99 protein-coding genes, 1 tRNA gene and 2 pseudogenes (2 of these 102 running past the window's edge) are annotated in these 114,025 nt (G+C 64.7%); 52 read left to right on the forward strand and 50 right to left on the reverse strand.

Annotated elements, in window-relative coordinates; all coding sequences use genetic code 11:
* On the reverse strand, positions 1–682 hold the 5' portion of the coding sequence (locus IVB19_RS01095; RefSeq protein WP_247820883.1) for a hypothetical protein. The gene continues 482 nt to the left of window position 1, outside the view; the window shows 682 of its 1,164 coding nt (coding positions 1–682); it begins with the start codon at positions 680–682; its stop codon lies beyond the left edge, outside the window.
* 340 nt (positions 683–1,022) lie between these two features.
* Between IVB19_RS01095 and IVB19_RS01100 the strand changes: the two genes are divergently transcribed.
* A complete protein-coding gene (locus IVB19_RS01100; protein WP_018459874.1) occupies positions 1,023–1,646 on the forward strand; it encodes a helix-turn-helix domain-containing protein in 624 nt (207 codons plus the stop codon).
* 84 nt (positions 1,647–1,730) lie between these two features.
* Here IVB19_RS01100 and IVB19_RS01105 read toward each other — a convergent pair whose 3' ends face one another.
* The 3 genes from IVB19_RS01105 to IVB19_RS01115 all read right to left on the reverse strand — a co-directional run bounded on the left by IVB19_RS01105 (position 1,731) and on the right by IVB19_RS01115 (position 3,331).
* Complete coding sequence (locus tag IVB19_RS01105) at positions 1,731–1,979, reverse strand: hypothetical protein (RefSeq protein ID WP_018459875.1); 249 nt, start codon at positions 1,977–1,979, stop codon at positions 1,731–1,733.
* A gap of 122 nt (positions 1,980–2,101) precedes the next feature.
* The gene (locus IVB19_RS01110; protein ID WP_018459876.1) at positions 2,102–2,479 is read right to left on the reverse strand and encodes an Hpt domain-containing protein; all 378 of its coding nucleotides are present in this window, start codon (positions 2,477–2,479) and stop codon (positions 2,102–2,104) included.
* A 153-nt stretch (positions 2,480–2,632) separates the two neighbouring features.
* Positions 2,633–3,331: a Crp/Fnr family transcriptional regulator gene (locus IVB19_RS01115; protein ID WP_018459877.1), complete on the reverse strand. Its 699-nt coding sequence runs from the start codon at positions 3,329–3,331 to the stop codon at positions 2,633–2,635.
* Between the two features lie 453 nt (positions 3,332–3,784).
* On the opposite strand from IVB19_RS01115, the pseudogene IVB19_RS01120 reads away from it, so the two are divergent.
* The 7 genes and pseudogenes from IVB19_RS01120 (at position 3,785) to IVB19_RS01150 (ending at position 10,248) form a co-directional block, all read left to right on the forward strand.
* Positions 3,785–4,206: pseudogene (locus tag IVB19_RS01120) on the forward strand (response regulator).
* A gap of 423 nt (positions 4,207–4,629) precedes the next feature.
* Positions 4,630–7,422 (forward strand): hybrid sensor histidine kinase/response regulator, encoded by a 2,793-nt coding sequence (locus IVB19_RS01125; RefSeq protein WP_247294112.1) that lies wholly within the window; start codon positions 4,630–4,632, stop codon positions 7,420–7,422.
* Between the two features lie 31 nt (positions 7,423–7,453).
* Positions 7,454–7,927 carry a chemotaxis protein CheW gene (locus IVB19_RS01130; RefSeq protein WP_007598954.1) on the forward strand — a complete coding sequence of 158 codons (474 nt, stop codon included), beginning with the start codon at positions 7,454–7,456 and terminating at the stop codon, positions 7,925–7,927.
* Positions 7,928–7,958: 31 nt separating this feature from the next.
* A complete protein-coding gene (locus IVB19_RS01135) occupies positions 7,959–8,345 on the forward strand; it encodes a response regulator (RefSeq protein ID WP_018456638.1) in 387 nt (128 codons plus the stop codon).
* 59 nt (positions 8,346–8,404) lie between these two features.
* The gene (locus IVB19_RS01140; protein ID WP_018456637.1) at positions 8,405–9,286 is read left to right on the forward strand and encodes a CheR family methyltransferase; all 882 of its coding nucleotides are present in this window, start codon (positions 8,405–8,407) and stop codon (positions 9,284–9,286) included.
* A 2-nt stretch (positions 9,287–9,288) separates the two neighbouring features.
* Positions 9,289–9,603, forward strand: a complete 315-nt coding sequence (locus IVB19_RS01145) for a hypothetical protein (protein WP_018456636.1) — start codon at positions 9,289–9,291, stop codon at positions 9,601–9,603.
* A gap of 141 nt (positions 9,604–9,744) precedes the next feature.
* A complete protein-coding gene (locus IVB19_RS01150) occupies positions 9,745–10,248 on the forward strand; it encodes a response regulator (RefSeq protein WP_018456635.1) in 504 nt (167 codons plus the stop codon).
* Positions 10,249–10,304: 56 nt separating this feature from the next.
* Here the strand turns inward: IVB19_RS01150 and IVB19_RS01155 are convergent, their stop codons facing one another.
* Positions 10,305–10,559 (reverse strand): hypothetical protein, encoded by a 255-nt coding sequence (locus tag IVB19_RS01155; RefSeq protein WP_018456634.1) that lies wholly within the window; start codon positions 10,557–10,559, stop codon positions 10,305–10,307.
* A 184-nt stretch (positions 10,560–10,743) separates the two neighbouring features.
* Between IVB19_RS01155 and IVB19_RS01160 the strand changes: the two genes are divergently transcribed.
* A complete protein-coding gene (locus IVB19_RS01160) occupies positions 10,744–11,379 on the forward strand; it encodes a response regulator transcription factor (RefSeq protein ID WP_018456633.1) in 636 nt (211 codons plus the stop codon).
* A gap of 117 nt (positions 11,380–11,496) precedes the next feature.
* Here IVB19_RS01160 and IVB19_RS01165 read toward each other — a convergent pair whose 3' ends face one another.
* The 3 genes from IVB19_RS01165 to IVB19_RS01175 all read right to left on the reverse strand — a co-directional run bounded on the left by IVB19_RS01165 (position 11,497) and on the right by IVB19_RS01175 (position 16,417).
* Complete coding sequence (locus tag IVB19_RS01165; protein ID WP_026233214.1) at positions 11,497–15,093, reverse strand: PAS domain S-box protein; 3,597 nt, start codon at positions 15,091–15,093, stop codon at positions 11,497–11,499.
* Positions 15,071–15,499, reverse strand: a complete 429-nt coding sequence (locus IVB19_RS01170) for a response regulator (RefSeq protein ID WP_018456631.1) — start codon at positions 15,497–15,499, stop codon at positions 15,071–15,073. Before IVB19_RS01170 ends, IVB19_RS01165 begins: the two co-directional genes overlap by 23 nt.
* A 201-nt stretch (positions 15,500–15,700) precedes the next feature.
* Positions 15,701–16,417 (reverse strand): GntR family transcriptional regulator, encoded by a 717-nt coding sequence (locus tag IVB19_RS01175; protein ID WP_018456630.1) that lies wholly within the window; start codon positions 16,415–16,417, stop codon positions 15,701–15,703.
* A gap of 94 nt (positions 16,418–16,511) precedes the next feature.
* On the opposite strand from IVB19_RS01175, the gene IVB19_RS01180 reads away from it, so the two are divergent.
* The 6 genes from IVB19_RS01180 (at position 16,512) to IVB19_RS01205 (ending at position 22,801) form a co-directional block, all read left to right on the forward strand.
* Complete coding sequence (locus tag IVB19_RS01180; RefSeq protein ID WP_018456629.1) at positions 16,512–17,531, forward strand: ABC transporter substrate-binding protein; 1,020 nt, start codon at positions 16,512–16,514, stop codon at positions 17,529–17,531.
* Positions 17,531–18,292, forward strand: coding sequence for an ABC transporter ATP-binding protein (locus IVB19_RS01185; protein WP_018456628.1), 762 nt, complete (start codon positions 17,531–17,533; stop codon positions 18,290–18,292). Before IVB19_RS01180 ends, IVB19_RS01185 begins: the two co-directional genes overlap by 1 nt.
* An 11-nt stretch (positions 18,293–18,303) precedes the next feature.
* A complete protein-coding gene (locus IVB19_RS01190; RefSeq protein WP_085348860.1) occupies positions 18,304–19,161 on the forward strand; it encodes an ABC transporter permease in 858 nt (285 codons plus the stop codon).
* Positions 19,158–20,897 (forward strand): L-arabinonate dehydratase, encoded by a 1,740-nt coding sequence (gene araD / locus IVB19_RS01195; RefSeq protein WP_018456626.1) that lies wholly within the window; start codon positions 19,158–19,160, stop codon positions 20,895–20,897. Before IVB19_RS01190 ends, araD begins: the two co-directional genes overlap by 4 nt.
* 10 nt (positions 20,898–20,907) lie before the next feature.
* Positions 20,908–21,627, forward strand: a complete 720-nt coding sequence (locus IVB19_RS01200) for a ribonuclease activity regulator RraA (RefSeq protein ID WP_018456625.1) — start codon at positions 20,908–20,910, stop codon at positions 21,625–21,627.
* Between the two features lie 82 nt (positions 21,628–21,709).
* Positions 21,710–22,801, forward strand: a complete 1,092-nt coding sequence (locus IVB19_RS01205) for an SMP-30/gluconolactonase/LRE family protein (protein ID WP_018456624.1) — start codon at positions 21,710–21,712, stop codon at positions 22,799–22,801.
* A gap of 110 nt (positions 22,802–22,911) precedes the next feature.
* Here the strand turns inward: IVB19_RS01205 and IVB19_RS01210 are convergent, their stop codons facing one another.
* A complete protein-coding gene (locus tag IVB19_RS01210) occupies positions 22,912–25,011 on the reverse strand; it encodes a S9 family peptidase (RefSeq protein ID WP_026233212.1) in 2,100 nt (699 codons plus the stop codon).
* A 148-nt stretch (positions 25,012–25,159) separates the two neighbouring features.
* Between IVB19_RS01210 and IVB19_RS01215 the strand changes: the two genes are divergently transcribed.
* Positions 25,160–26,596: an MBOAT family O-acyltransferase gene (locus IVB19_RS01215; RefSeq protein ID WP_018456622.1), complete on the forward strand. Its 1,437-nt coding sequence runs from the start codon at positions 25,160–25,162 to the stop codon at positions 26,594–26,596.
* Positions 26,596–27,702, forward strand: a complete 1,107-nt coding sequence (locus IVB19_RS01220; protein ID WP_018456621.1) for a hypothetical protein — start codon at positions 26,596–26,598, stop codon at positions 27,700–27,702. Before IVB19_RS01215 ends, IVB19_RS01220 begins: the two co-directional genes overlap by 1 nt.
* A gap of 160 nt (positions 27,703–27,862) precedes the next feature.
* Here IVB19_RS01220 and IVB19_RS01225 read toward each other — a convergent pair whose 3' ends face one another.
* The 3 genes from IVB19_RS01225 to IVB19_RS01235 all read right to left on the reverse strand — a co-directional run bounded on the left by IVB19_RS01225 (position 27,863) and on the right by IVB19_RS01235 (position 31,840).
* The gene (locus IVB19_RS01225; RefSeq protein WP_018456620.1) at positions 27,863–29,050 is read right to left on the reverse strand and encodes a pyridoxal-phosphate-dependent aminotransferase family protein; all 1,188 of its coding nucleotides are present in this window, start codon (positions 29,048–29,050) and stop codon (positions 27,863–27,865) included.
* Positions 29,051–29,157: 107 nt separating this feature from the next.
* Positions 29,158–29,898, reverse strand: coding sequence for a thermonuclease family protein (locus tag IVB19_RS01230; RefSeq protein ID WP_026233211.1), 741 nt, complete (start codon positions 29,896–29,898; stop codon positions 29,158–29,160).
* 214 nt (positions 29,899–30,112) lie between these two features.
* Entirely contained in the window at positions 30,113–31,840 is a 1,728-nt protein-coding gene (locus IVB19_RS01235; protein WP_247298153.1) for a hypothetical protein, read from the reverse strand.
* 424 nt (positions 31,841–32,264) lie between these two features.
* On the opposite strand from IVB19_RS01235, the gene IVB19_RS01240 reads away from it, so the two are divergent.
* Positions 32,265–33,113: a caspase family protein gene (locus IVB19_RS01240; protein ID WP_018456617.1), complete on the forward strand. Its 849-nt coding sequence runs from the start codon at positions 32,265–32,267 to the stop codon at positions 33,111–33,113.
* A gap of 165 nt (positions 33,114–33,278) precedes the next feature.
* Here the strand turns inward: IVB19_RS01240 and IVB19_RS01245 are convergent, their stop codons facing one another.
* The 3 genes from IVB19_RS01245 to IVB19_RS01255 form a co-directional block, all read right to left on the reverse strand.
* Positions 33,279–34,166, reverse strand: coding sequence for an efflux RND transporter periplasmic adaptor subunit (locus tag IVB19_RS01245; RefSeq protein ID WP_026233210.1), 888 nt, complete (start codon positions 34,164–34,166; stop codon positions 33,279–33,281).
* Between the two features lie 282 nt (positions 34,167–34,448).
* Positions 34,449–35,573, reverse strand: a complete 1,125-nt coding sequence (locus IVB19_RS01250) for a lactonase family protein (protein ID WP_247820885.1) — start codon at positions 35,571–35,573, stop codon at positions 34,449–34,451.
* 120 nt (positions 35,574–35,693) lie between these two features.
* Positions 35,694–35,846, reverse strand: a complete 153-nt coding sequence (locus IVB19_RS01255) for a hypothetical protein (protein WP_247820886.1) — start codon at positions 35,844–35,846, stop codon at positions 35,694–35,696.
* Positions 35,847–35,982: 136 nt separating this feature from the next.
* On the opposite strand from IVB19_RS01255, the gene IVB19_RS01260 reads away from it, so the two are divergent.
* Together IVB19_RS01260 and IVB19_RS40175 are read left to right on the forward strand one after the other, a co-directional pair.
* Entirely contained in the window at positions 35,983–36,159 is a 177-nt protein-coding gene (locus tag IVB19_RS01260; RefSeq protein ID WP_157642977.1) for a hypothetical protein, read from the forward strand.
* 95 nt (positions 36,160–36,254) lie between these two features.
* Positions 36,255–36,377: a hypothetical protein gene (locus IVB19_RS40175; protein WP_018456612.1), complete on the forward strand. Its 123-nt coding sequence runs from the start codon at positions 36,255–36,257 to the stop codon at positions 36,375–36,377.
* A 67-nt stretch (positions 36,378–36,444) separates the two neighbouring features.
* On the opposite strand, the gene IVB19_RS01265 is transcribed toward IVB19_RS40175, so the two are convergent.
* The 10 genes and pseudogenes from IVB19_RS01265 to IVB19_RS01310 form a co-directional block, all read right to left on the reverse strand.
* Positions 36,445–36,804, reverse strand: coding sequence for a hypothetical protein (locus IVB19_RS01265; protein WP_018456611.1), 360 nt, complete (start codon positions 36,802–36,804; stop codon positions 36,445–36,447).
* A 201-nt stretch (positions 36,805–37,005) separates the two neighbouring features.
* Positions 37,006–37,923 (reverse strand): MBL fold metallo-hydrolase, encoded by a 918-nt coding sequence (locus IVB19_RS01270; RefSeq protein WP_247820887.1) that lies wholly within the window; start codon positions 37,921–37,923, stop codon positions 37,006–37,008.
* Positions 37,924–38,051: 128 nt separating this feature from the next.
* Positions 38,052–38,834: a 3-hydroxybutyrate dehydrogenase gene (locus tag IVB19_RS01275; RefSeq protein WP_085348870.1), complete on the reverse strand. Its 783-nt coding sequence runs from the start codon at positions 38,832–38,834 to the stop codon at positions 38,052–38,054.
* Between the two features lie 34 nt (positions 38,835–38,868).
* Positions 38,869–40,041, reverse strand: a complete 1,173-nt coding sequence (locus IVB19_RS01280) for a patatin-like phospholipase family protein (protein ID WP_085348871.1) — start codon at positions 40,039–40,041, stop codon at positions 38,869–38,871.
* Between the two features lie 32 nt (positions 40,042–40,073).
* Positions 40,074–40,872 (reverse strand): annotated as a pseudogene (locus IVB19_RS01285) (acetoacetate decarboxylase family protein).
* A 77-nt stretch (positions 40,873–40,949) separates the two neighbouring features.
* Complete coding sequence (locus tag IVB19_RS01290) at positions 40,950–42,155, reverse strand: NAD(P)/FAD-dependent oxidoreductase (protein WP_018456606.1); 1,206 nt, start codon at positions 42,153–42,155, stop codon at positions 40,950–40,952.
* Between the two features lie 103 nt (positions 42,156–42,258).
* Complete coding sequence (locus tag IVB19_RS01295; protein WP_018456605.1) at positions 42,259–42,546, reverse strand: hypothetical protein; 288 nt, start codon at positions 42,544–42,546, stop codon at positions 42,259–42,261.
* A 98-nt stretch (positions 42,547–42,644) separates the two neighbouring features.
* Positions 42,645–43,604 (reverse strand): helix-turn-helix domain-containing protein, encoded by a 960-nt coding sequence (locus tag IVB19_RS01300; protein ID WP_162496292.1) that lies wholly within the window; start codon positions 43,602–43,604, stop codon positions 42,645–42,647.
* A 212-nt stretch (positions 43,605–43,816) separates the two neighbouring features.
* Positions 43,817–46,480: a bifunctional diguanylate cyclase/phosphodiesterase gene (locus IVB19_RS01305; protein ID WP_085384019.1), complete on the reverse strand. Its 2,664-nt coding sequence runs from the start codon at positions 46,478–46,480 to the stop codon at positions 43,817–43,819.
* Between the two features lie 137 nt (positions 46,481–46,617).
* Entirely contained in the window at positions 46,618–47,304 is a 687-nt protein-coding gene (locus IVB19_RS01310; RefSeq protein ID WP_026233205.1) for a TolB-like translocation protein, read from the reverse strand.
* 186 nt (positions 47,305–47,490) lie between these two features.
* Between IVB19_RS01310 and IVB19_RS01315 the strand changes: the two genes are divergently transcribed.
* Both IVB19_RS01315 and IVB19_RS01320 read left to right on the forward strand, forming a co-directional pair.
* Entirely contained in the window at positions 47,491–48,519 is a 1,029-nt protein-coding gene (locus IVB19_RS01315) for a LysM peptidoglycan-binding domain-containing protein (protein WP_018456601.1), read from the forward strand.
* 142 nt (positions 48,520–48,661) lie between these two features.
* Positions 48,662–49,951 (forward strand): Spy/CpxP family protein refolding chaperone, encoded by a 1,290-nt coding sequence (locus IVB19_RS01320; RefSeq protein WP_051113002.1) that lies wholly within the window; start codon positions 48,662–48,664, stop codon positions 49,949–49,951.
* Between the two features lie 102 nt (positions 49,952–50,053).
* Here the strand turns inward: IVB19_RS01320 and IVB19_RS01325 are convergent, their stop codons facing one another.
* Positions 50,054–52,501, reverse strand: a complete 2,448-nt coding sequence (locus IVB19_RS01325; RefSeq protein WP_247820889.1) for an adenylate/guanylate cyclase domain-containing protein — start codon at positions 52,499–52,501, stop codon at positions 50,054–50,056.
* 284 nt (positions 52,502–52,785) lie between these two features.
* A complete protein-coding gene (locus tag IVB19_RS01330; protein WP_026233203.1) occupies positions 52,786–54,855 on the reverse strand; it encodes an AsmA family protein in 2,070 nt (689 codons plus the stop codon).
* A 235-nt stretch (positions 54,856–55,090) separates the two neighbouring features.
* Between IVB19_RS01330 and IVB19_RS01335 the strand changes: the two genes are divergently transcribed.
* Positions 55,091–55,765 (forward strand): Crp/Fnr family transcriptional regulator, encoded by a 675-nt coding sequence (locus IVB19_RS01335; protein ID WP_018456597.1) that lies wholly within the window; start codon positions 55,091–55,093, stop codon positions 55,763–55,765.
* 201 nt (positions 55,766–55,966) lie between these two features.
* Here IVB19_RS01335 and IVB19_RS01340 read toward each other — a convergent pair whose 3' ends face one another.
* The 4 genes from IVB19_RS01340 to IVB19_RS01355 form a co-directional block, all read right to left on the reverse strand.
* Positions 55,967–59,116, reverse strand: coding sequence for an efflux RND transporter permease subunit (locus IVB19_RS01340; RefSeq protein WP_018456596.1), 3,150 nt, complete (start codon positions 59,114–59,116; stop codon positions 55,967–55,969).
* Complete coding sequence (locus IVB19_RS01345; protein ID WP_018456595.1) at positions 59,116–60,045, reverse strand: RND family efflux transporter; 930 nt, start codon at positions 60,043–60,045, stop codon at positions 59,116–59,118. Before IVB19_RS01345 ends, IVB19_RS01340 begins: the two co-directional genes overlap by 1 nt.
* Positions 60,046–60,203: 158 nt before the next feature.
* Entirely contained in the window at positions 60,204–60,875 is a 672-nt protein-coding gene (locus tag IVB19_RS01350) for an OmpA family protein (RefSeq protein WP_026233202.1), read from the reverse strand.
* Between the two features lie 145 nt (positions 60,876–61,020).
* Complete coding sequence (locus IVB19_RS01355) at positions 61,021–62,532, reverse strand: caspase family protein (protein ID WP_018456593.1); 1,512 nt, start codon at positions 62,530–62,532, stop codon at positions 61,021–61,023.
* A gap of 382 nt (positions 62,533–62,914) precedes the next feature.
* Here IVB19_RS01355 and IVB19_RS01360 point away from each other — a divergent pair, with 382 nt between their 5' ends.
* On the forward strand, positions 62,915–63,721 hold the full coding sequence (locus IVB19_RS01360; RefSeq protein ID WP_018456592.1) for an N-acyl homoserine lactonase family protein: 807 nt from the start codon (positions 62,915–62,917) through the stop codon (positions 63,719–63,721).
* Here IVB19_RS01360 and IVB19_RS01365 read toward each other — a convergent pair whose 3' ends face one another.
* Positions 63,722–64,264 carry a MarR family winged helix-turn-helix transcriptional regulator gene (locus IVB19_RS01365; RefSeq protein ID WP_018456591.1) on the reverse strand — a complete coding sequence of 181 codons (543 nt, stop codon included), beginning with the start codon at positions 64,262–64,264 and terminating at the stop codon, positions 63,722–63,724.
* A 109-nt stretch (positions 64,265–64,373) separates the two neighbouring features.
* On the opposite strand from IVB19_RS01365, the gene IVB19_RS01370 reads away from it, so the two are divergent.
* The 5 genes from IVB19_RS01370 (at position 64,374) to fahA (ending at position 70,029) form a co-directional block, all read left to right on the forward strand.
* Positions 64,374–66,014, forward strand: a complete 1,641-nt coding sequence (locus tag IVB19_RS01370; protein WP_247298120.1) for an FAD-dependent oxidoreductase — start codon at positions 64,374–64,376, stop codon at positions 66,012–66,014.
* A 13-nt stretch (positions 66,015–66,027) separates the two neighbouring features.
* Positions 66,028–66,252 carry a DUF2783 domain-containing protein gene (locus IVB19_RS01375; protein ID WP_018456589.1) on the forward strand — a complete coding sequence of 75 codons (225 nt, stop codon included), beginning with the start codon at positions 66,028–66,030 and terminating at the stop codon, positions 66,250–66,252.
* A 25-nt stretch (positions 66,253–66,277) separates the two neighbouring features.
* Positions 66,278–67,240 (forward strand): MBL fold metallo-hydrolase, encoded by a 963-nt coding sequence (locus tag IVB19_RS01380; protein ID WP_018456588.1) that lies wholly within the window; start codon positions 66,278–66,280, stop codon positions 67,238–67,240.
* Positions 67,237–68,583: a homogentisate 1,2-dioxygenase gene (gene hmgA / locus IVB19_RS01385; RefSeq protein WP_018456587.1), complete on the forward strand. Its 1,347-nt coding sequence runs from the start codon at positions 67,237–67,239 to the stop codon at positions 68,581–68,583. The genes IVB19_RS01380 and hmgA overlap by 4 nt, the downstream gene beginning before the upstream one ends.
* Positions 68,584–68,757: 174 nt before the next feature.
* On the forward strand, positions 68,758–70,029 hold the full coding sequence (fahA, locus tag IVB19_RS01390) for a fumarylacetoacetase (RefSeq protein WP_026233201.1): 1,272 nt from the start codon (positions 68,758–68,760) through the stop codon (positions 70,027–70,029).
* Between the two features lie 131 nt (positions 70,030–70,160).
* Here fahA and IVB19_RS01395 read toward each other — a convergent pair whose 3' ends face one another.
* Together IVB19_RS01395 and IVB19_RS01400 are read right to left on the reverse strand one after the other, a co-directional pair.
* Positions 70,161–70,472 (reverse strand): DUF1272 domain-containing protein, encoded by a 312-nt coding sequence (locus IVB19_RS01395; protein WP_018456585.1) that lies wholly within the window; start codon positions 70,470–70,472, stop codon positions 70,161–70,163.
* 74 nt (positions 70,473–70,546) lie between these two features.
* Entirely contained in the window at positions 70,547–71,026 is a 480-nt protein-coding gene (locus IVB19_RS01400) for an Lrp/AsnC family transcriptional regulator (protein WP_018456584.1), read from the reverse strand.
* Positions 71,027–71,147: 121 nt separating this feature from the next.
* Between IVB19_RS01400 and hppD the strand changes: the two genes are divergently transcribed.
* Positions 71,148–72,263 (forward strand): 4-hydroxyphenylpyruvate dioxygenase, encoded by a 1,116-nt coding sequence (gene hppD, locus IVB19_RS01405; protein WP_247298118.1) that lies wholly within the window; start codon positions 71,148–71,150, stop codon positions 72,261–72,263.
* A gap of 205 nt (positions 72,264–72,468) precedes the next feature.
* On the opposite strand, the gene IVB19_RS01410 is transcribed toward hppD, so the two are convergent.
* The 4 genes from IVB19_RS01410 to IVB19_RS01425 form a co-directional block, all read right to left on the reverse strand.
* On the reverse strand, positions 72,469–73,581 hold the full coding sequence (locus IVB19_RS01410; protein ID WP_026233200.1) for a CaiB/BaiF CoA transferase family protein: 1,113 nt from the start codon (positions 73,579–73,581) through the stop codon (positions 72,469–72,471).
* 209 nt (positions 73,582–73,790) lie between these two features.
* On the reverse strand, positions 73,791–74,591 hold the full coding sequence (locus IVB19_RS01415; RefSeq protein ID WP_018456581.1) for an FAD binding domain-containing protein: 801 nt from the start codon (positions 74,589–74,591) through the stop codon (positions 73,791–73,793).
* Between the two features lie 13 nt (positions 74,592–74,604).
* Positions 74,605–76,947: a xanthine dehydrogenase family protein molybdopterin-binding subunit gene (locus IVB19_RS01420; protein WP_018456580.1), complete on the reverse strand. Its 2,343-nt coding sequence runs from the start codon at positions 76,945–76,947 to the stop codon at positions 74,605–74,607.
* 84 nt (positions 76,948–77,031) lie between these two features.
* Positions 77,032–77,517 carry a (2Fe-2S)-binding protein gene (locus IVB19_RS01425; RefSeq protein WP_026233199.1) on the reverse strand — a complete coding sequence of 162 codons (486 nt, stop codon included), beginning with the start codon at positions 77,515–77,517 and terminating at the stop codon, positions 77,032–77,034.
* A 356-nt stretch (positions 77,518–77,873) separates the two neighbouring features.
* On the opposite strand from IVB19_RS01425, the gene IVB19_RS01430 reads away from it, so the two are divergent.
* Complete coding sequence (locus tag IVB19_RS01430; RefSeq protein WP_247820894.1) at positions 77,874–79,913, forward strand: methyl-accepting chemotaxis protein; 2,040 nt, start codon at positions 77,874–77,876, stop codon at positions 79,911–79,913.
* Between the two features lie 195 nt (positions 79,914–80,108).
* Positions 80,109–82,142, forward strand: a complete 2,034-nt coding sequence (locus IVB19_RS01435) for a methyl-accepting chemotaxis protein (RefSeq protein ID WP_247298112.1) — start codon at positions 80,109–80,111, stop codon at positions 82,140–82,142.
* A gap of 177 nt (positions 82,143–82,319) precedes the next feature.
* On the opposite strand, the gene IVB19_RS01440 is transcribed toward IVB19_RS01435, so the two are convergent.
* The gene (locus IVB19_RS01440; protein WP_018452857.1) at positions 82,320–82,658 is read right to left on the reverse strand and encodes a DUF3175 domain-containing protein; all 339 of its coding nucleotides are present in this window, start codon (positions 82,656–82,658) and stop codon (positions 82,320–82,322) included.
* A gap of 182 nt (positions 82,659–82,840) precedes the next feature.
* On the opposite strand from IVB19_RS01440, the gene IVB19_RS01445 reads away from it, so the two are divergent.
* From IVB19_RS01445 to IVB19_RS01455, 3 genes are all read left to right on the forward strand, one after another.
* Positions 82,841–84,328 carry an MFS transporter gene (locus IVB19_RS01445; protein ID WP_026232409.1) on the forward strand — a complete coding sequence of 496 codons (1,488 nt, stop codon included), beginning with the start codon at positions 82,841–82,843 and terminating at the stop codon, positions 84,326–84,328.
* Between the two features lie 3 nt (positions 84,329–84,331).
* Positions 84,332–85,153 (forward strand): trehalose-phosphatase, encoded by an 822-nt coding sequence (gene otsB, locus IVB19_RS01450; protein ID WP_018452859.1) that lies wholly within the window; start codon positions 84,332–84,334, stop codon positions 85,151–85,153.
* A 238-nt stretch (positions 85,154–85,391) separates the two neighbouring features.
* Positions 85,392–86,855 (forward strand): trehalose-6-phosphate synthase, encoded by a 1,464-nt coding sequence (locus IVB19_RS01455; protein WP_018452860.1) that lies wholly within the window; start codon positions 85,392–85,394, stop codon positions 86,853–86,855.
* A gap of 51 nt (positions 86,856–86,906) precedes the next feature.
* Here IVB19_RS01455 and IVB19_RS01460 read toward each other — a convergent pair whose 3' ends face one another.
* The gene (locus IVB19_RS01460; protein WP_018452861.1) at positions 86,907–87,248 is read right to left on the reverse strand and encodes a hypothetical protein; all 342 of its coding nucleotides are present in this window, start codon (positions 87,246–87,248) and stop codon (positions 86,907–86,909) included.
* Positions 87,249–87,444: 196 nt separating this feature from the next.
* Between IVB19_RS01460 and IVB19_RS01465 the strand changes: the two genes are divergently transcribed.
* The 6 genes from IVB19_RS01465 (at position 87,445) to recQ (ending at position 94,895) form a co-directional block, all read left to right on the forward strand.
* Positions 87,445–87,534 (forward strand) — tRNA-Ser (locus IVB19_RS01465).
* Positions 87,535–87,791: 257 nt separating this feature from the next.
* A complete protein-coding gene (locus IVB19_RS01470; protein ID WP_247820896.1) occupies positions 87,792–89,366 on the forward strand; it encodes an amidase family protein in 1,575 nt (524 codons plus the stop codon).
* A gap of 379 nt (positions 89,367–89,745) precedes the next feature.
* Positions 89,746–91,047 carry an O-acetylhomoserine aminocarboxypropyltransferase/cysteine synthase family protein gene (locus IVB19_RS01475; RefSeq protein WP_085348411.1) on the forward strand — a complete coding sequence of 434 codons (1,302 nt, stop codon included), beginning with the start codon at positions 89,746–89,748 and terminating at the stop codon, positions 91,045–91,047.
* 12 nt (positions 91,048–91,059) lie between these two features.
* The gene (gene metA, locus IVB19_RS01480) at positions 91,060–92,061 is read left to right on the forward strand and encodes a homoserine O-succinyltransferase MetA (RefSeq protein ID WP_247820897.1); all 1,002 of its coding nucleotides are present in this window, start codon (positions 91,060–91,062) and stop codon (positions 92,059–92,061) included.
* 103 nt (positions 92,062–92,164) lie between these two features.
* A complete protein-coding gene (locus tag IVB19_RS01485) occupies positions 92,165–92,908 on the forward strand; it encodes a polysaccharide deacetylase family protein (protein WP_026232410.1) in 744 nt (247 codons plus the stop codon).
* Between the two features lie 121 nt (positions 92,909–93,029).
* Complete coding sequence (gene recQ, locus IVB19_RS01490) at positions 93,030–94,895, forward strand: DNA helicase RecQ (protein WP_018452866.1); 1,866 nt, start codon at positions 93,030–93,032, stop codon at positions 94,893–94,895.
* 202 nt (positions 94,896–95,097) lie between these two features.
* Here recQ and IVB19_RS01495 read toward each other — a convergent pair whose 3' ends face one another.
* Complete coding sequence (locus IVB19_RS01495; RefSeq protein ID WP_085348408.1) at positions 95,098–96,111, reverse strand: 1-aminocyclopropane-1-carboxylate deaminase; 1,014 nt, start codon at positions 96,109–96,111, stop codon at positions 95,098–95,100.
* Positions 96,112–96,274: 163 nt separating this feature from the next.
* On the opposite strand from IVB19_RS01495, the gene IVB19_RS01500 reads away from it, so the two are divergent.
* Positions 96,275–96,739 (forward strand): Lrp/AsnC family transcriptional regulator, encoded by a 465-nt coding sequence (locus tag IVB19_RS01500; protein WP_026232411.1) that lies wholly within the window; start codon positions 96,275–96,277, stop codon positions 96,737–96,739.
* Between the two features lie 6 nt (positions 96,740–96,745).
* On the opposite strand, the gene IVB19_RS01505 is transcribed toward IVB19_RS01500, so the two are convergent.
* Genes IVB19_RS01505 through IVB19_RS01515 form a run of 3 tightly spaced genes read right to left on the reverse strand, consistent with a single transcriptional unit; the run spans position 96,746 to position 100,510 of the window.
* Positions 96,746–98,050: a citrate-proton symporter gene (locus tag IVB19_RS01505; protein WP_247820898.1), complete on the reverse strand. Its 1,305-nt coding sequence runs from the start codon at positions 98,048–98,050 to the stop codon at positions 96,746–96,748.
* Positions 98,051–98,075: 25 nt separating this feature from the next.
* Positions 98,076–99,533 carry an NAD(P)-binding domain-containing protein gene (locus IVB19_RS01510; protein ID WP_018452870.1) on the reverse strand — a complete coding sequence of 486 codons (1,458 nt, stop codon included), beginning with the start codon at positions 99,531–99,533 and terminating at the stop codon, positions 98,076–98,078.
* The gene (locus tag IVB19_RS01515; RefSeq protein WP_018452871.1) at positions 99,530–100,510 is read right to left on the reverse strand and encodes a LysR family transcriptional regulator; all 981 of its coding nucleotides are present in this window, start codon (positions 100,508–100,510) and stop codon (positions 99,530–99,532) included. Before IVB19_RS01515 ends, IVB19_RS01510 begins: the two co-directional genes overlap by 4 nt.
* Before the next feature lie 86 nt (positions 100,511–100,596).
* Between IVB19_RS01515 and IVB19_RS01520 the strand changes: the two genes are divergently transcribed.
* The 5 genes from IVB19_RS01520 (at position 100,597) to IVB19_RS01540 (ending at position 103,846) form a co-directional block, all read left to right on the forward strand.
* Positions 100,597–101,754: a PLP-dependent cysteine synthase family protein gene (locus IVB19_RS01520; RefSeq protein WP_039798756.1), complete on the forward strand. Its 1,158-nt coding sequence runs from the start codon at positions 100,597–100,599 to the stop codon at positions 101,752–101,754.
* Positions 101,751–102,239, forward strand: a complete 489-nt coding sequence (locus IVB19_RS01525; RefSeq protein ID WP_018452873.1) for a CMD domain-containing protein — start codon at positions 101,751–101,753, stop codon at positions 102,237–102,239. The genes IVB19_RS01520 and IVB19_RS01525 overlap by 4 nt, the downstream gene beginning before the upstream one ends.
* Positions 102,239–102,826, forward strand: a complete 588-nt coding sequence (locus IVB19_RS01530) for a peroxidase-related enzyme (protein WP_018452874.1) — start codon at positions 102,239–102,241, stop codon at positions 102,824–102,826. Before IVB19_RS01525 ends, IVB19_RS01530 begins: the two co-directional genes overlap by 1 nt.
* A gap of 102 nt (positions 102,827–102,928) precedes the next feature.
* Positions 102,929–103,489: a carboxymuconolactone decarboxylase family protein gene (locus IVB19_RS01535; RefSeq protein ID WP_018452875.1), complete on the forward strand. Its 561-nt coding sequence runs from the start codon at positions 102,929–102,931 to the stop codon at positions 103,487–103,489.
* A gap of 111 nt (positions 103,490–103,600) precedes the next feature.
* Positions 103,601–103,846: a hypothetical protein gene (locus IVB19_RS01540; RefSeq protein ID WP_018452876.1), complete on the forward strand. Its 246-nt coding sequence runs from the start codon at positions 103,601–103,603 to the stop codon at positions 103,844–103,846.
* 48 nt (positions 103,847–103,894) lie between these two features.
* Here the strand turns inward: IVB19_RS01540 and IVB19_RS01545 are convergent, their stop codons facing one another.
* Entirely contained in the window at positions 103,895–104,830 is a 936-nt protein-coding gene (locus tag IVB19_RS01545) for an alpha/beta hydrolase (RefSeq protein ID WP_247820899.1), read from the reverse strand.
* Positions 104,831–104,947: 117 nt separating this feature from the next.
* Here IVB19_RS01545 and IVB19_RS01550 point away from each other — a divergent pair, with 117 nt between their 5' ends.
* Positions 104,948–105,835, forward strand: a complete 888-nt coding sequence (locus IVB19_RS01550) for a branched-chain amino acid aminotransferase (RefSeq protein ID WP_018452878.1) — start codon at positions 104,948–104,950, stop codon at positions 105,833–105,835.
* 69 nt (positions 105,836–105,904) lie between these two features.
* On the opposite strand, the gene phaR is transcribed toward IVB19_RS01550, so the two are convergent.
* Positions 105,905–106,501, reverse strand: coding sequence for a polyhydroxyalkanoate synthesis repressor PhaR (gene phaR, locus IVB19_RS01555; RefSeq protein ID WP_018452879.1), 597 nt, complete (start codon positions 106,499–106,501; stop codon positions 105,905–105,907).
* Positions 106,502–106,804: 303 nt separating this feature from the next.
* On the opposite strand from phaR, the gene IVB19_RS01560 reads away from it, so the two are divergent.
* The 3 genes from IVB19_RS01560 (at position 106,805) to yddG (ending at position 109,946) form a co-directional block, all read left to right on the forward strand.
* The gene (locus tag IVB19_RS01560) at positions 106,805–107,983 is read left to right on the forward strand and encodes an acetyl-CoA C-acetyltransferase (protein WP_018452880.1); all 1,179 of its coding nucleotides are present in this window, start codon (positions 106,805–106,807) and stop codon (positions 107,981–107,983) included.
* A gap of 240 nt (positions 107,984–108,223) precedes the next feature.
* Complete coding sequence (gene phbB, locus IVB19_RS01565; protein ID WP_018452881.1) at positions 108,224–108,949, forward strand: acetoacetyl-CoA reductase; 726 nt, start codon at positions 108,224–108,226, stop codon at positions 108,947–108,949.
* A 127-nt stretch (positions 108,950–109,076) separates the two neighbouring features.
* Positions 109,077–109,946, forward strand: coding sequence for an aromatic amino acid exporter YddG (gene yddG / locus IVB19_RS01570; protein WP_247820900.1), 870 nt, complete (start codon positions 109,077–109,079; stop codon positions 109,944–109,946).
* A gap of 34 nt (positions 109,947–109,980) precedes the next feature.
* On the opposite strand, the gene IVB19_RS01575 is transcribed toward yddG, so the two are convergent.
* Both IVB19_RS01575 and gloB read right to left on the reverse strand, forming a co-directional pair.
* On the reverse strand, positions 109,981–110,403 hold the full coding sequence (locus IVB19_RS01575) for a cupin domain-containing protein (RefSeq protein ID WP_018452883.1): 423 nt from the start codon (positions 110,401–110,403) through the stop codon (positions 109,981–109,983).
* Positions 110,404–110,426: 23 nt separating this feature from the next.
* Complete coding sequence (gloB, locus tag IVB19_RS01580; RefSeq protein WP_247820901.1) at positions 110,427–111,194, reverse strand: hydroxyacylglutathione hydrolase; 768 nt, start codon at positions 111,192–111,194, stop codon at positions 110,427–110,429.
* 109 nt (positions 111,195–111,303) lie between these two features.
* Between gloB and IVB19_RS01585 the strand changes: the two genes are divergently transcribed.
* Positions 111,304–112,050 carry a class I SAM-dependent methyltransferase gene (locus tag IVB19_RS01585; RefSeq protein ID WP_007599158.1) on the forward strand — a complete coding sequence of 249 codons (747 nt, stop codon included), beginning with the start codon at positions 111,304–111,306 and terminating at the stop codon, positions 112,048–112,050.
* Positions 112,051–112,121: 71 nt separating this feature from the next.
* Here IVB19_RS01585 and IVB19_RS01590 read toward each other — a convergent pair whose 3' ends face one another.
* Complete coding sequence (locus IVB19_RS01590; RefSeq protein WP_018452885.1) at positions 112,122–112,916, reverse strand: DUF4167 domain-containing protein; 795 nt, start codon at positions 112,914–112,916, stop codon at positions 112,122–112,124.
* A gap of 462 nt (positions 112,917–113,378) precedes the next feature.
* On the reverse strand, positions 113,379–114,025 hold the 3' portion of the coding sequence (prmC, locus tag IVB19_RS01595) for a peptide chain release factor N(5)-glutamine methyltransferase (RefSeq protein ID WP_247820902.1). It continues 250 nt past the right edge of the window; 647 of the gene's 897 nt are visible here — the last part of the coding sequence; its start codon lies beyond the right edge, outside the window; it ends in the stop codon at positions 113,379–113,381.

The raw sequence follows: 114,025 nt of genomic DNA on the forward strand, positions 1-114,025 counted from the left end.
TCAGCGCGAACGGCAGCGCCTCGGGATGGGCCTTCTTGAAGGCGTCCAATCGGGCGGTGATCTGATCAACCGTGCCGTCGTCGAACTTCGCGATCTTCTCGGGCAGCCTGTCGTTGAACTTCGGCAGCGCGGCGCCGGCGCGCAGCACATGTTGGATCTTCTTCACGTCCTCGAAGGCGGTGTGCGATGCCGTGTATTGCGCGAGCTTGCCGCGCGCGAACTCGGTGCTCTCCGCTGATGCGAGGGTGCTTTCGAGAACCTTGACGACCTTGGTCTGGAAGGTCGATGCGATCTTCAGCACTTCCTTCTGGTTGTTGGCGGCGACCTGGTCGTTGATCGCCTTGATGTAGTCGCGTGCCATGGTCGGCAGCAGGTCGCGGCAGATCCACTCCCAGATCGGGGTGAGGGTGTTGCGCGAGATCCGCCCCATGTTGGCATGCTCGGGCGCGCCGTCGATCAGAAGCAGCTCGAGCGGCGCAAAGAAATGGCGCGAGGGACTGGTGGCGCGCGCCTGGTTCGATCCGTCCTTGCGAAATTCGGCGCGCAACCGGGACTGCAGGTCGGACGAGCCCGGCATGTCGATGCCGCACAGCTCAAGCCGTTCGAGCTCGCTGAGCAGGCAGCTGCGCGACAGCGGCGTCAGCTTCTGCAGGAAGTTCGATAGCTTGTCGATCTCGTTCATGGCACGCAATCTTCCGCAACGTTTCCAGCAGGCCTACCGACCCCATGCATGGAGGCATTTGCGCGCTCTCAATTGCGACATAGAGAAGCAAGCCGCCGTTAATATATCCGTAAAATCCAAGGCCGCAGGTAATCGGCGCGGATCTGATCGTTAAGAAGGCGTCGAGCGACCCGTCTATCAATTGGGCAGGTTCAGCAACCTAAGAATGTTGAGGGACGTTGCCACTCAAGCATAAAGTGTGCCTGTGCCGGGGTTTCAGCACAAAACTGCCAAATTCACCGTAGTCTTACGGAGCAAAAAGTTAACTACAGACCGCGTTGGGTTCCGCTAAACGAGTGACATGGGGTCACAGAATGATACGGCCACTGATTCGCGGCCGTCGGAATGGTACGAAAGCAACGCCGCTCCAACTGAAGAGCTCGATGCCGTCCGTCTGAACGCCGCCCGTGCCAAGGCGGCCGACGAAATGGCAGCCGCCATCGCCCGCGAGCTCAACGGTCCCCTCACGGCGCTCCTGCTCTACATGGGCGAGATCAAGCATCACAGCGATCAGCTCGCGCCGGTGACGGGCGACCGTGCCTATTTGCAGCGGGTCGTGGAGAATGCGCTAGTGCAGACCGAGCGGGTTTGTGGCCTCGTCAAACAGCTTGCCGGTTCTCACACGGGTGGCCTGCCGATCGCGTCCAGGGCCGAGGGCGCCGAATCGAAGTTCGCGCGCGCGCCACAGCTGCAGCGCGTGCCGAGCGCCGAAATCCTCGGCCTGTCAGGCCAGAAGCGGCTGACCAAGCGCGAGCGCGAGGTGCTGAGGCTGATCAGCGAGGGTTATTCGAACAAGCAGGGTGCGCTTCGGATGCAGATCAGCCCGCGCACCTTCGAGAGCCATCGCGCCGAGGCGATGCGGAAGCTCGGTGCGCGCAACACGGCGGACCTCGTCCGTGCGGCGCTGCTGCATTCGATCGACTGAAGGGCCTTGCGTCGGGCCGCCCGGCAGCGGGCGAGGGCCAAGCGTGAGGCATTTCTCGAAAAAGACCCGCGGCTCCGACCGTGCTCAGAAATAATCTTCGGCGAAGGGACGCGCGCGCGACGAGGGCCGCAGCGGCTTGAGCTCGTCCTTCGGCACGTTGGGAATGATCGTGATGGTCCAGCGGGGCGGCATGCTCGATTCCTGCTCCAGCACCGAACGTACGAAGCCGGTCACCGTCGCCTCGCCAGCGGCCACCGTCGCCATCCGGCCGTTGAACTGTGCGATGCGGAAGCGGCGAACTTCTTTCTGGTCCGCGGTCTCGTAGGTGAACATGGAAACCCTCCTGGTTTCCGGCGACTATCGCTGCCTATGATTAGCCATCTGTGAAAATCCCAAGCCGTAGAAGTACGGCGGGCATGCACGCGTGAGTGGTTGGAGCGTTTCGAGCGAGCGCGTCAGCCCTCCGGCTCCTGCGCGCGCGCGGCAGCGTAGGCGGCGTCCATCAGGTCCAGGAGGTCGCAAAATCCGGCGTCGCCGAGCCTCTCCGCGGTCTTCTCCAGCCGCAGCGCCAGCACCGCGAGCCTGACATAGCCGAACGTTCCGGCCGCGCCCTTCAGCGAATGCGCTTCGCGGGCGATCCTGCCGTGGTGCTGCGCGAGCGAGAGCGTGCGGAACGATTGCAGACGCGCGCAGGTTTCGCTCCAGAACACGTCGCGCACTTCGCAAGCACCATCCTCGCCGATCTCGCGCACCAGCGCCTGGTACGCGCCCGGCTCGCGCGCGGGTTCGGCATCAAGCACTGTTTGCGCAGGCGCGACGGTGACTTCGAACATGGTTTGGCCTGCCTTGATCACGGTTTGCCGCCGGCCCGTACAGGCGCGCGCGGCACATCCGTGTCTACGGCATCTGGATTTCAGTTCCGGTAGCAGGACATTCCGTGTTTGCGGGCCGGAATTAGCGGCCGGTTTACCACGCCGCAGCGCCAGTCAGCGCGGGCCGAGCAGCCGGTCATACTGCGCCTTCACGGTGGCGTAGCATTCGCACGCCGTCTGGCGCAGGCCGTCCAGGTTGAGGATCTGGATGTGTCCGCGGCTGTAGTTAATGAAATTCGCCTGCTGCAAGGTGTTGGCGACCAGCGACACGCTGTTGCGCCGAGCGCCGATCATCTGCGCCATCGCCTCCTGGGTCAGCAGCAGCCGGTAGTCGCCGGAGAGGTCATGGGTGTGGAGCAGGCAGCGCGACAGCCGTGACTCCACCGGATGAGCGGCGTTGCAGCCCGCGGTCTGCTGCACCTGCGCGTAGACCGCCAGTCCGTGACGCGTGAGCAGCGTCCGCAGGGTGCAGCTCTGGTCGGCCGCGACGCGCAGCCGGTCGAGGTCCATCATCGAGGCGGAGCCTGGAACCAGCACGATGGCCGTGTTCAGCGCGCAGGCATCGCCCATGATCGAGAGCGTTCCGAGCAGGCTGTCGCGGCCGATCATGGCGACTTGCACGTGCTCGCCCCTGGCGAGCTCCACCACCAGCGAGATGACGCCGCGATGGGGAAAGTAGGCGCGCTTGAGCGTTTCGCCGGTCGCGACCAGCACCGCGTCGTGCGGCAGATCGCCCGTCCGCAGGTGGGGGCGGATCAATTCATAATCGTCCGCCGACAGCGCGGACAGGAAACCGTTGGAGGAACGTACCATTGTTTCCAAAGTAGCCTCCCGTCTCCCGGACCAGCACGGGAAACTGCTTGTCGTTCGGCCACGTTCCATCATGTTCCCGTCGGGATATATTGGCAATTGGGACAAGACGTCCGATCGCAGTCAGTGCCGCTGCACGTCGGCCTCGCCAAGACAGATTCCCTGACCCAATTCCTACCGAGCTGGGAACCAGCAGATCCAGATGGTGCGGCTGGAGAATCGGTTTGGAGCTTGTTCGCGGTCATGGTTGATCCGGCGCGTTTCAAGGTCATCCGCGCCGCGTCGTCGTCATGGAGTTGCCTTGGCGCCGCGTGGCCGCAGATTCCGCGTCAATCGTCTTTCCGGCTCCGCCAAGGACGCTCTCAACAGTCCATTTCTCGAGCAAAGGAGCATGGCGTGCGCCACGGTTCAATTATTGAATCGCCAAATCGGGAAGCTCAAACGGGGACAGAAGATCTGCGCGATATTCTCGTCGTCGATGACGACCCGATGGTCTGCATGGCCATCGAGGTCTATCTCCAGCGCAACAATTTTCGGGTGACGATCGCCGAAGGAGGGGAAGCCGGACTTCGTGCGCTCGAACACGAACAGTTCGATCTGATGATCATCGATATCTTCATGCCGCACATGCGCGGGTTCGAATCGGTCAGAATCTTTCACGAGCGCGCGCCGGCCGTTCCGCTGATAGCGATGTCCGGCTACGCGTTCGCAATCTGAATTCGCCGGCCCCGGATTTCCTCCGGATGGCGCTGGAGCTCGGTGCGGCGCGCTGTCTGCGCAAGCCGTTCACGCCGCACGCGCTGCTCGCCGCCATCAACGATTGCCTGGCGGAGCACCGTCCCCAGGGCGAGCTTGCCCCGGCCGCGCGCCTGGGTTAGCGCGGCACCGGCCGCAGCGGACGCGGGTAACGGTTCGTTTACCGCAAATGCGGGTGATGCATATCCCGGCAAAGAACCAGGCGACGTGGCGAGACCGGCCCGGGCTGCAGGCAGCTCGATACAATTTGCGCGAAGACCGCGCATATCTCCTTCACAAGCAGGGCTTTCCCGCGCGCCGGGTCTCGCTGTTATCGGCACGTTCACCTAACGCGTCTCGCCGCTGCGGCGTGGGGCCGGTCTTGCCGAAAAACGCTGTCCCATGCAGTCGAACGGCAAACTTGTCTTCAATATCCGTATTAGCACGGAGGATGAAATTAACGGGACCGTGAAAGGGGATGTCTAACGATCCAAGGTGGGGGCTTCCGTTCATGCCAGCGCGGCTCGGGCGTCGAGGTCCAGATCCAGGTGTGTAAGGCGTAGCTCATGGATGATCTGTTGCGGGAGTTTTTGACGGAAACCAGCGAGAGCCTGGACACCGTGGACAATCAGCTGGTGAAGTTCGAGCAGGAGCCGAACAACGCCAAGATCCTGGATAACATTTTCCGGCTGGTCCACACCATCAAGGGCACGTGCGGCTTCCTCGGATTGCCGCGACTGGAAGCGCTGGCGCATGCCGGCGAGACGCTGATGGGCAAATTCCGTGACGGCATGCCGGTGACGGGGCAGGCGGTGACGGTGATCCTGTCCTCGATCGACCGCATCAAGGAAATTCTGGCCGGGCTGGAGGCGACCGAAGCCGAGCCCGAGGGCACCGACCGCGATCTCATCGACAAGCTGGAAGCGATGGTCGAGCAGGGCATGGCCGCCATGGCGGCCGGCGCTGCTGCTGCTGCCGTTGCCGAAGCGCCGCCGCTGGTGCCGGACGCGCCTGTCGCCGTCGAAGCCGCGCCGACCTCCGGCGTGCTGGCCGACCAGAGCCTGGAGCGTCCGCTGCGTCCGGGCGAAGTCTCGCTCGACGAGCTCGAGCGTGCCTTCCGCGAGACCGCGATCGAAGTGCCGGTCCCGGTTGCCAGGGCCGAAGTCAAGGCGGAGCCTCCGCCTGCCGCTGAAGCCCCGGTGCCTGTTGCCAAGGAAGCCGCGAAGGAGACCAAGGCGAAGGACAAGGCCGCGCCGAAGAAGTCGATCGCCGACGAGGGCGCCGCCGAGGGAGCCAGCATCGCCAACCAGTCGATCCGCGTCAACGTGGATACGCTGGAGCATCTGATGACCATGGTCTCGGAGCTGGTGCTGACCCGCAACCAGCTGTTGGAGATATCCCGCCGCAACGAGGACACCGAGTTCAAGGTGCCGTTGCAGCGGCTGTCCAACGTCACCGCCGAGCTGCAGGAAGGCGTCATGAAGACGCGCATGCAGCCGATCGGCAATGCCTGGCAGAAGCTGCCCCGCATCGTTCGCGACCTCTCGAGCGAACTCGGCAAGCAGATCGAGCTGGAGATGCACGGCGCCGACACCGAGCTCGACCGCCAGGTGCTCGACCTGATCAAGGACCCGCTCACCCACATGGTGCGCAACTCCGCCGACCATGGCCTGGAGACCCCGGCCGAGCGTCTCGCCGGCGGCAAGGGCGAGCAGGGCACCATTCGCCTGTCCGCCTATCACGAGGGCGGCCACATCATCATCTGCATCGCCGACAACGGCCGTGGCCTGAACACCGACAGGATCAAGGCCAAGGCGATCTCCTCAGGTCTGGTCACCGAGGCCGAGCTCGAGAAGATGAGCGAAGCCCAGATCCACAAGTTCATCTTCGCCCCGGGCTTCTCCACTGCTGCCGCCATCACCTCGGTGTCGGGGCGCGGCGTCGGCATGGACGTGGTGCGCACCAATATCGACCAGATCGGCGGCACCATCGACATCAAGTCGGTCGCCGGTGAAGGCTCCTCCGTCACCATCAAGATCCCGCTGACGCTCGCCATCGTCTCCGCGCTGATCGTGGAAGCCGCCGGCGACCGCTTTGCGATCCCGCAGCTCTCCGTGGTCGAGCTGGTGCGGGCCCGCGCCAACTCGGAGCACCGCATCGAGCGCATCAAGGACACCGCGGTTCTCAGGCTGCGCAACAAGCTGCTGCCGCTGATCCATCTCAAGAAGCTGCTCAAGATCGACGACGGCGCCGTCTCCGATCCCGAGAACGGCTTCATCGTGGTGACGCAGGTCGGCAGCCAGACCTTCGGCATCGTCGTCGACGGCGTGTTCCACACCGAAGAAATCGTGGTCAAGCCGATGTCGACGAAGCTGCGCCACATCGACATGTTCTCGGGCAATACCATCCTGGGCGACGGCGCGGTCATCATGATCATCGACCCCAACGGCATTGCCAAGGCGCTCGGCGCCGCCGGCTCCTCGGCCCATGACATGAACAGCGAGAACGGGACGCACAGCATCGGATCGGGCGAGCAGACCACCTCGCTGCTGGTGTTCCGCGCCGGCTCGTCCCAGCCCAAGGCGGTCCCGCTCGGGCTCGTCACGCGCCTGGAAGAGCTGCCGGCCGACAAGATCGAGTTCTCGAACGGCCGCTACATGGTGCAGTACCGCGAGCAGCTGATGCCGCTCGTTGCCATGGAGAGCGTCACCATCGCGAGCCAGGGCGCCCAGCCGATCCTGGTGTTCTCCGACGACGGCCGCTCCATGGGCCTCGTCGTCGACGAGATCATCGACATCGTCGAGGAACGGCTCAACATCGAGGTCGGCGGATCCTCCTCCGGCATTCTCGGCTCGGCCGTGATCAAGGGCCAGGCCACCGAAGTGATCGACGTCGGCCACTTCCTGCCGATGGCGTTCTCCGACTGGTTCACCCGCAAGGAGATGAAGCCGTCGCTGCACTCGCAATCGGTGCTGCTGGTCGACGATTCGGCGTTCTTCCGCAACATGCTGGCCCCGGTGCTCAAGGCCGCCGGCTACCGCGTCCGCACCGCGCCGACCGCGCAGGAGGGCCTGGCGGCGCTGCGCGCGCAGAGCTTCGACGTGGTCCTGACCGACATCGAGATGCCCGACATGAACGGGTTCGAGTTTGCCGAGACCATCCGCTCCGACAGCAATCTGGGCGCGATGCCGATCATCGGGCTCTCCGCGCTGGTGTCGCCGGCGGCGATCGAGCGCGGCCGTCAGGCCGGCTTCCACGACTATGTCGCCAAGTTCGACCGTCCCGGTCTGATCGCGGCGCTGAAGGAACAGACCGCGGGCGCCGCCGGTGCCTCCGAGCTGAGCCGCGCAGCCGCCTAAACCCCAGCGGGATGGATCAGGAGATACGCACATGACCAAGAAGACCCAGTCCGGCGAAGGCGCCATGGTCGAATACGTCACCGCGATGATCGGCGGCCAGCTGTTCGGCCTGCCGATCTCCCGCGTCCAGGACGTGTTCATGCCCGAGCGCGTCACCCGCGTGCCGCTGTCCTCGCGCGAGATTGCGGGCGTGCTGAACCTGCGCGGCCGCATCGTCACCGTGGTCGACATGCGCGCCCGGCTCGGCCTGCCCAAGCCCGAGGACGGCAAGATCCCGATGGCGGTCGGCGTCGATCTGCGCGGTGAATCCTACGGCCTCCTGATCGACCAGATCGGCGAAGTGCTGCGGCTCGCCGAGGACGGCATGGAAGAAAACCCCGTCAATCTCGACCCCCGCATGGCCAAGCTCGCCGGCGGTGTCCACCGTCTCGACGGCCAGCTCATGGTCGTCCTCGACGTCGATCGCGTCCTCGAACTCAAAACCGAAGTGCAAATGGCTGCGTGAGCCCCAAAAACATCGAAGCCGGAGAACCCAAATGAAGACGTGCTTGGTGGTCGATGATTCCAGCGTCGTGCGCAAGATCGCACGCCGGATCCTGGAAGGCCTGCAATTCGAAGTCACGGAGGCCGAGGACGGCTCCAAGGCGCTCGAGGTCTGTCAGCGCAAGCTGCCCGACGCGGTGCTGCTGGACTGGAACATGCCGGTGATGGACGGCTTCGAGTTCATGGGCCACATGCGCCGCCTGCCGGGCGGCGACCAGCCCAAGGTTGTATTCTGCACCACCGAAAATAACGTGGCTCATATCGCTCAGGCGCTCAGCGGCGGCGCCAACGAGTACATCATGAAGCCCTTCGATAAAGACATCATCGCCGACAAATTCGCAGAAGTCGGCTTGATTCCGGTCGGACAAGCCATGGTCTGAGTGTCTGGCGGAGTGTTCCAGCCAGAGTGTTCCCAGTACAGCTTCCGAGAGGCCTATCCGTGACCCCGACCGAGTATGATTATCTGCGTAAGTTCCTGAGGGATCATTCCGGGCTCGATCTGTCCGCAGACAAGCAATATCTGATTGAAAGCCGGCTGTTGCCGCTGGCGCGCAAGGCCGGGATCTCCGGCATCGGCGAGCTCGTGCAGAAGCTGCAAGGCGCTGGCTCGGGCGCGCTCGTCACCAGCGTGGTCGAGGCGATGACCACCAACGAGACCTTCTTCTTTCGCGACAAGGTCCCGTTCGATCATTTCCGCGACACCATCATGCCGGAGATCATCAAGGCCCGCGCCGGCCGCCGCAGCGTCCGCATCTGGTGCGCCGCCGGCTCCACGGGGCAGGAGCCCTATTCGCTCGCGATGAGCCTAAAGGAGATGGGTGCGGCCCTAACTGGCTGGCGCGTCGAGATCATCGCGACCGACCTGTCGCAGGAGGTGCTCGAGAAGGCCAAGGCCGGCATCTACAGCCAGTTCGAAGTGCAGCGCGGACTGCCGATCCAGATGCTGATGAAATATTTCAAGCAGATCGGCGAGACCTGGCAGATCAATCCCGAGCTGCGGGCGATGATCCAGCACCGGCAGCTCAATCTGCTGCACGATTTCGCTCAGCTCGGCACCTTCGACGTCATCTTCTGCCGCAACGTGCTGATCTATTTCGATCAGGACACCAAGATCAACATCTTCAACCGGCTGGCTCGCCAGATCGAGGGAGACGGCTTCCTGGTGCTGGGCGCGGCCGAAACGGTGGTCGGACTGACCGACACGTTCAGGCCGATTCCGGAGAAGCGCGGTCTCTACAAGCCGAACGACCCGCGCGCGGCGGCCGCCAAGCCGGTTCTTGCCGGCGCAGCGCCGCGCCTAGCGGTCATGGCGGGACGATAGGCATGGCCGAGGATGGCAAAGGCGCGGAACGCGTGACGTTCAGTCGCGGCTATGATGTCTGCATCATGGCCATCGACGGCACTTGGCGCCGCGACTGCAAGCTCAACGCGATCTCCGACACCGACGCCATCCTGACGGTGGAAGGCTCGATTCAGGGCCTGAACCTCAAAGAGTTCTTCCTGCTGCTGTCGTCCACCGGCCTTGCCTACCGCCGCTGCGAATTGGTGCGCGTCAACGGCGTCGAAATGGACATTCAATTCCTGCGGGGCAAGAACCGGAAGAAGCGGGCCGTCGGTGGCCGTGACGAGGCGGCGTGATCTTCACGTGCGTCGCGTCGCCGTTTTCCGCGACGTTGGTTCGCATTTGCTGAAACATCCGACTGAATTTGCCGTCGCGGCTTTACGTCGCCTAAGCGCGAACGGTGTATCCATTGCCGGTCTCAATCTCAGGATACGGCAATGCCCAGAAGCTCTTTCTCCTCTCTCCCGTCAAACCTGCCCGACGCCGCCGAGCGGCGCGCGCTTCAGCTTCTGGTGGTCGATGACGACGGCACACAGCGCAGCCTGATCACGATCGCGGCCAAGCAGGCCGGCCACGAGGTCACCGTGGCGCCGTCCGTGGCCGAAGCGATCGAGAAACTCCGCACCGCGCGCTTCGACTGCGTGACACTCGATCTCGTGCTAGAGGATGGCGACGGCATGGACGTGCTGGGCGAGATGGCCAAGGCGAAATTTGGCGGCGCCGTGATCGTCGTCAGCGGCATGGACGGCAAGCGCCGCAGCGCCGCCCGCAGCTTCGCCCGTTCCGTCGGGATCGAGCTCCAGAGCCTGCCCAAGCCGCTGGATCTGGCCGCGTTGCGCATCAGCCTCGCCAATCTCGGCAAGACCGCGATGGGCCTGCCGGCGATCCACACCTGGGGCGGTGTCGCCACCGACGCGATCGTGGAGCGGCACCGCGCCTGATCCGCGGCCGGCCATGCGATGAAAGAATGCGGTCGCCGCGTCGCAGCGATCGCGATCTACAGCGTACCGCTGGCCTCCGACAGGCATTCCAGGGCGTGGCCAAGGCCCGCCCGGCAGGCGTCGAGCGCGGCGATCGCCCTGGCATACCGGGGTGTGACATCGTCGAGCACGAAGACGTCGGCGGAACTTTCCGGATCGCTCCCGTGTTCTTGAGCCATGGCTGTGGCGGTCCGGCGCATGCTGCTCTCGATCTGCGAGATCAGCACGCGAAGGTCGGCCGCAATCAGCTCACGGCTCTCGACTTCGGGCATTGCCACGAAAGGCGGTAGCGGCCAAAATTAGCATGGATATTCTCCGTCCTCTGCAATTAGGCGCCTCGCCGCTACTTGTGCGTCAAGTTCATGTCCCGTACAAATACGGTGGGCCGAATCCGCGCCGAACGCCATAACGGTTGGGGCGGACGCGAGTCCTTCATGCCAACCGGATGTGTGGCACATGGCCGAACAAAGCTCTCGCGGTGAAATCTTCGTGGTCGACGACGACGCTGCCGTTCGCGACACCTTGTCGATGGTGTTGAAGGCGGCGGGCTATGAGGTGATCTGTTTTGCGGACGGCGCAGCATTGCTCTCCGTCGCGCGAAGCCGCACACCTGCAGCGGTCCTGCTCGACGTGCACATTCCCGGCAAGTCCGGGCTCGATATTCTCAATGAGCTGCACGGCGAGGACTATCCGGCACCGATCTTCATGATCTCCGGACAGGGCGATATCGCGATGGCGGTCGGGGCCATCAAGAGCGGCGCGCTCGACTTCATCGAGAAGCCGTTCCGCGGCAGCGAGATCGTCGGCCGGCTCGACGAGGCGATCGACGCCTATGCCCGCAGGCAGTCGGAGAACGCAGCGCCGAAGTTCGGCTCGCTGCATTTCCCCGGGCGCGAGCCGTTGACGCGCAGGGAGCGCGAGGTGCTTGAGCAGTTCGCCGCCGGCGCTTCCAACAAGGAGGCCGGCCGCACGCTCGGCATCAGCCCGCGCACCATCGAGGACCATCGCGCCAACATCATGAAGAAGCTCGGTGCGCGCAATGCCGCCGATCTGATCCGGATCGTGATGACCGCGGCGCAGCGCGCGTCGTAAATTCCGTGGGCGACATTTCGTAGCCCGGATGAGCGAAGCGACTTCCGGGACCTGGCTCGTGGTGTTCCCGGGTATCGCTTCGCTCACCCGGGCTGCGGGCTCTCACCCGACGCGCCATCAACTGTTCAACGCCTTGCGGATGGCCCGCGCCAGATCCGATTTGCGATAGGGCTTCGCTAGCAGCAGAACGCCCGAATCCAGCCGGCCGTGATGGATGATCGCGTTCTCGGTATAGCCGGACGTGTAGAGCACCCGGAGATCGGGACGCGTTCTCTGCAGTTCGTCGGCGAGCTGCCTTCCGTTCATCTTGCCGGGCATGATGACGTCGGTGAACAGGAGGTCGAACGGTTTTCCGGCGGCGACGATTGCGAGCGCCTCCGCGGCGTTCGCAGCCTGCAAGGTGACGTAGCCGAGCGAATGCAGCTGTGCCAGCACGTAGTCGCGCACCAGCCGGTCGTCCTCGACCACAAGGATCGTCTCGTGTCCGCCCTCGATGGTCGCCGGCGTCACGCCCTCGCCGACCGCCGTCGGCGTCTTGCCGGGCGGCAGGTACATCTTGATCGTGGTGCCGTGGCCTTCCTCGCTGTAGATCTTGATATGGCCCGCCGACTGCTTGATGAAGCCGTAGACCATCGAAAGCCCGAGTCCGGTGCCCTTGCCCGGTCCCTTCGAGGTGAAGAAGGGGTCGAACACCCTGGCCAGCATGTTGGCGGGAATTCCGCTGCCGGTGTCGCTCACGGCGATCAGCACGTAGTGTCCCGGCGGGACGTCGTTGACGCTGGCATAGACCTCGTCGAGATAGGCCGCGCCCGTCTCCACGATCAGCTTGCCGCCGCCCGGCATGGCATCGCGGGCATTGAGCGCGAGGTTGAGGATCGCGGTGGTGAGCTGGCTGGGATCGACGATCGCGACGCAGTTCTCGTCCTCGAACACCGATTCGATATGGATCTGCTCGCCCAGCGTCGGCCGCAATAATTTCGCCGTGTCGATGATCAGCGCGTTGACGTCGATCTCGCGCGGCTGGAGCGGCTGCTTGCGCGCAAACGCCAGCAGGTGCTGCGTCAGCTCGGCGCCACGCCCGGCGGCCTCGTCGATCATCTTCGTGATCGCCGCGAGCTCCGGCTCGTTGGCCACCGCGTCGGCCAGGATCTCGATCGTTCCGGTGATGACGGTGAGAATGTTGTTGAAGTCGTGCGCCACGCCGCCGGTGAGCTGGCCGACCGCCTCCATTTTCTCGGCCTGGCGGATGCGCTCGTCGGCCGCGATCTTGTCGGTCAGGTCGCGGTAGAACGAATTGAAGAGAACGCCTTCGCGTCGCTGGAGCGCCGTGACGCTGAGCTCGGCCCTGAACTCCTTACCGTCGCGTCGCCGCACCAAAAGTTCGCGCCGTGGATTAGCCAGCGATTGTTGCTCGGATTCGAGAAAGAGCTTCAGTCTGGCCCTGACGCTTTCGCGCTCACTGGGGGCGACGAAAAGCTCAATCGCATTCTTGCCGATCGCCTCCTCACGGGTCCATCCGAAGAGCTTCTCGGCCTGCGAGTTCCAACTCAGGATGGCCCCGGTGTGGTCCGTCTGGGTGAAAGCATCGAGCGAGGTCTCGACGATGTTGCGCGCAAGCTGTTCGCTCTCCCGCAAGGACTCCTGTGCAAGCCTCGCTTCTGTCATGTCGCGCCCGACAAAGAAGTAGCGCTGGGCGTGGTCGGACCAGCTGCCGAGCCAGGACAGCCAGACCTCACGACCGTCCTTGTGGAAGCAGCGGGTGTCCGCGAGCTTCAGCCGCTCGCCGCGCCTGAGCGCGCGCATCTCGTCGCGCGACTGGTCGAGATGGCCGGAATGAATGAAATCGGCGCCGCTGCGGCCGATCATCTCCTCCGGCCGGTAGCCGAGAATGGCCTCGCTGCTCGGACTGATCTGCGCGATGTGGCCGCGCGCGTCCATCACCATGATCAGATCCTGGGAGGTCTCGAAGATCTGTCGCCGTTCCTCGAGCTGCTGCTGCAGCGCCCGCTCGGCCCGTCGCGCCTCGGTCAGGCTGCGCGCGGTGCCGGAGGCGCCCACGATCTCGCCCGATGGGCCCCTGATCGGCGACAGGCTGAGTGAGATTTCGACCGGCGTGCCATCCTTGCGCAGGCGCACCGTCTCGAACCGTTCCATCGGTTCACCTCCGGCGATCCGCCGCAAATAGTCCTTGCCTTGCTCGCGTCGGTCGGGTGGGACGATGATCGAGGTGGATTTCCCGATCGCCTCATTCGCCGAATAGCCGTAGAGGCGCTCGGCGGCGGCATTCCAGCCGGTGATGATGGCGTCGAGCGATTGCATCACGATCGCTTCGTCGGAGGATTCGACGGCGGCGCTGAACAAGCGCTCGCGCGCTTCATGATGGCTTCGCGCGGCCTCGGTGCGGCGATGCTCCTCGATCTCGCGTTCAAGCGCGGTCGTCTTCGCTCTCGTTTCTTCGACCATTTGCGCGAATGCCCGCGCCAGCACGCCTGTCTCTCCGCTCGCATCGACGGGAATCTCGGCGCGCCGTCCGCTGCCGATCGCTTCCACCGCCGCGGTCAGACGCCCGATCGGCCGCGTCAATGAGCGCGCCAGCAGTACCGCAAGCAAAGCTGCGGCAAGGACAGCAAGCAGGCCGACCAGTGAGGAGGCTTTTTGAATGGCCGCCGGAACGCTACTGAACACGGATGGTGGGGCCGTCTCGATGACTGCCAACCACTCCTTGCCGGCCAGCAGTGCCGGTGCGAGCGCCGCTCCACTCGGCCGGCCCGCTTGGTCGCTCGTAAGCTGCGTGGATCCTTGCGGCAGGCCGGCCCGGGCTGCAAAGAAAGGAAAGTCCCGGCGCCAATCGTTGGCGTTGCCAAGCAATGCACCGAATTCCCGCGCACGATCAGGGTGGACAAGATAGTCGCCACGCGAATTCACGACATAGATTTCTCCTCCTGCGCTCGTGGTCGAGCGGACGCGGTCGAGCGCAGGACGCATGTCGATATTGGCGATGACGATGCCGAACGGCTTGCTATCAGGCGTGAACAGCGGAGTCGCGACGCGCAACGTCGGAATGTGAGGGTCCGTGGTTCCTCCCTGCCGCGTGGCGAGATCGACGGGCGAAACATAGATGTCGCCCGGCGCCAATCGAATCGTCTCCTGGAAGTAGGTTCGGTCGCTCTTGCGTTCCAGTTCGCCGTCGGGGACGATCCGTGCTGTTCCGTTCGGGCCGGCGCGATCGACGCGGACCAACTCGCGCTGGTCGTCGTCAAGGCCGATGATTCGAAATTGCCCGTAGCTCGGTTTCGCGTCGATCTCGGCTGCGAGCCGGGCTGCGATGCGCTCGCGCCAGGTTTGCTCGGAAACGCCGTCGACATCGTCGAGGCCTCCACCGATGTGGGCACGGATCAGGCCGTTGATGGCCGCGGCGGAGCGATAACCGAGCAGATCGCCGCGCGCGCCGGCAACGTAGGATTCAAGATGGGTGGCCAGCAGGCTCGACTGGGCTTCAATCCGTTCCAGGACCCGCGGAATGACGGCCTGGGTGATATTGCGATAGCCGAGCCAGCCGACTGCGGCCACGGTGACCGCCACCAGCAGGATCATCGCGATGGCGAGCCGCGTAGCGAGTGTCATGGGGAAATCTGCACCGCTTCCTGAATGGCCGTGCCCGCGCTCGGTTGGAACAGAATGAAGGTTCTTGTCATCGGCGGCCGGTGCTGACATCCGGATTCCTCACCGATGCCGTCCGCGCCGCGTCCAGGCAGCCAGCGACCGCGGCGAGCAGCGCGTCGGCCCGGAACGGCTTCTGCAAGCTCGCCACCGCGCCGAGCTTGGTCGCCATCTTGAGGAAGTCCGGCTCCGCATGGGCGTCCGGCGTGAACGAACGGCCGGAAATGACGACGATCGGAATCGCCGGCTGCAGCGCCCGGATGTGGCGCATCGTCTCCAGGCCGTCCATGCCGGGCATGAAGATGTCGAGAAAGAGAAGGTCGAACTGGCCGGCCTCGAACAGCGCAAGTCCCTTGCGGCCGTCTCCGGCGACGGTGATTTGATGACCGGCCCTCTCCAGGAGCAGCCGAATCGTCATCTGCACGGCCGGATCGTCATCCACGATCAGGATGTTGGCCACGTCTGGTATCCTCCCGGGCCGGATGGGGTGTCCCAGCGACCGCAAATCAAACCATCAACTCTGAAATTGTTGCGCGGATTGCATCTGGCCTGCAAGCACTTCGCCATCGATCCCAAGATTGCTCGCAAAAGGCGAACTCGGTTGCGTCAATTTATGCACGGTGACGTGCACAAGCGCTCGCGACAACCGCGCGCCATATGCCTAGTCGGTCAAATATTCCGGATAGTGGCTTCGGATCGTGTCGAGCTCGCTCAACGTGCCCGACAGGTGCTTGCGCAGATGCTGTTGCGCAGCATCGGCGTCGCCGGCCTCGATCGCGCGCGTGATCAGCTTGTGGTGGCGGACGATGTTCTGGGCCTTGCCGGGTGAGGGCAGATGCATCCGGCGCAGCCGGTCGATATGTCCGCTACGGCTGCGCACCAGCGTCCAGAGTTCCTGCTTGCCGGCCGCGGCATAAAGCTGCGCGTGAAAATCATTGTCGCCAGCGATGAAGCTCTCGAAGTCTCCGGCCTTGGCGAATTGCTGCTGGAGCGCGATCGTGTGGTCGAGGCGTATGACCAGGGCTTCGCCGTGCTGCTGCGCGAGCAGCCGGACGATTTCGAGCTCCAGCGCCTGGCGCAGGAAATGGGCCTGCTCGGCCCGACCGACGTCGACGCGGCTGACGACGGTGGCGTGCTGCGGAAACACGTCGACCAGCCCTTCTTCCTCGAGCCGCATCAAGGCGTCGCGGATCGGCGTCGAGCTGACGCCGAATTGTGCGGCGAGATCCGTGCGCGACAGCGGCGAGCCCGGCGGCAATTCGAGCGCGAGAATGGCATTGCGCAGCCGCTCGAATACTTGCGGTGCGGCCTGCCGGGCCCGGTCGAGCCGCGCGCCGGGGCGGGGGGCTACGCGGGGCGCGGGTTCGGCTGGTTCCATGCGAAGCGCTCCGGCCAGCTTGCCTTTGATACACTAATGCATTAGTGCATTAGCAAGATCGCTCGTCAATGGCGGCCGGAGGAAACGAACAACAATGATCAAGCAATTTCAGTGTGGCCTCACGGCCGTCGCCCTGATCGCCGCAGCGGCGCTGACGGCTTCGCCAGCAAAGGCGCAGCAGAAGTCCGAGATCTCGCTGTCTCGCCAGCCCGGCATTTTCTACATGCCGAGCCACATCATGGAAAAGCAGAAGCTGATCGAGAAGCACGCCGCTCAGCTCGGGGTGGCCGGCGTCACCACCAAATGGGTCACCTTCTCCGGCGGCGGTGCGCAGACCGATGCGCTGCTCGCGGGCGGGGTCGACATCCTCAACACCGGCACCGGCAATCTGCTGCTGCTGTGGGACCGCACCCGCGGCGGCGTCAAGGGCATCGTCGCGACCTCGGCGCAGCCGATGACGCTGATCAGCCGCGACGCCAACATCAAGTCGATCAAGGATTTCGGCCCCAACGACAAGATCGCCGTGCCGACCGTAAAAGTCTCGACCCAGGCCATCGTGCTCCAGATCGCCGCCGCCGAAGCCTTTGGTCCCGACCAATGGTCGAAGCTGGACGTCAACACGGTGCAGCTCGGTCATCCCGACGCCTATGCGGCGCTGTCCAACGCCAAGCACGAGGTGCACACCCATTTTTCGATTCCGCCGTTCACCTTCCTCGAGCTGAAGAACGTGCCGGGCGCGCATGTCGTGCTGTCGTCGCCTGACGTGATGGGCGGCCCGCTCAGCCAGGCGCAGTTCTTCACCACCACGAAGTTCGCTGATGCCAACCCGAAAATCATCCAGGCCGTGCGCGATGCGACCAAGGAAGCTCAGGATCTGATCCGCAGCGACACCAGACAGGCGGTCGAGATCTACAAGGAGATCACCGGCGACAAGACCTCGGTGGAAGAGCTGCTCGATCTCCTCCAGGAGCCCGGCATGATGGAGTGGAATCTCGAACCGCAGGGCACGATGAAATTCGCCGCCCATCTGTTCAAGACCGGCACGCTGAAGACTCAGCCCAAGGCCTGGACTGATTATTATCTGCCCGTCGCCCACGATCTGAAGGGCAACTGATGGCGCTGCTCGACGTCAGCTCCGTGACGCTGCGCTACAAGACCTCCAGCGCCGTCGTCACGGCGACCGAACGGGTCAGCTTCACAGTCGACAGGTCCGACCGCTTCGTGCTGCTCGGGCCGTCCGGCTGCGGCAAGTCGACCCTGCTCAAGGCCGTCGGCGGCTACATGGCGCCGAGCGAAGGCCGCATGACCATCAACGACCGCGAGATTCGCGGTCCCGGCGCCGATCGCATGATGATCTTCCAAGAGTTCGACCAGCTGCTGCCTTGGAAAAGCGTGCTGGCCAACGTGATGTTTCCGCTGCTGACCGCGCGAAAATTGTCGCGCAAGGATGCCGATGCGCGGGCGCGGGCCTATATCGAGAAAGTGGGCCTCACCCGCGTGGTCGACGCTTATCCGCACACGCTCTCCGGCGGCATGAAGCAGCGCGTCGCGATCGCGCGCGGCATGGCAATGGAGCCCGACATCCTACTGATGGACGAGCCGTTCGCCGCGCTCGACGCGCTGACGCGGCGAACCTGCCAGGACGAGCTGCTCCAGCTCTGGAGCGAGACCAAATTCACCGTGCTGTTCGTGACCCACTCGATCGCGGAAGCGATCCGCATCGGCAACCGCATCCTGCTGTTGTCGCCGCATCCCGGCCGCGTCAAGGCCGAGGTGGTCGACGTCGACAAGGTCTCCAATGACGATGGCAGTGCCGGCCGGCTGGAGAAGGAGATTCACGATCTCCTGTTCGCCTCCGAAGCAACGGCGCATTGAGGGAGCCTCTCATGGGCGAAGCGAGAATAATGCTGCGTGACGCGCCGGTCGTCGGCAGCGCAGCCGAGGTCGAGCGCAAGCTGAGCGTGCCCGAGCTGTTGTGGAACGACGGCTTTGTCCGCAAGACCGTCATCATCCTGTTCCTCGCGGCGGTCTGGGAGGCCTACGGCCTCGCCCTCGACAATCCCCTGCTGTTTCCGACGCTGCACGACACGATCCTCACGCTCTACGATCGCGTCAAGGACGGCACGATTCCCATGCGGGCCTGGGCTTCGCTAAAAGTGCTGTTCATGGGCTATTCAGCCGGCATCGCGCTCGCCGCGATCTTCACCGTGCTCGCGATCTCCACCCGCATCGGCACCGATTTCCTTGAGACGGTCACGGCGATGTTCAATCCGCTGCCGGCGATCGCGCTGTTGCCGCTCGCTTTGATCTGGTTCGGTCTCGGCAACGGCAGTCTGGTGTTTGTGCTGATCCATTCGGTGCTGTGGCCGGTCGCGCTCAACACCCATTCGGGCTTCAAGAGCGTGTCCAACACGCTGCGCATGGTCGGCCGCAATTACGGCCTTCGGGGATTGCCGTACGTGGCGAAAATCCTCATCCCCGCCGCGTTCGGCTCGATCCTGACCGGCCTCAAGATCGGCTGGGCCTTTGCCTGGCGCACGCTGATCGCGGCCGAGCTGGTGTTCGGCGTGTCGTCGGGGCAGGGCGGGCTCGGCTGGTTCATCTTCGAAAACCGCAACCTGCTCGACATACCTGCGGTCTTCGCCGGCCTCTTGACGGTGATCATCATCGGGCTTTTTGTCGAAAACCTGATCTTCCGCGCCATCGAGCGGAACACCGTGCAGAAATGGGGCACCCAATCATGACCAAGAAGAAACTAACGCCCGACCAGCTCCGCAGCGCGCGCTGGTTCGCACCCGACGATCTCCGCTCGTTCGGCCATCGCTCCCGCACCATGCAGATGGGCTACGCGCCGGAGGAGTGGAAGGACCGCCCGATCATCGCGATCCTCAACACCTGGTCGGACGCGCAGCCCTGCCACATGCACTTCAAGTCGCGCGTTGACGACGTCAAGCGCGGCATCCTGATGGCCGGCGGCCTGCCGCTGGAGCTGCCGGCACTGTCGCTGTCGGAATCGCTGCTCAAGCCGACCACCATGCTCTATCGCAATCTGCTGGCGATGGACGCCGAGGAGCTGTTGCGCAGCCATCCCGTCGACGGCGTGGTGCTGATGGGCGGCTGCGACAAGACCACGCCGGCGCTGCTGCTGGGTGCGACCTCGATGAACATCCCGGCGATCTATCTGCCGGCAGGTCCGATGCTGCGCGGCAATTGGAAGGGCAAGACGCTCGGCTCGGGCTCGGACGGCTGGAAATACTGGGACGAGCGGCGCGCCGGAAAAATCTCCGACAAGGACTGGCTCGACATCGAGGCCGGCATTGCGCGCAGCTACGGCACCTGCATGACCATGGGCACGGCTTCCACCATGACCGCGATTGCAGAGGCGATCGGCATGACGCTGCCGGGCGCGTCCTCGATTCCCGCCGCTGATGCCAACCATATCCGCATGGCCTCGGAATGCGGGCGCCGTATCGTCGAGATGGTCTGGGAAGATCTGACGCCGAAGACAATCCAGACCCGCAAGGCGTTCGAGAACGCGATTGCAGTGGCGATGGCGATGGGCTGTTCGACCAACGCCATCATCCATCTGATCGCGCAGGCCCGCCGCGCCGGTCTCGACATCGGCCTCGACGATTTCGAGATTGCGAGCCGCAAGGTGCCCGTCATCGCCAATGTGCGGCCGAGCGGCGATGCCTATCTGATGGAGGACTTCTTCTATGCCGGCGGCCTGCCGGCGCTGATGGGGCAGATCAAGCCGCATCTGCATCTCGACTGCATCACCGTCACCGGCCTGACGCTGGGCGAGAATATCGCGCATGCCGAGGTCCACAATGACGATGTGATCCGCTCGATCGACAATCCCATCTACAAGGAAGGCGCGCTCGCGGTGCTCAAGGGCAATCTCGCACCCGACGGCTGCGTCATCAAGCCGTCGGCCTGCGCGCCGCGCTTCCTCAAGCACACCGGGCCGGCGCTGGTGTTCGACGACTACCCTTCGATGAAGAAGGCGGTCGACGATCCCGATCTCGACGTCACCGAAGACCACATCCTCATCCTTCGCAACGCCGGGCCGCAGGGCGGGCCGGGCATGCCGGAATGGGGCATGCTGCCGATCCCGACAAAACTCGTGAAGCAGGGCGTGCGCGACATGGTGCGAATCTCGGATGCGCGCATGAGCGGCACCAGCTACGGCGCCTGCATTCTGCACGTCGCCCCCGAATCCTATGTCGGCGGACCGCTCGCGCTGGTGCGGAACGGCGACCGCATCACGCTCGACGTCGCCACCCGCACCATCAATCTCGACGTGTCGGAAGCCGAGCTCGACAAGCGTCGCGCCGCCTGGAAGCAGCCCGAGCGCCGCTTCGAGCGCGGCTATGGCTGGATGTTCACCAAGCACATCAAGCAGGCCAATGACGGCTGCGACTTCGACTTCCTCGAGACCGATTTCGGCGCGCCGATCGGCGAGCCCTCGATTTACTAGAGAGCGTGACATGACCAAACTTGCCGAGGCCACCCGCAACAAGCTCAAATCCGTCTCCACCGCCACCGTCGCAACCGCGTTGTTCAAGCGGGGCCTGCGCATCCAGATGATCCAGGATGTGCACCCGCTCAGTGCCGACCAGCCGACCATGGTCGGTGAAGCCTTCACGCTGCGTTATATGCCGGCGCGCGAGGATCTCAACACCATCGAGGTTTTCAAGGACCGCTCCCATCCGCAGCGCAAGGCAGTCGAGGATTGCCCGGCGGGCCACGTGCTGGTGATGGACAGCCGCAAGGACGCGCGCGCCGCGTCCGCCGGTGCAATCCTGGTCACGCGCTTGATGAAGCGCGGCGTCGCCGGGGTCGTCACCGATGGCGGTTTTCGCGACTCGGCCGAGATCGCCAAGCTCGGTATCCCCGCCTACCACCACCGCCCAAGCGCGCCGACCAATCTGACGCTGCATCACGCCATCGAGATCAACGTGCCGATCGGCTGCGGGGATGCGCCGGTGTTTCCCGGCGACGTCATTCTCGGCGACAGGGACGGCGTGATCGTGATCCCTGCGCATCTCGCTGAGGAGATCGCCAACGAGACCTTCGAGATGACCGCGTTCGAGGACTTCGTCACCGAGGAAGTCAACAAGGGCCGCGGCATTTTCGGTCTCTATCCGGCAACGGACCCACAGACGCTGACCGACTTCGCCGCATGGCGGAAGGCGAACGGAAGGTAAAGGCCGCGCGCCGACACCAAGCATATCAAGAAACAGGCCGGCCGCAGCAAGCGCCGGCCTTAAATCACCCAGGGAGGACTCCATGAATTTCACGCGACGCAACCTCTTGGCCGGCGCCGGCGCTGCGGCCACCTCCGCGCTCCTCGCCCACGCCGCCGGTGCCCAGTCGTTTCCGTTCGCGCCGAACCAGCGCTACCCCGATCCCGCCGTTCAAATCCTCGATCCCAGTTTTGGAAAGTACCGGCTCTATTCCTCGACGCTCGAGCAGGTCGCAACCGGCATGCGCTGGGCGGAAGGCCCCGCCTATTTTCCCGAAGGCGGCTATCTGCTGTTCTCGGACATTCCCAACAACCGGATCATGAAGTTCGACGAGAAGACCGGGCAGACCAGCGTGTTCCGCGCCAACGCGAACTACGCCAACGGCAACGCGCGCGACCGCCAGGGTCGCCTCGTCAGCTGCGAGCACTCGGTGACCCGCCGCATCACCCGCACCGAGAAGGACGGCAAGATCACCGTGCTGGCCGAGAAGTTCGAGGGCAAGCGGCTGAACGCGCCGAACGACATCGTGGTGAAGTCCGACGACAGCATCTGGTTCACCGACCCGCTGTTCGGCATCAACGGCGAGTGGGAGGGCAAGAAGGAAAAGGCCGAGCAAGCCACCACCAACGTCTACCGCATCGCTAAGGACGGCAAGCTCAGCGCTATGCTGACCGACCTCGTCAATCCGAACGGCCTCGCCTTTTCGCCTGACGAGAAGAAGCTCTACGTGGTCGAGTGGAAAGGTACGCCCAACCGCAGCATCTGGAGCTATAGTGTCGGTGACGACGGTTCGCTCAGCGGCAAGACCAAGCTGATCGACGCGGCTGACCAGGCCTCGCTCGACGGTTTTCGCGTCGACCGCGACGGCAATCTCTGGTGCGGCTGGGGCTCCAACGGTGCGCTGCAATCCGAGCCGACCGACATCGCCGGCCGCAAGGTTTATCAGCTCAAGGCCAAGTCGGAGGATCTCGACGGCGTGATGGTGTTCAACGCAGAGGGCAAGCCGCTCGCCTTCATCAAGCTGCCCGAACGCTGCGCCAATCTCTGCTTCGGCGGGCCGAAGAACAATCGCCTGTATATGGCAAGCAGCCACTCGGTGTATGCGCTGTATGTGGAGGCGCATGGGGCCGTGTGAGGCTTCGCCTCTCTCGAGGCCGTAGCCCGGATGGAGCGCAGCGCAATCCGGGGCTGTGATGTCGTCTGCACTAATCCCGGATTTCGCTGCGCTCCATCCGGGCTACGAAGTCACGCCTCCGCCATCCCCGCCGCCCACAGCGCGAACGCATAGACGATCGCGACTTCATCGAGCCGGTTGAAGCGTCCCGATGCGCCGCCGTGGCCGGCGCCCATGTTGGTGCGGAGCAGGACCGGGCCGCCGCCGCTCATGGTCGCGCGCAGGCGCGCGATCCATTTGGCGGGCTCCCAATAGGTGACGCGCGGATCGGTCAACCCGCCCATCGCCAGGATCGCGGGATAGTCTTTCGCCGCGACATTGTCGTAGGGCGAATAGGACAGGATGGTGCGGAAATCCTTCTCGCTCTCGATCGGGTTGCCCCATTCCGGCCATTCCGGCGGCGTCAGCGGCAGCGTGTCGTCGAGCATCGTGTTGAGCACGTCGACGAACGGCACTTCGGCGACGACGCCGGCGAACAATTCGCCGGCGCGGTTCGCCACCGCGCCCATCAGCATGCCGCCGGCCGAACCGCCGTGGCCGACAATGCGCTTTGCACTGGTGTACTTCGCATCGATCAGCGCGCGTGCGCTGGCGGCAAAATCGTCGAACGAATTGGTCTTCTTCTCGCGCTTGCCGTCGAGGTACCAGCCCCAGCCCTTGTCGGCGCCGCCGCGGATATGGGCGATGGCATAGACGAAGCCACGGTCGACCAGCGACAGGCGGTTGGCGCTGAACGAAGCCGGCATCGCCATGCCGTAGGAGCCGTAGCCGTAGAGCAGCAGCGGCGCCGCGCCGTCGAGCGTGAGTCCGCGGCGATGGAGGATCGAGACCGGCACCTCGGCGCCGTCATGCGCTTTCGCCATGATGCGGGTGGTGACGTAGTCGCTCGCATTGTGGCCGGACGGGATCTCCTGCCGCTTGCGAAGGGTGCGCGTGCGCTTGACCATGTCGTAATCGTAGACTTCCGACGGCGTCGTCATCGACGAATAGGCGAAGCGCAAATTGGTCGTCTCGAATTCGTAGGAGCCCATCGTATCCAGCGAATAGGCCGCTTCGTCGAACGCGATCGCGTGCTCCTCGTTCGAGGCGAGGTCGCGGATCACGATGGACGGCAGCGCGTTGGCGCGCTCCAGCCGCACCATGTGGCCGGCATAGAGATCGAGGTCGATGATGTAGATGCCCGGGCGATACGGGATCAGATCGCGCCAGTTCTTGCGCTCGGGTGAGGCGAGCGGCGCGGTGACGATCTTGAAGTCGATGGCATGGTCGGCGTTGGTTAGGATGAAGAGTTCGTCGCCACGGTCGGCCAGCGAATATTGCACGCCTTCCTTGCGTGCCGCGACCAGGCGCGGCGGTGCGTCGGGGTGGGCGAGGTCGATCAGCCGCTGCTCGGAGGTCTCGTGGTCGCCGCCCGCGATCACGCAGAAGCGGCCACTGGTGCTCTCTTGCAGATGGGTGAACCAGCCGGAATCCTGCTCCTCGTAGACCAGCGTGTCGTCGGCTTGCCCAGTGCCGAGCTTATGCCGCCACACCTGCATCGGGCGGTGGTTGTCGTCGAGCTTCACGTAGAAGAACGACGTCGCATCCTTGCTCCAGACCACGCCGCCGTCGGTCTCCTCGACGACGTCGTCGAGGTCCTTGCCGGTCGCCCAGTCGCGCACGCGGATGGAGAAATACTCCGAGCCCTTGGTGTCGGCGCTCCAGGCCTGCAGCCTGTGGTCGTTCGAGTGCCGGCTGCCGCCGAACTTGAAGTATTCATGGTCCTTGGCGAGCGCATCGCCGTCGAGCACGATGTGGCCCTCGCCGCCGTCGCGCGGCATACGGCCGAACAGCTCGTGCTGACCGCCCTCGCGGAATTTGCGGAAATAGGCGAAAGGACCATCCGGCGACGGCACGCTGGAATCGTCCTCCTTGATCCGCCCCCGCATCTCGCGCACCAGCGTTTTCTGGAGCGCCGCGGTATGGCCGAGCAGGCTCTCGGTGTAGCCATTTTCTGCGTCGAGATATTTGCGGATGTCGGGATCGAGCACCGCGGGGTCGCGCAGCACCTCCTGCCATTTCTCGTCCTTCAACCAGGCATATTCATCCGTCACGGTGATCCCGTGTCGCGTGAAGGAATGCGGCCGGCGCGGCGCGAGGGGGGGCAGGGAAGGTGTTTTGGCTTGTGTCACTCGATCCTCATTCAGATGCGTGTTTCACCTTATATCGTCCCGCTTCCGTGAATTGCCAGCGTCGCTGCGGGCGTCGTCGCCGGGTTGTTGACGGGCCGCTTGTATGCTTTAGGGGCCGGGTCTTTAGTCCTGCCGCCGGTCCAGCCTGATGTTGTTCAATTCCTACCCGTTCATCCTGCTGTTCCTGCCGGCCGCGCTGGCTGGCTATTTCTGGCTCGGGCGGCGCAGCAATCTGGCCCCGGTGATCTGGCTGGCGGCGGCCTCGCTCACCTTCTATGCCATTGGCAACTGGCAGTTCGTGGCCCTGTTGCTGCTATCGATCGCCTTCAACTACGGCATAGGCCACCTCCTCATCGTGGCCAAGCTTACTTCGTCGCAACGAAAGGTGGCACTGGCCCTCGGCGTCGCCGGCGATCTTCTCGTACTTGGCATCTTCAAATATGCCGGCTTCGTCACCGAGAACGTCAACGCGCTGGCCGGCACGCACTTTGCGGTCCACATCCTGCTGCCGGTCGGCATCTCCTTCTACACGTTCACCCAGATCGCGTTCCTGGTTGACGCCTGGCGCGGGCAGGTCGCGGCCTACGCGCTGCCACACTATGCGCTGTTCGTGACCTACTTTCCGCATCTGATCGCGGGGCCAATCCTTCACCACAAGGACATGATCCCGCAATTCGAGCGGGAGGAAACCAAGCATCCGCATGCGCATCTGATCCTGTGCGGCCTCATCATCTTCGCAATCGGCCTGTTCAAGAAGACCTGCCTTGCCGACGGCATCCAGCCGCTGGTCGCGCTCGCCTTCGATGCGCGCGCGCCGAGTTTTGATCAGGCCTGGCTCGGTGCACTCGCCTACACGTTCCAGCTCTATTTCGACTTTTCCGGCTATTCCGACATGGCGATCGGGATATCGCTGATGTTCGGCATCTTCCTGCCGGTCAATTTCAACTCGCCCTACAAGGCCACCAGCATCGTCGAGTTCTGGCGCCGCTGGCACATGACGCTGTCGCACTTCCTGCGCGACTATCTCTACATCCCGCTCGGGGGCAACAGGCGCGGGCGCGTGCTGCGCTACATCAACTTGCTGCTCACGATGCTGCTCGGCGGGCTCTGGCATGGCGCGGCCTGGACTTTTGTCATTTGGGGCGCCCTGCATGGCGCCTATCTCTGTATCAATCACGCTTTCAACGCGCTGGTGCCGAATGTTCCGAAGTGGCTCGCGCACCCGACGCGTGTCGCCGGAGCCGTGCTGACATTCCTCGCCGTCGTTGTCGCCTGGGTCTTCTTCCGTGCCGAACGGGTCGATTGGGCAATGCGGATTGTGAATGCGATGGCCGATCCCTCCAACATCGTGTTCGGCCGCGAGGAGATTGCGGCGTCGGTGATGGTCACGATCTATGCCGCGCTGGTGTGGCTGGCGCCGAACACGCAAGGACTCATGGGGTACGACCACGCCAATCGCAGGGTCGGCGACGGCCTGATGTCCGGACGGATGCGGCCGCTGGTCCTCTATGGTGCGTCGCTGGTGCTTGCGTTCGGGATTTTGGGTATCCAGAGCCACAGCGAATTCATCTATTTCCGGTTCTGATGCGCGGCGCGTTCACAAATCCAGGGCGTCTTCTCCTCGCGAGCATCGCGTGCGTGCTGGGCGCGGCTGCGCTCACCTATGTCATCGATCCCCTGCAACTGTTTCGGCCTTCGCGTCTCGTCGCGCCGTTCTATTCCGATGACACGCGCGTGCAGAATGCCGGGCTGATCCGCAGCCAGTCGTTCGATACCGCGTTCATGGGCACCTCGCTCGCGATCCATTTCCGCCAGAGCGACATCGACCATGCCCTCGGCGTGCACTCGCTCAAGCTGGCGATGACCGGCTCCAATTCGTGTCAGCAGGGCTTTGTGCTCGAGCAGGCCATCGACCGCGGCGCGAAGCGCGTGATCTGGGCGATGGACGACTTTATCTTTGTCGATGCTGCCGACATCGAGACCGATCCTTATCTCGCTGCCGATCTCTATCGCGGGACGGCAAAGGGGATCGCGTCCTATCTGTTCAGTGCGGCGATGGCGAAGGAATCCCTGTTCGCATTGCTGCGGTCGGTTCCGCCGCTGCGGGAGCCGCTGACCCGGGCGGCGCCTTTTCTGCCCGTCAAGTTTGCGCTTGAAGACGTCGACGACATTTATGCGTTGCCGCGCGATATCGACGTCGCGCGCGCCTATAATGCGAAAAGGACGCTCGCGGCTTTCGCCTATATCACCGATCCCGTGCGCAGCCGTTTTCTCGGCGAAGGCTATCGTTACGACGCGATGGTCCGGCATTTCGAGCGTGACGCCGTCGGCCTGATCGCGCGCCATCCGGACGTGACCTTCGACATCTACTTCCCGCCCTATTCGATCCTGCAATTCGTCGCGATGCGCGACGCTTCGCCTGCGACGCTGAAAATCGTCACGGACCTCACGGCCGTCATTGCGCAGCGCCTGACGCAGCTTCCCAATGTGCATCTGTACGATTTCCGGGCGATCAAGGACGTGACGCACGACCTCGACAATTACGGCGACGTCATCCACCATTCGCCGGTGATCGATGCGAAGGTGCTGTCGTGGCTGGCGCGTGGGGAGTATCGGGTCGATCCGACGGCGCCACTTGCCTCGCTGGACGCGTTGAAGGCGCAGGTCGCGGCGTATCGGTTCCCGCGCTGACTTCCCCTCTCCCCTTGTGGGAGAGGGTGGCTCGCCGCGTTAGCGGCGAGACGGGTGAGGGGTATCTATCCGCGAGTCCGGCAGTTGCGATTGCGGAGACAACCCCTCATCCGGCGCTTCGCGCCACCTTCTCCCACAAGGGGAGAAGGAAAAAAGAGGCTTACACCGCCACCTCTTCGCCGAGATAGGCAACCGCCGCTTCGAGCCCGCCTTTGCCGTGCGGGATCTTCAGCGCGTTCAGCCCGATCTCGATCACGCCCAACGTGCCGAGCAGCATCGGGGCGTTGACGTGGCCCATATGGGCGATGCGGAAGGCTTGTCCCGAGAGATCGCCGATGCCGGTGCCGAGCACGACGCCGCACTTCTCCTTGCAATAGCGTTGCAGGATTGCCGGATCGTGGCCGTTGCTCATGGTCACCGTGGTCACGGTGTTGGAGCGTTCGCTGGCTTCGGCGACGTTGAAGCCGAGCACCTGGCCTTCCGACCACGCGCCGACCGCGCGGCGTGCGGCCTCGCCGAGCAGGCTGTGACGTCGGAAGGCGTTCTCCAGTCCTTCCTCGTGCAGCAGGTCAATGGCCTGGCGCAGCGCGAACAGCAGATGCACCGGCGCGGTGCCGGCATATTTGCGATAGTGCTCGCTGCCCTCGCGCTCGCTCCAGCTCCAATAGGGCGTGCTCATGTTGGCGGTCTTCTGCACCTCGCGCGCGCGCGCGTTGGCCGCGACGAAGCCGAGGCCGGGCGGCGTCATCAGGCCCTTTTGCGAGCCCGACATCGCGACGTCGATGCCCCATTTGTCCATCTCGAACGGCATGCAGCCGAGCGAGGCCACAGTGTCGACCATGTACAGCGCCGGATGGCCGCTGGCCTTGATCGCCTTGCCGATCGCCTCGATGTCGTTCTGCACGCCTGAGGCGGTGTCGACCTGGACGACGACGACGGCCTTGATGGTGTGCTCCTTGTCGCGGCGCAGGCGCTCCTCGACCTCGTGCGGCCGCACTGCGCGGCGCCAGTCGCCCTTGAGCACCTCGACCTCGGCACCCATCAGCGCCGCGGCATGGCCCCAGCCGATCGCGAACCGTCCGCTTTCGAGCACCAGCACCTTGTCGCCGCGCGACAGCACGTTGCTCAATGCTGCTTCCCAGGCGCCGTGACCGTTGGCGATGTAGATGTAGGACTTGCCCTTGGTGGCAAACAGTTTCGAGATGTCACTGAGCAGGCTCTCGGTCAGATCGGTCATCTGTTTGGAGTAGATGTCGATCGCCGGACGATGCATCGCCCGCAGCACCTCGTCGGGCATATTGGTGGGCCCGGGGATGGCCAGAAATTCCCGGCCCGCGCGAACGGTCATTGCTGTTGGTCCTTGTTGCCTGAGAATAGGATGGTGGGTCGCTGATTCACACTTTTACGCGGCGCCGCGGTGCAAGAAAAGGCCGGAAAACGCAGGTCTGACGTGGGTTATCTCTTAGTCTCGCGGCAGCCCGCATCCTCGGCTTCCTCCACCGAGCAGAACCAGCGCGTGCCCTTGCTGATCTTCATCTTGATCTGCGCATACCAGCGGCTGGTCGGCCGGTGATAGATGCACTCGCCGGCGCTGTTGACGTTGCCCTTGATGGTGCAGTCCGGCGAGGGCGCGACCGGGCCCGAAGCCGAAGCGAGCAGGATCGCATGTGCGCCATCGGGCGGCTTGGTGGCGCCGAGGATGGTGGTCTTCTTGTTGCGCTCGCGCCAGTCCCAGGGCGCGATGAAGGCGCCTTGCCACATGCCGGCTTTTGCCTCCCGCGCGGCGGCATCATCGGCTTCGTAGTCGCGCGAGACGCGGGTGTAGGCCAGCGCCCAGCCTGCGCGCACCAGCCATTTCTGGATATCCTCGCCGCCGACGTCGCAGCGCGCCACGGTGCGGCCGCGCCGGTCGATCGACCGCGCATGGCAGACCCAGGTCTTGCCGTCGGCGTATTTGGCGAGCTCGTCGCGGGCCGCGATGCCGCAGGTCCAGCGCTCGCCCTTGTTGTTGAGGCAGAGCTGGTCGACCGCGGGGGCGTCGATGCCGCCGAGCCTGATCCGCGTGTTGCCGATCACCACCGCGTCGCCGGCGCGGACCTTCGCTGTGCCGGTGATGTCGGCGGCCCGCGCCGGCGATGGCAAGCCGGACAAGGAGAAGCCAAGCAATGACAGCGCAATCAGGGGTTTTCGCAACATGCCGGCCCGCGTGTGATGAAAACTGCGATAGACCTCGCAATTGTGGTCGGCTTTTGTCCGCTCGGCCAGCATATGCCTGGCAATTGGGCTTTCAACTTCCTGTCATCGGGCGAAGTTTAGTAGGGGTGGGTTAGCCGAAGGCGTAACCCACCTCTTTCGTCTCCACGGCGGCAGAAGTGGTGGGTTACGCTTCGCTAACCCACCCTGCGCGACCTCATCCCCGCGCCATCGCCCGCTCGGCCACCGCCAGCGCCATCAGCACGAACGCCGACGTGACCTCCGGACCGCCCACCAGGATCCGCGTCGGCGTCTTCATCTTGTTCCACTCATAGGCGCGGAACGGGCCGCGGCGGCCGCCTTCGCCGACGCTCGCGACGATCACGTTCAGCGCCGGCGCAAAGGCGCGCGGGTCGGCGCCGAGATGGCCGAGCGCGATCAGGGCGAGCGCTGCGTCGAACACGTTCATTTCGGCGGCCATCAACTCGCCCTTGACGTAGGAGAGCACGCGGTGGCGGATGAAATCGAAATCGCCGTCGGGATCGATGATCGCCTGCGCCGCCAGCGGCAGCGCCAGGAAGGCAGCATAGCAGCGACCGAAATAGGCGCTGTAAAGCTCAGGCAAATAGTAGATATGCGAGCGCGGATTGGCGAAGGCGCCGCTCGCCGCCAGCCGCTTCTGGAAGCCGAGGATGCGATGCACGGTGGCGAGCCGCGCCGGCGTCTCCAATACTTTCCAGCGCGCGAGGTTGCGAAAGCTGACCTCGAGAATGTCGAGATTGAGCGTCGGATCGAGATCATTGCCATAGGGCCGCTCGCCCTTGAGATTGTCGATCCAGGTCGCAACCCCGCCCTCGTAATCGATATTGTCGTTGATCGGCACGGTCACGCGCGGCTCGTTGACGCCGGCGCGCACCTGATAGCCGGCATAGAAATCCAGCAGCGGCTGGTCGAGGATCGGATCGGTGCAGCCGGCCTGCGTCGCCGCGGAGATCGAGCACGCCGTGGTGTCGCAATCCGGCACGTAGACGCCGAAGCCGAGGTCCTGCTTGATCTGGGCGAAGTAGCGTGAGAAGCGCGGATGCGGTGCCGGCGCGAGCGCGGTGATGACGTTGAACCGCGCCCCGTCGATGCCCTCGACCTCTTCGCGGCTGATGTTGACGCAGAAATCGACCATATCGGCAACCGCGCGCTCCGCCGCCATCTTGTCGGAGAGCGAGGCGAGACCGGTCTCAACGTAGCTCAACAGCGCCTCGATGAAGAACGCGTCGTAATAGGCCGAGCGGTGGCGGATCTGCACCGGCTCCCACATCGGTTCGGCAACCCCTCGCCAGGGCGGATTGACGACTGCGCGCGCCGGAGATCGCGCGATGAAGACACGGGCGAGGTTGAACAGCAGCGAGGAGTTCTTGTAGCCGCGCGCGTTGAGACCCGTGAGCGCCATGGTCAGCTCTCGGCCGCGGAAATCGGGATCGCCGATCAGGTTGAACGCGGCGTAGGTCGGCAGAAAGCCATTTTTGCGGTACGAGCCCAGCAGATGCTGCGCGCAGTCGCGGATCACGCCGTCGATCTGCGATTGTTGCGGCATGGCGCCGGTGAACATGGCCGGCGGCGGCTTGGGATGATCCAGCGCGATGCTGTCGACGAGATCGGCGACGGGCTGGCCGACCGCCGCCCAATTGGGCTCGGCCTCGTCGCGGGCGCGCACTAGGGCCTGGCGCAGCCGGGCCAGTTTGCCTTCGTCGCGCAGCTCGGGCAGCCCGGCCCGGCGGAGCAGCACCCGCAATGCGGGATTGCCGAGCGCGGTCTTGTAGAACTTAGGCAGATGCGGATCGCCGCTGGCCGCAACAGACAGTACGGGATCGCAGACGTCGTAAAGCGAGGGGCCGTCCTTCCGCGCCGTCAGCGCCCGGCAGGCGGCGCCGGCAAAATATTGAAAGCTCATGAAATAACCTGGTCGCGGGAATTGGCCGGGGGGCCGGCCGGCGCGCTCCCAGCCGCGCGCCACCCCCTGCAAGTCGTTGAAAAGCTACCCGGATTCGCAGGAAATACAAATGTGATGAGGGTCACAGAAAAAGCCGGCACGAAGCCTGCATAATCAGGCTCCGGAAGGCTACGGGGACGCAAAAAAATCACACATTGGGCAGTAAAAATTAGCTCATGTTTCCAGAGACTTAGCTCAAATTTTCAGCGATCTATTGCGGGGGAGGCGATATCCGGTTAAGGCTTTGTTTGGTGCGGCGCCGCAAATTGCGCGCAATTCGGGGGCACACCCCCGGCCAATCCCTCAAACCCAAAGACGCTATCGCGCTACTCAAACAGTGTGCGCGTGTTTGGCTGGTCTTTGGCACTGACAGGAATGACGCGAGATGAATGTAACGCAGCTCGACATTTCCCGACGCACGATCGCGGTGGCCGCAGCCCTCATCGGCACGGTCTCGCTCGTGATCGGCGCCCATGCTGCCCTCAACATGCGGGCGCTCGATGCCGCCAAGGCCGTCTCGACCGACCAGGTCACCGGCTCGATCGGCCAAGCCTCGCGTCTCGCCCTCGTCATCGGCAATGGACATTACCCCGACGCCAGCGCGCCGCTGACGCAGTCGATCAACGACGCCCGCGCGCTGTCCTCGTCGCTGCGCAAGAACGGTTTTGACGTCGACATGGTGGAAGACGCGACCAAGGACGACATGGTCCGCGCCGTCAATCGCCTGAAGTCCCGGATCAAGCCCGACACCGTCGTCATGCTGTTCTTCGGCGGCTACGGCGTGCAGGCCGGCCGCGAGAGCTACATGCTGCCGGTCGATGCCGTGATCTGGAAGGAAAGCGACGTCCGCCGTCACGGCGTCTCCATCGAGGGCGTGCTCGACATGATGAAGGAGCAGGGCGCCAAGGCCAAGCTCGTCGTGGTCGACGCCTCCCGCCGCAATCCCTATGAGCGCCGCTTCCGCTCCTACAGCCACGGCCTCGCGCCGATCAGCGCGACGGACAATGCGCTGATCCTCTCCTCGGCTTCGCCGGGCAAGGTCGTCGACGACGGCAAGGGCGAGCACAGCGTGCTGGTCAGCGAGTTCCTCAACAACCTCAATACGCAGGGCAGCGCCGAGAGCGTCTTCAACAAGACCCGCCTTGCCATCTCCCGCGCCAGCGAAGGCGACCAGGTCCCGACCGTCTCCTCCTCGCTGCTCGAGGACGTCCATTTCGGCGAAGCCGGCGGCTAGTTTTTCTTAGGTTCGGCGAAGTCTCGTGCCCCGGACGCGGCGCATCATGCAATGATGCGACGCAGAGCCGGGGCCTAGTTTTTAAGCTTATCGCTTGGACGAGAGATGGGTCCGGCTCTGCGCGGCAGCGTCACACGCTGCAGCGCGTCCGGGACACGAGCAATCCTACTTCGCCGCTTCCGTGGCCATCACCGTGCGCACCGGATCTCCTTCGCGCAGCAGCGCGCCGGCGCGGGCGACGACGATATCGCCCTCGTTGAGGCCGTCGCGAATCTCGATATTGCCGCCCGACATCAGTCCGACCTCGACGCGCTTGGTCTCGACGCGGTTGCGGCGGATCACCTGCACGACGGTGCCGGCGGAGGAATACTGCACCGAGGTCAGCGGCACCGCGACGTTGCAGCTCTGGCCCGACTTGATCAGTGCGCGCCCGCTCGCATTCAGCAACAGCCGCTTCTGCGAGGAGATGCCGATATAGACCATGCCCTGCTGGATGTTCGGCTCGACCGTCGGGCCGATGCGGCGCACCTTGCCGTCGATATCGCCGGCGCCGGCGATGCGCACGGTCGCCACCTGGTTGACCGCGAGCTTGCGCATATCGCTGGTCGCGACGAGGGCGACGAGATCGTACTCGCTGCGCGCCACGATCGTGAACAGCGCCTCGCCCTTGGCGGAGGCGAGGTTGCCGATCTGCGCGGTCGACGTCGCGATCACGCCTGCCACGGGGGCGGTGACCTGAAGCGTGCCGCCCTCGGGCAGTGCCAGCCGCGCCAGCACCTGGCCTGCGGTGGTGGTGTCGCCGGCTTCCGCCAGCACCTCTGTCACCTTCAGGCCGGGCCGCTCCGGCCGCACCGAGCTTGCCTCGCGCGCGATGATGGTGCCGGTGCCCTCGACGATGTCGGAGAAACAGGATTTTGCGACCTTCAGCACCGTGACCGCCGGCCCCTTGGGCGCGTCGTCATCGGCGGCGGCAGCGGGCTGGGCCGACAGCAACAGCAGTCCGGCGAGCGCAACGAGATGTCTGGAAACAGAACGCGCAGGCAATGATCGCATGGGTCATTCCGGTTGGGGCCTTGACGGCCTCATCGTTAGCAGAAGCGATCGCTGCGAGCCAAGGGCACGTCAGGGCCGGCCGGATGAGAATGCCGCAGCAGCACGGGCGGCGCGATGCCGCCCGTTGAATTAGTCGCCGCACAAGCAAAGAGGTTCGTCGGCCGCCCAACAAACGCGTCATGCCCGGGCTTGTCCGGGCATCCACGTTCTTTGTGCCGCGTAGCTAGGCGTGGATGGCCGGGACAAGCCCGGCCATGACGACGAGGAGGTACCAGCGCCCGCTCACGGCAGGCTCAAAAACTCCACCCAGTTCGGCTTCTTGCCGGTGGCGTAGGATTTCAGCTTGGTCAGCACCCCGCTGCTCTGGTCGATGGCATAGACCGTCATGCTGTCGGAGAGCTCGCCCACGGCGGCAAGGTAGCGCCCGCCGGGATCGATATGGAAGCCGCGTGGCTGCTTCTCGGTCGGCACGCTGCCGATGGTGGTCAGCTTGCCGGTGGTTGCATCGACCTTGTAGGCGGTGAGCGTGCTGGTGGTGCGCTCGGAGGCGTAGAGGAAACGGCCGTCGGGGGTGATTTGGATGTCGGCGGCCCAGGGCTTTCCGGTAAATCCTTCGGGCAGCGCGCTGGTGCGCTGGATCTCGTCCCATGCGCCGCCCTTCGCCTCATAGGCGAACGCCGCGACGTCGCCGTTTAGCTCGTGGATGAGATAGACGAACTTGCCGTTGGGGTGGAACACGAAATGCCGGGGTCCCGATTTCTCCGGCACCTTGTGGGCCGGCGGATCGCTCGGCGTGAGCGTGCCGGTTGTGGCATCGAACGTGAAGGCCAGGATCTGGTCGGAGCCGAGATTGGTCGCGAACGCGAAGCGGTTGTCGGGCGAGGGCAGGAAGGCGTGCGCGTTCAGCCCGGTCGGGATCACCTGCTTCGGTTCGCCTGCGACGCCGTTGGCGAGCAGCGGATTCAGCGCGACCTTGTTGCCGCCATAGGAGGCGCTGAACAGGAATTTGCCGCCGCGGTCGATGGCGATGTAGGCCATGCTGTCGGCGAGCGGGCCGTTGCCGATATGGCTGAGCTGGCCGGTCTTCGGATCGATCGCAAAGCTCACCGCGAGAAACGGCTGCGAGCGGACACCGGCGATCAGCACGCGATGGTCGGGCGTGATCGCGAGCGGCGTCGAGGAGCCGGGCTTTTCGACGCCGGTGAAGCCGGCCGTCTGCACGGGCGTCATCTCGCCGCTCTCGGCCATCTTGAACACGCTGATGTCGTTACTGTCGGCATTGCCGACATAGGCGAACGTCTCGGCCATGCCGGCGCGGACTCCAGAAATGAGAGTGAGGAAAGCAAGCGTGGTGGCGATCGCGGCGCGGGGTACGCCGGATCTGATGCGTCGGGTCGATCTCAACATGGGGTCCTCCTGGATGCCGGTGCGGCATTTGTCGTTTTGCCGGCGAGGATAGCGGCAGCCGCCCCGCCGCGCCAAACTCCAATGGGGATCGATCGATGCCGAAATGGTATCGGTGGAGGTCTACCGTATCGCCGCTGTGCGCGAGGGCAGATGGAGCCCGGGCCGGGTGTGGGGCGGCCCGAGCACGGTCCACACGGTGACCGCGAGCAGCGCGCAGGTCAGGATGGTCCGGGCGACGAGTCGTTTCCGCATCAGGCCGAATCCGTCAGTCATATGAAGAGAATGCTCCCGGGTGAAGAGAATGCTCCCGGGGAGCGGGCCTGGCGATCGTGCACTGCAAATCGCGGCGATCCTATGAACTCGTTCACAGGCGAACCGAACCAATGCCGCGCGAGCGCATTGAACCGGCATGCCCCGTGAAAACGATCTCGAAGGTAAGCCCGACATGGGCGGCAAGCATGGCGGTCAGGCCGGCCAGCCCAAGTCGCCGCCGCGCCCGCGTCAGGGCGAGCGCGATGAGGACGTCGTGGCAAAGCGCCACACCGGCCAAACCGATCCCAACTCCGCGCCGACCAAACCAAAATAGCATCTCGCCCGCGCTGCACTCGCACCGGGAACGGCAGCCTCGTCTTGCCGTTACCCTGATCCCGCGGCGGAGCAGATCGAAACGGAGGCTGGCACGTGTTTTGGATTTATTGGGACACCGCCTGGTCGCTCATCATCAGCGGCATCATGTTCGCCACCATCGTCGCCCATCCCGACTCCGAGTTCGTCGAGATCCACGCGGCCAAGCAGGTCAAGTGAGCCCGCGCCGGCCGGTTTGACGGCGCATCATCGCATGCTGCGCCGAGACGGGACGAAGGTTGAGACCTCAAATCATGCTGCCGGGCATGAAGCAGCGGATCATGGCGCGGCCGTTGACGTAATACGGCCAGACCATGGTGCGGCCGACGCGGTTTGGCTCGGTGATCACGGCGTCGTCGGGCACCTCGATCCAGTCGCCCAGGAGTCTCACGCGATAATGTCCGTTGCTGGTGTCCCAGTCGACATCGTCCAGCGCCGTGCCATCGGCATCGGCACAGCAGGGACCGCCGCCCTTGCTGCGCAGGCTCTCGAACCAGCCCTTGAGGGGCGAGTTCGCGTAGCGACCGTCGTCGCGGGCCTGCACGGATGGGCCGATCATGGCGGCAACCGCCACGAGAGTGATCATCCTGAATGCCGCGATCGCCATGTCGCCTCGCTCGATCTCGCGCGCGCACGAACGCAGACGAGGAGCCGCCTGCGCTGCACGGACGCAATGCTGGCTGGCGCCGCCGACCGGTTCCAGCCGTCTCAGCGGGGCGATAACCGCGAGGGTCGATGTTTGATCCTATTTTCAAGGGCGCGGACTTATCGAGTCCGCGCCCTGCTTCAGCTCCAACCCGGCAAGCGGTCAGTAGTCCCAGAACACCGGCACCCAACGGAAGGCGTCGCCGTCGGCTGCCACCCGGCCCACGGACGGGAACGGCAGGTGCGTGGCCACCAGCATTTCCCCGGTCTCGGCAAGCTGTCGCAACAGACGGATGCGAACGCGCGCGGCCTCCTCGGGGTCGTGTTCGAACCCGTTAAACCAGTCGGGTTGCTCGAACCCGACGGCAAACACGGCGTCGCCGGCGAATGTCAGCGCGTCATCGCCGGACGCCATGCGAACCACGCTATGTCCGGGGGTGTGACCGCCGGTGCGACGGGCGATGACGCCAGGTGCAATCTCGTGCTCGTCATCGAACAGCCTCAGCTTATTGCCGTACTCCTTCAGGAACTGCTTGGCGGTCGATCGAAGCGCGTCCGGAAAGCCTTCCGGCATGGCAGTGCGGGAGAAATCCGGCTTTTCCCAGAACTTGACCTCGGCGGCCGCGACGTGGATCCGCAGGTCCTTGCGCAGCTGCTGCTTCACGCCGTCGACCAGCAGGCCGCCAATGTGGTCCATGTGCAGATGAGTCAGCACCAGATCGGTCACCGCCGAAAGATCGATGCCGGCGGCCGCCAGTCGCCTGATCAACTGCCCGGCGCGCGGCAAGTTCAGGTTCGGATCCGAACCCAGTCCGGCGTCGATGAGGATGGTCTTGCCGCCGCTGCGAACCATGACGGCGTTCAGCGCCCAGTCGAAAGCGTCCTGCGGCAGGAACATGTCGTGCAGCCAGGTCGCCCGCACCGCCGGGTCGGCGTTGTGTGCGAGCATCTTGGTCGGCAGCGGCAGCACGCCGTCGCTGACCACCAGCACGTCGATCTCGCCGATCTTCAGTGCGTAGCGCGACGGAACGAGCTCTTCAGGTCCCGATGACACGGGATATGAGGTGTTGTGCAGATTCATGTTGGTCTCCTGTTTCAAGGTTGAGGCACTTGGTTGGTGTTGACTCTGGCTGGTCCTGGTTGAGCAGGCCGCGCCGCCAGCGAGAGCGCGGCCGTCATCGCTTGGTGAGTTAGAGGTTCGTCACGCGCTCATTGCGCGGTCCAGCCGCCATCGACGGAGATCGTCGTCCCCGTGATCTGGTCGGCCGCGGCCGAGCACAAGAAGGCGACGGTGCCACCGATCTGCTTAGGGGAGGCGAAGTCCAGCGATGGCTGTTTTTCGGAGAGAAGCTCTTCGGCCGCTTGCTTCTGGCTGATGCCTTTCTCCGCCGCGATGTCGCTAATCTGTTTCTCCACGAGCGGCGTGCGCACCCAGCCGGGACAGACCGCGTTGCAAGTGACGCCGCTGCCGGCGGTTTCGAGGCCTACCACCTTGGTGAGGCCGACGAGGCCATGCTTGGCCGCGACATAGGCTGCCTTGTGGGTGGATGCGACGAGACCATGCGTGGAAGCGATGTTGACGATGCGACCCCATCGCTGCTTTTTCATCTGGGGCACGGCCGAAGCGATGCCGTGAAACGCGGCCGACAGATTGATGTCGAGAATGGCCTTCCACTTGGCGGGCGGAAACGCCTCGACCGGTGCGGTGAACTGGATTCCGGCATTGTTGACGAGGATGTCGAGCCGTCCGAAGTTCTCGATGGTTGCCGCGATCATTCCGCGCACGGCCCCACCATCAGACATGTCGGCGCCGTCATACGCGACGCGGACGCCGTCTTCGCGTTCGATGCCGCTGCGGATCTTCTCGATCTCCCCCGGATCTCCAAAACCGTTCAGGACGATATCGGCGCCGAGCCTGGCCAGTTCTCTTGCGATCCCGAGGCCAATGCCGCTGGTCGATCCGGTGACGATCGCTACTTTGCCTTTCAACATGAAAAACTCCTTTCGATGATGGTTGCCGGCGACGTCAATCGCGGCGGTGAATGTCGTGGGTGACGATGCCGAGTTCGGAAGGCGGCGGCTCGAGGCGCCGTCCGTCGGCCAACGTGCGGCGGATGTCGTCCCGCCCACTTTGCCAGTGCGCGCGCATCGCCTTCGGTCCGAACTCGTAATCCTTGGAGTGACCTTCGTGGAGCTTGGACTGGTAGATCAGGTGGATGATGTTGTGGGAGCGGTGACGGGCGAGCTCGGCAATGGCGCGCATCTCGGGATCGTTTCTTGCGGCGTCCGGCAATCTGTCGATCGTCCGCTGCAGCGCCTGCCGCATCTCCTGCATCCGCAGCGCCTGGTCGGTGACGGCGCGGGTACGACTGGAATACTGAATGTCCTTCTGCCGGCTCGATACCTCCATCATGTCGTGCGGCACGCGGCCCCGCGCCGACCAGAGATCGATCTGGAACGTCAGCGTGTCTTTCGCATCGCCCGACAGCACGCGAGAGAGAGGCGTGTTGGAGACCACGCCACCATCCCAGTAGTGCTCGGAGTCGATTTCGACGGCGGGAAATCCGGGCGGCAGCGCGCCCGAAGCCATGAAGTGTTTCGGACCGAGCCGCCGCTCGGCTGTGTCGAAATAGGTGAGATTGCCGGTGCGGACGTTGACCGCGCCGACGCTGACACGCACTTCGCCCGAGTTCAGCCGGTCGAAATCGACGAGCTGTTCCAGCGTCCGTTGCAACGGCGCCGTGTCATAGAAGCTGGTCGACGCGTCGCCCGAGAAGGGCGAGCACAGGGGCGAGGGGAAGCGCGGCCTGAAGAAGCCGGGCTGGCCCTGGAACAGCGCGCGCATCGCGGCAAGCGTGTTGTGCAGTGAGTTGAAGTCAAACGCGAACGGTAGCGCACCGGCCAGTCCCTCGCCGGCAGGCCATTCCACCGGGGTTGCGCAGATCGTCTCCCAGAACTCGCGCAGCCGTGCCACGCGCTCGTCTTCCGGGGAGCCCGCGATGATCGCGGCGTTGAGCGCGCCGATCGAGATGCCCGCCAGCCAGTTCGGCCGGATCCCGGCCTCGTGCAAGCCTTCGTAGACGCCGGCCTGGTAGGCCCCGAGCGCGCCGCCGCCCTGCAGCACCAGCGCAACGACATCGTAGGGCAGCGGATTGATCGGTCGTGCGGAATCGATTTGTTCGCGTGTCACGTTGAACATGGTGACTACTCCTTGCAATGCGACCTGTTCGGTCAGCCCGCGTGTGTTTCGGTCAGGATTTCAGCTCCGGCTCCAGGGGATCGCGCCGCCGCGGACCGCTCCAGATAGTCGTGCACCACGGTGCCCAATCCGAGCGTCAGATCGGCAACGATATGCTTGGCCGAGAGCACCTGAAGAACCGGCAGCTCGGCGACCGGTGCGAGCGCGTGGGAGAAGAGATCGAGCGCGGCGGGCCCCGTCCATGCGCCCTTCACCGTCACGTCCTCGAGATGGAAGCGCACCAGTTCGCAAATGCGCGCGGTGCCGTCGACATGCGGAATGATCTTCAACAGGAAATTGGGCGCGATGAGCTTTCGTGCTTCGGTGGAAAGATCGAGGGCGCGATGCTTGTAGCCCATGGTGCCGGTGGCGATGCGCACCGAGCCGTAATCCAGCGTGCCGACCAGGGTATCGGTCTCGACGGCCAGCTTCGGCTGGGCCAGCTTCTTGGGAAAGCCCCACAGCTCGCGGCCGCCGGCGATCGGCGGATGATCGTTGAGGAACATCTGGTGGACGAAGCTGCCGGTCTGGCCGCGGAAGGACACCGGGATGATCTGGCCGCTTTCCGTGTAGTCGCCGAAGCCGGTGGAATCAGGCATGCGAATGAATTCGTAATTCACCACAGGCTCGGTCAGCTCCAGCGGCTCCGGCACGATCCGGCGCAACGCCCTCCGGGTCGGTCCGGTACTGGATGATGAAATATTCGCGGTTGATGAAGCGATACGGGCCGGGCGGGAAAGCCGGATTCGTCAGCGGCATCGCGAAGGCGACGTTGCGGATCTGCTGGTTCATGCTGTGGGTTCCTGAATGGTCGGTGCTGTGGCGGGCCGCGCGCCCCGCGGGAGCGCGGCCATCATCACGTGAGGCGTCTAGACTTCGGTCACGCGTTCCGGATCGGCCGACGCGAGCGCCAGGGCGCGCTCCGCCTTCGGCGGATAGATCCAGACGGTGTTGATCTCACGCTTGGTCTTCTTGGCGACATCGCCGACCAGCTCGACCTTGCGCTCCCAGCCGCGTGTGAACAGCGCGCCGGCTTCGCCGAGGTCGAGGCAGGTGACGTAGGCCTTCTGGTGGTAGGGCCTGGTCGGAACGCCGAGCAATTCGGCCGCGGCATTGTTGCCGGCAAAGGCGCCCATCCGCGTGGCGTGCTGGCACGACATCAGTGCGTAATTGCCCTCGTCGTCGCAGGCGGCGCGTGCCGCGTCGCCGGCCGCGAAGACACCCTGCACGCTTGGCACCTGCAAGCAGCGATCGACCAGCAACCGTCCGAAATTGTCGCGCTCGGCGGGAATCTGCGCGGTCAGCGGCGCTGCACGAATGCCCGCCGCCCAAATCACCGTCTCGGTTTCAATGTGCTCACCGCTGGACAAGGTGACGCCGGTGTCGTCAAGCGCGGCGACGCCGGCGCCGAGCCGTGTCTCTACGCCAACCTTGCGCAAGGCTTCCTCGATGACGGGGCGGGCGCCTGCACCCATGTCGGGTGCGATCGCAGTGTTGCGATCGACGATGACGACGCGAGTCTTGGCATCGGGGCCCAGGATTTCGCGCAGCCGCGTCGGCATTTCGGTGGCCGCCTCGATCCCGGTGAAGCCGCCGCCAGCGACGACGACCGTGTCGCGTCCGTTCGCGGCGGGCCGCTCCGCGAGGCCATGCAGATGCTTGTCGAGCGCTACGGCATCGTCGAGCGAATCGACGCTGAAGCCGTGCTCGGCGAGGCCCGGAATGTTCGGACGGAATAGCCGGCTGCCGGTGGTCACGACGAGGCGGTCGTAGGACAGCGTCTTTCGCGGGCCCTTCGCGGGCGTGATCTGCACCGTTCTGGCCTCGGTGTTGATCGTCTCGGCGCTGCCCTGGATGTAGTCGACGTCGATCGCCTCGAGGACGTCGACCAGCGGGGCCGTCACGGTTTCCGGCTTCGACTCGTAGAGCCGCGGACGGACCACCAGCGTCGGCTCCGGTGAAACGAGCGCGATCTGCAGATCTTGCGGCGAGGCGCCCCGGATGTCGCGCAGCCGGGCTGCGGAAAGCGCGGCGTACATGCCGGCGAAGCCGGCCCCGATGATGACGAGTCGCATGGGTTTTCTCCTTGGTTGCTGTTCGAAAGACCGCGCGCGACCGCGCTGCTGCGTTGAGAACAGCGTCCGGCGTCGGCGCGTGGGGTGGGTTGGATCGCTGGCCTCAGGGCGCGATGCAGCGTGCCTGCAGATTCGGCGGCCGGCCGTAACCTAAGACGACGGGCTGAAGCTCACTTCGACTCCAGTCCTGATAGGGAAGGCCGGCGCCATTTCGGATCATGATGGAAACGGGCGGTTGTGCCGGGTGCATGGTGTAAGCCGGAATTTCCACTTCCTCGCCCGTCGCCGACGTGAAGCGAACGGCCAGCGAGAGTCCGTACAGGGTTGCGGTCGCGAGGCTTCGGCGGCGTGAGGCAATCAGCCGTCGGCTGACGAAGTTTTTCCAGGTCATCTTTGGTCTCCCTCGATTGGTCTGGACATGGAGATGATGTAGCTGACCCGATTTGCCGTTGCCCCAGCGCGATTGCCGTCGCTGTCGAGAGATTGCTGCTAACGCATACGCCTGCGCCAATCGCTCGGCGTCTCGCCCGTCAGCTTCTTGAATGCTGCGGCGAAGGCCGTTTGCGAGGAGTAACCAAGCGCCGCGGCGACCGAGACGATCGATTCGTCGCTCTCCCGCAAGATGTTCATGGCCTGCTCGAGCCGGTGCTGACGCAGCCAGGCATGCGGCGATAGCCCGGTGCTCTCCTTGAAGGACCGGCAGAAATGGAAGCGCGACAGTCCGGCATCGGACGCCAGCGCATCGAGCGAGACATCCGCTTCGCTATCGCAGCGCAATCGTTCGATCGCACGGAGCAGGACCTTCGGCGCCAGCCCGCCCATGGTCGGCTGGAACGTGGTTGGCGAGCCTGCATGCGCAGCCAAAAGGCGCGTGGCCAGAAGATCCGTGAGCTGATGCCGGAACAGCGCATCAAGGACGCCATGGCCCCCCAGCGAATCCGCGGCGCTCAGGAGCAGTCGGGACGTGATGGTGTCGGGATGCGCCGTTCGCTCAATCAATTCGGCGGTCCCGGCGGTCCCGGCCTCGCCAGCGACGCGCTGCAGCGTTGCGTCGGGAAGGTAAAGCTGCACGACGTCGACGGGCTTCGGAATGTCCCATCGGGAGCTCGACCCTTCCGGAACGATGTTCACGACCCCCGGACGAAACGTGCCGATCGCGATCGATTTTCCCGAGCGCCGCTCCATGCGCTGCATCACGCCTTTATGCGCCATGATCACGTGGTGGCGCATGGGCTCGACGACGTCGTGCAGCGCATCATGTTTCCAATGCGCGATCCCCGCGCCGGAGGAGTCCAAGGCCATGCGAAACGGCTCGGTTCTGAGCACGCGCGCCATCTCCGCGTCGGCGGCGCGCCGCTCGGACGTCGAGCGATCGTCAGGCTGTACGTCGGGTGCGGGCGGCAAGCCCTTGTGCGAGGGATTGCGCATGAGTGCAGTGTTCCCGGTCATGATGTGGCTCCTGCTGATCAGCTCGGGCTTTCGATCAGTCGTCCGTATTTGTACGGAACGGCGCGTGTTCTAGGCGCCGTGGCTGCCGGGCGTATTTCCTGAACCCGCCATGTTTTGTCCGATCCTGCTCCAAGCCGGCCGGCGCTTTCGCGAACGCACGGCGGGCGGGAGTGGACAGAGATGTTGATGACAAAGCGTGCGGCAGTGCGCCGCTAGGCCGCGGCCGCCTGCGCCGACAACAGCTGCTTCAGTTTCGCGGCCGGCACGGCCGGGCTGAACAGCCAGCCCTGCATCTGGCTGCATCCGAGCTGGAGCAGCACCGCGCGCTGCGCTTCGGTCTCGACGCCTTCCGCGGTCGTCGCCATGTGACGGGCGGCGGCCATGTGCACCACCGCCTGCACGATCGGCGAGGAATCTTCCGACTGACCGATGTCGCTGATGAAGCTGCGGTCGATCTTGATCTTGTCGAACGGGAAACGATGCAAATAGCTCAGCGACGAATAACCAGTGCCGAAATCGTCGAGCGCGATGCGCACGCCGAGCTCGCGCAGCTGCTGCAGGATCGTCAGCGCCTCCTGGTCGTCGCGGATCAGGACCGTCTCGGTGATCTCGAGCTCGAGCCGTCCGGGCGCGAGACCCGACTCGGCGAGTGCGGCTGCGACCTTCAGCGCCAGCGTCCGCGAGCGGAACTGCACCGGTGAGACGTTGACCGCGATGTGGATGTCGCCGGGCCAGGAGGCCGCCTCGAGGCAGGCCTGCCTCAGCACCCATTCGCCGATCTCGCCGATCAATCCGGTCTCTTCCGCAACCGGGATGAAGTCGGCGGGCGAGACCATGCCGCGTTCCGGATGGTGCCAGCGCAGCAGCGCTTCGCAGCCGGTGACGACATTGGCCGCGAGATCGACCAGCGGCTGGTAGTGCACCTCGAACTCGCCGCGGGCCAGCGCCTGCCGCAGATCGAACTCGAGCTGGCGGCGCAGCCGCGCCTTGGCGTCGTGTTCGGGCGCGAAGATACGGAACGTGCGGCGGCCCTCGGATTTCGCCGCATACATCGCGAGATCGGCGCGCTTGAGCAGATCGTCGAGATTGTCGCCGTGGTCGGGGGCGATCGCGATGCCGATGCTGGCATCGGTCGGGATTTCCTGGCCGTTGCAGTCCACGGGGGCGCGCAGCGCCTTCAGGATCTGCTCGGCGAGGGCGGTCAGTTCGGCCTCGTCGCGGCTGCCGGCCTTGACGATGGCGAATTCGTCGCCGCCCAGCCGTGCGACCATGTCGCTGCCGCTGACGCAGGCGCGCAGGCGGTTCGCGACCTGGCGCAGCAGCTCGTCGCCGACCTCGTGGCCCAGCGAATCGTTGACGCCCTTGAACTCGTCGACGTCGATATAGAGGATCGCGAACGGCTTGCCCTGGGCAAGCTCGGCGACGCGCCGCTCCAGATGGCCGCGCATCAGCACGCGGTTGGGCAGGTCGGTGAGGGCGTCGTAATGCGCCATATGCGCGATGCGCTCGTCGGCGCGGATGCGCTCGGTGACGTCGTCATGGGTCGCGAGCCAGCCGCCGCCGGCGCCGGGCTGGTTCTTGATCTCGATCAGGCGGCCATCGGAGGTCTCGACTATCGCGCTGTGGGTCTGGCCGACGCTGCCCAGAATGCCGTCGCAATAGGAATCGACGTCGCCGTCGAACGAGCCGGTGTCATGGCGATGCTGAATCACGTCGCGGAAATACGCGCCGGGCTTCACCAATTCGGCCGACAGCCCGTACATCTCGATGTAGCGGCGGTTGCAGACGATCAGCCGCTGGTCCTGGTCGAACATCAGCAAGCCCTGCGTCATCGTGTTCATCGCGGTGTCGAGCTGCTGCTTCTCCACGGCGAGCCGGCGCGTCATCTGGCGGAAGATGGAATAAAGCGTCAGCACGAGCAGGCCGATCGACAGCACGGCGACGGTCACGAAGAATTTGGTCTGCGTGTGCCATGTTGCCAGCGTCGCATCCAGCGACTTGGTCGCAACCACCACCAGCGGCTCGCCGGTCAGGAGGCGTGCGGCGACGATGCGATCCTTGCCGTCGATCGGGCTTGCGAGCTGGGTCGTGACGAAGGTGCGCTCGAACACCGCCATCTGCTCGCGCGTGCCGTTGCGGAAATTCTGCCCGATCATCGCCTCCACATGCGGAATGCGCGCCAGCAGCTGGCCGTTCTGGTGGTGCATCGCGATCGAGGAATCCTCGCCGAGCCCGCTCGAGGCGAAGAAGGATTCGAGCTGGTCGGGCGTGATCGCGCGCGAGACCAGCCCAAGGAATTCGCCGTGGGGACCGGAGACGCGGCGCGCGAACACGATCGCCGGTCCGCTGCCCAACCGTCCCGGCACGACCTCGATCTCTTCCTGCGACGCCGGATCGTTCTTGAGGCGATTGAAATAGCCGCGGTCGGCAACTGAAACATCGGCGACCGGCCAGCGCCGCGACGAGTTGATCAGCACGCCCTTGGCGTCGAACACGTTGGCGCCGGCGACGTCCGACCAGCCGCTGGCTTTGGCGCGCAGCGCCTCGTGCACAGCGAGCGTGCCCATCTCGCTGCGGAAGACGTCGGCGGAGTCGATACCATGGCTTTCGAGCTCGGCGATGATGCTCTTCTGCAGCACCGCGAAGTCCTCGAACTCGCGGTCGAAATGGCGCGCGAGCAACCGGACCGCGCTCTCCACGCTGTCGCGGCCGCTTTCGATCGCATTCTGCCGGAAGCGGTCGACGGTGAGCGCGGTGCCGATCGCCATTGCGGCCATCAGCACGAAGCCCCCTGCGATCAGCCATGTCAGCGGCGCGCCGCGCCAACGGCGCAGCAACGCGCGCATGCGCGCGCTCCATCGGATCGATGTGCCCATGCAGCCCTCCCGTGGGATGCAAGATGCGGCAAAACCGACAAGACCACGTTACCAGTGAGGGTTAGGAAAACATGAATCGGAATGGAATCAGAGGGTTGGTTCCATCGCTTGTCTGAAGGTGCGGGGCCATGGTTCCCTCAGCGTCGGATTTCCCATCGCAACGCTTCCGCATTGGTCTTGGCGAACATCGCCGGCACGTCGAAGGTCCCGGTCTTCAGATCATAGCGGCAGCGCCAGTCGGCCAATCCCTTCACGGCGACGTTCTTCGGGTGCTTGTCCATTTCGCCCGAGATCACAAGGTAACGGTTGTCCGGCCAGTGCACGCCAAGCCCGCGATAGGCCTCTTCGGTGCCTTTCACGAGATTGGCCGAGATGTGGTAGTCGAGCTTCATCTTCCCCGTGTCCGGCCGGCTGTGGAAATAGGCCCAGGCCAGATCGCTGAACGAGGTCTTCGTCACGCTGACGAAGGCGCCTTTGTCGACATGGTAGAGATAGAGGTCCTGCTCGCCGGAGCCGGTCTTCTGCATCCGCACCAGCCATTGCGAGTCGGGGGTGAAGCGGAAGCCGGCGCCGTAGCCCTGCTCGGGCTTCAGCTCCGTCATCTGGTCGCCACGCCTCGCCCAGGCCTGCCATTTGACGTCGAAATCTCCGCTGTCCTTCATGTACTGCTCGATCTTGGTGGCTTTGTCGGGCGAGGTGAAGGCTAGATCGGCATCGTCAGTGAGAGCGAAGCCAGACGGCGGGCCGGAAGCGGCGAGCGCCGGAGTTGCGGCCAGGATGAGGGCAACCACCAGCCATTGTGCGGGACGGCAAAATGCGGTCACGGAAAAAATTCCTCAAGAAAAATGCCGCGATGCGGCCTCGATCATTTGACGCCGGCGGGGGTGCGCCGGTTCATCCCGGCGTGCCGGCGCATCATCCCATCGACCGTCTTGCTGCCGTGGCCAAAACGGCGCACCTTGCCGGCTCGATTGATTTGCTAGGTTCTTCCTGATCAAGGTTCGTTTCCGATGGTGACCGCGACCAAGGCCTTCATTGCATTCTGTCTGCTCGCGGTGGGCGGCACCGTGCTGGTGATCGGCCCCACCGAGCTGCGTCGCATGCTGCCGATCGGGGCCAAGACCGATTCCGTGGTCGCCGCCAAGCCGGAGGCCAAGGTCGAACAGAAGGTCGAACCCAAGCCGGAACTCAAGCCGGAACTCAAGCCGGAAGAGCCCAAGCTGGCCGCAAGCGCGCCGCCGGTGCCGGCCGCGTCCCCCGCTGAAACGAAGGCGGGTGCGCTGGCCGAGACGCAAAAGCAGGTCACGGCCGCGCTTGCCGATCTTGCACCGGTCAAGCCGCCGCCGGCGATTGCGGATACCGGCCCCCGCTTCGACGTTGCACGCGTCGACGATCACGGCGAGGCGGCGGTGATCGCGGGCCGGGCGACGCCGGGTGCCAAGGTCGAGCTGCTGCGCGACGGCAAGCCGATCGACACAGTCGTGGCGGATGCGTCGGGCCAATTCGTGATGACGCCGCCGCAGCTTCCCGCCGGTTCCTACGAGCTGACCTTGCGGGCGAAATCGCCTGACGGCACCGTCACGCAATCCGGCCGCAGCATGCCGGTCGTCATCGCCGAAGCCGCACCGCCGCCCGCTCGCCCTGCACCGGTCGCGCGGCAAGAGGCGAAACAAGAGGCGAAGGCCGAGAAGCCCGACGACAAGTCGGATGTCGTGGCATCGGTGTCGGACAGGCCCGCAGCCCGGCCGAGATTGATGGGCGCACCGAAACCGAAGGGCGGATCGGGGGTCATGGCGCGGGCGCCCGCGGCCACGACCGTTGCATCGGCCTCGCCGGCGGACGCCGTCAGCGGAGCAGCGGCGGAAACAGGCGGCAGCCGGGTGATCTCTCGCGGCGACAGCCTGTGGGCGCTCAGCCGGCTCGCTTACGGCGACGGCGCCCGCTTTGCGGTGATCTACAACGCCAACCGCGCCAAGATCCACAATCCCAATTTGATCTATCCCGGCCAAACCTTCGTGCTGCCGCAAAAGGCGGAGTAACACCGCATCGGCTCTGCCGGGGCGCGTTGCGACGCTTTGCCCTGTACGCTTCCGGAACATTTGGTTCCCTCGCGCGTCATGGTGATGCGACGCGATGTGCGCTTGGCGCCGGAGGAGGGCCAAGGTGGACAGGTCAGTGGTCATGTCGAGATCACGCTTGGCACTCAGGCCAAGGCTGGGGCTGGCGCTATCAGGCGTAACCCTCGTGATTCTGGCCGTGCTGTTGCCAGGTCGCGCCGAGGCGCAGTTCGGCTTCCGCGGCGGCCCGCTCGGTGTTGCGCGCTTTGCCGTCGGCCACATGATCGGCATGTCTCGCTTGCGCCATGCCCGCATGGCGGTGCGGGGCAGCCGATACCGCTCCGCAGCGTTGAGGTCGCAAGATCCTCGCGGCGCAGAGCGCGGCCAGCCTGCGAATCCATACGTGCTCCGTGCGGCGATGACCGCGCAAGCTGCGCTGTCGGGCTGGCGTGGCGGCCGTCGTCCGCAGGGCTGGTGGCGCCATCCCGACGGCAGCTACGGCTGGGTCGGCCCGGTGTTCTGGCCATTCGCGCATGACGATCTCACCACCGCGATCATCCTCGGCGATACGACCAGCCTCTCGCTCTACGGCTATGGCGACATCTATGCCGCGATCTTCGCGCCCTATGCGGCCACCGAGCTTGCGGCCTACACCACGCCGCAGGGCCGGCGCGGACGGCGGGTCCCGACCGCAGAGACTGTCTGCGATGCCAGCGACACCGGCGGCCTGCCGGTCGATCGCATCGCCGCTGCCGTGCAGCCGAATGAATTGCAGCGCACAGCGCTCGACGAGCTCGCCACCGCGTGGGCATCCGCGCGCGACACCATCCGCGCCGCCTGTCCGACGCAGGTCCCCGCGATGGCCATCGAGCGCCTCGGCCTGATGCGCGAGCGCATCGAGGCCATGATCAAGGCAACGGACGCCGTCGCACCTTCGCTCGCAAAATTCCTCGACCTCCTCGACGACGACCAGAAGGCCAAGCTCGATGGCCTGGCCAAGGAGCGCCGCGCCGCGCTCGCGTCGATCCAGCAAAAGAATCCCGAGGCGGCGTCGGCCTGCCAGGCGGACAGCGATCCCCGCTACGACGAGAAGCTGCAGCGCCAATACGAGCAGCTCGTGCAGCAGCAATGGCCCGCGGCCGAGATCGCCTCCACGCTCAAGCTCGACGACACCGCCCGCGCCCGCCTCGACGTGCTCCAGGACACCACACTGCGCACCATGGAAACGCTCAGCGCCTGTCCGTCACAGGCCCCACCGACACCACAGGCACGCCTCACCGCCGTGAAGGCGCGGCTGCAGACGATGCTGCAAGCGGTGAACGGCGTCAGTGACGCGCTCGACGATTTCGAAGCTGACTTAAGCGACGAGCAGAAGGCCGGCTTCGAGGCGATCGGGCCGAAGCGCGGGGTGTGATCAACCGCACCGCCTCCAGCCAATTCCGTGCCCGCGTAAGTCATTGATCTTGCAGGCCCCTGCTACTGTGCATGGGGTTGTTTTCGCAGTTTTTTGTTGTGGCTACCCTCTTCGCCTTGCCGCGGCGGCATCCACCACGCTCTCCACCTCCTCGCGCCACGACAGGATCTCCATCGCGAGCACGGGGTGGTTGAAGCCCTTGAGCACGAGATCGTCGAGCGCGCGGGCTTCGACCCAGGGCTCGACCATGCCGTAGACGCGGCGGCTGACGACGACCTGGCCGGCCTTGGCTTCGTCGCAGAGGCGGGAGGAGAGATTGGTGACGCTGCCGATCGCGGCATATTCCAGCCGCTGCTCGAAGCCGATCTGGCCGAGCGTGGCGTAGCCCATGGCGACGCCGACGCCGAAGCCGAGCGAGTGGCCGCGGTTCTTCCATTTCTCGGTCAGCTTGCCGATCGTGTCGCGCATCTCGACCGCCATCTTCACGGCGCGCTTGGTATGGTCGGCGAACTGAATCGGCGCATTGAACAGGATCATCACGCCGTCGCCGGCAAAGCGGTCGAGCGTGCCTTCATAGCGGTGGATCAGCTCGCCGAGCGCGGCGTGATATTCGCGCAGCACGTTCATCGCCTCTTCCGGCTCGGTCGCCTCGGTGAACGAGGTGAAGCCGCGCAAATCGCAGAACACGACGGTGACCTCGCGGCGATGGCTGTCGAGCAGCGCATCGTGGCCGTCGGACGAGGCGATCAGTTGCGCGACTTGCGGCGCGAGGAAACGTTCGAGCCGCTTGATGCGGCCGATCTCCCCCAACTGCTTCTCGACCCGCTCTTCCAGCGAGCGATTCCAGTTGCGCAGCTGCTCGGTCTGCTCCTGGAGCTTTGCGGCCTGCTGCTGCACGGTTTCGTGCGCAGCCGCGAGTTCGCGGCCCTTGTGGTCGACCTCGGTGAACAGCCGCGCATTGCGCATCGCCAGCACGGCCTGGTTGGCGAACGTGCGCATCAGGCCGATGATGCTGGCGGCGAACTCGCCGCTGGCGCGGTGCAGCACCACCAGCGAGCCGAGCGTGCCCTGCTGGTCCACCAGCGGCACCACCAGCACCGAATGGAAGCCGGCCTCGACCGCGACGTCGCGCAGCGGCTGCTCGGAGGCCTGGTCGAGATCGGCGATCGCGATCGGTTCGCCGCTCCCGGCCGCATCGCTCAGGATATCCTGGCCTTCGTCGATGGTGACATGGGCGCCGTCGGCGGATTTGTCGATGCCGTTGGCCTCGACCAGATTGAAGCGGCGCATCTCAGCGTCATAGCCGTAGATCAGCACCGCATCGGCATGGGTGATCTCGATCGCGCGCGCCGCGATCGTCGGCAGCACGGCGTTGAGATCGAGCGAGGCGGCGACCGCGCGGCCGACCTCTTCCAGCACCTTGAGCTCGTTGATCGACTGCGCGAGATCGCGGGTGCGCTCCTCGACCTTGGTCTCCAGGTCCGAATAGGTCTCCTGGATCTGGTCGGCCATGCGGTTGAACTGGCCGGCGAGATCTTCCAGCTCGTCCGCGGTGTGCACCTCGATGCGATGGCTGAAATCGCCTTCGCCGAGCTTGTGCGCGCCGTCGCGCAGCGCCGTGATCGGAATGATCATGCGGCGCGCCAGAAGCGTGCCGGCAAGGATTGCGACCAGCAGGCCCATGCCGATCAAAAGCGCAATGCGCACCAGCTGGTCGCGGATCGGCATCAAGGCCTGCGTGGCCGGCTGCTCGAACATCACGCTCCAGCCGAGCTTCGGCACGGTGCTCGCGGCGCTCATCACCGCATGGCCGTTGAAGTCGGTGCCCGAATTGTCGGGCTCGTGGCCCGGTGCGACCGCGGCCGCAACCTGCGGCAGCTTCGACAAATCCTTACCGATCTCGGGGCCTTTCGAGGACGTCGCCAGCACGCGGCCGCGCGGATCAACCACATAGGCGAAGGCGGCTTTGCCGACCTGGGCGTCGATGAGGTACTCGGAGAGAAAGCTGAGGTCGAGCTCGGCCACGGTGACGCCGGCGTTGAAACCGGAATGCGCCACCGAGATCGACATGAACGGCGTCCGGTCGGAGAACCAGGCCGGCGCGTAGCTGACGCCGCGGGCGACGGTGTCGGTGAAGCGCATGTCGCGGGAGAGGTCGGCATTGCTGCCGGTCGTGGTCGACTGGCGCGAGACGCGCAGCACCTCGCGGCCGTCGCCGTTGAGCTGGAACAGCTGAGTGACGACCGAGACCTGGTGCAGCAGTTGGGCGTAGTCGGCGCGGCGCTTCTCGAGTGTGTCCTGGCTCGCCCGCGTCACCCAGCTGATCTGGCGCTCGAGTTCCGAGATCGACTGCTCGATCCGCCGCGCGGCAGCCTGCGCCTTGTCCTCGAGACCGTCGGTCAGCTGTGTCTTGGTGGCGCGGTAGGAGATCCAGCTCTCCATCGCGCCGTTGACGGCAAGCACGAACACGACGAGGCCGACGAGAGAGACGACGTATTTGGCGAACAGGCCCTCGCGCAGAAACCGTGTCTTGTCGTTCGCTCCTGCCATCCCGATCCTCTCGCGCCGCCATCGGCGCCGGCGCTACGGGCCGCACGGACCCTGCGAGCCTTCTAGCACAATTTGGTCCCAGGGGACTGTGAAGGGACTGGTCAAGGGACGGCCGAGCACCCGGCGTGGTTACCGGCCTCGGTTACTCCCTTGGATGCTGGCAGGCGGAAGCATGGTGAATTGTCGCAGTCTCATCCGTTTGGAGGAAGCCGCGGCCGGGGACGCCGATGTAAGGGGATCGCCTCGGCAAGGGAGGGCTGGAGTCCAGCGCTTTGGTCCTGCAATCATCGATTAAAGAGCTGCCGCAGCACGTCGTTCATCGGCTGGCTGTCCTGCTGCGCCGCCGGCGGGTCCTCCAGGGCGGGGGACGCCGGCGAGGCTTGCGGCATCAGTGCGGATGGCGCTGCAGGCAGGCTGCGGCTGCGGCCGGTGGCAGTCCCGGTCCCGGTGCCGTTTCCCGCGCCACCGGAAAGTCCCTGCTGGATCAAATTGCCGAGCGCCTCCCCCAGGGGGCCGCCGAGCAAATTGTTCTGTCCGGCGGGCTGCTGGCTTTGCGGATTGGCAGTGCCGGCGGCATTACCGCCACCCGGCGCGGTGGCTCCCCCGAGACCAAGGCTGCCCAAAATATTGCCGAGCCCGGCCCCATCAGCGCCGAACAGCCCCCTGCCCATCTCGCGCAGCTTGGCATAGGCGGCGTCCGGATTGTCCAGCATGCCGGCCATGTCGGGATAGATTCGCGGCTGCGACCAGGTGCCCTGGATCATCACGGGAATGCCGAAGCCGACCGGCTCGGCGGCGCGGCCCTGGCCTTCGGTCGTCATCACCAGTTTCGGCTCGACGCGAAAGCCCATCATCTTGGTGTCGAGTGCGATCGTGCCGGCACCGGTCACGCGGACGAGCGGTCCGGTCAAGTTGAGATCGGTGGTCACCGCCTGGCCCTTGTCGATCCGGAACGACGCCGAGAGCTGCGACAAATCCGTGCTCTGCTCCCGACTGCTGTCTCCGTTTTCCTGCCAGCCGGACAGCGTGCCCGATGTCAGCGAGCGGATCATCTGTGCGACGTTGATGCCGCGAATGGCGCCGTCCTGGAAATTGACGAAGGCCGTGCCCTGCATGTTCGCCATCAGCGCGCGCTGGCTGCTGCCGGCGCTGCGCAGCGCGAGCTTGGCCTGCAGCTTGCCGTCGATCCGGTCGAATTCGGCGAGGCCCTGCAGCAGCGGCAGCGCGCGCACGCCGGCGAGGTCGGAATGCATGGCAAAGCTCGGCGCGCCGCTGGTCGCATCCAGGATCAATTCGCCCGTAACCTGGCCGCCATAGGCGCCGAGATTGGCGGTGCCGGCCTTCAGCACGCCGCCGGCGAGTTTTGCATCGACCGCCAGCGGCGCGAGGCGTGCCTCGCCGATCACCGCCTCATGCGCGGAGATCCTGATCTGCGCATCGACATAGTTGAGCCCGGAGACGTCGATCGGCGCATCGCTCCAGGGCTGCCCGGACGCGCCTTCCGGCGATTTCGCCAGCGGGATCGCGAGCCGCTGGAAGTCGAGATCGAGCTTGACGAGAGGCTTGCTCGCGATATCGACCGAGGCCCAGCCATTGAACGCGCCATCGCCGAGCGTGCCATTCAGGCCGTTGATCATCACGACATCGCCGCTCAGCCGCATCTCGGCATGGCCCGCGAGCCGGGACTTCAGCACGTCCGGCATGTCGATGGCGAAATCCACCGGAATGGTCGGTCGGTCGGCCGGCGGCGCTGGCGTGGTCGCCTTGATGTCGAATTTGGTCGGATGCTCGCCGACCCGTGCGGTGCCGGTGATGTTGAACTTGCGGTCGCGGCCGACGATCGCATCGGCATTGACGGCGCTGATGCGGCTCTCGACGCGATCGCGCACGCGCGCGAATGCGATCTCGCCATCGGTGACCTTGATGCGATCGATGGCGGCGCCGTCGAGATCGAGCGCGACCGGCTTCGACGTGCCGCCGGCATTCGGCAGGCGCTCACGCAGCAGCGGCTGGTAGAGCACGGGATGGGTGACGACGAGCTCGCTGATCTTCGGGCGGCCCGACCAGACGCTTGAGAGCGACATGTCGGCCCGCACGCTGTCGATGGACAGGCGCGTGATGCCGCTGCGGTCCTTGGGGTCGGCAAGCGTGAGGTCGTTCAGCGTCACGTTCAGCGTCGGCCACAAACTGATTCTAGTGGTGCCGTCGACCGACAGGCGATAGCCGGTCGCGCTCTCGACACGCGAGGCAATCGTCGAACTCAGGAAGCCCGAGGGGATCCCGACCACCAGCAGGAGTGCGATCACGATGACGATTGCGGCCACCGCCGCGCCGGCGAATTTCACGGCTCTCATATCGACTTTCCAGCGGCGGACGATCGGCGTCGAATCCGGCACATGACCGTCATTTGCACCCGTCCTTGGCTCCTGAGTTTATCCCGGGACGGGAAGCGGCTCCAAGCACGTAAAAATAGTCTGGGGGTGCTGCAAAGTTATGTGACTTATGGCACACTTCCCGGGCGCGGTTTTACGCGATCTTGATGTTGATGGTTCCAAGCGATTTGCCAACGAAATTCACAAGGATATTGAAATGAGCAAGCAGGCCGAATTTGCGGTCATCCTCAAGATGAATGCGATGTTCGCCGATCTCGGCGCAGACGAACTCCAGCGGCTGGCGAATCTCTGCCACACCCAGCATCTGGGGAATGGCGAGGTGCTGTTCCAGAAGGGCGACCCAGGCGATGCGCTGTTCGGCGTGCGCCGAGGCCAGGTCCGTATCGAGACCGGCGCCTCCGACGGCAGCCGCCTGACGCTGAACTTCATGGGGCCCGGCGACCTGTTCGGCGAGGTTGCGGTGCTGGATGGCCAGAGCCGCACTGCGGACGCCACCGCGGGCGAAGCCAGCGAGCTGTTCGTGCTGCGGCGCGAAGACTTTCTCGCCTTCCTCGAACGCGAGCCGAAAGTCGGGATCAAGATCATCGCGCTGCTCTGCCAGCGCATCCGCTGGCAGAGCGAGCGCATGGAAGAGTCCATGCTCCAGCCGCTGCCGGTTCGCCTCGCGCGGCGCCTCTGCGCGCTCGCCGCCGATTTCGGCTCGGAGGTGCACATCTCGCAGGAGCAACTCGGCGTCTTCGTCGGCGCCGCCCGCGAGAGCGTCAACCGCCAGCTTCAGGCCTGGCGCAAGGAAGCGATCCTCGATCTCCAGCGCGGCCGCATCCTGCTGCGGAACATGACCAAGCTGACGGCGATCGCGCGCAACGAGTAGGGGGGCCGTTAGGCTGGGTCGCTATCGGGGCGAAGGAGTTCGTCAGAAGAGTCTCAACTCGCGACCCACGCTTTAACGACCTCGATCGGCACAGCACGACCGGTACGTCTGAATGCCTGGTAGCGAAGACGATCCTCCGCTATGTCGGGTTCTCGGATGGCGCTCGCTGAACTGCCTCGTGTGCTTGACGCTGGTGCACATCTACTCCGCCGCAGGGTGCACGATGTTCTTCGGCCGCGGCCTCGCTTCGGCCGGCGCAGCTCCGTGATGACTTGCGCCCTCCGCATCTTCGCTGTGCACGACCAGCCGCTTGGCGAAGCGCCAGATCAGGGCGCCGAGATCGTCCATCACCATGAACATCGCGGGCACGAACACCAGCGACAGGATGGTCGAGAAGATCAGGCCACCGATCACCGCGAGCGCCATCGGCGAGCGGAACTCGCCGCCCGCGCCGACCGCGAGCGCGCTGGGCATCATGCCCGCGGCCATCGCGATCGTGGTCATCACGATCGGGCGAGCGCGTTTCATGCCTGCGTCGATCATGGCTTCTTCGCGCGGTGTGCCGGCGTGAATGGATTCGATGGCGAATTCCACCAGCATGATCGCGTTCTTGGTGACGATACCCATCAGCATCAGGATGCCGATCCACACCGGTGTCGTGAGCTGCTTGCCGGTGATCAGCAGGGCCGCGATCGCGCCGCCGATCGAGAGCGGCAGCGAGAACAGAATGGTGATCGGCTGCAGGAAGGTGCCGAACAGCAGCACCAGAACGGCGTAGACCATCATCAGGCCCGCCGTGATCGCGGTGGCAAAGCCTTCGGACAGTTCGTTCAGGCTTTCGGCGTCGCCGGAGGGGGAGACCTTCACGCCCTTCGGTCGGCTCTTCATGACCGGCAGATCGTAGATCTTCTTGGTGGCGTCGCCGAGCGCGGCGGAGCCGACGAGATCGGCCGCGACGGTCGCCTGTCGCTCGCGATCGTAACGGTTGATGCTGGTCGGACCCTGGTCGAGCTTGACGTCGGCGATGACGGACAGCGGCACGCCGCCCTTCTCGCCGTGCTCGCCGAGCGGCACGCGCAACTGTTCGAGCGTCTTCAGATTGCCGCGCGCGGCATCCTCGAGCTGCACTCGGATCGGCACCAGACGGTCGCCAACGTCGAACTTGGCAAGCGCGGGGCCGACGTCGCCGATGGTGGCGACGCGGATGGTCTGCGATAGGCTTTCGGTCGAGACGCCGAGCCGTGCGGCGAGATCGGCGCGCGGTTCGACGCGCAGCTCGGGCCGCTCCAGCGTGGTTTCCGAGATCACGTTGGAGATGGTGGGAATCCGCTTCATCTGCGTCGCGAGTTCGCTGGCGACGTTGTTGACGATGTTGGCGTCTGCGCCGGTCACGACCAGCGAGATGGCGCGCAGGCCGTTCTCGTCGAGGAACCAGAAGCGGATGTCTGGAATGTTCTCCAGCTCCTGGCTGATCGAGAATTCGAGCTCGCGCTGGGTGATGTCGCGGCTGTCCTTGGGCGTGTAATTGATGATCAAGGCGGCGCGCCGGACTTCCTGGGTCCCCGGTGGAACGCGGCCGCCGTCGACGAAGATGCTCTTCACCTCGGGCCGCTTGCGCAGGCGCGCCACGATGTCTTCGGTGACTTTTTCGGTGTAGGCGAGCTGCGTGCCCGGCGGCAGCTCGAGCGCAACCAACGAGCGCGAGCTGTCCTGCGCCGGCAGGAAACCCTGCGGCAGCAGCGTAATGCTCCAGATCGAGGCGGCGAAGACGCCGAAGCCGACCAGCACCGTAATGAAATAGTGCTTCACCGACCAGGCCACGAGCCTGTGATAGGACCGCAGCACGCGGCCGGGCGGCGGCTCTTGGTGATTGCTATGTTTGAGGAAGTAGGCGGCGAGCACCGGCGTGACGAAGCGCGCCGCGAGCAGCGAGAAGAACACCTGTACCGAGACGGTGATGCCGAACTGCTTGAAGAACTGTCCGGCGATGCCCGACATGAAGCTCGCGGGCGCGAAGATTGCGATGATCGTCAGCGAGATCGCGATCACCGCGAGGCCGATCTCGTCGGCGGCTTCCAGGGCGGCACGATAGGGCGACTTGCCCATGTTCATGTGCCTGACGATGTTCTCGATCTCGACGATGGCGTCGTCGACCAGAATACCCGTCGACAGCGTGATGGCGAGGAAGCTGACGAGGTTGAGCGAGAAGCCGAGCAGGTCCATCGCCCAGAATGCCGGGAAGATCGACAACGGCAGCGAGATCGCGGCGATGATGGTGGCGCGCAGGTCGCGCAGGAACAACAGCACGATGACGACGGCGAGGATGGCGCCTTCGAACAGGGTCGAGATCGCCGCGTGGTAATTGCCATTGGTATATTCGACCGAGGTGTCGATCACCTTCAGGTCGACGTCGGGATAAGTGGCCTTGAGCGTGTCGATGCGCTTCTGCACGGCCTCGGCGACCTTCACGTCGCTGGCACCCTTGGAGCGCTTGATGCCGAGCGCGACGATCGGCTCGCCGTTGAAGCGGGCGAAGGTACGGCGGTCTGCGATGGTGTCGGTGACGGTGCCGAGATCGTCGAGCCGGACCTCGCCGCCGCCGAACAGCGGAATCATGGTGCCGGCGAGATCGCTCAGCGTCTTGGCGCCGGCGAGGGTGCGGATCGCCTGGTCGTTCTTGCCGATCTCGGCGCGGCCGCCGGCGACGTCGACATTGGTGCCGCGCAGGCTCTGGCTGACGTTGACGGCCGTCAGCCCCATCGACTGCAGGCGGTCGGGATCGAGCGAGACCAGGATCTCGCGCTCGACACCGCCGATGCGCTCGACCTGGGCGACGCCGCGCACGCCTTGCAGCGCGCGCTTGACCACGTCGTCGACGAAATAGGAGAGCTGCTCCGGCGTCTTGCCGGGCGAGATCGCGGCATAGGTGACGATCGGCAGGCCGATGACATCGACGCGCTGGATCAGCGGCTCGGTGACGTTCTGCGGCAGGTTCGAGCGCACGCGCGTCACCGCGTCCTTGACGTCGTTGAGCGCGCGGTCGGTGTTGGTTTCCAGCGCGAACTGGATTGTCGTCACCGACAGGCCGTCGGTGATCTGCGAGGTGATGTGCCTGACCCCTTCGACACCGGAGACGGCGTCTTCAACCGTCTTGGTGACCTGGGATTCGAGCTCGGCGGGTGCCGCGCCGAACTGCGATACCGCGACCGAGATCACGGGAATGTCGGCCGAGGGTAGCCGCGTCACCGCGAGCTTGGTGAAGGACACCCAGCCGAGGATCAGGAGGATGATGGAAAATACGACCGACGGCAGCGGATTGCGGATCGACCATGCCGAGATATTGAGAGCCATCAGCGTACCCGCGTGCGATCGAGTTCATCAGCGAACATGGTCTTGATCTGGTCGCCGTCATGCAGCGAAGAGCCGGCGTCGGCGACGACGATCTCGCCGACATTGAGGCCTTCCAGGATTTCCGTCGCGCTGTCCGAAGACAGCCCGACCCGTACCTTGCGCGTCTCGACAATGTTGCTCTTGACGACCTGCACGGTGAGATGGTCGATCGCGGTCTTGGGAACCGCGACGCCGCAGCTTCGCTTGGCGTCGATCGAGGCGCGGGCGAACACGCCGACTTTCAGCGAGGGATTGTTGGTGACGCTGATGCGCACGCGGCCGAGCTGGGTGGCGCGATCGATTTCGGGCGCGACTAGCCTGACCCGCCCGATCAAATCGGGCGCGTCGTCGCGGCTGATGCGCACGGTCGCGCCGGAGCTGAGCTTGGCCATGTGCACCGCGGGCACCTGCGCGTCCAGTTCGATCTCGTTGTTGACGGCGATACGGAACATCGGGCCGGCCTGCGGCGAGGCCGGCGCGCCGACGATGGTGCGGACCTCGGTGACGAGGCCCGGCGCAGAGGCCTTCAGCGAGACCGGACCTTGCGGGCCGGGCCGCGGCGGCTGGCCCGGAATCTGGGGCGGTGCGGTCAGGCGCGCCAGCTCCTGATTGTCGGTGACGAGGGTGCCTTCGGTGACGAAGAGGTCGGTGACCCTGGATCCCTCCTGGTCGGCGACGACCACGGCTTCGCGGCGCGGCACGAAGAAGCCGGTCACCCGGACCAGGTCGGAGAAGCAGGCATTGGTCGACTTGGTCACGATGACCAGCGCCTCGCTCGGCGTTTCCTTGGGCTCGGCGCGGTGCCGGTGCTCGAACAGATAATAGCCGACGCCGAGCGCGACGACGAAGATCACCGTTCCGGCTGGCTTGAGATATTGGGAGAGGTTCATTGCCGGATCGTCCTGGCCTGGCTCACGGCCATCCGCGCGCGGCCCATGGAGAGCGTTTCCCTGAAATAAAGCAGCGTCCCGCAAGGCTGCGGGACGCGCGCTGGGAGCGAGACTTTACACCACATCACGACTTGTCACTTCAAAGGATTACGTCGTGGTCACTTCGATGCGGTAGTCTTGTTTTCCATGTTGACGACCTGCACGCGACGATTGACTTCCGCCATCGGCTGGGCCGGGTCCTTCAGCTTGCTCTTGCCGTAGCCGACCGTGACGAGGTCGGTCGCGGAGATGCTGTATTTGTCGACCAAATAGCGCTTGATCGAATCCGCGCGGCGCTCCGACAGATCCTGATTATAGCTCTCGCTTCCGGCGGCGTCAGTATGGCCGGCGACCACGAAGGTCGAGCCTTTCAGGTCGGGGCTGGTCAGCGCGCGGCCGAGCGCCTGGACCGAGGCAAGCGATTTGGCGCTGATATTGGCCGAGTTGTAGTCGAACGTGATTTCCAGATCGATGTTCGGCTTGTCCTTGGCCGCCGACGCGATTTCTTCACGCTCGGTCGACGACAGCGACCGTGTCGAGCGGCCGCGCACGGACTGGATCAGCTTGGTCTCCGTGGCACTCGGTGCGGGATCGGCCTGCGGAGCGATCGAGAGGCCGCGGGTCAGCGGCTTCTTCGGCGGCGGCGCCAGCGCGCGGACGATCTCGTCCTCGGTGACGTTCTTGCTGTTGCCGTCGTCGGCTGCGAATGCCAGCGGGATCGTCAGCGACAGCGCGGCGCCGACGGTGATGATGGACAGGATTGCGGTAAGTCCCTTTGCAGCCAATCTCATAGCCAGTCCCTCCTGCGCAGCCAGCTGGTGCGGTTCGAAAATCCTGCAATAAGCCTCCCGAAAGGACGGCCTGCGGCATCCGTTCGATTAGTCTTCGCCGGGCCGTCGCGGGTTCGAGGCACATCGGCCCCGATTCAAAAAAATATCAACGCACTCCGTAGCTTGCGAATTCCTGAACAATGTTCGGGTCCATCGCCTTGGCATTGGCGATGTCGAGCGCGCCCTCTTGGGCCGAGCCGTTGCGCTGCTTGGCGATCCCGCGTCCGAACAGCGAGGAGGTCAAGCGCGGATTGATCCTCAGGGCGGCCTCGAAATCGGCGATGGCGTTCTTGACCGCCCCCGATTTCAGATTGACGAGCCCCCGGCTGTCCAGCGCGTCGACGAAGTTCGGTCGCAGCCGCAGGGCCTCGTTGCAATCCTTCAGCGCGCCCTGGAGGTCGCCGACCACGGTGCGGGTCCAGCAGCGATTGTTCAGCGCCTCGACGTCCTTCGGGTTGATCCGGAGCGTCTCGTCAAAATCCTTGATGGCCAGGCTGTAGGCGCCCTTGCTGGCATAGACCTGACCGCGCCGGTAAAGCGCGTTCACGTCATCCGGATTGGCCGCGATCTTGGCGGTCAGCCCCTTGATGGTGGGGTCCTCGGCCAGGGCGGCCGCACTCGGCCCGCTCTCCATGGTCGGAGCGGTGGCGGGATCGGCCGGAATCACAGGCGGAGGCGGCGGCGGTGCCGGCGGCAAGGCAGCCTCGACCTGCGGCTTCGGTGACGGAGCGGGCGCAGCCACCGTCTCGGCCGGTTTCGGCGGCGGAGGCGGTGAAGGTGCGGGTGGAGTCGGCGGCGGGTTGTTGGCGACGACCGGCGGCGGGGGAGGCGCAGGTGGCGGCGTGGTGGTCGGGCGCGACCCGCCGGCCCCTGGAATGAAGGAGAAATCCTCGGCCAGCGACGAGGATATCCACGGCACCTGCTCGCCCCGGGAGGCGCGGGTGACGCCCATCTTGGTGCGGTTCAGCGTCTCCTCGGCCATCAGGTCGGGGACGCGGATTTCCTTGAGGAGTTCCTGGACGAACAGGCTGTGCTCGCCGCCGGCGTCCGAGACCACCGAGGCCAGTGCCGCCGAATACATCACCAGCGTGCCGTTCGGCGCGATGACGGGCGTGAGGCCGGCCGAGAAGCTGCGGAACCGGCGCTCGAACGGGTTGCGCCTGGAGGCATCGACCAGCGCGATCTTGACGCCGGCGCCGCGGGTGTTGAGCTCGCCGAGCACGGTTTCGAGGCTGATGCCGTCGCGCCGCACGTCGGATTCGGTCCAGATCTGCGCATCGATCGGCAGCAAATAGCTCTGCCGCGCGGACTGGATGCCGAAGCCGCTGAAGAACACCAGTGCCACCGACCCCGGCTTGATCTTGCCGTAGAGCTTGTCGAAGGCGCGGCGCATGCCGTCGCCGGTCAGGTTCTCACCGATCTCGACGGAAAAGCCGTCGCGCTTGAGCTCGTCGGCGACGTCGCGCGCGTCGTTGAGCGGTTCCTTCAGGGGAGCGTCGGCGTCCGGATATTTGGCATTGCCGATGACCAGCGCAAAGCGATCGCCGGCCGCAAGTGACGGAGCGGTCGGGATGAGCGACACGAGCAAGGATAGAACGAAAAGCAGGCGAATTTTCATAATTAGCGCGATCCAGCCAAAAAGGCGCCGTTTCCAGCTTGCGCCGCGGCGACCTTAACTTACGCAATGTGCATTATCAAACCGGGGGAGGGGGGCGTCAACCGCTTGCGGATTCGGCGCTATCGCGACAATTGACCGCGACGCATGGGCATGTTGCGGGGGAATAAACGGGCGGTCATGATTGCACGCGATGCATTCTGGTTGTCATGCTGGTTGTCATTGCGGCTGCAAATTAGGGCAGCCATGGCGACAACAATGTGATTGGTCTCACATTGCGGACGGGCCTCCTTCAACCTGCGGTGTTTGACCTTTGCGGTGGACGATGGCTTGGTGCGGTCGATCGCCCCTGAAGGTGCATCCACAAAAAGAGCAAGATCAAACTATGGGAAACGCCTCCGAAATCTACGCACTGCGCTACGCGACGATGTCGCCGCGCACGCCCCACATGAACTTCCTCGCGCCCGACCCGCATGACAGCGCGGCGCAGGATCTCGACTATTTCGTCTGGCTGATCCGCGGCAACGGCCGCGACATCCTGGTCGATACCGGCTTCAATGCCGAGGAAGCGTCCGCGCGGGCGCGCAAGCTGACGCTCAATCCGGTCGACGCGCTGGAGCGCTTTGGTGTCGCGGCAGCGAGCATTCGCGACATCATCGTGACGCATCTGCATTACGACCATGCCGGCAATCTCGACCGCTTCCCGAACGCCCGCTTCCATCTCCAGGAGCGCGAGATGGCCTACGCGACGGGGCGCTGCATGTGCAACGGACTGCTGCGACATCCGTTCTCGGTCGAGCACGTCACCCAGATGGTCCGCCATGTCTATGGCGAGCGCGTCAATTTCTATTCCGGCGACGGCGAGGTCGCGCCCGGCGTCACCTTGCACCGCGTCGGCGGCCATTCCGACGGCTTGCAGGTGGTCAGAGTCGAGACCGCGCGCGGACCGGTGGTGCTGGCGTCCGATGCCGCGCATTATTACGCCAATCTCCAGCGCAGAAGCCCATTCCCGATCGTCTACAATGTCGGCGACATGGCGGTTGGCTGGGAGACCATCGAGCGCCTCGCCGGCCATCCTGACCGGTTCATTCCCGGCCATGATCCGATCGTGACGGAGATCTATCCGCGCGCCAGCGACAAGGTCGATGTCTGGGCGCTGCATTTGCCGCCGTCGCGATCATTTGCGAAGTGATCAATACGCCTGCTTGGCGTCGGCCTCTTCGCTGGTCTGGATCAAATCGAGGCTCTGTTCGATCTTGCCGAGCAGCGTCGATAGCTGTTTGCGCTCCTGCGCGGTGAGGCAGGCGAGGATCTCGTCTTCCCGCCGCAGCAATTGCGGAAACAGCTCCTCGTAGAGCGTGCGGCCTTTCCTGGTCAGTCGCAGACGGAATTCGCGGCGGTCGGCTTCGTTCTCGACGCGCTCGATCAAACCCTGATGCAGCAACATGGTCACCGCGCGGCTGATCGTGGATTTGTGCGTGCGGGTGCATTGCGCGACGTACTGCGCGCTGCAGGCATCGTTGCGGAAGCCGAGCGTCGCGATCACGCGCCAGGCGGGGATGTCGAGGCCGTGACGCTCCTGATATTCGACGGCGAGTGCGGAACTCACCTCCGCGGCGAGCCGGTTGAGGCGGAACGGCACGAACCTGAACAGGTCGAGCCGTGTTTTTGGCCGCGGTGAAGCCTCATCGGCCTCGCGTGTCTTCAGCGCGATGTCGCTGGATGTCCTCGCCAAGGAGAGCGCTCCGAATTCCAGTTGACGGCCGGCCGGCTCCGGTCCAAAATAGTTGCACGTGAGACTATTAGCAGATCAGGCCTCTCCTGACCAGAGCCGAGGTTAGCGCATGGCGAAGGCCAATACGCATCAGGCCAAAACCCAGTTCGGCTATCGCCGCCACCCCGATCAGGATCGTCCCGGCCAGAGCTCGGCCGAGCATCCCGTGGTGATCGTGGGCGCTGGCCCGGTCGGGCTGTCGCTTGCGATCGACCTTGCCCAACGCGGCCAGCGCGTCGTTCTTCTGGATGACGCCGACCGCATCGGAGAGGGCTCCCGCGCGATCTGCTTCTCGAAACGCTCGCTGGAATATTGGGACCGGCTCGGCGTCGGCGACCGCATGGTCGACAAGGGCGTGGTCTGGAGCGTCGGCCGCATCTTCCACGGCGAGCAGCAGCTCTACCAGTTCAATCTACTGCCGGAGGACGGTCACAAGCGGCCGGCCTTCATCAATCTCCAGCAATATTACGCCGAAGCCTATCTGGTCGACCGCATCAGCGAGCTGCCCGAGATCAATCTGCGCTGGCGCAACAAGGTGACGGCGCTGGAGAGCCGCAACGCTTCCGTCGCGCTGACGATCGAGACGCCGGAGGGCGCCTATCGCCTGCACGCGCAATATGTCGTCGCCTGCGACGGCGCGCGCTCGTCGCTGCGGCAGATGGTGGGCGCCGACTTCGCCGGACAGGTGTTCGAGGACCAGTTCCTGATCGCCGATGTCAAGATGACCGCGGAATTCCCGACCGAGCGCTGGTTCTGGTTCGATCCGCCGTTTCATGCGGGACGTTCGGCGCTGCTGCACCGACAGCCCGACGATGTCTGGCGCATCGACCTTCAGCTCAATCGCTATGCCGACCCCGTCGTCGAGAAGAAGCCCGAGAACGTGCGGCCGCGGATTGCGCGCATGCTCGGCCACGACAAGTTCGAGTTCGAGTGGATCTCGCTTTACAAATTCCAGTGCCGGCGGATGGATCGCTTCGTCCATGGCCGCGTGATCTTTGCAGGCGATTCCGCGCACCAGGTCTCGCCCTTCGGCGCGCGCGGCGCCAATTCGGGACTCGAGGACGCCGAGAATCTCTCCTGGAAGCTCGACCGCGTGCTGCGCGGCGCCTCACCCGCGAGCCTGCTCGAGAGCTATCACGTCGAGCGCAGTCTGGCGGCCGACGAGAACATCCGCGAATCCACCCGCTCGACCGATTTCATGGCGCCGAACTCGCATCAGGAAGCGCGGCTGCGCAAGGCGGTGCTGTCGCTGGCCAAGGAAACGGAATTCGGCAAGCGCATGGTCAATGGCGGGCGGCTCTCGGTGCCGTGCAGCTATGACTCGCCGCTCTCATCGCCGGATGCGGATGCGTGGCGCGGTGGCCCGCTCCCGGGTTGTTCGATGCTCGATGCTCCCGTTACGACGCGCGCGGGCGAGCAAGCCTATTTGACGGATGCATTCCGCAAGGGTGGAACAGACTTCACCTTGCTGTCGTTCGGCAACGGCGCGGCGATCGATGCGCCTGTTGGTGTGAAGGACATCTGCATCGGCGGTGAGGACGGGCTCGCAGATCCGGCAGGGCTCACTGCAAAGCGCTATGATGCGGAACCAGGCTCAGCCTACCTATTAAGGCCGGACGGTTACGTTGCGGCGCGCTTCCGCCACCCCACGCGCGCTGGCGTCGCGGCAGCGCTGTCACGGGCGCAGGGCTTGAATCAAGAATTTGCTTGAATTGAGGATTCGCATGCCGCTCTCCACCAGCTCCAACTTCGCGCGACCCGACGACGCCTTTCGCGCCATTGTGGAGGCGCATCGTGGCTTCACCGACGAGCAGAGCGCGGACTTCGACGCGGCGCTGGTGCTGATCCTCGCCAACCATATCGGCGATATCGTCGTGCTGCGGGAGGCGATTCTCCTCGCCAAGCGGCGCATGATCGACGGCCAGCAGCAGCAACAGCAACAACAATAGCCCCAAAGACTTGAAGGATGAATTGATGGCGAAGAACTTCGCATCCACCGGCGACCTCTCCGAGAAGAAGATCACCTTCTCCGAGATTGGCACCGATCTCTACGCCTTCACCGCGGAGGGCGATCCGAACACCGCGATCATCGTCGGCGACGACGGCTGCCTGGTGTTCGACGCGCAATCGACGCCGGCGATGGCCAACAAGGTGATCGAGCGCGTCCGTGCCGTCACCGACAAACCGATCAAATATGTCGTGCTGTCGCATTATCACGCCGTGCGCGTGCTCGGCGCCTCCGCCTACAAGGCGCAGGGCATCGTCGCCTCGCAGGAGACCTATCGCCTCATCGAGGAGCGTGGCCAGCAGGATTGGGATTCCGAGTACGGCCGCTTCCCGCGCCTGTTTCAGGACGCATCGAGCATACCCGGCCTGACCTGGCCGACGCTGACCTTCGAAGGCGAGATGTCGATCTATCTCGGCAAGCGCGAGGTACGCCTGATGCAGCTTGGCGCCGGCCATACCTCGGGCGACATCGTCGCCTGGGTGCCGGATGCCGAGGTGATGTTCTCCGGTGACCTGATCGAATACCACTCGGCCTGCTATTGTGGCGACGCACACCTGCGCGAATGGCCGCTGACGCTGAACGAGATCCGCAACTTCAATCCCAAGGCGATCGCGCCGGGCCGCGGCGATGCGTTGAAGGGTGTCGCCACGGTGCGCGAAGCCATCGCGATGACGCGCGACTTCGTCACCTCGCTCTACGGCGCCGCCGAAATCTCGGTCGCCAAGGGCCGCACGCTGAAGGAATCGATGGCCGCGACGCGCGAGGTCATGGATCCGAAATTTTCGAGCTTCGCCATCTACGAGCACTGTCTGCCGTTCAACGTATCTCGCGCCTATGACGAGGCGTCGGGGATCGACGACCCCGTGATCTGGACCGACAAGCGCGACCAGGAGATGTGGGCCGCCCTGCAAGGAGGAGGATCATCATGAACATCAACACCTCGCCCGATCAGATCATTCGCAGCACGGCCCAGGTCACGCCGGGCTACATGTCCGGCTTCGGCAACAGTTTCGAGACCGAAGCGCTGCCGGGCGCGCTGCCGATCGGACGCAACTCGCCGCAGCGCTGTGCCTACGGCCTCTATGCCGAGCAGCTCTCCGGCTCGCCCTTCACGGCGCCGCGCGGCAGCAACGAGCGCTCATGGCTCTATCGCATTCGCCCGTCGGTGAAACACTCGGGTCGTTTCGAGAAGGTCGACGGCGGCCTGTGGCGTTCGGCACCGTGCCACGAAAACGACCTGCCGATCGCGCAATTGCGCTGGGATCCGGCGCCGATCCCGAAGGAGGACATGACCTTCCTTCAGGGCGTGCAGACCATGACCACCGCCGGTGACGTCAACACCCAGGCCGGCATGGCCGCCCACGTCTATCTCATCACCAAATCGATGGTGGACCAGCACTTCTACAATGCCGACGGCGAGCTGATGTTCGTGCTGCAGCAGGGCAATCTTCGCATCGTCACGGAGTTCGGCCGCATCGACGCCGAGCCCGGCGAGATCGTGGTGATCCCGCGCGGCGTCAAGTTCCGGGTGGAGATTCCGAGCGGACCGGCGCGTGGCTATCTCTGCGAAAACTACGGCGGCGCCTTCACGCTGCCGGAGCGCGGACCGATCGGCGCCAACTGCCTCGCCAATGCCCGCGACTTCCTGACGCCGGTCGCGCACTACGAGGACAAGGACACACCGACCGAGCTTTACGTGAAATGGGGCGGATCGTTGTTCAGGACGCAGTTGCCCCACTCGCCGATCGACGTCGTCGCCTGGCACGGCAATTATGCGCCGTATAAATATGATCTGCGCACCTTCTCGCCGGTCGGCGCGATCGGCTTCGATCATCCCGATCCCTCGATCTTCACCGTGCTGACCTCGCCGTCGGAGACCGCGGGCACGGCGAATATCGACTTCGTGATCTTCCCCGAGCGCTGGATGGTCGCCGACAACACCTTCCGCCCGCCGTGGTATCACATGAACATCATGAGCGAGTTCATGGGCCTGATCTACGGCGTGTACGACGCCAAGCCGCAAGGTTTTGTGCCGGGCGGCATGAGTTTGCACAATTGCATGCTGCCGCACGGCCCCGATCGCGATGCCTTCGAGCACGCCAGCAACGGCGAGCTGAAGCCGGTCAAGCTGACCGGCACCATGGCCTTCATGTTCGAGACCCGCTACGCGCAGCGCGTCACCGCGCACGCCGCGAATTCCGCGACGTTGCAGCATGACTACGCGGATTGCTGGAAGGGCCTCGCGAAGCGGTTCGATCCGAGCAAGCCGTAAGCTTCTTACCCTCTCCCCTTGTGGGAGAGGGTGGCTCGCCGCATAGCGGCGAGACGGGTGAGGGGTTCTATCCGCGCGTGAACCTCTCCTTCGGACTCGCGGACAGATACCCCTCATCCGGCGCTTCGCGCCACCTTCTCCCACAAGGGGAGAAGGGAAAGACCGAGCCAAGTGATGCCCCATCCCAACGACCCCAGCCTCCGCTCCTTCATCGGCGTCGATCCCGCCTCCGATTTTCCGATCCAGAACCTGCCTTATGGTGTGTTCTCGACCGCGGCCAATCCGACGCCGCGCGTCGGCGTGGCGATCGGCGACTATGTGCTCGATCTCTGGGAGCTTGAGCAGGACTCGCGGCTCGACGTGGGGCCGCTCGGCGTGTTCTCGACGCCGTCGCTCAATGCTTTCATGGCCTTGGGGCCAAAGGTCTGGACGAAGACGCGGGCGCGGATCAGCGAACTCCTGCGCGCCGATCATCCCGAGCTGCGCGACAACGAGGAGTTGCGCAAGCAGGCCTTGGTGCCGATACGCGACGCAAGATTGCATCTGCCGTTTGCGGTCTCCGGCTACACCGATTTCTATTCGTCGAAAGAACACGCCACCAATGTCGGCGTCATGTTCCGTGGCAAGGACAATGCACTGCAGCCGAATTGGCTGCATATGCCGATCGCTTACAACGGCCGTGCCTCGACTGTCGTGGTCTCCGGCACGAAGGTGAAGCGCCCGCGCGGGCAGCTCAAGCCGCCGAATGTGGAGGCGCCGAGCTTCGGACCGTGCAAGCGGCTCGATTTCGAGCTGGAGATGGGCGTGGTGGTCGGCCAGCCGTCGCCAATGGGCGGCATGCTCACGGAGCCGCAAGCCGAGGAGATGATCTTCGGCTTCGTGCTGCTCAACGACTGGAGCGCGCGCGATATCCAGCAATGGGAATATGTGCCGCTCGGGCCGTTCCTCGCCAAGGCGTTCGCGACCTCGATCAGTCCGTGGGTGGTGACGCGCGAGGCGCTGGAGCCATTCCGCCTCAACGGGCCGCAGCAGGAGCCGGTGCCGCTCGACTACCTCAAGCAGGGCAAGCCGCAGAACTACGATCTCGAACTCGACGTCTCCTTGCGCGCCGCCGGAGCCAACGCGCCCGCCGGCATCAGCCGCACCAATTTCAAATACATGTACTGGTCGTCGGTGCAGCAGCTGATGCACCACGCCTCCTCCGGCTGCGCCATGAATGTCGGCGATCTCCTCGGCAGCGGCACCATTTCCGGTCCGGAGAAGAACCAGCGCGGCAGCCTGCTGGAGATCAGCTGGAACGGCACCGAGCCGATCGAATTGCCCGGCGGCGCCAAGCGGTCGTTCCTGGAAGACGGCGACAGCCTCGTCATGCGCGGCTGGTGCCAGGGCGAAGGCTATCGCGTTGGTTTTGGCGAGGTCGAGGGGACGATTTTGCCGGCGGAGTGATTGCTGGGAAGCGATGCGACCTCTATCCACATTCTCCGTCATTGCGAGCGTAGCGAAGCAATCCAGAGTCTTTCCGCAGTGGCAGTCTATTGCTTCGTCGCAAGGGCTCCTCGCAATGACATGGTGAGAGTCTACCGCTTCTCCGGCGGCACCTCACGTAACCGCGCGCAATGCGTCGCGACGTCCTCCAGACTGTACTTCAGATGCACCCGCTTGTCCGACGGCGCCTGGTTGGTCGTGCACACGCCCGGTCGCCATTCCTGCGTGGGCCTGATCGGGCGCGGCGCAAAACCGCCGCCGCAGTTCGGGCAGACGTTGGAGAGTTTCGTCTCCACGCAGTCCGCACAGAACGTGCATTCATAGGAACAGATCCGCGCATCGGTTGCGTTCGGGGGCAGATCGCGGTCGCAATATTCGCAGTTCGGTCGAAGCTGGAGGGCCATGGCTCAATCTCCGCAGATTGGCCGGGATCATCGCAGATCGCGCGCGCAGCGCGAATGCCGGATTTCCCTCGATTTCAGCCGGGCTTGATTTCCTTCAGCGGCAGACGCGTGCTTTCCTTCAGCCTGTCGAGCACGATCGAGGAGCGCACATGCGCGACGCTCTGGTGCGGCATCAGCACGTCGTTGACGAGGTTGGAGAGGCCCTTGAGGTCGTGCAGCACGGCCTTGAGCACGTAGTCGGCGTCGCCTGTCAGCGAGTAGGCCTCCTGGATCTCGTCGATGCGGTTGACCAGAGTCCGAAACCGCTTGGAATTGTCCGGCGAGTGGGTCGCCAGCGTCACCTGGATGAAGGCGACCACGCCGAAGCCGAGCGCCTCGCTGGAGAGATCGGCATGATAGCCCGCAATGACCTTCTCCTCTTCCAGCCGCATCCGTCGCCGCGAGCATTGCGAGGCCGAGAGCCCGGCGAGGTCGGCGAGCTCCTGGTTGGTGAGACGGCCGTCGTCCTGGAGCGCGCCCAGGATCTTGAGGTCGAAGGCATCCACCAAAGTCATGCGCGTTTCACCCACTTCATGCACAAACTGTGCATATGTTAATCAAAAGCCGTCTCATTTGCACGCCCCTTGCGCGTCCCATGAAGGATAGTTCCTCTCAGCAGCAATTTGGGAGAACACCATGGGTCCGTTTCCGCACGATGCACCGCCGGCCACGATCAGCGCCGAGAATCCGATGGGCACCGACGGGTTCGAGTTCGTCGAATATGCGCATCCCAATCCGCAAGAGCTGCACGCCTTGTTCAAGCTGATGGGCTATGTGCCCGTCGCGCGGCACAGAACGAAGAAGATCACGGTTTATCGCCAGGGCGACATCAATTACCTCGTCAACGAGGAGCCCGGCACCCAGGGTCACGATTTCGTCGCCGCGCACGGCCGCTGTGCGCCGTCGATGGCGTTTCGCGTCGTCGATGCGAAGAAGGCCTATGACCGCGCGATTTCGCTCGGTGCCGAACCTGCCGATGCGTCCTCCGCGCAGAAGACGCTCGACGTCCCCGCGATCAAGGGCATCGGCGGCAGCCTGCTCTATTTCGCTGATCGCTATGGCGCCAAGGGATCGGCCTATGACAGCGAGTTCGAATGGCTGGGTGCGCGCGATCCGCGTCCTGCCGGCGCCGGCCTGTTCTATCTCGATCACCTCACCCACAACGTCCACCGCGGCCGCATGGACGTGTGGACGGGCTTCTACGAGAAGCTCTTCAATTTCCGCCAGATCCGCTTCTTCGACATCGAGGGCCGCGCCTCGGGCCTGTTCTCGCGCGCGCTGACCAGCCCCGACGGCAAGATCCGGATTCCGATCAACGAGGACGCCGGCGATTCCGGGCAGATCGAGGAATATCTCAATATCTATCGCGGCGAGGGCATCCAGCACATCGCCTGCGGCTGCCGCGACATCTACCGCACCATCGAGGACTTGCGCGAGGCCGGTCTGCCCTTCATGCCAGCGCCGCCCGCGACCTATTTCGAGCGGATCGACGCGCGGTTGCCGAAGCATGGCGAGGACATCGCGCGGCTGCAGAAGAACGGCATCCTGATCGACGGCGAAGGCGTGGTCGACGGCGGCCAGACCAAGGTGCTGCTGCAGATCTTCTCGGCCAACGCGATCGGCCCGATCTTCTTCGAGTTCATCCAGCGCAAGGGCGACGACGGTTTCGGCGAAGGCAATTTCAAGGCGCTGTTCGAATCGATCGAGGAGGACCAGATCCGGCGCGGGGTGCTGAAGGTGGATGCGGCGTAGGCGGCCGTTGTCTGGAACGCGGTGGCATTAAGTGCCGCCGTCGTCCTGGCGAAAGCCAGGACCAATTACCCCAGGGAGCGGTCATTGGGCGAACTGGTAACTCCGAGTCTTCGTCAAACCGCGTTGGTGGCTATGGGTCTTGGCCCCCGTGCGCAATTGCGCACTAGGCCAGGACGACCCGGAGTGTGATGCGACAGCGGAGGACTTAACGCTCCGCCTTCCAGGCTTTGGTCACCGCGCCGATCTCCGCCACTTCCGGCTCGCGCACCGCCGATGGAGTCCGCGAAAAGCGCGGCGCCGGCGCCGGCTGCTTCACGCCGTGGCGCTCGACGAAGACGTTGCGGGCGACCATGTGCGGATGCTCGGTCGCTTCCGACATGGTCAGCACCGGCGCGAAGCAGATGTCGGTGCCTTCCATAATCTTGCACCAGTCCTCGCGCGTCTTGCTCTTGAACACCGTCTTCAGTTTTTCCTTCAGCGCGGGCCAAGCCTTGCGGTCCATCTGCGCATCGAAATCGGGGTCGGTCAGGCCGGCGTGCTCGCGCAGCAGCGCGTAGAATTGCGGCTCGATCGAGCCGATCGAGACGAAATGGCCGCAGGCGCATTCGTAGACGCCGTAGAAATGTGCGCCGCCGTCGAGAAAGTTCTCGTTGCGGCCTTCGGTCCAGCGGCCGAGCGTGGTCATGTCGAAGAAGAACGACATCAGCGATGCCGCGCCGTCGCACATCGCGGCATCGACGACCTGGCCCTTGCCTGACCGCGAGGCCTCCAGCAGCGCCGCGAGCACGCCGACCACGAGATAGAGCGCGCCGCCGCCGAAATCGCCGACCAGGTTGAGCGGCGGCACCGGCGCTTCCTTCGTGCCGATCGCGGCGAGCGCGCCGGTGATGGAGATGTAGTTGATGTCGTGGCCGGCGGCATTGGCGAGCGGGCCTTGCTGGCCCCAGCCGGTCATGCGGCCGTAGACCAGCTTTGGATTGCGCGCGAGCACCACGTCAGGCCCGAGACCGAGCCGCTCCATCACGCCGGGACGGAAACCCTCGACCAGCGCGTCGGCATTCGCAAGCAGATCGAGTACCTCCGCGATCGCCGCCTGGTCCTTGAGGTCGAGCTCGACCACCTTGCGGCCGCGGCCTGCGACCGACTTCATGTTCTTCCTGGCGCCGACCCGATCGAGCGTGACGATTTCGGCGCCCATGTCGGCCAGCATCATGCAGGCAAACGGGCCCGGTCCAATGCCGGCGAATTCAACGATGCGGAAGCCCGACAGCGGGCCGGAGGTGCGGACGGAGGAGTTTTGGGCTGATTGATCGAGCACGTGTTTGTTTCCTCGGATCCAAGGCGCATATTGCCGATGGTCGGCAAGCGCCAAGGCGTTCCTCTGCGGGGCGAGTTAATTGGCCGATTAACTTTTCTCGCCTTCACGCCAGTGAGGCAAGCGGTTTTCATGTCGCGTGGCTAAAATAAAACGGCGCGCACCGAAGTGCGCGCCGTGGAAAATTGCGTCGAGGCGCTAAGGCCCGATGGTCAGCGAGCGGCAGCCACCGCGCGCTGCGCCATCACCTTGATCAGGTTGGCGCGGTACTCCGCCGTGCCGTGGATGTCGGCCAGCAGATTGCTCGCCGAAATGCTCACGCCGTCGATCGCCGACGGTGACCAGTTCGCCTTCAGCGCCGTTTCGATGGCCGGGACCCGCATCACGCCGCTTTGCGAGGCGCCGGTGGCGGCCACCCGAACCTCGCCCGACTTCGTCTGCGCGACGAACACGCCGGTCAGCGCAAAGCGAGACGCAGGATGGCGCATCTTTTCGTAGCCAGCCTTCGCCGGAACCGGGAACGACACGGCGGTGATGAGCTCGCCCTCCTCCAGCGCGGTCGTGAACATGCCCTGGAAAAAGTCATCCGCCGTAATCGACCGCCTGTTGGTCTTCACGGTGGCGCCGAGCGCGAGCAGTGCGGCGGGAAAATCCGCGGCGGGATCGTTGTTGGCGATCGAGCCGCCGATCGTGCCGCGATAGCGCACGGCGGGGTCGCCGAGCACCGAAGTGAGATAGGCAATTGCGGGAATCGCCTTCTTCACGTCGGCATTCTGCATGATGTCGAAATAGGTCGTGCCGGCCTTGATGGTCAGCACGTCGCCCGAGAGCTCGACGCCCTGCAGCTCCTTGATCTTGCCGAGGTCGATGACGTCGGACGGACTGGCGAGGCGTTGCTTCATCACCGGCAGCAGCGTCTGGCCGCCGGCGAGGAACTTGGCTTCGCTGCTCTTGGAGAACAGGCTGACGGCTTCGTCAACCGAGGACGCGCGATGATAAACGGTCTGGTACATCTTCGTTCCTCCCTTAAGCCGCGTGGATCGTGCGCCACACCCTGTCCGGGGTTGCGGGCATTTCCAGATTGTTCTTGCCGATCGCATCCGTGATCGCATTGATCACGGCCGCTGACGCCCCGATCGCACCGGCCTCACCGCAACCCTTGATGCCGAGCGGATTGCCCGGGCACAGCGTCGTGGTGTGGGAGAGGTTGAACGAGGGAACGTCGTCGGCGCGCGGCATGGCGTAGTCCATGAACGAGGCCGTGACCGGCTGCCCGTTGGCGTCGTAGATCGCGTGCTCGAGCAACGCTTGTCCGATGCCTTGCACAAGACCGCCATGGACCTGGCCCTCGACGATCATCGGGTTGATCAAACGGCCGAAATCGTCGGCCGCGACGAAGTTGACGAAGGAGGTCTTGCCGGTGCCGGGATCGACCTCGAGCTCGCAGATATATGTGCCGGCCGGGAAGGTGAAGTTGGTCGGATCGTAGAAGGCGCTTTCCTTCAGGCCCGGCTCCATCCCGTCGGGCAGATTGTGCGCGGTATAGGCCGCGAGTGCGACCATCGGGAAGGCGATCGCCTTGTCGGTGCCGGCGACCTTGAACTCGCCGTTCTCGATGACGATGTCGCCTTCCGAGGCTTCCAGCGCATGCGCGGCGATCTTCTTGGCCTTGGATTCCATCTTCTCCATGGCCTTCAGGATCGCGGTGAGGCCGACGGCGGCCGAGCGCGAGCCATAGGTGCCCATGCCGAACTGCACCTTGTCGGTGTCGCCATGGACGATCGAGACCTGACTGATGGGAACGCCGAGGCGTTCGGCTACGAGCTGGCAGAACGTGGTCTCGTGACCCTGGCCGTGGCTGTGTGATCCCGTCAGGACCTCGATGGTGCCGACCGGGTTGACGCGGACTTCGGCGGACTCCCACAGACCGACGCCGGCGCCCAGGCTGCCGACGGCCTTCGACGGCGCGATGCCGCAGGCCTCGATGTAGCAGGACACGCCGATGCCGCGCAGCTTGCCGTCGGCCTTCGCCTTGGCCTTGCGCCCGGCAAAGCCGGCATAGTCGATCGCCTTCATCGCGGCGTCGAGCGAGGCGTTAAAGTCGCCGGTGTCATAAGCCATGATCACCGGCGTCTGGTGCGGGAACTGGGTGATGAAGTTGGTCCGGCGCAGCGCGGCCGGATCGACCTTCAACTGCCGCGCCGCCGTCTCCATCAGACGTTCGATCAGATAGCTCGCCTCGGGGCGGCCGGCGCCGCGATAGGCGTCGACCGGCGTGGTGTTGGTGTAGACCCCGACCACCTCGGCATGGATCGCCGGGATGTTGTACTGGCCCGACAGCAGCGTCGCGTACAGATAGGTCGGCACCGACGACGAGAACAGCGACATGTAGGCGCCGAAATTGGCGTAAGTCTTCACCTTCAACCCGGTGATCTTGTTGTTGGCGTCGAACGCCATCTCGGCATGGGTGACGTGGTCGCGGCCATGCGCATCGGTGAGGAAGGCTTCGGTGCGGTCGCCGGTCCATTTTACGGGGCGGCCGACCTTCTTCGAGGCCCACAGCGCCACCATCTCTTCGGGATAGATGAAGATCTTGGAGCCGAAGCCGCCGCCGACGTCGGGTGCGATCACGCGCAGCTTGTGCTCGGGTGCAATGTTGTAGAACGCCGACAGCACGAGGCGGGCGACGTGCGGATTCTGCGACGTCGTGTAGAGCGTGAAATGCTCTTCCGCCGAATCGTAATCGGCAATTGCCGCGCGCGGCTCCATCGCGTTCGGCGCGAGACGGTTGTTGGTGACGTCGAGCTTCACCACGTTGGCGGCCTTGGCGAAGGCCGCATCGGTGGCGCCTTCGTCGCCGATCACCCAGTCATAAACCTGGTTGCCTGGAGCTTCGGGATGTAGCTGCGGCGCGCCGGACTTGATCGCGGCGTGGACGTCGGCGACCGCGGGCAGCTCTTCGTAGTTCACGACCACGGCTTCGGCCGCGTCGCGTGCGAGATTCTTGGTCTCGGCGATCACGACTGCGACGGCCTGACCGACGAAGCGCACCGTCTCCGGCGCCATTGCCGGCCATGCGCCCATCTTCATCGGGCTGCCGTCCTTGGAGGTGATGGCCCAGCCGCAGATCAGGTTGCCGACCTTGTCGTCGACGATTTGCTGACCGGTCAGCACAGCGACCACGCCCGGCATCTTCAGCGCCTCGGCGGGATCGATCCCCTTCACCTTGGCATGCGCGTGCGGGCTGCGGATGAAATGGGCATGGGTCATGCCCTGCAATTTGATGTCGTCGACGTAGCGGCCCTTGCCGGTAATGAAACGCTTGTCTTCCTTGCGCACGACGCTCGCGCCAATGCCTTCAACGCCCATGTCTGGTCCTCCCGACCGGAATTTGTCTTGACCGCGCTTTCCCTCGAAAGCGGCGGCGATCGTTCTTGTTTCGAGGCGGGCCGCTTACTCGGCCGCCTGCGAGACCTTCATGCGGCCTGCCGCATCCAGCACGGCTTTGACGATGTTGTGGTACCCAGTGCAGCGACAGATATTGCCTTCGAGCTCGTGGCGGACGGTGGCCTCGTCGAGCTGGCCACCATAGCGGTGCACGATGTCGATCGCCGACATGATCATGCCCGGCGTGCAATAGCCGCACTGCAGGCCGTGATTGTCGCGGAAGGCCGCCTGCATCGGGTGCAGCTCGTCGCCCTTGGCGATGCCTTCGATCGTGGTGATGCTGGCGCCGTCGGCCTGTCCTGCCAGCATGGTGCAGGATTTGATCGCCTTGCCGTCCATATGGACGACGCAGGCGCCGCACTGGCTGGTGTCGCAGCCGACATGGGTTCCGGTGAGGTTGAGGTGGTCGCGCAGCAGCTGAACCAGCAGCGTGCGGTCCTCGACGTCGACAGCAACGGCCTTGCCGTTCACCGTCAGTTTGACTGTAGACACGGTTGAAGTCCTCCCGGGATCGATTTTGATTGTTTCTAATTAGAGACAGCGACCCGGAACTTTGCAACTACGATTTTGGCCGCCCGCGTCATGGAAAAGTCATTGATCCAGAATGCCCAACATTGGTTTGGGGGGCGAGTCGGCCGGATCGGGTTGCGGCTCCGGGGCGCCAGCTGGGATGCCAGCCTCTATATCCCTATCCGGCTCGCCTTTGCAGTCCGCCTTGGCCGATAGAGCCGGAAGCTCTGCGGACGCACCGAATTTACCGCCCCTTATCGATTCTGCCTTAGTTTTGCGCAGCCAGGTCAGGGGGCGGGGCGCCACCGGATCTCGGCTGAATGAAAATGGGGGTGGGAATGTCCGGGCGTATCGCGTCGTCGTCGAAGCGCACAATAATGCCGACCCTCAGGTTCCGCGCCAAGATCATTCTGGGCTTTGCCGCGGTGCTGGTGATCTCCGCCGGCAGCATGGCCTTCTCCTATTTTGGCTTCGAGCGGGTCTCGTCCGGGGTCGGGTCCTACCGCACCAGTGTCACCGAGGCCGATCTCGCCCGTAACATCGACCGGGAGCTGCTCGCCTATCGCTCGGCCGTCAGATATTTCGTCGTCACCGGCAAGGAGGACGACGCCAAGACGGCGCTGGACGCGGAGACCGGCCTGAAGAGCGCCATCGACCAGGCGGTCAAGAGCGCCAAGAAGCCGGCGCGGCAGGAAAGTCTGGACAAGCTCGCCAAGGAGTTTTCCAACTTCTCCGCGACCTTCGCGAAAGTCCTCCAGGCCAAGCGTGACAGCGCGCTGCTGGTGCAGAACCAGCTCATGCGCAACGCCAACCTCCTGAAATACAAGCTCGACGACATGGGCAACAATGCCTCCGATTCCGAGGCGCAGGCGATCGAGTTCGGGACCAAGCAGGTCAACGCCCAATTCCAGACCGCGAGCGGGGCGGCGACCAATTTCGTGCTGACGTCCGACCAGGCGATCGCGACCAGCGCGCTGGCGCGGTTGAAATTCGTCGAGAACTCGCTCAACGCGGTCTATTCCATGGACGACAAGATCGTCGCCGGCCTGAAGGACGCCAAGGGATTGCTCGGTGCCTATCGGGAATCGCTGGAGAAACTGATCGCCAACGCCAAGATGATCGACGAGCTCGTCACCGAGATGAGCGGCTCGGCCAGCGCGATCCTTCAGGGTGCCACCACCATGAAGGCGGACCTCGTTGCCGAGCAGCAGCGGTTGGAGTCCGAATCGGAAGCGACCATCGGGAAGACCGAGCAACTGGTGCTGATGCTGGCGGTCGGCGGTACGCTGCTCGGCGCGGTCCTCGCTTTCCTGCTCGGCACCGGCATTTCGCGTCCGATGATCGCGATGTGCAAGGCGATGCGCGAGCTTGCCGCGGGCAATTTCGACGTCGTGCTGCCGGGCCTCGGCCGCAGGGACGAGATCGGCGAGATGGCCGGCGCGGTCGAAGAATTCAAGGTGCAGGCCGTGGCCAAGGCCGAGCGCGATGCCGCCGCCAACGAACTTCAGAACAGGGAGCAGGCCGCAAGCCGTCGTTCCGAGCTGATTCGTTTCGCCGATGATTTCGAGAGCGCGGTTGGTGCCATCGTCTCCAACGTCTCGGCTTCCGCCGTGCAGCTGGAATCGGCGGCCTCGACGCTGACCCGCACCGCCGAGACCACGCAGAGCCTGTCGAGCCAGGTCGCCGACGTCTCCGAGCAGGCCTCCAGCAACATGCAGTCGGTCGCGACCGCGACCGAAGAGCTCTCGGCCTCGGTCGAGGAGATCGGCCGTCAGGTCCGCGATTCCAGCCGCATTGCCGAAGCTGCCGTGGTGCAGGCAAAGGAGACCGATAATCGCATCGGCAAGCTCTCGCATGCCGCCCAGCAGATCGGCGAAGTCGTCAAGCTCATCACGGCGATCGCCGAGCAGACCAATCTTCTGGCGCTGAACGCGACCATCGAGGCGGCACGCGCCGGCGAAGCCGGCCGCGGCTTTGCAGTGGTCGCCAGCGAAGTGAAGTCGCTCGCGAGCCAGACCGCGAAGGCCACCGACGAGATCTCCTCGCACATCACGGGCATGCAAGGCGCCACGGCCGAGTCGGTTGCGGCGATCAAGGAGATCGGCGCCACCATCGGCCAGATCTCGTCGATCTCGACCTCGATTGCGAGCGCGGTGGAGCAGCAAGGCGCCGCGACGCAGGAAATCGCGCGCAGCGTCCAGACCGTCGCACAGGGCACTCAGACCGCCGCCACCGACATCGGCCAGGTCAACCGCGGCGCCGCCGAAACCGGCTCGGCCTCGGAAGAGGTGCTGCATTCGGCCAAGACGCTGTCGTCCGAAAGCACCCGTCTGCGCGCCGAGCTCGACCGCTTCATGGGGAATATCCGGGCGGCGTAAGCGCTCAGCCGTCCCGGCCCCCCGTGCGCGATTGCGCACGAGGCCAGGACGACGAGACCCTGCGTCACGTAACCGCCGGTTGCGGCGCCACAAATTTACCGCAGCTTATCCTTTGCCATTTACCGTGCTCACGCGTCAGGAAGCGGGCTGCTTCCGGGCTGCGCCTGGTTTTCCGCGAATGGAATGGGGTGGGGAATGCCCGTCAAGTCGAAGCCGACCAGATCGAAGCTGCTCACCTTGCGTTTTCGCGCAAAAATCATCCTCGGCTTCGTGGCGGTGCTCGCCATCCTCGCCGTCAGCATGGCTTTCGCGTATTTCGGCTTCGAGCGGATTCAGGCCGCCGTGGCCTCCTACCGCTCCAGCGTCGCCGAAGCGGACCTTGCGCGGACGGTCGATCGCGAGCTGATCGCTTACCAGGGCTTGGCGCGGGCCTACACGCTGACCGGCGCGGCGGATGATGAGACCGCAGCCAAAGCAGCTGAAGAGAATTTGAGGGCCGCGATCGCCAAGTCGGCGGCGGCCACCACGGGCGCAGCCCGCCGCGAGCAGGTCGGCAGGCTCGAGGCCGACTTCAAGAGCTTCACCAAGGTGTTCGGCGAGATCATCACGTTGACGCGCGAGAACGGCAAGATCGCGACCGAGGAGCTCAACAGCGTCGGCAACAAGATCCGGTTCAAGTTCGACGATCTTGCCGATACCGCGGCATTGGCGGGCCTGAACTCGGTTCAGGGTACGGCCAAGGATATCACATCGCAATATCTGGCGGTCTCCACCTCGGTCAGCGCCTTCGTCGCCAAGCCGGAGCCGAAGACCGCCGACGGCGTGACCGCCCGCATCAAATTCCTGGAGACCCTGCTGGTCTCGATCTATGCCAACGACCAGAAGATCACCGACCGCGTCACCGAGATCAGCAATCTCCTCAAGCAGTACCGCGCCTCTTTTTCAAAGCTCACCGAGAACGTGAAGGTCATCGTCAAGCTGAACGGCGAGATGACCAAGACAGCCGCGTCCATTCTCAAGCTCTCGGGTGAGCTGCGATCGGAGCTGACGGCGGATCAGCAGCGCATCGAGGTCAACGCCAATGCCACCATCGGCGAGACCGAGCGGCTGATGCTGATGATGGCGCTGGGCGGCCTTGCCGTCGGCGCTGCGCTCGCCCTGATGCTGGGCAATGGCATTTCGCGTCCGATGATCGCGATGTGCAAGGCGATGCGCGAGCTTGCCGCGGGCAATTTCGACGTCGTGCTGCCGGGCCTCGGCCGCAGGGACGAGATCGGCGAGATGGCCGGCGCGGTCGAAGAATTCAAGGTGCAGGCCGTGGCCAAGGCCGAGCGCGATGCCGCCGCCAACGAACTTCAGAACAGGGAGCAGGCCGCAAGCCGTCGTTCCGAGCTGATTCGTTTCGCCGATGATTTCGAGAGCGCGGTTGGTGCCATCGTCTCCAACGTCTCGGCTTCCGCCGTGCAGCTGGAATCGGCGGCCTCGACGCTGACCCGCACCGCCGAGACCACGCAGAGCCTGTCGAGCCAGGTCGCCGACGTCTCCGAGCAGGCCTCCAGCAACATGCAGTCGGTCGCGACCGCGACCGAAGAGCTCTCGGCCTCGGTCGAGGAGATCGGCCGTCAGGTCCGCGATTCCAGCCGCATTGCCGAAGCTGCCGTGGTGCAGGCAAAGGAGACCGATAATCGCATCGGCAAGCTCTCGCATGCCGCCCAGCAGATCGGCGAAGTCGTCAAGCTCATCACGGCGATCGCCGAGCAGACCAATCTTCTGGCGCTGAACGCGACCATCGAGGCGGCACGCGCCGGCGAAGCCGGCCGCGGCTTTGCAGTGGTCGCCAGCGAAGTGAAGTCGCTCGCGAGCCAGACCGCGAAGGCCACCGACGAGATCTCCTCGCACATCACGGGCATGCAAGGCGCCACGGCCGAGTCGGTTGCGGCGATCAAGGAGATCGGCGCCACCATCGGCCAGATCTCGTCGATCTCGACCTCGATTGCGAGCGCGGTGGAGCAGCAAGGCGCCGCGACGCAGGAAATCGCGCGCAGCGTCCAGACCGTCGCGCAGGGCACCCAGACCGCGGCCACCGACATCGGCCAGGTCAACCGCGGCGCCGCCGAAACCGGCTCGGCCTCGGAAGAGGTGCTGCATTCGGCCAAGACGCTGTCGTCCGAAAGCACCCGCCTGCGCGCCGAGCTCGACCGCTTCATGGGGAATATCCGGGCGGCGTAGCGCTCGACCTTCGCGCCACGCCTCCGCCGTCGTCCTGGACAAGCGCAGCGCCGATCCAGGACCCATTACCCAAGGCGGAGTTGCCGGGCGAACTGCCAACTCCGAGTCATCGCCAAACCGCTCCCTGGGGTAATAGGTCCTGGATCGGCGCTGCGCTTGTCCAGGACGACCTGGCGCTCACTCCCTCCCGAACGCCCGCTTCAGCTCCACCTTTGCCCGCTCCAGCCGCGTGCGCTGCGTCTGCGGCAGCGTCTTGCCGGCGCGGTTGATGTAGAACGTCAGCATCGACAGCGCCGAGCGGTAGGCGCCGGTCTTGCGACGCGCGCTGTGCTCGGCCGAGCGCTTCAACGAAGCCGCGATCTCCTTCGCACTGGTCAGCTTGAACACGCCTTGTTTGAGGTCGAGCGCGTCGCTCTCTTTCGTCACGCGCTGTGACCAGCGCTTCGGTGCGGCGCGTCTGGTGCTCTTGCGCGCCGATGTTTTGCGAGAATGTGTCGTCTTTCTGGCATGAGCCATGCGTCAACTCCTTGCGGCTCCACCGAAAACCAGCGCCGTCAGCGGTCGTTCCTGCTGGAACCCGCCCCTGCCGCAGACGTTGTCGCAGGTGGCAGGCGGAATGCCGCACCCCCTTGATCGGATCGCCCCCATCCACGCCATGTGAACCGGGGCCATGTCCATTGGTCAGATGCAACAACGCGATGGAATTGCAGCGAAGCCCAGCGCCGAACGATGGACCTGTGGTCTCCACGGTGGCCGCGGCCGATCGCATCATCGAAACCAGCATTCCTGCACGGCTTGACGCGCTGCCGTGGAGCGGATTTCACACCCGCGTCGTGCTTGCGCTCGGCATCACCTGGATTCTGGATGGCCTCGAGGTGACCTTGGCCGGCGCGCTCTCCGGCGCGCTGAAGCAAAGCCCCTCCCTGCATTTCTCCAATCTCGATCTCGGCATTGCCAATTCCGCCTATCTCGCGGGCGCGGTGCTCGGCGCGCTCGGCTTCGGCTGGCTGACCGATCGCATCGGTCGCAAGAAGCTGTTCTTCATCACGCTCGCGCTCTATCTCTCGGCGACGGCCGCGACCGCTCTGTCATGGAATGTCGCGAGCTACGCGCTGTTTCGCTTCCTCACCGGCGCCGGCATCGGCGGCGAATATACTGCGATCAATTCGACCATCCAGGAACTGGTGCCGGCGCGCTATCGCGGCTGGACCGATCTCGTCATCAACGGCAGCTTCTGGATCGGTGCCGCCATGGGCGCCGTGGCGGCCATCGTGCTGCTCGATCCCGCGGTGATCGGCCCCGATCTCGGCTGGCGCCTCGCTTATCTCATCGGCGCGGCCATCGGCCTCGTCGTGCTCTTGATGCGGATGTGGATTCCGGAGAGTCCGCGCTGGCTGATGATCCACGGCCGTCCCGACCAGGCCCACGCGATCGTCGACGAGGTCGAGCGCTCGGTGCTCGGACACGGCCAGGAGACGAGCCACGCGCGTTTCGCCAGGATCCGCCTGAAAATGCGGACTCACACGCCGATCCGCGAGGTGGTGCACACGCTGTTCTCGGTCTATCGCCAGCGCGCGATGGTCGGCCTCGTGCTGATGATCGCGCAGGCCTTCTTCTACAACGCCATCTTCTTCACCTTTGCGCTGGTGTTGACCGATTTTTACGGGATCAGCGCCGATCATGTCGGCTGGTATCTGCTTCCCTTCGCCGCCGGCAATTTCCTTGGTCCGCTGCTGCTCGGCCGCCTGTTCGATACGCTCGGCCGCCGGACCATGATCATGTTCACCTACGGCGCGTCGGGCGTGTTGCTGGCGCTGTCGGGTTATCTGTTCTCGATCGGCGCCTTGAGCGCGCAAGGGCAGACCATCGCCTGGATGGTGATCTTCTTCTTTGCCTCGCCCGCCGCGAGCGCCGCCTATCTCACCGTCAGCGAGACTTTTCCCTTGGAAGTCCGCGCGCTCGCGATCGCGGTGTTCTATGCGGTGGGCACCGGCATCGGCGGCGTGATCGGCCCCGCATTGTTCGGGGCGCTGATCGACACGGGATCACGCACGAGCGTGTTCGCAGGCTATTTGCTGGGGGCGTTCCTGATGATCGCGGCCGCGATCGTGGCGTGGCGCTATGCCATCTCGGCGGAACGCAGATCGCTCGAAGAAATCGCGCGGCCGCTTGCGTCCATGGAGTAGACTATGAAATCGGAACTGGCTGAATTGGATCTAAAGCGCACCATGGTCGACGATGAAGCGCCCGATGCGGTGCCGGTGCCCCACGCACTCGTGCCGCATCTCAATGAAACAGCGATCCTGCTCGACATCGACGGGACACTGCTCGACCTGATGCCGACGCCGCGTGAGGTGTGGGTGCCGCCAGGCCTGTCGGAAACGCTGAACCGGCTGACGGAGCGCACGTCGGGCGCGCTGGCGATGGTCAGCGGGCGTTCGCTCAACGACATCGACCTGATCTTCGCGCCCGATGTCTTTCGCGCCGTCGCCGGCCACGGCGCCGAGATGCGGCTTTCCATTGACAACGAAGCCGATGCCGTCAGCGCGCCGCCGCTGGATAAGGAGCTGAAGCGGCGGCTCGCGGCGGTGGCCAAGCTCAGTCCCGGCATTCTGCTCGAAGACAAGGGCTATTCGCTGGCGCTGCACTACCGCCTTGCGCCGCATGCGGAGAAAGCGATCTACGAAGCCGTTTCGCTGATCCGCGCCGACCTGCCCAATGCGCCGATCGAGGTGCTGCCCGGAAAGTTCGTTTGCGAGATCAAGCATTCCGGTTTTACCAAGGCGACCGGCGTGCGCGAGTTGATGAAGCACGAGCCTTTCAAGGGGCGCCGTCCGATCTTCATCGGTGATGACGTCACCGACGAAACCGTGTTCGCGATCATGCCCGACATGAATGGGCTCGCCTTTTCGGTTGGTCGCCGCGCTATGGGGGTCAACGGGCACTTCGACGCCCCGAACGATGTGCGCACGTTCCTTGCGCGGCTGCTCGACGACTCAAGGTTGGAATAAGGCACCGACATCTCGGAGCCACATATCGCGTGCGTAATTCCTCCAGCGCGTCGCTTCATGCTGCGCGCGCCACGGTTCCAAATCCGGCTTTGTGTAGCGAAATCGTCAGGTTGCCTGGAGGTAAACCGGTTCCAACGCGCACGCCCGATTTTGGTTTCAATTGGTGCAAAGGATGATCAGGAACCATATTGATGAACGGCAGTTAAATGGGGTGGAATGAAACAGGAGGGGACGACCTGTGAACTTAGTCGTCGTTTCGAATCGCGTCGCGCGCGGCAAGCCCAATGAGCCCATGACGGGCGGTCTCGCGGCGGCCTTGCTACCCGTTGTGGAACATTCGGGCGCGATCTGGGTGGGTTCCTCGGGCCGTGTGCGTGACGGTCATCAGAAGGAGCCGTTTGCCGAGATCGAAGCACTGGGTTCGGGCGCGATTGCGACGCTGGACCTGCCGGCGGCGCACTATGGCGGCTATTACGAGGGCTTTGCCAATTCGGCGCTGTGGCCGGCGCTGCACTCGCGCAGCGATCTGATCCGCGTCTCGCGCGACGACTATGTCAGCTATCGCGAGGTCAACGCCTTCATGGCGCGCGCCTTGATGCGCTTCCGGAAAGCGCAAACCGCGTTCTGGGTGCAGGATTATCATTTCCTCGCGCTCGGTGCGGAGCTGCGGGATCTCGGCGTCGACGATCCGATCGGCTTCTTCCTCCATACGCCATGGCCTGTCGCCGCGGTGATGCAGGGCGTGCCCAATCATCGTGAGCTGATCACGGCGATGCTGGCCTACGACCTGATCGGCTTCCAGACCAATGACGATTGCCAGAATTTTCTCAGCTATGTCGCGGGCGAACTCGGCCTCGCCGTCGAAGACGGCGTTGCGATCTCGCAGCATGGCCGAACACGCTGCGAGGTGTTTCCGATCGGCATCGACGCCGAGAAGTTCGCGCAATACGCGGCGAAGTCGGCGTCGCATCCGGACGTGTCGCGGCTGCGCCGCAGTCTCAACGGCGAGCGGCTCGCGATCGGCGTCGACCGGCTTGACTATTCCAAGGGCCTCGTCAACCGCATCAGCGCGTTCGATCGGCTCTGGACCGAGCATCCGCACTTTGCGCGCAGCATTTCGCTGCTACAGATCGCAAATCCCTCGCGCGGTGCCATCGAAGCCTATGGCAATTTGCAGAACGAGGTCGCGCGGCTCGTGTCCGACGTCAACGGCCGCCACGGCGAGGCCGACTGGACACCGATCCGCTATCTCAACAAGGGCTTTAGCCAGGCCGTGCTCGCGGGCCTCTATCGCACCGCGCAGATCGGCGTGGTGACCCCGCTGCACGACGGCATGAACCTTGTCGCCAAGGAATACGTCGCTGCGCAAAATCCGGCTGATCCCGGCGTGCTGGTGCTGTCGAAATTCGCCGGCGCGGCCAACGAGCTCGACGCCGCGCTGCTGGTCAATCCGCATGACATCGACGGCATGGCGCGCGCGATCGCGGTCGCGGCGGCGATGCCGCTCACCGAGCGCAAGATGCGCTGGGATGCGATGATGAAGAAGCTGCGCGGCCACACCATCCAGCAATGGTCGGCGGATTTCGTCGCTGAACTGGAGAAGTGCCGGACGGAGAAGGCTGCAGTCGCGCCGCTCGCCAACCAGCCGCCGCAAGCGCTGCGCTGGCTCAAGTCGGCGATCTCAGGCGTGCGGTTGATCTAGTCTTCTTCTCCCCCGTTCTTTACAGCGAGGGCAGGGGCGAAGACGACAGCCTCAATAGCAGTACGACACGCCCTCCAGAATCGCACACTGCCGCTTGTTCGGCGCGTTCGGATCGTCGAGCGGCACCATGCCCTTGCCCTGGCCGACGAACACGCCGGGCCCGACATGCACTGAGCTCTTGTGGCCGATGATGACGCTTTGATGCGGCGTCGCGCTCGAGCGCGTGCCGTCCGGCCAGAGGATGGCATCGCCCGAAAGCATCCCGCGCCGTCCGTCGTCACAGCTGACATCAACCCCGTGCCGGGTGCAGACCTGGGCGGCGGCCGGTCCGGCGAAGGCAGCGGCAAGGGCCCAAATCAGGCTCAGCGCGGCAATGGTGTTGCGGATGGTCATGGTGCCCCCGGACGTGTTTGACGGTCTTGAGTGAATCGTCGCGCCAAACCCGCCGCCGGTTCAGCGGGCGGCCGGTTCCAAGCGTCGCCGTGGCGCCTGATATTGTCTATAAAGTACAATATCTTACGGAAAAATCATCCGATTTCCCCGCGATCCCTTGCAAAATCACCGGCGCCCCTTCAAGAGAGTGCGCTCCGGAGAGATGGCCGAGTGGCTTAAGGCGCACGCTTGGAAAGCGTGTGTGCGGGAAACCGTACCGTGGGTTCGAATCCCACTCTCTCCGCCATCAGCCCCGTGTCCGCTCCAATTGCCGCTGTCCAAATGGCGGCGTCAAAACCCGGTCGCGATGCGGCAACCTGGCCGCAGTTTATTCCATCATTCAACCAGTACATGCGTCGTGGGAAAAGCCCCAAAGGTGCATGAGCGTCTCTCGCGCGCCTTCGGCCGCCACAACGCGTCGTGAAGTCGCGCCATGCAGAAACGCGCCTGTACACGGTGGCGTGACCTCCATAACTTCCGCGGCGCAATGTGAGGAGATGCGACGTGGCGAAGAAGACGGCGACCAGGAAGAAATCTGCTGCGAAGAAAGCAGCGAAGACCTCCAGCAAGACAAGCGCCGTTCGCAAGGGCAAGGTCGCGAAGGCTGCAACCAAGCCGGTCAAGCAGGCAGCTCCGCGCAAATCATCGGCACCACGCCGCCCAAAAGGCCCGGCCTGGCAATGGTCGGCGGTCGAGACCGCAGCCGCCATCCGCTCCAGCGCCATCTCGGCGGTCGAGACCGTCGAGGCGCATCTCGAGCGGATGCGGGCCGTCAATCCGCGACTGAACGCGGTTGTCGTCGATCTCTCTGAGGAGGCGCTGGCCGCGGCGCATGCGGCCGACAAGCGGCGCGCGAAGGGCGGCGAGCTCGGCCTTCTGCAGGGCGTACCGATCACGATCAAGGAGAACGTCGACTACGAGGGCCGTCCGAACTTCAATGGCGTCCCCGCCAACAAGGACCTCATCGCGCCGTCGGATTCGCCGGTGGTGCGCAACCTGAAGAAGGCTGGCGCGATCATCATCGGCCTCACCAACACGCCGGAATTCTCCTTCCGCGGCTTCACCGACAATCCCCTGCACGGGCTGACGCTCAATCCCTGGGATCCCAATATCACCTGCGGCGGCTCCTCGGGCGGTGCGGGTTCGGCGGTCGCCGCCGGCATAGGCACCATCGCGCACGGCAACGACATCGGCGGCTCGCTGCGCTGGCCGGCGCATTGCAACGGCGTTGCGACCATCAAGCCGACGCAGGGACGTATTCCGGCCTTCAACGCAAGCGCAACCGCCGAGCGGCCGATGCTGGCGCATCTGATGTCGGCGCAGGGGCCGCTCGCCCGCCACGTCGCCGACGTCAGGCTCGCGCTGGAGGTGATGAGCCAGCGCGATCCGCGCGATCCCTGGTGGGTACCGGCGCCGCTGGTCGGGCCGAAGCCGAAGGGGCCGATCAAGGTCGCGCTCGCCAGGATTCCTGAAGACATGGACGTCGATCCGCACGTCGCGGCGGCGTTGCGTCAGGCCGCCGATCACCTGGAGCGTTCCGGCTATCGCGTCAGCGAGGTCGATGTGCCCGACATCGACGGCGTCTGGCAGACCTGGTGCGACATCATCACCAACGAGACGATGGTGATGCAGGAGGCCGGCATGCTGAAGGTGACGTCGGAAGACTTCCACAAGGCGTGGGGCGGCATGAAAGCCAAGGCCAACGTGCTCGACCTCAAGGCCTGGATGCAGGCGACCGCCGCGCGCAACGGCCACATTCGCGCCTGGCAATTGTTCTTCGAGGAGTATCCGGTGGTGCTGGCACCGACCACGGTGAAGCCGACGCCTAGCCCGCGCGAGGACACTGTCAGCCCCCAGCGCGTGCGCGAGATTTTCTGGGGCGAGATCCGCTTCATCTCCGCGATCAACGTGCTGGGCCTGCCGGGCGCCGTGGTGCCGGTGACGCTGCACGATGGCCAGCCGATCGGCGTGCAGCTCATTGCCGGGCGCTATCGCGAGGATCTCGCGCTCGATGCAGCGGCCGCGATCGAGAAGCGCGCCGGCGTGCTCGCCCATCGGCTGTGGGAACAGATGGACTGATAGGGCAGCGAAGTTGTTTCCCTCTCCCCTTGTGGGAGAGGGTGGCTCGCCGCGCAGCGGCGAGACGGGTGAGGGGTCTCTCTCCGCTAACGCAAGCTTGGCCGTATGGATAGAGACCCCTCATCCGGCGCTTCGCGCCACCTTCTCCCACAAGGGGAGAAGGGAGTGCAGCGTGTTCGCTGCCGCCAACCGCAAAACTTCATTAATCCAATTTGACTTGAATTTTAGCCAATTCCCCAACAACCGTTAGGGTTACTTCCTCGATCTCTAGACGAATTATTGTCCGCTTTACCACCCGCCTCTAACAGAGGGACGGCGGACAACGCACATGCCTCATACAGGCCAATAAGTGCGGCCCGCTCCACGCGGAGGTGGCACGATGCGCAACGAGACGATCGCTATTCACGCCGGCTACGAGCCCGAAGCCACCACGCACGCGGTTGCCGTGCCGATCTACCAGACCGCGGCCTACGCCTTCGACAGCGCCGATCACGGCGCGGCGCTCTTCAATCTCGAGACCGAAGGCTATCGCTACAGCCGCATCGCCAATCCGACCAGCGCGGTGCTGGAAAAGCGTATCGCGGAGCTCGAGGGCGGCGTCGGCGCGCTTGCGGTCGCGACCGGGCAGGCCGCGCTGCATTTCGCCTTCGTCAACGTCGCCGATCACGGCGGCAACATCGTTTCCGTGCCGCAGCTCTATGGCACCACGCATACGCTGCTCTCGCACATCCTGCCGCGGCAGGGCATCACCGGCCGCTTCGCCGAGAGCGACAAGCCCGAGGCAATCGAAAGGCTGATCGACGAGAACACCCGCGCCGTGTTCGCCGAAACCATCGGCAATCCCGCCGGCAATGTCTGCGACATCGAAGCACTGGCGAAGGTCGCCCACGCCCACGGCGTGCCGCTGATCGTCGACAATACCGTTGCAACGCCCATCCTGCTCAAGCCGTTCGATTACGGCGCCGACATCGCCGTGCATTCGCTGACCAAGTTTCTGGGCGGTCACGGCACCACGCTCGGCGGCGCCATCGTCGACTCCGGAAATTTCCCCTGGGCCAAGCACGCCGACCGCTTCCCCGGTTACAACAAGCCGGATGCCTCCTATCACGGCCTCGTCTATGCCGAGCGCTTCGGCCGCACAGCCTATATCGAGCGCGCGCGCAGCATCTATCAGCGCACCATGGGTTCGGTGCTGTCGCCGTTCAACGCCTTCCTGCTGCTCCAGGGCATCGAAACCGTCGCGCTGCGCATGGAGCGCCACTGCGAAAACGCCCGCAAGGTCGCCGAATTCCTGCGCAAGGATCCGCGCGTGGCCTGGGTCAACTACACCGGCTTCCCGGACAGTCCCTATTATCCGCTGGTGCAGAAATATCTCGACGGCAACGCCTCGTCGCTGTTCACCTTCGGCATCAAGGGCGGCATGGAAGCCGGCAAGTCCTTCTACGATGCGCTGAAGCTGATCACGCGCCTCGTCAATATCGGCGATGCCAAGTCGCTGGCCTGCCATCCGGCCTCGACCACGCACCGGCAGATGTCGGCGGAGCAGCAGCGGGTCGCCGGCGTTTTGCCGGAAACGATCCGCTTGTCGATCGGCATCGAGCATTGCCAGGACATCATCGAGGACCTCGATCAGGCACTGGAAAAGGCCTGCCCGTCCGCGCGCCTCCAGGCCGCGGAGTAGGCGGCTGCGCCGATGACGATCCTGATCGACAGGGATCAAGCTATATCGAGCCCGGCGCTGGTGCCGGGAGCGGGCGATCTGGCGCGCGAGCCCGGCGGCACCGAGCTCACGATCGGGTTGATCAACAACATGCCGGATCCGGCGCTGAAGGCGACCGAGCGGCAATTCATGAAGCTGCTGCAAGCCGCAGCAGGTCCGCGCCGCATCCGCTTTCACTGCTTCTCGCTGCCTTCGGTGAAGCGCTCGCCGGAAGCGAGATGGCATGTCGAGAGCGAATACTCGGAACTCACCGAGCTCAGACGCCACAGGTTCGACGGCCTGATCGTGACCGGCGCCGAGCCGATCGCGCCTGAGCTCGACCAGGAACCGTATTGGCGCGATCTCACCGAGCTGATCGACTGGGCCAAGGTCAACACGCGCTCGACGATCTGGTCGTGCCTCGCTGCGCATGGCGCGGTGCTGCATCTCGACCGCATCGAACGGCGGCCGCTGCCGGCCAAATGTCACGGCATTTTCGACTGCGAAGCCGTGACCAGGGATCCGCTGACGCGGGCCGCGCCCGCTCCCCTCAAGGTCTCGCATTCGCGTCTCAACGAGATCGCCGAGAGCGACCTCGTTGAGGCCGGCTACCAGGTGCTGACGCGTTCGGCAAAGGCCGGCGTCGATACCTTCGTCCGCCAATATGCCAGCCGATTCGTGTTCTTCCAGGGCCATCCGGAATATGACGCGCTGTCGCTTCAGCGTGAATATCTGCGCGACATCGGCCGTTATCTCGCGCGTGAGCGCGACAATTATCCGCATCTGCCCGTGAGCTATTTTGACGCTTCGACCGAAGAGAAGCTGGTCCGCTTCGAGAAACAGGCAAGGCACCAGCGCCACCCCGCGCTCAGCAACGAGCTGCCCGCGCTGAATTTGCGTGCCGATATTGCCGCGGGCAGCGCCGCGGCGGCATTGTTCCGGAACTGGCTGCAATATCTCGGCGCGGGGACCGACGCGTCGGTGCTTGCACGTTAGGTCGGGACGACGGCATCGACGTTAGGACTAACGAAGTGTGTAGCTTGCCTCGAGCGGCGCACGAATGCTTCAGTGACGGCGGGGCAGACAGGAAATGCGAGTCGTGTGGTCGGCACTCCAGGGACGCGTGAGCAATCGGCTGGCCCGGCACTTTCGTGCCGCGCCGCACCGTCTGCCCGCGCATGCGCCCATGGTGAGCTTCACCTTCGACGATGCCCCCGATAGCGCCGCAGGCGAGGGCGCCGAGCTTCTGGAGCAGCATGGCGGCCGCGGTACCTTCTATCTCGCGGGCAGCCTGGTCGATCGTCCCTCGGACCATTGGCACGGCCTGTCGAACGACGCGATCGTGCGGCTTCACCGGGCGGGGCACGAGATTGCGTGCCACACCTTCTCGCACCAGAGTGCGGTCAATCTCGACGAGACCGCCATGGCCCGCGAGATCGAGCGAAACCGCAGCCATTTTCGCGGCATCGATTCCTCGATCACGCTCGAAAATTTTGCTTACCCCTATGGCATCGCGTCGGTGTGGCGCAAGCCGCAGCTCGCCAAGACCTTCCGCTCGGCGCGCGGCATCCTTCCCGGCGTCAATCGCGACGTCATCGATCTCCAGTTCCTGCGGGCCTCGCCCCTGGTCGATCGCGAGATCAATACGACGGGTGTCGATGGCTATTTCGACGAGGCGGTCGAGAGCGGCGGATGGCTGATCTTCTACGGTCATGACGTCGCCAACGCGCCGAGCCCGTATGGCTGCACGCCGGACCTGATGCGCCATGCGCTGCAGGCCGCCGCGAGGCGCGACATGCCGATCGTGACGGTCGCGGAAGCGCTGCGGAGGATCGGGGCGTAAGAAAGTTTTCTTCCCACGAAGGGTGGAAGGCGGCGTCCTGCGGAGCAAACAGCCTTGCCACGCCTGCGCGGTCATGCGACTGGCCTTGTGACGAATCTCACGGCCTCACCCCGACATGCCCATGTCCTCTCCTTCCACCGCTCCGCTGCCTGCGCCGGCCCAGGGCCGCGATGCGCTGTCGGTGCTGCGTTCGGTGTTCGGCCTGCCCGGGTTCCGCGGCGCGCAGGGCGAGATCATCCGGCACGTCACCGGCGGCGGCAATTGCCTGGTGTTGATGCCGACCGGCGGCGGCAAGTCGCTGTGCTATCAATTGCCGGCGCTGCTGCGCGAAGGCTGCGGTGTCGTGGTGTCGCCCTTGATTGCGCTGATGCGCGACCAGGTCGCCGCCATGCTCGAAGCCGGGGTCAACGCGGCCGCGCTGAACTCGTCGCTGACCCCGCAGGAAGCCTCCGACATCGAGCGGCGCCTGATCGTGGGTGATCTCGACCTGCTCTATGTCGCGCCGGAACGGCTGCTGACGCCGCGCTGCCTGGCGCTGCTGGCGCGGGCGAAGGTGGCGCTGTTCGCGATCGACGAGGCGCATTGCGTCTCGCAATGGGGCCATGATTTCCGCCCCGAATATGTCGGCCTGTCGATCATCGCCGAGCGCTTTCCCGACGTGCCGCGCATCGCGCTGACCGCGACTGCCGACGAATTGACCCGCAAGGAGATCGTCGAGCGGCTTCAGCTTGCAGACAGTCCGCACTTCGTCTCCAGCTTCGATCGTCCCAACATCCGTTATGAGATCGTCGACAAGCGCAACGCGGTGTCGCAGCTCAAGGATTTCATCCGGGGGCGTCACGCAGGTGATGCGGGCGTCGTTTATTGTCTCTCCCGCAAACGGGTCGAGGAGGTCGCCGCGGCGCTCGACGACGCCGGCATTGCCGCATTGCCCTATCACGCCGGGCTCGACAGCAGCGTGCGCTCGCGCAACCAGGACCGCTTCCTCAACGAGGACGGCATCGTCATCGTCGCGACCATTGCCTTCGGCATGGGCATCGACAAGCCGGACGTGCGCTTCGTCGCGCATCTCGATCTACCCAAGAGCATCGAGGCCTATTACCAGGAGACAGGACGCGCCGGCCGCGACGGCAAGCCGTCGGCGGCCTGGATGGCCTACGGTCTCTCGGACATCGTGCAGCAGCGCCGCATGATCGACGAGTCGAGCGGCTCCGACGAATTCAAGCGGGTCTCGATTGGCAAGCTCGATGCGCTCGTTGGCCTCGCCGAAACGCCGCACTGCCGGCGCCGGCGGCTGCTCGCCTATTTCGGCGAGATCGTGATGGGCGAGGGCTGCGGCAATTGCGACAATTGCCTGACGCCGCCGAAAATGCGCGACGGCAGGGTGCTGGCGCAAAAACTGCTATCCTGTGCCTATCGCACCGGGCAGCGTTTCGGCGCGATGCACCTCATCGACGTGCTGATCGGACGCCTGACCGAGAAGGTGACGCAGTTCGGTCACGACAAGCTCACCGTTTTCGGCATCGGACGCGAGCTCAACGAGAAGCAGTGGCGTACGGTGCTGCGGCAGCTCGTGGCGATGGGACATTTGCTGAGTGACAGCGAATCGTTCGGCGCGCTGAAGCTGACGGATTCGTCGCGCGGCGTGCTGCGGGGCGAAACGGAAGTGTGGCTGCGCGAAGAGGCGCCCGGCGTCCGGATCCGTTCGAGCCGCGCCAAGTCCCGCCGCGGTGATCTGGCCCCGGCAGCCGACGCGCCGCAGGGCGATGTCGATCCTGAATTGCGCGCGCGGCTACGAGCGTGGCGCTCGGACATTGCCCGCGCACGTGGCGTGCCGGCCTACGTCGTGCTGCATGACGCCACCATCGACGGCATCGTTCGCGCATGGCCGACCACGCTGGACGAACTGCGCAATGTGCCCGGCATCGGAGACAAGAAGCTCGAGCATTACGGCGACGAGCTGCTGCAGATCGTCAGGACGCGGTAGGGCGCGGGCACACCTCCGCCGTCATCCCGGACAAGCGCAGCGAAGCGGAGCGCCGATCCGGGATCCATAGCCACGGGCCGTAGGAAAAGGCACGCTGACTGCCTCAGCGTGTTTCAACAATTGGCAGTCGGGGTAATCGGTCCTGGCTTTCGCCAGGACGACACTCGTCGGGAGGTGCGCGCCGCCTCACATCACCGACGCGCTAGCCGTTCCGGAACGCATATCCATAGCCGTTCAGCGCCGGCGCGCCGCCGAGATGGGCGTAGAGGATCTTTGCGCCCTTCTCGAAATAGCCCTTCTGCGTGAGATCGATCAGGCCCTGCATCGACTTGCCCTCGTAGACGGGGTCGGTGATCATGGCTTCGAGACGCGCGGTGAGGCGGATTGCCTCCTTGGTTTCTTCCGACGGCACGCCGTAGGCGGGATAAGCATAATCCTCGATCAGCACGACGTCGTCGGCGACGAGATCCTTGCCGAGCTCGACGAGCTTGGCCGTGTTCTGTGCGATCGAGAGCACCTGCGCCTTGGTCTGCGCCGGGGTGAAGGAGGCGTCGATGCCGATCACCTTTCGCGCGCGGCCATCGGCGGCGAAGCCGACCAGCATGCCGGCATGGGTCGAGCCGGTGACGGTGCAGACCACGATGTAGTCGAACTTGAAGCCGAGTTCGGCTTCCTGCTTGCGCACTTCCTCGGCGAAGCCGACATAGCCGAGGCCGCCGAATTTGTGCACGGAGGCGCCGGCGGGAATCGCATAGGGCTTGCCGCCCGCCGCCTTCACCTCCTCGATCGCGTCCTCCCAGCTCTTGCGGATGCCGATGTCGAAGCCGTCGTCGACCAGGCGCACGTCGGCGCCCATGATGCGCGACAGCATGATGTTGCCGACGCGGTCATAGACGGCGTCCTCGTGCGGCACCCAGGCCTCCTGCACCAGGCGGCACTTCATGCCGATCTTGGCCGCGACGGCCGCGATCATGCGGGTGTGGTTGGACTGCACGCCACCGATCGAGACCAGCGTGTCGGCGTTCGAGGCGATCGCGTCGGGGATGATGTATTCGAGCTTGCGCAGCTTGTTGCCGCCATAAGCGAGGCCGGAATTGCAGTCCTCGCGCTTGGCATAGACCTCGACATTGCCGCCGAGATGCTTTGACAGCCGCTCCAGCTTCTCGATGGGCGTCGGACCAAAGGTCAGCGGATAGCGCGCGAATTTTTCGAGCATCGTCAGGTCATCCCGATTGGCGTTAATGTCTCCAAAAATGCTAGCATCGCTCTGCAAAAAGGTGCTTTCAAATATTGCGCCTCTATTGCGGATGATCTTGCGATAATGGACGAGATGTGTGGTATTCCTTTCGGACTAGGTACTAAGAACGGAAGCTTCTTCCATGTCCGCTCGTCTTGATCGTGTCGACCTTAAGATGTTGCGATTGCTGCAAAATAACGGCCGGCTCAGCAACGCCGAGCTGGCCGAAACCGTCGCCATCAGTCCCGCCACCTGCCATCGCCGCACCCAGCGCCTGTTCGAGCACGGCTTCATCGCCGCCGTCCGCGCCATCGTCGCGCCGAAGAAGGTGGCAAAGGGTACGCTGGTGATGGTCGGGGTCGTGCTCGACCGTTCGACGCCGGAGAGCTTTGCGATCTTCGAGCAGGCGATCACCAGGCTGAAATTCGTGCTCGACTGTCACCTCGTCGCCGGCGACTTCGACTATTTCCTCAAGATCCGCGTCGGCGACATGGAGGACTTCAACCGTATCCACGGCGAGCAACTGATCGCGCTGCCCGGCGTGCGCCAGACCCGCACCTTCTTCGTGATGAAGGAAGTCGTCGACAACGCGCCGCTGGAGTTTTGAGCGGCCTCACAACGCTTGTTCGACGATGCCGTCCGCGACCTGCTCCCGGCCGGCGTCCTCCGGCCGCATCGCGATCACCGCGATCAGCCCGAGGCCGACGCCGATCATCACATAGAAGATCGGCGCCAACGGGGAGCCGGTGAGCGCGATCAGCCATGTCACGAAGAACTGGGCAAAGCCGCCGAATACCAGCACCGCGACATTGTTGACGATGGCAAGCGCGGTCGAGCGGACCCGGATCGGGAACAGCTCGACCAGCGTGGTGCAGTAGACGCCGAGGAAGAAGGCGCTGAAGCAGCCGATGACGACCTGGGCGACCAGGAGCTTTGCGATCGACGGCTCGGAGATCACCCAGCTATAGAGCGGATAGAGCGAGACGAAATAGCCGATGAGCGAGACCAGCAGCAGCGGCTTGCGCGGGTAGCGGTCGGAGATGGCGCCGGCAATGGGGACGACGATCACCATCACGATCGCCGCGATCATCTGAACCAGGAAGCTCTGCATCAGCGGCAGCTTCAGCACCTCCTTGGCGTACGTCACGGTGTAGCCGAAGGTGACGTAGAACGACACGGCGCTCGCCACCACCATGCCCATGCCGATCAGGAAATTGCGGCCGGGATTCTTCAGCGCGGCGATGAAATCCTCCTTGTGCACCGTCGCCATGCTGCGCCGGGACGCTTCGGGCTCGATGACGCTGGCGCGCATATAGAGCAGGATCGGAACGATCACGAGGCCGACGAAGAAGGGAATACGCCAGGCGCCGGCGGCAAGCTGCTCCTGCGTGAAGGTCAGCGTCAGGGCGGCGCCCAGCACTGCGCCGAGCACGTCGGCCATGAGCTGGCCGGCGATCTGCCACGAGCCATAGAAGCCGGTGCGGCCGGGAGGCGCCGCTTCGATCAGATAGGCGGTCGAGGTACCGAACTCGCCGCCGACCGAAAAGCCCTGTAACAGCCGCGCCAGCAGCACGATCAGGGGTGCCCCAATGCCGGCCGTGGCGTAGGTCGGCGTCAATGCCAACAGCGCGACCGACAGCGCCATGATGCCCATGCCGAGCGTCATCGCCGCTTTCCGCCCCTTGCGATCGCCGAAATAGCCGAGCACGAGGCCGCCGATCGGTCGCATGAAGAAGCCGGTGCCGAACAGCGCGGTCATCAGCAGTAGCGCGTTGATCTCACTGCCCGGAATTTTCGGGTCGACCGGAAAGAACAGGTTCTTGATGACCGGTGTCATCAGCGCGAACACGGTGAAGTCGTACCACTCCATTGCGTTGCCGGCGACCGCGGCCACGATGGCTTTCCTGTTCGTCTGCATCTCTCGCTTGCCTGTCCGGTTGCGCCTATTCGGCGAGTTGATGGGTGGCGTCGGCATCCTGCCATTCGTCGCCAACGAGTTCCGGCGTTGCGAAGGCCTTGAGGTTGGCGAAATGAATCTCGCGATCCTCGACGAAGAGGCGGCGGACGATGCCGCGCGCGAGCCGGTCGGCGCCCTCGCTGATCGCGGGAATATCGCCGGAAAGCTTTCCGTGGCTCAGCGTCGCCGGATAGTTGAAACAGTGCAGCCGTGCCAGCATCGGGCAGGCGCCTGACTGCTTCTCCAGGAACTGAAAGCTGTCGCCGAGGTCGGGCGAGTTTTCCAGCTCCGCATTGTCCATGCCGTCAGGCGTCGGGAAGCGGTCGCTCCAGAAGCGGATATGCGGCGCAAACGCGGCAAGCTCGTCGCGCAACGCGAGGTCGACCTTGAAGCCGGTTCCGAAGATGATGAAGTCGGTCGCATAGCGGCCCTTCGGCGTCGTCACCATGAGATGATCCTCTTTGACGACGAGATCATCGATCGGACTTGCGAGATGGAAATGCGCCTGCGGATAGGCGGAGACGCGCAGCACGCTCTGCCGCGGCGGCGGCGTCTGCGCTTTCAGCGTGTGATCGAGGAAGCGCCATTTCCAGTCGTCCGTCAGGCCGGCAAAGCCGTGCACGACCCCTTGGCTGCCGATACCGGTGAACTTGTTGACGCGCGGGATGTCCGCGCGCCGGATGAAGAGGTCGAGGCGCGCGGCGCCCGACTCCAGCGCCATCGCCGCGTTGTCCATCGCGGATGCGCCCGCGCCGACGACGGCGACGCGCTTGCCGCGGAGCTTTTCGAAGTCGATAGGATCGGCGGAATGCGCCCAGAAGCGCCGGTCGATGCCGTCGGCGAGCGGCGGCACGTAAGCGCCGCCGAGGCCGTCGCGCCCCGTCGCCAGCACGACATGCCGGGCGAGAATGTGTCGCGACGTGCCGCTCTCGCTGATGTCGAGAGCGAACAATTCATCGGGGCGCGCGTGGATACGCGCAACCGAGACCCCGTTGCGGACCGGCAGGCCCAGCACTTTGCGGTACCATATCAAGTAATCCATCCATACCGTGCGCGGCGCGCGGTCGAGCGCCTGCCACGCCTGCTCGCCATATTGCGCTTCGTAGAAGGCGCGGAAGGTCAGCGCCGGCATGCCCATCGCGGGGCCGGTCAATTCCTTGGGCGAGCGCAGCGTCCGCATCCGCGCGAACGTGACCCAGGGACCTTCCTCGCCTGCGCACGCGCGGTCGAGCACGAGCTGGTTGTCGACGCCGAGACGCTTGAGCATGGCGGAGGCGACAAGGCCGGCCATGCCGGCACCGACGATGACGACGTCGAAGACACCCTCGCCATCGACGACGCGGCGGGGCACCCATGACTTGGCGGGCAGTTCGAGCCAGGCCAGATCCTGCTTCAGGCGCGCTTCAAGTGCCCCGAGGCCCGCCGCACCAGGTGTCATCGTCATGAGGAAGCTTTCTCGAATTGACTGGTTTCGTCGCCGGCCTCGGCTAGCGCGGTGGCGCCGCTATGCAGCCTTGCGCCCGGCATCAGCGCGACCGCGGCGCGCAGTGCGCCGTTGAGTGCGGCAACCGTTGGCGTCGGCTCGCGCCCGGTCGGCGCAATCGCGGCGAACAGGAACGAAATGGACACGTCCAACGGCCGGGTGACGACGCCTTCAACCGGCAGGCTGGACGTCAGCACCGGCTCGACCACGGCGATGCCGAGCGACTGCTTGGCCATGGCAATCGCCGTCAGGGAAGCGTTGGTATCGATGACCCCAGCGGGCACGACACCTTCACGCTCCAGCGCCTCCTCCACGCGGCGGCGAAGCCGGTAGGGGTTGGCCATCGTCAGCAGCCGGACGCCACCAAGGTCCTTCAGGCGAATGACCTTCTTCTTCGCCAGCGGGTGATCCAACGCGAGGCACGCAACGCACGGCACCTCGCAGACCCACTGCACGTCGAGCCCGGGATGCTGGATCGGCAGGCTCGCAAGACCGAAATCGACCGACTGCGACAGCACCGATTGCACCACATTCTCGGCCGAGAGCGCCTGCACGTGGATCTGGCTTGGTAGCAACTCGCGTTCGAGCGCTGCGAGCGCAGCCGGGACGAAGCCGGCCGCCAGCGCCGGGATCGCCGCCAGGCTGAGCACGGGAAGCGCACCCGCGCCGATCGCGTTGGCGCGCTGGCGGATGTGCTTCAGGCCCATCAGAAGCCGCTCGACCTCGGCATGAAACAAGACGCCTTTCGGCGTCGGGCTGATGCGCGGGCCATTCCGGGTGAACAGGAGATAGCCGACGTCAGCCTCGAGATCCTGGATCTGACGCGTCGTGACCGGCTGCGAACGGCCGAGCAACCGTGCCGCACCCGTGATGCTGCCGGCCGACATCACGGCGGCAAAGGCCTCGAGAAGGCGAATGTCGATAACGTCCTGGTTCATGGTCTGGTGCCCGCATTATGCGAATATAGAATGAACAATATTTCTTGATGTGCAATAGGCATTATGAGAAGTTGAGGGTCATGTCGATGGAGCCGAACCCCTTTCGCCACCACAATCCGGCCGGACCGGCCTATCGGCGCGGCTGGGTCGATGAGGCCGTGGCGGCGATCGAGGCCGACCAGTGCCGCACCGCCGACACGCATCTGATCCGGCTGATCGTGCCGGCGCTATCAGGCATCGACATCTATCTGAAGGACGAGTCCACGCATCCGACCGGCAGCCTGAAGCACCGGCTCGCGCGCTCGCTCTTCCTCTACGCGCTCTGCAACGGCCACATCCGCGAAGGCACGCCCGTGGTGGAAGCCTCGTCGGGATCGACCGCGGTGTCGGAAGCCTATTTCGCACAGATGATCGGCGTGCCCTTCTATGCCGTGATGCCGCGCACGACATCGGCGGAGAAGATCGCCGCGATCGAGCATTATGGCGGCAACTGCCATCTGATCGATGACGGTCGTGCACTCTATGCGGAAGCGGCGGCGCTCGCCGCCCGCCTGAACGGCCACTATATGGACCAGTTCACTTTCGCCGAGCGCGCCACCGACTGGCGCGGCAACAACAACATCGCCGAATCGATCTTCACGCAATTGAAGGGCGAGACGCGTCCGTTGCCGGACTGGATCGTGATGGGGGCGGGCACCGGTGGCACCTCGGCCACGCTCGGACGCTATTTGCGCTATCGCCAGTACCCGACGCGGCTCTGCGTTGCCGATGTCGAGCATTCCGCCTTCTTCGACTGCTTCCGCTCGCAGGACCGCTCCCATGTTTGCGAGCGGCCTTCGCTGATCGAAGGCGTCGGTCGGCCCCGCTGCGAACCCTCCTTCGTGCCGGGCGTCGTCGATCGCATGATGAAGATCCCGGATGTCGCAACGATCGCAGCGATGAACGTGCTGTCGCGCCGGCTCCGCCGGCCAGTCGGCGGCTCGACCGGCACCAATTTCCTGGCGCTGTGCCGCATTGCCTCGGAGATGAGCAGCGCCGGTCAAACCGGATCGCTGGTCACGCTGATCTGCGATTCCGGCGAGCGCTACCGGCAGACCTATTATGATCCCACGTGGCTGAAAGCTCGCGGCCTTGATCCGATGCCGATCGAGGCTGCCCTGTCGGCGTTTCTCGATACGGCGCAGCCGCCGGCGCTCGCCGTCGAGGACGTCGCCAATCCACAGAGCTCGCGGAGCAATGCTTGACCACGCTGATCGAAACCATTGTCGGCGTGCCCGCGGCGTCGCGGCTCGGCCACGCTCTGAACGCCCGCACCGAGATTTTGCGCCTCAGCGAAGCGGCCCATGACGCGGTGCTGCTGCCGCGCGAGCCCGGCGGTCTGAGCCACGGCTTGCGGGCGGCACTCGCGGCGCGGATGTGCCGTCATGTCGGCGACGGGGCGCTGATCGCGCATTACGAATCCTACCTGGCGCATTCGAGCGATCTTGATTTGGCCGTGCTCACCCGGCCCGGCGGTGTGTGCGGCGATCCTCTTCACGATGCCATGGCCCGCCACGTCGATCTGCTGACGCTTTCGCCGCGCGAGGCGACGCGACAGGACATTGCGGCGCTGAAGGTGGCCGGCGTCAGCGAGGCCGATATCGTGCGGCTGTCCGAGCTTGGCGCCTTCGTGAACTACCAGCTGCGGGTCCTGGCCGGCCTCAGGCTCCTGAAAGAGGTCGAAGCCTGATGAGCGAGGTCGTCCATAGCTTCACCACCACGGTCCCGACCTGGTCGCCTTATGTCACGCCAGTCGAGCTCGCCTCGGCAACGCCCGAGCAGCTCGCGGCGATGAAGGTCACCCCCTCCAACAAGGGCGTCTCGCCTTACGTGCTGACGCTGGCGCATGACCCGGAGTCGCTCGCGGTGCGCTCGCCGCTGTTCAACCTCATTATGTATGGCAAGGACGGCCTGTCCCCGGCGGAGCGCGAGCTCGGCGCGCTGAGTGCCTCGGTCGTCAACCGCTGCATCTATTGCGCCGCCGTGCACGCCTCACGCTTCATCAATTACTCCGGGCGCAAAGAGGTCGTCGAGGAGATCTTTGCCGACGAGCGCGATGCCACGCTGGAGACGCGCCAGCAGGCATTGTTCAATTTCGCTACAAAACTCTCGACGACTCCGATCGAAGCGAGCGCAGACGATGCGCACGCACTTGGCGAGGCCGGGCTGAGCGAGCTTGAGCAGCTCGACCTGGTGCTGTCGGCCGCGATCTTCGGCTGGGCCAACCGGCTGATGCATACGCTGGGCGAGCCGCTGGTGCGGCCGGAAGCATCGTAACCGACGCCATCGGCTCGCCCCAAACCGAATGTCACGGCAACTTCACTTGCCTTGCGAGCGCCTGCGGGCGAGTTTCGCGGCTTCTTAACGAGGAGACCTGCCGTGCGCCTTCCCATTCTCGATCCGAAAGACCTGAGTGCCGAACAGAAGCCGCTCTATGACGACATGCGAGCGGGCATCAAGGACCACTTCAAGGGCTTTGTGAACATGCGCGACGACGGCGCGCTGCTCGGGCCCTGGAATCCATGGATCCGCGAGCCGCGCTTCGGCAAGCCTGTGTGGGAGCTGGTCAAGGCGATCGCGGCGAACCCGCTGCTGCCGGCTCCGGTGCGTGAGGTCGCGATCCTCGTCACCGGTTCGCATTTCCGCTCCGGCTACGAGCTCTATGCGCATGTGCTGGTTGCCGAGCAGCGCGGCCTCTCCGACGAGAAGCTCGCGACCATCGTCGCCGGACAGCGGCCGGTCGATCTCACCAAGCAGGAAGCCGTCACCTACGACGTGGCGTCCGCATTGGTCAGCGGCGGCGTGCTGCCGGAACTGACTTATCGGGCCGCGGTCAAGGAATTCGGCGAGCACGGTGCGGCCGAACTGTCCTATCTCGTCGGCGTTTACTGCATGGTGTCGGTCACGCTGAACACGTTCGACGTGCCGGTGCCGGACTGACCACACTGCCCCAGCTGCTGGACTGGACGGAAGCGTCACGGTACCCTGCCGCCGCCATGGCGATGCATTCGCCGGTCACGATCGAAGTGCAATGAAGAGGGAACGACAGCCATGGACACGTCACGCCGCATCCTGCTCGCCGGACTGGCGGGACTCGCCGTTGCGCCGACCGCCGCTGGAGCCGCGCCCTCGACCGCGGCCGATGATGTGACGGTCGCCGAAGAGCGCTTTGCGCGCATGATCGCAGCTGCGCATGCGCCCGAAATCACCTGCGCGCGACAGGCCGAGCGTTATGCGGATGCGCATTGGCCAAACTACGTCGCGGCGGCGCGTTCCGTCATCGGGGCAAGAGCGTGAGGCATTCTCTTTCCTCTCCCGTTGCGGGAGGCGGCAACACCAGGTGCTTCACGTCCCCACCGCCCGCCTGACCTGCTCACCGATCTGCGACAGCACGAGCTGCGCCTGCGGCAGAATTGCGCCCATGGCGTGGAAATTGTGGACCATGCCCTCGTGGCAGACGTGCTCGACCGTGACGCCCGCAGCGAGCAGCTTGCGGGCATAGGCATTGCCCTCGTCGCGCATCGGGTCGAACTCCGCGGTGTGAATGATGGCGGTCGGCAAGCCCGCAAGCCGTGTCGCGCGCAAGGGCGAGATGCGGGGATCGGCAGCGTCCAAGGCTTCGGGCAGATAGTCGGCGAGATCGGCTTCGATCGTGACGCGGTCGATCAGGTGGCCCTCGACGAACGCCTCGCGCGAAGGCGAGGCCTCCTCGAAATCCAGCACCGGGCAGATCAGGCATTGCGCGACGATGGAAAGACCAGCTGTCTGCGCCGCCTCCTGACACACGATCGCAGCGAGCGTTGCACCGGCGGAATCGCCGCCGAGCACCAGACGCCCGGCGTCGATGCCGAGCGATGCGGCCTCGCGCGCCACCCATTCGGTGGCAGCAATCGCATCGTCCACGGCGGCGGGGAATTTGTGCTCTGGCGCCAGCCGGTAATCGACCGAGACGAGGCGGCAACCGGTCGCATGTGCCAACGCCGCCGCGATGCGGTCATGCGTGGCGATGCTGCCGGCAACGAGCCCGCCGCCGTGAAAGAACACGAAGCCGGGCGCGCGATCATCGGCGCCTGCGGGTGAATAGAGACGATAGGGCAGCGCGCCGCCGGGACCAGGCAGCACGCCGTCGGACGTCGGCACGTCAGGCGCATCGGCGCGCGCAAACTGCATCAGCTTTGCCAATGATTGCCGCCGTGCTTCCACGCTCGGCCGGCTCCGTGCCTGCGGCGCAGCCGCAGCCATCATGGTCAACAAGCGCTTTGCGAGCGGATCGAGCGGCATGGTGCTTCCTTTCCCCTCGCGGGAGGGTAACTCACCATTTTCCCGCAGGGAATCATTTAGAAATTGCGCCCAATAGTGGCGCTATAATGCGGCACCACGCCAAGGGAGAGGCCGGTCATGGCCGAGATCAAAAAGCCCATCGAATATTCGCCGAGCTGGACCTTCTTCGAGGGCAAATGGCACGACGGCAATGTGCCGATCATGGGCCCGCGCACGCATGCGGCCTGGCTCGGCTCGGTCGTGTTTGACGGCGCGCGGGCGTTCGAAGGCGTCGCGCCTGATCTCGACCGCCACGTCGCCCGCGCCAATCAATCCGCGATCAACTTTGGCCTGAAGCCGGTGGTCGATTCCGGAACCTGGATGACACTCGCAAACGAGGGCATCGCACGCTTCGCGCCGAATGCCGAGCTCTACGTTCGTCCGATGTACTGGGCGCGGAACGGCGCGGGCGGCGGCGTGCTGTTCGACCCCGAGACCACCGATTGGTGCCTGTGCATCTACGAGGCGCCGATGCCAAAGCCGGTCGGCAACGCGATCACGCTGTCGCCGTTCCGCAGGCCCACCGCCGAATGCGCCCCGGTTGAGGCCAAGGCCGCCTGTCTCTATCCGAACAATTCGCGCGCGCTTGCCGAGGCCGCCTCGCGCGGCTTCCAGAACGCGCTGATGCTCGACATGCTCGGCAACGTCGCGGAGTTCGGCAATTCCAACGTGTTCATGGCCAAGGACGGCGTGGTCTACACGCCGGTGCCGAACGGCACCTTCCTCAACGGCATCACCCGCCAGCGCGTCGTCAGCCTGCTTCGCGCCGACGGCGTCACCGTGGTCGAGAAGACGCTGCGTTACGCCGACTTCCTCGCCGCCGACGAGATCTTTTCGACCGGCAATTTCGCAAAAGTCGCGCCGGTGATCCGCATCGACGATCGCGAGCTGCAGCCGGGCCCGCTCTACACGCGCGCGCGCAAGCTCTATTGGGACTTTGCCCACGCAGTGAAGCTGGCGGCGTAGCTTCCCCACCTTCGCCGGTACGACGGCGGAGTTGTGGCAGCAAGGCGCGTTAGCGCGTGGCAGGAACCCCTACTCGTCCTTCTTCGACATCCGCTCGAGGCGTTCCTGCATGTCCTTCATCTGCTGGCGCAGATCGTCGATATTGCTGTCCTTTGGGGCTTCGGCGGCCGGCTCGGGCGCCGGCTCCGCGGAGCCCGCGGGGCGGGCTGCGCCGGGCGCGAAAGGCTTGAACATCGAGAAGGTCTGCTGGAACAGCTCCATGTTGCGGCGGACCTGTTCCTCCAGCGGCGCAAACGGGGTTCCCGACAGCGAGGTGGCGATCTGCTTGCGGAACTTCTCCTGCTCCTGAGTGAGCGAGGCGATGGCCTGCTCCAGATATTTCGGCACCACCATCTGCATGCTGTCGCCGTAGAAGCGGATCAGCTGGCGCAGGAAGGTGGTCGGGAGCAGGTTCTGGCCGGCCTTGTTCTCCTGCTCGAAGATGATCTGGGCAAGCACGGAGCGGGTGATGTCGTCGCCAGTCTTGGCGTCGTAAACCAGGAAATCTTCGCCATCCTTGACCATGGCGGCGAGGTCTTCCAGCGTCACGTAAGTGCTCGTCCCGGTGTTATAGAGCCGGCGGTTCGCGTATTTCTTGATCGTGGTGGGTTGGTCTGATTTCGCCATGGGCTCTCACTTGCAAGCGCGGAGAACGGGAACCTGACGGGCTATGCCGCAGGGCGGGAAGAGTACGCAACGCAACAAAATAAGCATTTTCAAAGGGGTCACGCTACCGTTTTGTGCGCCACGGTTAATCGGGCAGCAAAAACGTGCTTGCGAAAGCGCCAAGAACGCTATTTTGAATGCGCTGCGGGATGAATTCGGCCACCGGCCGATTGACATGCCTCAACGACGTTAACAGGATGCCGTCCGAGACTGGCGAGCCGTTTCCCCAGCCCCGTCTGCCCCCATTCAACCCAGGAGATGCCCATGTCAGACGATGTCGTCATCGTCAGCGCCGCCCGCACCCCGGTCGGAAGCTTCAACGGAGCGTTCGCAACCCTTCCCGCCCATGATCTCGGCGCCATTGCCATCAAGGCCGCGCTGGAGCGCGGCGGCATCGAGCCCGGCCGGGTCTCCGAAGTCATCATGGGCCAGATCCTGACCGCCGCCCAGGGCCAGAACCCGGCCCGTCAGGCTTCGATCAATGCCGGCATTCCGGTCGAGAGCCCGGCCTGGGGTGTCAACCAGCTCTGCGGCTCGGGCCTGCGCACCGTTGCGCTCGGCTATCAGGCGCTGCTCAACGGCGATTCCGAGATCGTGGTCGCCGGCGGCCAGGAATCCATGAGCATGGCTCCGCACGCCCAGTACCTGCGTGGCGGCGTCAAGATGGGTGCAGTCGAATTCATCGACACCATGATCAAGGACGGTCTGTGGGACGCCTTCAACGGCTATCACATGGGCAACACCGCCGAGAACGTCGCGCGGCAGTGGCAGATCACCCGCGCCCAGCAGGACGAGTTCGCGGTCGCCTCGCAGCAGAAGGCCGAGGCCGCGCAGAAGGCCGGTAAATTCAACGACGAAATCGTTCCCGTCACCATCAAGGGACGCAAGGGCGATGTCGTCGTCAGCGCCGACGAATATCCGCGCCATGGCGCAACGGTCGACGCGATGGCGAAGCTTCGTCCCGCCTTCGAGAAGGACGGCACGGTCACCGCGGGCTCGGCGTCCGGCATCAACGACGGCGCTGCTGCCGTGGTGCTGATGACCGCCAAGCAGGCCGCCAAGGAAGGCAAGAAGCCGCTCGCGCGCATCGTGTCCTGGGCGCAGGCGGGCGTCGATCCGAAGATCATGGGCTCGGGCCCGATCCCGGCCTCGCGTGCCGCGCTGAAGAAGGCCGGCTGGAACGTCGGCGATCTCGACCTGATCGAGGCCAACGAAGCCTTCGCTGCGCAAGCCTGTGCCGTCAACAAGGACCTCGGCTGGGATACCTCCAAGGTCAACGTCAACGGCGGCGCGATCGCGATCGGCCATCCGGTCGGTGCCTCCGGCGCCCGCGTGCTGGTGACGCTGCTCCACGAGATGCAGAAGCGCGATTCGAAGAAGGGCCTCGCCACGCTGTGCATCGGTGGCGGCATGGGTATCGCGATGTGTGTGGCGCGCGACTGAGATAGTTGACGCGTCATTTGCGCGTGCGCTGCACACGTGACTGAGTGCGTTGCACGCGATTAAAAAGGCAGCGGTTGCAAATCAAATATTCTTCGCAACCGTACAAGCCTCGACTAAAGAGAAACGCCCGGCTCGACGCCGGGCGTTTTGTTCTTGATGTCCGTCAAACGTCCCCCATAATCCGCACTTAAAAACGATCACTCAGAAACGTCCGAAGAGTCCAAGGGAAGGAAATACGATATGGCACGTGTTGCATTGGTGACGGGTGGTACGCGGGGCATCGGAGCTGCGATCAGCAAAGCGCTGAAGGCGGCCGGCTACAAGGTTGCGGCGAGTTATGCCGGCAACGACGCGGCGGCGGAGAAGTTCAAGGCCGAGACCGGCATCGCCGTCTACAAATGGGACGTCAGCAGTTTCGATGCCTGCGCCGAGGGCGTGAAGAAGGTCGAGGCGGACGTCGGGCCGATCGACGTGCTCGTCAACAATGCCGGCATCACCCGCGACACCGCCTTCCACAAGATGACGCTCGAGCAGTGGAACGCCGTCATCAATACCAATCTCGGTTCGCTGTTCAACATGACGCGTCCCATCATTGAAGGCATGCGTGCGCGCAAGTTCGGCCGCATCATTTCGATCTCGTCGATCAACGGCCAAAAGGGACAGTTTGGCCAGGTCAACTATTCCGCGGCGAAGGCCGGTGACATCGGCTTCACCAAGGCACTTGCGCTCGAGAACGCCAAGGGCGGCATCACCGTCAACGCGATCTGCCCCGGCTACATCAACACCGAAATGGTGCAGGCAGTGCCAAAGGACGTCCTGGAAAAGAACGTGATCCCGCAGATCCCGGTTAACCGGCTCGGCGAACCGGAAGAGATCGCACGTGCGGTCGTGTTCCTGGCGGCGGACGAGGCCGGCTTCATGACCGGCTCGACGCTGACCATCAATGGCGGCCAATATCAGGCCTGATGGCGCCCATTCTCTTGGCGCAACGTCGCTGAGGCAAAATATGTAGCTTCAGTCGCGACAAGGCGATAGTGAGGACGAAAATGCCCGGCCTTGTGCCGGGCATAAACGTCCTCAGAGCCTTTGATCGATGACTCCCCGCACCGCAACGCTGATCGGATTGACCGCGATCCTGATGTGGTCGCTGCTGTCAGTGATGACGGTGGCGACCGGAAAGATCCCGGCATTCCAGCTGGCCGCGATGACGTTCGCGATCGGCGGGCTCGTCGGCCTGCTCACCTGGATCGGCCGCGGCGCAGCGGCCAAAAGCCTGCGTCAGCCGCTGGTCGTGTGGATCGTCGGTGTCGGCGGACTGTTCGGCTATCACGCGCTGTATTTCCTCGCGCTGCGCTTTGCGCCACCGGCTGAAGCCGGCCTGCTGAATTATCTGTGGCCGCTCCTGATCGTGCTGTTCTCGTCGTTTCTGCCGGGCGAGCGGCTTGCCGTGCATCACGTCGTTGGCGCCCTGCTCGGCCTCGTCGGCACCGTGCTGCTGTTCGCCGGTAACACCTCGGGCTTCACGCAGGGACAATTGCCGGGTTTGGCCGCGGCCTTCATCGCAGCGTTCGTGTGGGCGATCTATTCGGTGTTGTCGCGGCGACTGAAGGCGGTGCCGACCGATGCGGTCGCGGGATTCTGCCTCGCCACCGCGGTGCTCGCCGCGCTGATGCATGGACTGCTTGAAACCACGGTGTGGCCGGACACGACGCCGCAATGGCTCTCCGTCATCGCGCTCGGCATCGGTCCCGTCGGTGCTGCGTTCTACGCCTGGGACATCGGCATGAAGCGTGGCGACATCCGCGTGCTCGGCGCCGCCTCCTATGCGACGCCGCTGCTCTCGACCGGCTTCCTCATCGCCGCTGGCTTTGCCAATGCCAGCGCCAACATCACCATCGCCGCGATCCTGATCGCCGGCGGCGGCCTGATTGCGGCGAAGGACATGTTGCTGCGGAAGCGGTAGCATCATTGCCGGCGCAAGCCGAAGCGACAGGGCCTTAGGGCTCCCAGCCCTTCGGCGCGAGCTCGAACTTCGCGAACTCGAAGGCGGGCGCCACGGTGCAGCCGACCAGGGTCCACTCGCCGGTGGTCTCTGCCGTCTGCCACGCATCGGCCGGCACGATCGCCTGTGGCCGCTCGCCGTTCAACAGGTCCGTACCGAGCCGTACCTCGTGCTGGGAGCAGCCTTCGTGCGCTATCCGCAGGGTCAGCGGGCTGCCGGCGTAATAGTGCCAGCTCTCGACAGCATCGATGCGATGCCAGTGCGAACGCTCGCCGCGCGCCAGCAGAAAATAGATCAGGGTCGAGCGCGCGCGGCCGTTGGCGTCGGTGGTCTGGTCGCGAAACGTCTCTCGGTAATGCCCGCCTTCGGGATGCGGGCGGAGTTCGAGGCGCGCGATGATCTCGGCTGCGGTCGGCATCGATTCCCGTCAGGATCTGTTCTTCAAGACTTGTTCTTGCGCTCGCGCAGCTCGCCGAACACCGCGGTGGCATCCGCGCCCTTCATGTGCAGCCTGGCTGCGATCGAGGGTTCGTCGGCGCGCAGGAACACGTTTGTCCGCTTCTCGTCACCAAGCAGCGCGGGAATGGTCGGCTTGTTCTCGGCCCGCAGCCTCGCCACCTCCGCCGCGCGCGACTGCAGCGCCGCATTGTCGGGGTCGACGGTCAGCGCGAACTTGACGTTGGAGGCCGTGTATTCATGGCCGCAATAGAGCTTGAAGTCGCCGGGCAGGGCACGCAGCTTCAGAAGCGAATCCCACATCATCGGATAGGTGCCCTCGAACACGCGGCCGCAGCCGATCGAGAACAGCGTGTCGGCGGCGAACAGCGCTTTGTCGGTGTCGAACACATAGGAGATGTGGTCGAGCGTGTGGCCGGGCGTCTCCAGTACGCGCCCCAGCAAGCTGCCGACCCTGACGATTTCGGCATTGGCGACGCGCAGGTCGACGTCTGCGATCTCCGTCGTCTTGTCATGCGGCGCGACGACGCGGCAATTGTATTTCTGCTTGAGTTCGGCGACCCCGCCGACATGATCGCCATGATGATGGGTGATCAGAATGTCGGTGAGCTGCCACCCCTCGCGCTCGAGCGCCCTCACGATGGGGCCGGCCTCCGGCGCGTCGATCGACGCCGTCGCCTTGGTTTCCACATCGTGGATGAGGTAACCGAAATTGTCGTTTAAACAGGTGAAAGTACGAATTTCGGCGGCCATGTCATCTCCGATCGCGCTCAGCTCCGTCAGACAAATATGGCGTTAACGTTGCGCAGGCAATGCAATATTCCGCGCGCGGGGGCCGCCTCGTGCATGTTACATTGCGATCATGACCATTGATGTCGTCGACCTCCGCGAGTTCTACTCCCGTCGCCTCGGGATTGTGGCGCGGCAAATGATCAATCGCGGCATTCGGGAGCGCTGGCCGCGCGTCGATGGCCAGCGGGTGCTCGGCTTCGGCTATCCCACGCCCTATCTCGGGTTGTTCCGCGAGGACGCGGAGCGCTGCATCGCCTTCATGCCCTCGGCCCAGGGCGTCCTGAAATGGCCCACCGGACGGCCGGCGCTTGCCTCGCTGGTGGACGAGTTCTCGCTGCCGCTTCCCGACGCCGCGGTCGATCGCATCCTGCTGGTCCACGCACTGGAAATGTCGGACGATCCGGCCGCGCTGCTGCGCGAGGCATGGCGCGTGCTGTCGCCGTCCGGTCGCGTGATTGCGGTCATCCCGAACCGGCGCGGGGTGTGGACCCGCACCGACAGCACGCCGTTCGGTCACGGCCGGCCCTATTCGCGTTCGCAGATCACGGACCTGTTGCGCCAGACCTGGTTCACCCCGACCGCCTGGGGCGAGGCGCTGTTCATGCCGCCCTATGCCGGGGGCTGGGTGCTGAAATCCGCACAGATGTGGGAGCGGGCCGGCGCGGCGCTGTCGCTGCCCTTCGCCGGCGTGCACATCGTCGAGGCGACCAAGCAGGTCTACCGCGCGATCCCCGCCAAGCGCGAGCGGGCGCGGCTCATTCCATCACTGGCGAAGCCGGTGCTGGTACCATCCTCGACGACGGCGACGCGCGGCTAAAAACAAATCGTCCCGGACATGCCGGGACGATTCGGGTCAGGACATCTGGCGCAAGATGTCCGGCGAAAGGCTTACTCGCCGGGAGCCACTTCGTCGCTTGAGGCGGCCGGAGCGGCTTCGCGCTCGGGGCGCGGGCCATTCGGGCGGCGGCGCCGCCGCGGAAAGCGCTCGCCACCACCACCTTCGAAGCCGGCCTGGCCGGGCGCGCCACCGCTCACCTGCGGCTGCGGGCCGGTGATGAAGGAAGGCAAACGATCGACGCTGACGGCGTCGGCGACGACGGGCTGAGGCTGGTTCAGCGGTAGCGGTTGCGGCTGGGGCTGATATTGCGGCTGCGGACGATGGTCGCGTTCGCGATGCTCGCGCGGCTGCTGGTTGTCGCGCTGATAAGCATGGTTGTCGCGGGGCTGATGATCACGCGGCTGATGATCGCGCGGGCCGTCGCGGTCGCGGGTGAAGGGCGGCGGTGGCGGCTGTGGGACAAAACCCGGTTCCTGGCCGAAATTCGAGAAATTCTCGCCGTCGTCCTCGCCGTCGTCACCGCTGTTGTTGCTGATGGGCTCGTCGCCGCGCGGTTGCTGGTTCTGCCGGAACTGTTCCTGAGCCGTCGCGATCAGACGAAAATAATGCTCGGCATGCTGGTAGTAGTTCTCGGCCGCAACGGGGTCTCCGGAGGAGCGCGCGTCGCGCGCGAGCTGGAGATACTTTTCAGCAATATGCGAAGCCGTGCCGCGGATCTTGATGTCAGGTCCGTTGGACTCGTAGACCCGGGTCATCGGGTTCTGGCCGCGCCGGTTATTATTGTTGTTATTGTTATTATTATTGTTGCGGTTGCGCATCCGCTGCTTGTTCTGACCGTTTCTCATGTTCTGCCTTTAATTCCAGCCCTAAAGGTTGCACGCATTACTGATTGCCGAGAGTGACTTGATGACAGCGGTTCACATCGCTTGCGCGCAACCGCACGCAAGAGCGGATTGATCCCTGCCGATGTTCGTCGACCGTCGCGTTCAACAAAAGACGCGTTCCCCACCGCCAGCATCCATCGCCAGCGAACCCATTCATATCGCCTGCCGAAACAAGCCCTGCTTTGTTGCGTAAGTCTTCAAGCGCAATATCAGGCTTTCGTTCACGTTGCGGTCGGTAAGCAGCGCAGCTCAAATGGCCATCGCGCTCAACAGGACCTGCGGCTTGGAACCATTATCAGTAAGCTCTCGCCCGAGAGCCCGGCTTTCGCCCGTAGGTCTACGGGGCCGGCACCGATGTGTTGATAGGAAGGTAGTCGTTCCCAAGGGATATTCCAAGAGGTTTTTTGCAGCCCAATCCGGCTTTTATGGGGGCATTTTCCGGGCCGAAACCGCCCGTGGGATGCCCGCCAGATCGGCCTTGGGCGGCCTGTCCACGACCAACGCGGCAGCCGTCATCAAGGTTTCAATATTTCGGGCCTGGCCCTGTCCGGCCTCGACGATCAGTGCTCCGCCGGCGGCGAGACGTTCAGTCGCCTGTGGGATCAGGGCGCGATAGGCGTCGTAACCGTCATTGCCGCCGTCGAGCGCCAGATGCGGATCGTGCTCGCGCACCTCGATGCTCAGTTTCGGAATTTCGGCCGACGGGATGTAGGGCGGATTCGACACGACGAGGTCGAACGGGCCGCGGAGCGCCGCTGCGTAGGAGCAGGCAACGAAGCTCGCGCGGTCGGCGAGGCCAAGAGCCGCGGCGTTGTCTCTGGCGGTCTTGAGCGCGGTCAGACTGAGATCGGTGCCGACGCCGACGGCGCCGGGAATTTCGTGCAGCAGCGCCAGCAGGATGGCGCCGGATCCGGTGCCGATATCGGCGATGCGCGGGCGCCGTCCCGAATTCGTGAGCCCATGAAAGATCTCGAGCGCCAGTTCGACCACGGTCTCGGTATCCGGCCGCGGCACCAGCGTCGCCTCGGATAGCTGGAACGGCAGGCCCCAGAATTCCCGAGCGCCGAGAA

It is taken from the genome of Bradyrhizobium sp. 187 (assembly GCF_023101005.1).
Classification (GTDB): Bacteria; Pseudomonadota; Alphaproteobacteria; order Rhizobiales; family Xanthobacteraceae; genus Bradyrhizobium; species Bradyrhizobium canariense_D.

What these genes read in the sequence shown, in the direction of transcription:
- IVB19_RS01100 (WP_018459874.1), top strand. Translation starts at nt 1,023, where the DNA reads ATGGGGTCACAGAATGATACGGCCACTGATTCGCGGCCGTCGGAATGG.
- IVB19_RS01105 (WP_018459875.1), bottom strand. Translation starts at nt 1,979, where the DNA reads ATGTTCACCTACGAGACCGCGGACCAGAAAGAAGTTCGCCGCTTCCGC.
- IVB19_RS01110 (WP_018459876.1), bottom strand. Translation starts at nt 2,479, where the DNA reads ATGTTCGAAGTCACCGTCGCGCCTGCGCAAACAGTGCTTGATGCCGAA.
- IVB19_RS01115 (WP_018459877.1), bottom strand. Translation starts at nt 3,331, where the DNA reads ATGGTACGTTCCTCCAACGGTTTCCTGTCCGCGCTGTCGGCGGACGAT.
- IVB19_RS01125 (WP_247294112.1), top strand. Translation starts at nt 4,630, where the DNA reads ATGGATGATCTGTTGCGGGAGTTTTTGACGGAAACCAGCGAGAGCCTG.
- IVB19_RS01130 (WP_007598954.1), top strand. Translation starts at nt 7,454, where the DNA reads ATGACCAAGAAGACCCAGTCCGGCGAAGGCGCCATGGTCGAATACGTC.
- IVB19_RS01135 (WP_018456638.1), top strand. Translation starts at nt 7,959, where the DNA reads ATGAAGACGTGCTTGGTGGTCGATGATTCCAGCGTCGTGCGCAAGATC.
- IVB19_RS01145 (WP_018456636.1), top strand. Translation starts at nt 9,289, where the DNA reads ATGGCCGAGGATGGCAAAGGCGCGGAACGCGTGACGTTCAGTCGCGGC.
- IVB19_RS01150 (WP_018456635.1), top strand. Translation starts at nt 9,745, where the DNA reads ATGCCCAGAAGCTCTTTCTCCTCTCTCCCGTCAAACCTGCCCGACGCC.
- IVB19_RS01155 (WP_018456634.1), bottom strand. Translation starts at nt 10,559, where the DNA reads ATGCCCGAAGTCGAGAGCCGTGAGCTGATTGCGGCCGACCTTCGCGTG.
- IVB19_RS01160 (WP_018456633.1), top strand. Translation starts at nt 10,744, where the DNA reads ATGGCCGAACAAAGCTCTCGCGGTGAAATCTTCGTGGTCGACGACGAC.
- IVB19_RS01165 (WP_026233214.1), bottom strand. Translation starts at nt 15,093, where the DNA reads ATGTCAGCACCGGCCGCCGATGACAAGAACCTTCATTCTGTTCCAACC.
- IVB19_RS01175 (WP_018456630.1), bottom strand. Translation starts at nt 16,417, where the DNA reads ATGGAACCAGCCGAACCCGCGCCCCGCGTAGCCCCCCGCCCCGGCGCG.
- IVB19_RS01180 (WP_018456629.1), top strand. Translation starts at nt 16,512, where the DNA reads ATGATCAAGCAATTTCAGTGTGGCCTCACGGCCGTCGCCCTGATCGCC.
- IVB19_RS01185 (WP_018456628.1), top strand. Translation starts at nt 17,531, where the DNA reads ATGGCGCTGCTCGACGTCAGCTCCGTGACGCTGCGCTACAAGACCTCC.
- IVB19_RS01190 (WP_085348860.1), top strand. Translation starts at nt 18,304, where the DNA reads ATGGGCGAAGCGAGAATAATGCTGCGTGACGCGCCGGTCGTCGGCAGC.
- araD (WP_018456626.1), top strand. Translation starts at nt 19,158, where the DNA reads ATGACCAAGAAGAAACTAACGCCCGACCAGCTCCGCAGCGCGCGCTGG.
- IVB19_RS01200 (WP_018456625.1), top strand. Translation starts at nt 20,908, where the DNA reads ATGACCAAACTTGCCGAGGCCACCCGCAACAAGCTCAAATCCGTCTCC.
- IVB19_RS01205 (WP_018456624.1), top strand. Translation starts at nt 21,710, where the DNA reads ATGAATTTCACGCGACGCAACCTCTTGGCCGGCGCCGGCGCTGCGGCC.
- IVB19_RS01215 (WP_018456622.1), top strand. Translation starts at nt 25,160, where the DNA reads ATGTTGTTCAATTCCTACCCGTTCATCCTGCTGTTCCTGCCGGCCGCG.
- IVB19_RS01220 (WP_018456621.1), top strand. Translation starts at nt 26,596, where the DNA reads ATGCGCGGCGCGTTCACAAATCCAGGGCGTCTTCTCCTCGCGAGCATC.
- IVB19_RS01225 (WP_018456620.1), bottom strand. Translation starts at nt 29,050, where the DNA reads ATGACCGTTCGCGCGGGCCGGGAATTTCTGGCCATCCCCGGGCCCACC.
- IVB19_RS01230 (WP_026233211.1), bottom strand. Translation starts at nt 29,898, where the DNA reads ATGTTGCGAAAACCCCTGATTGCGCTGTCATTGCTTGGCTTCTCCTTG.
- IVB19_RS01235 (WP_247298153.1), bottom strand. Translation starts at nt 31,840, where the DNA reads ATGAGCTTTCAATATTTTGCCGGCGCCGCCTGCCGGGCGCTGACGGCG.
- IVB19_RS01240 (WP_018456617.1), top strand. Translation starts at nt 32,265, where the DNA reads ATGAATGTAACGCAGCTCGACATTTCCCGACGCACGATCGCGGTGGCC.
- IVB19_RS01245 (WP_026233210.1), bottom strand. Translation starts at nt 34,166, where the DNA reads ATGCGATCATTGCCTGCGCGTTCTGTTTCCAGACATCTCGTTGCGCTC.
- IVB19_RS01250 (WP_247820885.1), bottom strand. Translation starts at nt 35,573, where the DNA reads ATGTTGAGATCGACCCGACGCATCAGATCCGGCGTACCCCGCGCCGCG.
- IVB19_RS01255 (WP_247820886.1), bottom strand. Translation starts at nt 35,846, where the DNA reads ATGACTGACGGATTCGGCCTGATGCGGAAACGACTCGTCGCCCGGACC.
- IVB19_RS01260 (WP_157642977.1), top strand. Translation starts at nt 35,983, where the DNA reads ATGCCCCGTGAAAACGATCTCGAAGGTAAGCCCGACATGGGCGGCAAG.
- IVB19_RS01265 (WP_018456611.1), bottom strand. Translation starts at nt 36,804, where the DNA reads ATGGCGATCGCGGCATTCAGGATGATCACTCTCGTGGCGGTTGCCGCC.
- IVB19_RS01270 (WP_247820887.1), bottom strand. Translation starts at nt 37,923, where the DNA reads ATGAATCTGCACAACACCTCATATCCCGTGTCATCGGGACCTGAAGAG.
- IVB19_RS01275 (WP_085348870.1), bottom strand. Translation starts at nt 38,834, where the DNA reads ATGTTGAAAGGCAAAGTAGCGATCGTCACCGGATCGACCAGCGGCATT.
- IVB19_RS01280 (WP_085348871.1), bottom strand. Translation starts at nt 40,041, where the DNA reads ATGTTCAACGTGACACGCGAACAAATCGATTCCGCACGACCGATCAAT.
- IVB19_RS01290 (WP_018456606.1), bottom strand. Translation starts at nt 42,155, where the DNA reads ATGCGACTCGTCATCATCGGGGCCGGCTTCGCCGGCATGTACGCCGCG.
- IVB19_RS01295 (WP_018456605.1), bottom strand. Translation starts at nt 42,546, where the DNA reads ATGACCTGGAAAAACTTCGTCAGCCGACGGCTGATTGCCTCACGCCGC.
- IVB19_RS01300 (WP_162496292.1), bottom strand. Translation starts at nt 43,604, where the DNA reads ATGACCGGGAACACTGCACTCATGCGCAATCCCTCGCACAAGGGCTTG.
- IVB19_RS01305 (WP_085384019.1), bottom strand. Translation starts at nt 46,480, where the DNA reads ATGGGCACATCGATCCGATGGAGCGCGCGCATGCGCGCGTTGCTGCGC.
- IVB19_RS01315 (WP_018456601.1), top strand. Translation starts at nt 47,491, where the DNA reads ATGGTGACCGCGACCAAGGCCTTCATTGCATTCTGTCTGCTCGCGGTG.
- IVB19_RS01320 (WP_051113002.1), top strand. Translation starts at nt 48,662, where the DNA reads ATGTCGAGATCACGCTTGGCACTCAGGCCAAGGCTGGGGCTGGCGCTA.
- IVB19_RS01325 (WP_247820889.1), bottom strand. Translation starts at nt 52,501, where the DNA reads ATGGCAGGAGCGAACGACAAGACACGGTTTCTGCGCGAGGGCCTGTTC.
- IVB19_RS01330 (WP_026233203.1), bottom strand. Translation starts at nt 54,855, where the DNA reads ATGAGAGCCGTGAAATTCGCCGGCGCGGCGGTGGCCGCAATCGTCATC.
- IVB19_RS01335 (WP_018456597.1), top strand. Translation starts at nt 55,091, where the DNA reads ATGAGCAAGCAGGCCGAATTTGCGGTCATCCTCAAGATGAATGCGATG.
- IVB19_RS01340 (WP_018456596.1), bottom strand. Translation starts at nt 59,116, where the DNA reads ATGGCTCTCAATATCTCGGCATGGTCGATCCGCAATCCGCTGCCGTCG.
- IVB19_RS01345 (WP_018456595.1), bottom strand. Translation starts at nt 60,045, where the DNA reads ATGAACCTCTCCCAATATCTCAAGCCAGCCGGAACGGTGATCTTCGTC.
- IVB19_RS01350 (WP_026233202.1), bottom strand. Translation starts at nt 60,875, where the DNA reads ATGAGATTGGCTGCAAAGGGACTTACCGCAATCCTGTCCATCATCACC.
- IVB19_RS01355 (WP_018456593.1), bottom strand. Translation starts at nt 62,532, where the DNA reads ATGAAAATTCGCCTGCTTTTCGTTCTATCCTTGCTCGTGTCGCTCATC.
- IVB19_RS01360 (WP_018456592.1), top strand. Translation starts at nt 62,915, where the DNA reads ATGGGAAACGCCTCCGAAATCTACGCACTGCGCTACGCGACGATGTCG.
- IVB19_RS01370 (WP_247298120.1), top strand. Translation starts at nt 64,374, where the DNA reads ATGGCGAAGGCCAATACGCATCAGGCCAAAACCCAGTTCGGCTATCGC.
- IVB19_RS01375 (WP_018456589.1), top strand. Translation starts at nt 66,028, where the DNA reads ATGCCGCTCTCCACCAGCTCCAACTTCGCGCGACCCGACGACGCCTTT.
- IVB19_RS01380 (WP_018456588.1), top strand. Translation starts at nt 66,278, where the DNA reads ATGGCGAAGAACTTCGCATCCACCGGCGACCTCTCCGAGAAGAAGATC.
- hmgA (WP_018456587.1), top strand. Translation starts at nt 67,237, where the DNA reads ATGAACATCAACACCTCGCCCGATCAGATCATTCGCAGCACGGCCCAG.
- fahA (WP_026233201.1), top strand. Translation starts at nt 68,758, where the DNA reads ATGCCCCATCCCAACGACCCCAGCCTCCGCTCCTTCATCGGCGTCGAT.
- IVB19_RS01395 (WP_018456585.1), bottom strand. Translation starts at nt 70,472, where the DNA reads ATGGCCCTCCAGCTTCGACCGAACTGCGAATATTGCGACCGCGATCTG.
- IVB19_RS01400 (WP_018456584.1), bottom strand. Translation starts at nt 71,026, where the DNA reads ATGACTTTGGTGGATGCCTTCGACCTCAAGATCCTGGGCGCGCTCCAG.
- hppD (WP_247298118.1), top strand. Translation starts at nt 71,148, where the DNA reads ATGGGTCCGTTTCCGCACGATGCACCGCCGGCCACGATCAGCGCCGAG.
- IVB19_RS01415 (WP_018456581.1), bottom strand. Translation starts at nt 74,591, where the DNA reads ATGTACCAGACCGTTTATCATCGCGCGTCCTCGGTTGACGAAGCCGTC.
- IVB19_RS01420 (WP_018456580.1), bottom strand. Translation starts at nt 76,947, where the DNA reads ATGGGCGTTGAAGGCATTGGCGCGAGCGTCGTGCGCAAGGAAGACAAG.
- IVB19_RS01430 (WP_247820894.1), top strand. Translation starts at nt 77,874, where the DNA reads ATGTCCGGGCGTATCGCGTCGTCGTCGAAGCGCACAATAATGCCGACC.
- IVB19_RS01435 (WP_247298112.1), top strand. Translation starts at nt 80,109, where the DNA reads ATGCCCGTCAAGTCGAAGCCGACCAGATCGAAGCTGCTCACCTTGCGT.
- IVB19_RS01440 (WP_018452857.1), bottom strand. Translation starts at nt 82,658, where the DNA reads ATGGCTCATGCCAGAAAGACGACACATTCTCGCAAAACATCGGCGCGC.
- IVB19_RS01445 (WP_026232409.1), top strand. Translation starts at nt 82,841, where the DNA reads ATGGAATTGCAGCGAAGCCCAGCGCCGAACGATGGACCTGTGGTCTCC.
- otsB (WP_018452859.1), top strand. Translation starts at nt 84,332, where the DNA reads ATGAAATCGGAACTGGCTGAATTGGATCTAAAGCGCACCATGGTCGAC.
- IVB19_RS01460 (WP_018452861.1), bottom strand. Translation starts at nt 87,248, where the DNA reads ATGACCATCCGCAACACCATTGCCGCGCTGAGCCTGATTTGGGCCCTT.
- IVB19_RS01475 (WP_085348411.1), top strand. Translation starts at nt 89,746, where the DNA reads ATGCGCAACGAGACGATCGCTATTCACGCCGGCTACGAGCCCGAAGCC.
- metA (WP_247820897.1), top strand. Translation starts at nt 91,060, where the DNA reads ATGACGATCCTGATCGACAGGGATCAAGCTATATCGAGCCCGGCGCTG.
- recQ (WP_018452866.1), top strand. Translation starts at nt 93,030, where the DNA reads ATGTCCTCTCCTTCCACCGCTCCGCTGCCTGCGCCGGCCCAGGGCCGC.
- IVB19_RS01495 (WP_085348408.1), bottom strand. Translation starts at nt 96,111, where the DNA reads ATGCTCGAAAAATTCGCGCGCTATCCGCTGACCTTTGGTCCGACGCCC.
- IVB19_RS01500 (WP_026232411.1), top strand. Translation starts at nt 96,275, where the DNA reads ATGTCCGCTCGTCTTGATCGTGTCGACCTTAAGATGTTGCGATTGCTG.
- IVB19_RS01505 (WP_247820898.1), bottom strand. Translation starts at nt 98,050, where the DNA reads ATGCAGACGAACAGGAAAGCCATCGTGGCCGCGGTCGCCGGCAACGCA.
- IVB19_RS01510 (WP_018452870.1), bottom strand. Translation starts at nt 99,533, where the DNA reads ATGACGATGACACCTGGTGCGGCGGGCCTCGGGGCACTTGAAGCGCGC.
- IVB19_RS01515 (WP_018452871.1), bottom strand. Translation starts at nt 100,510, where the DNA reads ATGAACCAGGACGTTATCGACATTCGCCTTCTCGAGGCCTTTGCCGCC.
- IVB19_RS01520 (WP_039798756.1), top strand. Translation starts at nt 100,597, where the DNA reads ATGGAGCCGAACCCCTTTCGCCACCACAATCCGGCCGGACCGGCCTAT.
- IVB19_RS01530 (WP_018452874.1), top strand. Translation starts at nt 102,239, where the DNA reads ATGAGCGAGGTCGTCCATAGCTTCACCACCACGGTCCCGACCTGGTCG.
- IVB19_RS01540 (WP_018452876.1), top strand. Translation starts at nt 103,601, where the DNA reads ATGGACACGTCACGCCGCATCCTGCTCGCCGGACTGGCGGGACTCGCC.
- IVB19_RS01545 (WP_247820899.1), bottom strand. Translation starts at nt 104,830, where the DNA reads ATGCCGCTCGATCCGCTCGCAAAGCGCTTGTTGACCATGATGGCTGCG.
- IVB19_RS01550 (WP_018452878.1), top strand. Translation starts at nt 104,948, where the DNA reads ATGGCCGAGATCAAAAAGCCCATCGAATATTCGCCGAGCTGGACCTTC.
- phaR (WP_018452879.1), bottom strand. Translation starts at nt 106,501, where the DNA reads ATGGCGAAATCAGACCAACCCACCACGATCAAGAAATACGCGAACCGC.
- IVB19_RS01560 (WP_018452880.1), top strand. Translation starts at nt 106,805, where the DNA reads ATGTCAGACGATGTCGTCATCGTCAGCGCCGCCCGCACCCCGGTCGGA.
- phbB (WP_018452881.1), top strand. Translation starts at nt 108,224, where the DNA reads ATGGCACGTGTTGCATTGGTGACGGGTGGTACGCGGGGCATCGGAGCT.
- yddG (WP_247820900.1), top strand. Translation starts at nt 109,077, where the DNA reads ATGACTCCCCGCACCGCAACGCTGATCGGATTGACCGCGATCCTGATG.
- IVB19_RS01575 (WP_018452883.1), bottom strand. Translation starts at nt 110,403, where the DNA reads ATGCCGACCGCAGCCGAGATCATCGCGCGCCTCGAACTCCGCCCGCAT.
- gloB (WP_247820901.1), bottom strand. Translation starts at nt 111,194, where the DNA reads ATGGCCGCCGAAATTCGTACTTTCACCTGTTTAAACGACAATTTCGGT.
- IVB19_RS01585 (WP_007599158.1), top strand. Translation starts at nt 111,304, where the DNA reads ATGACCATTGATGTCGTCGACCTCCGCGAGTTCTACTCCCGTCGCCTC.
- IVB19_RS01590 (WP_018452885.1), bottom strand. Translation starts at nt 112,916, where the DNA reads ATGAGAAACGGTCAGAACAAGCAGCGGATGCGCAACCGCAACAATAAT.